The 115,343-nt window shown below is 46.8% G+C and carries 106 protein-coding genes and 1 riboswitch (2 of these 107 cut by a window edge); of the genes, 50 read left to right on the top strand and 56 right to left on the bottom strand.

What is annotated here, in order from left to right; all coding sequences use genetic code 11:
- From Q1A08_RS09450 to Q1A08_RS09440, 3 genes are all read right to left on the bottom strand, one after another.
- Positions 1–57, bottom strand: partial view of a DUF4177 domain-containing protein gene (locus tag Q1A08_RS09450; protein ID WP_299772196.1) — the start only. The gene continues 144 nt to the left of window position 1, outside the view; only the first 57 of its 201 coding nucleotides appear in the window; it begins with the start codon at positions 55–57; the stop codon falls past the left edge of the window.
- A 161-nt stretch (positions 58–218) separates the two neighbouring features.
- Positions 219–575 carry a YibL family ribosome-associated protein gene (locus tag Q1A08_RS09445; protein WP_299772194.1) on the bottom strand — a complete coding sequence of 119 codons (357 nt, stop codon included), beginning with the start codon at positions 573–575 and terminating at the stop codon, positions 219–221.
- Between the two features lie 75 nt (positions 576–650).
- The gene (locus Q1A08_RS09440) at positions 651–2,252 is read right to left on the bottom strand and encodes an ABC-F family ATPase (protein WP_299772192.1); all 1,602 of its coding nucleotides are present in this window, start codon (positions 2,250–2,252) and stop codon (positions 651–653) included.
- A gap of 325 nt (positions 2,253–2,577) precedes the next feature.
- Between Q1A08_RS09440 and Q1A08_RS09435 the strand changes: the two genes are divergently transcribed.
- The gene (locus Q1A08_RS09435) at positions 2,578–2,823 is read left to right on the top strand and encodes a DUF5062 family protein (protein WP_299772190.1); all 246 of its coding nucleotides are present in this window, start codon (positions 2,578–2,580) and stop codon (positions 2,821–2,823) included.
- Between the two features lie 43 nt (positions 2,824–2,866).
- On the top strand, positions 2,867–3,088 hold the full coding sequence (locus Q1A08_RS09430; RefSeq protein WP_299772188.1) for a DUF3565 domain-containing protein: 222 nt from the start codon (positions 2,867–2,869) through the stop codon (positions 3,086–3,088).
- A gap of 17 nt (positions 3,089–3,105) precedes the next feature.
- On the opposite strand, the gene Q1A08_RS09425 is transcribed toward Q1A08_RS09430, so the two are convergent.
- From Q1A08_RS09425 to Q1A08_RS09390, 8 genes are all read right to left on the bottom strand, one after another.
- Positions 3,106–3,489, bottom strand: coding sequence for a hypothetical protein (locus tag Q1A08_RS09425; protein ID WP_299772186.1), 384 nt, complete (start codon positions 3,487–3,489; stop codon positions 3,106–3,108).
- Positions 3,490–3,717: 228 nt separating this feature from the next.
- Positions 3,718–5,487, bottom strand: a complete 1,770-nt coding sequence (locus Q1A08_RS09420) for an FAD-dependent oxidoreductase (protein WP_299772184.1) — start codon at positions 5,485–5,487, stop codon at positions 3,718–3,720.
- Positions 5,488–5,673: 186 nt separating this feature from the next.
- Positions 5,674–6,165, bottom strand: coding sequence for an aromatic-ring-hydroxylating dioxygenase subunit beta (locus tag Q1A08_RS09415; RefSeq protein WP_299772182.1), 492 nt, complete (start codon positions 6,163–6,165; stop codon positions 5,674–5,676).
- 11 nt (positions 6,166–6,176) lie between these two features.
- On the bottom strand, positions 6,177–7,502 hold the full coding sequence (locus Q1A08_RS09410; RefSeq protein ID WP_299772180.1) for an aromatic ring-hydroxylating dioxygenase subunit alpha: 1,326 nt from the start codon (positions 7,500–7,502) through the stop codon (positions 6,177–6,179).
- 95 nt (positions 7,503–7,597) lie between these two features.
- Positions 7,598–8,341: an SDR family NAD(P)-dependent oxidoreductase gene (locus tag Q1A08_RS09405; RefSeq protein ID WP_299772178.1), complete on the bottom strand. Its 744-nt coding sequence runs from the start codon at positions 8,339–8,341 to the stop codon at positions 7,598–7,600.
- Positions 8,342–8,366: 25 nt separating this feature from the next.
- On the bottom strand, positions 8,367–8,822 hold the full coding sequence (locus tag Q1A08_RS09400; protein WP_299772176.1) for a zinc ribbon domain-containing protein: 456 nt from the start codon (positions 8,820–8,822) through the stop codon (positions 8,367–8,369).
- Positions 8,823–8,824: 2 nt separating this feature from the next.
- Positions 8,825–10,081 (bottom strand): thiolase family protein, encoded by a 1,257-nt coding sequence (locus tag Q1A08_RS09395; RefSeq protein WP_299772174.1) that lies wholly within the window; start codon positions 10,079–10,081, stop codon positions 8,825–8,827.
- Positions 10,078–11,694 carry an AMP-binding protein gene (locus Q1A08_RS09390; RefSeq protein ID WP_299772172.1) on the bottom strand — a complete coding sequence of 539 codons (1,617 nt, stop codon included), beginning with the start codon at positions 11,692–11,694 and terminating at the stop codon, positions 10,078–10,080. Before Q1A08_RS09390 ends, Q1A08_RS09395 begins: the two co-directional genes overlap by 4 nt.
- A 496-nt stretch (positions 11,695–12,190) precedes the next feature.
- Between Q1A08_RS09390 and Q1A08_RS09385 the strand changes: the two genes are divergently transcribed.
- The 7 genes from Q1A08_RS09385 (at position 12,191) to Q1A08_RS09355 (ending at position 17,741) form a co-directional block, all read left to right on the top strand.
- Entirely contained in the window at positions 12,191–12,772 is a 582-nt protein-coding gene (locus Q1A08_RS09385; RefSeq protein ID WP_299772170.1) for a hypothetical protein, read from the top strand.
- Positions 12,773–12,779: 7 nt separating this feature from the next.
- Positions 12,780–13,460: a response regulator transcription factor gene (locus tag Q1A08_RS09380; protein WP_299772168.1), complete on the top strand. Its 681-nt coding sequence runs from the start codon at positions 12,780–12,782 to the stop codon at positions 13,458–13,460.
- 1 nt (position 13,461) lies between these two features.
- The gene (locus Q1A08_RS09375; protein ID WP_299772166.1) at positions 13,462–14,823 is read left to right on the top strand and encodes an ATP-binding protein; all 1,362 of its coding nucleotides are present in this window, start codon (positions 13,462–13,464) and stop codon (positions 14,821–14,823) included.
- 14 nt (positions 14,824–14,837) lie between these two features.
- Positions 14,838–15,152 carry a Bor family protein gene (locus Q1A08_RS09370; RefSeq protein WP_299772164.1) on the top strand — a complete coding sequence of 105 codons (315 nt, stop codon included), beginning with the start codon at positions 14,838–14,840 and terminating at the stop codon, positions 15,150–15,152.
- Positions 15,139–15,501: a hypothetical protein gene (locus tag Q1A08_RS09365; protein ID WP_299772162.1), complete on the top strand. Its 363-nt coding sequence runs from the start codon at positions 15,139–15,141 to the stop codon at positions 15,499–15,501. The genes Q1A08_RS09370 and Q1A08_RS09365 overlap by 14 nt, the downstream gene beginning before the upstream one ends.
- A 349-nt stretch (positions 15,502–15,850) precedes the next feature.
- Positions 15,851–16,627 carry a MipA/OmpV family protein gene (locus Q1A08_RS09360; protein ID WP_299772160.1) on the top strand — a complete coding sequence of 259 codons (777 nt, stop codon included), beginning with the start codon at positions 15,851–15,853 and terminating at the stop codon, positions 16,625–16,627.
- Positions 16,628–16,736: 109 nt separating this feature from the next.
- Positions 16,737–17,741: a kelch repeat-containing protein gene (locus tag Q1A08_RS09355; RefSeq protein WP_299772158.1), complete on the top strand. Its 1,005-nt coding sequence runs from the start codon at positions 16,737–16,739 to the stop codon at positions 17,739–17,741.
- Here the strand turns inward: Q1A08_RS09355 and Q1A08_RS09350 are convergent.
- Together Q1A08_RS09350 and Q1A08_RS09345 are read right to left on the bottom strand one after the other, a co-directional pair.
- Entirely contained in the window at positions 17,736–18,257 is a 522-nt protein-coding gene (locus tag Q1A08_RS09350; RefSeq protein ID WP_299772156.1) for a MarR family winged helix-turn-helix transcriptional regulator, read from the bottom strand. The genes Q1A08_RS09355 and Q1A08_RS09350 overlap by 6 nt on opposite strands.
- A 159-nt stretch (positions 18,258–18,416) precedes the next feature.
- Entirely contained in the window at positions 18,417–19,007 is a 591-nt protein-coding gene (locus Q1A08_RS09345) for a carboxymuconolactone decarboxylase family protein (protein WP_299772155.1), read from the bottom strand.
- 188 nt (positions 19,008–19,195) lie between these two features.
- On the opposite strand from Q1A08_RS09345, the gene Q1A08_RS09340 reads away from it, so the two are divergent.
- The 4 genes from Q1A08_RS09340 (at position 19,196) to Q1A08_RS09325 (ending at position 22,468) form a co-directional block, all read left to right on the top strand.
- Positions 19,196–19,576, top strand: a complete 381-nt coding sequence (locus tag Q1A08_RS09340) for a GFA family protein (RefSeq protein WP_299772153.1) — start codon at positions 19,196–19,198, stop codon at positions 19,574–19,576.
- 295 nt (positions 19,577–19,871) lie between these two features.
- A complete protein-coding gene (locus Q1A08_RS09335; RefSeq protein WP_299772151.1) occupies positions 19,872–20,966 on the top strand; it encodes a site-2 protease family protein in 1,095 nt (364 codons plus the stop codon).
- Between the two features lie 46 nt (positions 20,967–21,012).
- Positions 21,013–21,414 (top strand): hypothetical protein, encoded by a 402-nt coding sequence (locus tag Q1A08_RS09330; protein ID WP_299772149.1) that lies wholly within the window; start codon positions 21,013–21,015, stop codon positions 21,412–21,414.
- A gap of 217 nt (positions 21,415–21,631) precedes the next feature.
- Positions 21,632–22,468 carry a leucine-rich repeat domain-containing protein gene (locus Q1A08_RS09325; RefSeq protein WP_299772147.1) on the top strand — a complete coding sequence of 279 codons (837 nt, stop codon included), beginning with the start codon at positions 21,632–21,634 and terminating at the stop codon, positions 22,466–22,468.
- Between the two features lie 70 nt (positions 22,469–22,538).
- Here Q1A08_RS09325 and thrC read toward each other — a convergent pair whose 3' ends face one another.
- From thrC to xerD, 4 genes are all read right to left on the bottom strand, one after another.
- Positions 22,539–23,933 carry a threonine synthase gene (gene thrC, locus Q1A08_RS09320; protein ID WP_299772145.1) on the bottom strand — a complete coding sequence of 465 codons (1,395 nt, stop codon included), beginning with the start codon at positions 23,931–23,933 and terminating at the stop codon, positions 22,539–22,541.
- A 180-nt stretch (positions 23,934–24,113) separates the two neighbouring features.
- A complete protein-coding gene (locus tag Q1A08_RS09315) occupies positions 24,114–25,418 on the bottom strand; it encodes a homoserine dehydrogenase (protein WP_299772143.1) in 1,305 nt (434 codons plus the stop codon).
- A gap of 245 nt (positions 25,419–25,663) precedes the next feature.
- On the bottom strand, positions 25,664–26,482 hold the full coding sequence (locus Q1A08_RS09310) for a DsbC family protein (RefSeq protein WP_299772142.1): 819 nt from the start codon (positions 26,480–26,482) through the stop codon (positions 25,664–25,666).
- A gap of 232 nt (positions 26,483–26,714) precedes the next feature.
- Positions 26,715–27,680 carry a site-specific tyrosine recombinase XerD gene (gene xerD, locus Q1A08_RS09305; protein WP_299772140.1) on the bottom strand — a complete coding sequence of 322 codons (966 nt, stop codon included), beginning with the start codon at positions 27,678–27,680 and terminating at the stop codon, positions 26,715–26,717.
- 457 nt (positions 27,681–28,137) lie between these two features.
- Between xerD and Q1A08_RS09300 the strand changes: the two genes are divergently transcribed.
- The 6 genes from Q1A08_RS09300 (at position 28,138) to Q1A08_RS09275 (ending at position 32,518) form a co-directional block, all read left to right on the top strand.
- The gene (locus Q1A08_RS09300; protein WP_299772138.1) at positions 28,138–28,902 is read left to right on the top strand and encodes a pyridoxine 5'-phosphate synthase; all 765 of its coding nucleotides are present in this window, start codon (positions 28,138–28,140) and stop codon (positions 28,900–28,902) included.
- Positions 28,903–29,028: 126 nt separating this feature from the next.
- Positions 29,029–29,433, top strand: a complete 405-nt coding sequence (locus Q1A08_RS09295) for a CBS domain-containing protein (RefSeq protein WP_299772137.1) — start codon at positions 29,029–29,031, stop codon at positions 29,431–29,433.
- Positions 29,434–29,532: 99 nt separating this feature from the next.
- Positions 29,533–30,408: a Rossmann-like and DUF2520 domain-containing protein gene (locus tag Q1A08_RS09290; RefSeq protein WP_299772135.1), complete on the top strand. Its 876-nt coding sequence runs from the start codon at positions 29,533–29,535 to the stop codon at positions 30,406–30,408.
- Between the two features lie 50 nt (positions 30,409–30,458).
- Entirely contained in the window at positions 30,459–31,100 is a 642-nt protein-coding gene (locus Q1A08_RS09285) for a trimeric intracellular cation channel family protein (RefSeq protein ID WP_299772133.1), read from the top strand.
- Positions 31,097–31,576: a YiiD C-terminal domain-containing protein gene (locus tag Q1A08_RS09280; protein ID WP_299772131.1), complete on the top strand. Its 480-nt coding sequence runs from the start codon at positions 31,097–31,099 to the stop codon at positions 31,574–31,576. Before Q1A08_RS09285 ends, Q1A08_RS09280 begins: the two co-directional genes overlap by 4 nt.
- A gap of 156 nt (positions 31,577–31,732) precedes the next feature.
- A complete protein-coding gene (locus tag Q1A08_RS09275) occupies positions 31,733–32,518 on the top strand; it encodes a hypothetical protein (protein ID WP_299772129.1) in 786 nt (261 codons plus the stop codon).
- Positions 32,519–33,046: 528 nt separating this feature from the next.
- Here the strand turns inward: Q1A08_RS09275 and Q1A08_RS09270 are convergent.
- From Q1A08_RS09270 to Q1A08_RS09260, 3 genes are all read right to left on the bottom strand, one after another.
- Positions 33,047–33,619 (bottom strand): hypothetical protein, encoded by a 573-nt coding sequence (locus Q1A08_RS09270; RefSeq protein ID WP_299772127.1) that lies wholly within the window; start codon positions 33,617–33,619, stop codon positions 33,047–33,049.
- Positions 33,620–33,807: 188 nt separating this feature from the next.
- On the bottom strand, positions 33,808–34,722 hold the full coding sequence (locus Q1A08_RS09265) for an SDR family NAD(P)-dependent oxidoreductase (RefSeq protein ID WP_299772126.1): 915 nt from the start codon (positions 34,720–34,722) through the stop codon (positions 33,808–33,810).
- Between the two features lie 50 nt (positions 34,723–34,772).
- Positions 34,773–35,231: a MaoC family dehydratase gene (locus tag Q1A08_RS09260; RefSeq protein ID WP_299772124.1), complete on the bottom strand. Its 459-nt coding sequence runs from the start codon at positions 35,229–35,231 to the stop codon at positions 34,773–34,775.
- Positions 35,232–35,437: 206 nt separating this feature from the next.
- On the opposite strand from Q1A08_RS09260, the gene Q1A08_RS09255 reads away from it, so the two are divergent.
- Both Q1A08_RS09255 and Q1A08_RS09250 read left to right on the top strand, forming a co-directional pair.
- Positions 35,438–36,223, top strand: coding sequence for an RNA methyltransferase (locus Q1A08_RS09255; protein WP_299772122.1), 786 nt, complete (start codon positions 35,438–35,440; stop codon positions 36,221–36,223).
- 54 nt (positions 36,224–36,277) lie between these two features.
- The gene (locus tag Q1A08_RS09250; RefSeq protein WP_299772120.1) at positions 36,278–37,423 is read left to right on the top strand and encodes a hypothetical protein; all 1,146 of its coding nucleotides are present in this window, start codon (positions 36,278–36,280) and stop codon (positions 37,421–37,423) included.
- Here the strand turns inward: Q1A08_RS09250 and Q1A08_RS09245 are convergent.
- Together Q1A08_RS09245 and Q1A08_RS09240 are read right to left on the bottom strand one after the other, a co-directional pair.
- Entirely contained in the window at positions 37,420–38,598 is a 1,179-nt protein-coding gene (locus Q1A08_RS09245) for an MFS transporter (protein ID WP_299772118.1), read from the bottom strand. The genes Q1A08_RS09250 and Q1A08_RS09245 overlap by 4 nt on opposite strands.
- A gap of 36 nt (positions 38,599–38,634) precedes the next feature.
- Entirely contained in the window at positions 38,635–38,970 is a 336-nt protein-coding gene (locus Q1A08_RS09240; RefSeq protein ID WP_299772116.1) for a hypothetical protein, read from the bottom strand.
- 189 nt (positions 38,971–39,159) lie between these two features.
- Positions 39,160–39,314, bottom strand: a riboswitch (SAM-I-IV-variant riboswitch).
- 138 nt (positions 39,315–39,452) lie between these two features.
- Between Q1A08_RS09240 and Q1A08_RS09235 the strand changes: the two genes are divergently transcribed.
- Positions 39,453–40,904 (top strand): aspartate aminotransferase family protein, encoded by a 1,452-nt coding sequence (locus Q1A08_RS09235; protein WP_299772115.1) that lies wholly within the window; start codon positions 39,453–39,455, stop codon positions 40,902–40,904.
- Between the two features lie 122 nt (positions 40,905–41,026).
- Positions 41,027–42,310, top strand: coding sequence for an MFS transporter (locus Q1A08_RS09230; protein WP_299772113.1), 1,284 nt, complete (start codon positions 41,027–41,029; stop codon positions 42,308–42,310).
- A gap of 225 nt (positions 42,311–42,535) precedes the next feature.
- Here Q1A08_RS09230 and Q1A08_RS09225 read toward each other — a convergent pair whose 3' ends face one another.
- Together Q1A08_RS09225 and Q1A08_RS09220 are read right to left on the bottom strand one after the other, a co-directional pair.
- On the bottom strand, positions 42,536–42,724 hold the full coding sequence (locus tag Q1A08_RS09225) for a hypothetical protein (protein WP_299772111.1): 189 nt from the start codon (positions 42,722–42,724) through the stop codon (positions 42,536–42,538).
- 28 nt (positions 42,725–42,752) lie between these two features.
- On the bottom strand, positions 42,753–42,905 hold the full coding sequence (locus Q1A08_RS09220) for a hypothetical protein (protein WP_299772109.1): 153 nt from the start codon (positions 42,903–42,905) through the stop codon (positions 42,753–42,755).
- Positions 42,906–43,192: 287 nt separating this feature from the next.
- On the opposite strand from Q1A08_RS09220, the gene Q1A08_RS09215 reads away from it, so the two are divergent.
- Complete coding sequence (locus Q1A08_RS09215; RefSeq protein ID WP_299772107.1) at positions 43,193–43,408, top strand: NF038104 family lipoprotein; 216 nt, start codon at positions 43,193–43,195, stop codon at positions 43,406–43,408.
- A gap of 80 nt (positions 43,409–43,488) precedes the next feature.
- Here the strand turns inward: Q1A08_RS09215 and hutG are convergent, their stop codons facing one another.
- Positions 43,489–44,481 carry a formimidoylglutamase gene (hutG, locus tag Q1A08_RS09210; protein ID WP_299772105.1) on the bottom strand — a complete coding sequence of 331 codons (993 nt, stop codon included), beginning with the start codon at positions 44,479–44,481 and terminating at the stop codon, positions 43,489–43,491.
- A 114-nt stretch (positions 44,482–44,595) separates the two neighbouring features.
- A complete protein-coding gene (gene hutI, locus Q1A08_RS09205) occupies positions 44,596–45,798 on the bottom strand; it encodes an imidazolonepropionase (RefSeq protein WP_299772103.1) in 1,203 nt (400 codons plus the stop codon).
- Between the two features lie 175 nt (positions 45,799–45,973).
- Here hutI and hutC point away from each other — a divergent pair, with 175 nt between their 5' ends.
- The 6 genes from hutC (at position 45,974) to Q1A08_RS09175 (ending at position 55,131) form a co-directional block, all read left to right on the top strand.
- Positions 45,974–46,675: a histidine utilization repressor gene (hutC, locus tag Q1A08_RS09200; protein ID WP_299772101.1), complete on the top strand. Its 702-nt coding sequence runs from the start codon at positions 45,974–45,976 to the stop codon at positions 46,673–46,675.
- An 81-nt stretch (positions 46,676–46,756) separates the two neighbouring features.
- Positions 46,757–48,433, top strand: a complete 1,677-nt coding sequence (gene hutU / locus Q1A08_RS09195) for a urocanate hydratase (RefSeq protein WP_299772099.1) — start codon at positions 46,757–46,759, stop codon at positions 48,431–48,433.
- A gap of 11 nt (positions 48,434–48,444) precedes the next feature.
- Positions 48,445–49,974, top strand: coding sequence for a histidine ammonia-lyase (gene hutH, locus Q1A08_RS09190; RefSeq protein ID WP_299772098.1), 1,530 nt, complete (start codon positions 48,445–48,447; stop codon positions 49,972–49,974).
- 205 nt (positions 49,975–50,179) lie between these two features.
- Positions 50,180–51,223: a TonB family protein gene (locus Q1A08_RS09185; RefSeq protein ID WP_299772096.1), complete on the top strand. Its 1,044-nt coding sequence runs from the start codon at positions 50,180–50,182 to the stop codon at positions 51,221–51,223.
- 256 nt (positions 51,224–51,479) lie between these two features.
- Positions 51,480–53,885 carry a helix-turn-helix domain-containing protein gene (locus tag Q1A08_RS09180; protein WP_299772094.1) on the top strand — a complete coding sequence of 802 codons (2,406 nt, stop codon included), beginning with the start codon at positions 51,480–51,482 and terminating at the stop codon, positions 53,883–53,885.
- A 142-nt stretch (positions 53,886–54,027) separates the two neighbouring features.
- Positions 54,028–55,131: a glutathione S-transferase gene (locus Q1A08_RS09175; protein WP_299772092.1), complete on the top strand. Its 1,104-nt coding sequence runs from the start codon at positions 54,028–54,030 to the stop codon at positions 55,129–55,131.
- 180 nt (positions 55,132–55,311) lie between these two features.
- Here Q1A08_RS09175 and arfB read toward each other — a convergent pair whose 3' ends face one another.
- From arfB to apbC, 6 genes are all read right to left on the bottom strand, one after another.
- Positions 55,312–55,725 carry an alternative ribosome rescue aminoacyl-tRNA hydrolase ArfB gene (gene arfB, locus Q1A08_RS09170; RefSeq protein WP_299772090.1) on the bottom strand — a complete coding sequence of 138 codons (414 nt, stop codon included), beginning with the start codon at positions 55,723–55,725 and terminating at the stop codon, positions 55,312–55,314.
- A gap of 43 nt (positions 55,726–55,768) precedes the next feature.
- Positions 55,769–57,223 (bottom strand): pyruvate kinase, encoded by a 1,455-nt coding sequence (pyk, locus tag Q1A08_RS09165; RefSeq protein WP_299772087.1) that lies wholly within the window; start codon positions 57,221–57,223, stop codon positions 55,769–55,771.
- Positions 57,224–57,375: 152 nt separating this feature from the next.
- Positions 57,376–57,561: a hypothetical protein gene (locus Q1A08_RS09160; protein WP_299772085.1), complete on the bottom strand. Its 186-nt coding sequence runs from the start codon at positions 57,559–57,561 to the stop codon at positions 57,376–57,378.
- An 8-nt stretch (positions 57,562–57,569) separates the two neighbouring features.
- Positions 57,570–58,760, bottom strand: a complete 1,191-nt coding sequence (locus Q1A08_RS09155) for a M15 family metallopeptidase (protein WP_299772083.1) — start codon at positions 58,758–58,760, stop codon at positions 57,570–57,572.
- Positions 58,761–59,272: 512 nt separating this feature from the next.
- Entirely contained in the window at positions 59,273–59,842 is a 570-nt protein-coding gene (dcd, locus tag Q1A08_RS09150) for a dCTP deaminase (protein ID WP_299772082.1), read from the bottom strand.
- A gap of 162 nt (positions 59,843–60,004) precedes the next feature.
- On the bottom strand, positions 60,005–61,108 hold the full coding sequence (gene apbC / locus Q1A08_RS09145; protein ID WP_299772080.1) for an iron-sulfur cluster carrier protein ApbC: 1,104 nt from the start codon (positions 61,106–61,108) through the stop codon (positions 60,005–60,007).
- A 424-nt stretch (positions 61,109–61,532) separates the two neighbouring features.
- Between apbC and metG the strand changes: the two genes are divergently transcribed.
- From metG to Q1A08_RS09100, 9 genes are all read left to right on the top strand, one after another.
- Positions 61,533–63,560 (top strand): methionine--tRNA ligase, encoded by a 2,028-nt coding sequence (gene metG / locus Q1A08_RS09140; RefSeq protein ID WP_299772078.1) that lies wholly within the window; start codon positions 61,533–61,535, stop codon positions 63,558–63,560.
- A gap of 113 nt (positions 63,561–63,673) precedes the next feature.
- Positions 63,674–64,249 carry an electron transport complex subunit RsxA gene (gene rsxA, locus Q1A08_RS09135; RefSeq protein WP_299772076.1) on the top strand — a complete coding sequence of 192 codons (576 nt, stop codon included), beginning with the start codon at positions 63,674–63,676 and terminating at the stop codon, positions 64,247–64,249.
- 9 nt (positions 64,250–64,258) lie between these two features.
- Complete coding sequence (rsxB, locus tag Q1A08_RS09130) at positions 64,259–64,897, top strand: electron transport complex subunit RsxB (RefSeq protein WP_299772604.1); 639 nt, start codon at positions 64,259–64,261, stop codon at positions 64,895–64,897.
- Positions 64,894–67,515, top strand: coding sequence for an electron transport complex subunit RsxC (rsxC, locus tag Q1A08_RS09125; protein WP_299772074.1), 2,622 nt, complete (start codon positions 64,894–64,896; stop codon positions 67,513–67,515). Before rsxB ends, rsxC begins: the two co-directional genes overlap by 4 nt.
- Positions 67,515–68,567: an electron transport complex subunit RsxD gene (rsxD, locus tag Q1A08_RS09120; protein WP_299772072.1), complete on the top strand. Its 1,053-nt coding sequence runs from the start codon at positions 67,515–67,517 to the stop codon at positions 68,565–68,567. The genes rsxC and rsxD overlap by 1 nt, the downstream gene beginning before the upstream one ends.
- Positions 68,564–69,220: an electron transport complex subunit RsxG gene (rsxG, locus tag Q1A08_RS09115; RefSeq protein WP_299772071.1), complete on the top strand. Its 657-nt coding sequence runs from the start codon at positions 68,564–68,566 to the stop codon at positions 69,218–69,220. The genes rsxD and rsxG overlap by 4 nt, the downstream gene beginning before the upstream one ends.
- Positions 69,213–69,935: an electron transport complex subunit E gene (locus Q1A08_RS09110; RefSeq protein WP_299772069.1), complete on the top strand. Its 723-nt coding sequence runs from the start codon at positions 69,213–69,215 to the stop codon at positions 69,933–69,935. Before rsxG ends, Q1A08_RS09110 begins: the two co-directional genes overlap by 8 nt.
- Positions 69,936–69,991: 56 nt before the next feature.
- On the top strand, positions 69,992–70,678 hold the full coding sequence (locus Q1A08_RS09105; RefSeq protein WP_299772067.1) for a TetR family transcriptional regulator: 687 nt from the start codon (positions 69,992–69,994) through the stop codon (positions 70,676–70,678).
- 240 nt (positions 70,679–70,918) lie between these two features.
- Complete coding sequence (locus Q1A08_RS09100; protein WP_299772065.1) at positions 70,919–71,491, top strand: DUF4124 domain-containing protein; 573 nt, start codon at positions 70,919–70,921, stop codon at positions 71,489–71,491.
- Positions 71,492–71,600: 109 nt separating this feature from the next.
- On the opposite strand, the gene Q1A08_RS09095 is transcribed toward Q1A08_RS09100, so the two are convergent.
- From Q1A08_RS09095 to Q1A08_RS09085, 3 genes are all read right to left on the bottom strand, one after another.
- A complete protein-coding gene (locus Q1A08_RS09095) occupies positions 71,601–73,169 on the bottom strand; it encodes a SulP family inorganic anion transporter (RefSeq protein ID WP_299772063.1) in 1,569 nt (522 codons plus the stop codon).
- A 293-nt stretch (positions 73,170–73,462) separates the two neighbouring features.
- Entirely contained in the window at positions 73,463–73,855 is a 393-nt protein-coding gene (gene gloA, locus Q1A08_RS09090) for a lactoylglutathione lyase (protein WP_363323522.1), read from the bottom strand.
- A gap of 209 nt (positions 73,856–74,064) precedes the next feature.
- On the bottom strand, positions 74,065–74,583 hold the full coding sequence (locus Q1A08_RS09085; protein ID WP_299772060.1) for a hypothetical protein: 519 nt from the start codon (positions 74,581–74,583) through the stop codon (positions 74,065–74,067).
- Positions 74,584–74,706: 123 nt separating this feature from the next.
- Between Q1A08_RS09085 and Q1A08_RS09080 the strand changes: the two genes are divergently transcribed.
- The 3 genes from Q1A08_RS09080 to Q1A08_RS09070 all read left to right on the top strand — a co-directional run bounded on the left by Q1A08_RS09080 (position 74,707) and on the right by Q1A08_RS09070 (position 76,223).
- Positions 74,707–75,093 (top strand): VOC family protein, encoded by a 387-nt coding sequence (locus Q1A08_RS09080; RefSeq protein WP_299772058.1) that lies wholly within the window; start codon positions 74,707–74,709, stop codon positions 75,091–75,093.
- A gap of 78 nt (positions 75,094–75,171) precedes the next feature.
- Positions 75,172–75,720, top strand: coding sequence for a GNAT family N-acetyltransferase (locus Q1A08_RS09075; RefSeq protein ID WP_299772056.1), 549 nt, complete (start codon positions 75,172–75,174; stop codon positions 75,718–75,720).
- An 11-nt stretch (positions 75,721–75,731) separates the two neighbouring features.
- Positions 75,732–76,223: a GNAT family N-acetyltransferase gene (locus Q1A08_RS09070; protein ID WP_299772054.1), complete on the top strand. Its 492-nt coding sequence runs from the start codon at positions 75,732–75,734 to the stop codon at positions 76,221–76,223.
- 8 nt (positions 76,224–76,231) lie between these two features.
- Here the strand turns inward: Q1A08_RS09070 and Q1A08_RS09065 are convergent, their stop codons facing one another.
- The 11 genes from Q1A08_RS09065 to Q1A08_RS09015 all read right to left on the bottom strand — a co-directional run bounded on the left by Q1A08_RS09065 (position 76,232) and on the right by Q1A08_RS09015 (position 89,680).
- Positions 76,232–76,789 (bottom strand): c-type cytochrome, encoded by a 558-nt coding sequence (locus Q1A08_RS09065; RefSeq protein ID WP_299772052.1) that lies wholly within the window; start codon positions 76,787–76,789, stop codon positions 76,232–76,234.
- Between the two features lie 39 nt (positions 76,790–76,828).
- Positions 76,829–77,317: a cytochrome c, class I gene (locus tag Q1A08_RS09060; RefSeq protein ID WP_299772050.1), complete on the bottom strand. Its 489-nt coding sequence runs from the start codon at positions 77,315–77,317 to the stop codon at positions 76,829–76,831.
- 17 nt (positions 77,318–77,334) lie between these two features.
- Complete coding sequence (locus tag Q1A08_RS09055) at positions 77,335–77,874, bottom strand: methylamine dehydrogenase light chain (RefSeq protein WP_299772048.1); 540 nt, start codon at positions 77,872–77,874, stop codon at positions 77,335–77,337.
- Between the two features lie 64 nt (positions 77,875–77,938).
- Positions 77,939–78,508 carry a redoxin domain-containing protein gene (locus tag Q1A08_RS09050; protein ID WP_299772046.1) on the bottom strand — a complete coding sequence of 190 codons (570 nt, stop codon included), beginning with the start codon at positions 78,506–78,508 and terminating at the stop codon, positions 77,939–77,941.
- 14 nt (positions 78,509–78,522) lie between these two features.
- Positions 78,523–79,059: a MauE/DoxX family redox-associated membrane protein gene (locus Q1A08_RS09045; RefSeq protein WP_299772044.1), complete on the bottom strand. Its 537-nt coding sequence runs from the start codon at positions 79,057–79,059 to the stop codon at positions 78,523–78,525.
- Positions 79,059–80,282 (bottom strand): amine dehydrogenase large subunit, encoded by a 1,224-nt coding sequence (locus Q1A08_RS09040; RefSeq protein WP_299772042.1) that lies wholly within the window; start codon positions 80,280–80,282, stop codon positions 79,059–79,061. Before Q1A08_RS09040 ends, Q1A08_RS09045 begins: the two co-directional genes overlap by 1 nt.
- 333 nt (positions 80,283–80,615) lie before the next feature.
- Positions 80,616–82,040 carry an aldehyde dehydrogenase family protein gene (locus Q1A08_RS09035; protein ID WP_299772040.1) on the bottom strand — a complete coding sequence of 475 codons (1,425 nt, stop codon included), beginning with the start codon at positions 82,038–82,040 and terminating at the stop codon, positions 80,616–80,618.
- Positions 82,041–82,126: 86 nt separating this feature from the next.
- A complete protein-coding gene (locus tag Q1A08_RS09030; RefSeq protein WP_299772038.1) occupies positions 82,127–83,842 on the bottom strand; it encodes an arylsulfatase in 1,716 nt (571 codons plus the stop codon).
- 48 nt (positions 83,843–83,890) lie between these two features.
- The gene (locus Q1A08_RS09025; RefSeq protein ID WP_299772036.1) at positions 83,891–86,164 is read right to left on the bottom strand and encodes a TonB-dependent receptor; all 2,274 of its coding nucleotides are present in this window, start codon (positions 86,162–86,164) and stop codon (positions 83,891–83,893) included.
- Between the two features lie 486 nt (positions 86,165–86,650).
- Entirely contained in the window at positions 86,651–88,192 is a 1,542-nt protein-coding gene (locus Q1A08_RS09020; RefSeq protein ID WP_299772034.1) for a peptidoglycan-binding domain-containing protein, read from the bottom strand.
- A gap of 525 nt (positions 88,193–88,717) precedes the next feature.
- Positions 88,718–89,680, bottom strand: a complete 963-nt coding sequence (locus Q1A08_RS09015) for an MBL fold metallo-hydrolase (RefSeq protein WP_299772032.1) — start codon at positions 89,678–89,680, stop codon at positions 88,718–88,720.
- A gap of 343 nt (positions 89,681–90,023) precedes the next feature.
- On the opposite strand from Q1A08_RS09015, the gene Q1A08_RS09010 reads away from it, so the two are divergent.
- From Q1A08_RS09010 to maiA, 5 genes are all read left to right on the top strand, one after another.
- Complete coding sequence (locus tag Q1A08_RS09010; RefSeq protein WP_299772030.1) at positions 90,024–91,670, top strand: FAD-dependent oxidoreductase; 1,647 nt, start codon at positions 90,024–90,026, stop codon at positions 91,668–91,670.
- A 35-nt stretch (positions 91,671–91,705) separates the two neighbouring features.
- A complete protein-coding gene (locus Q1A08_RS09005; protein ID WP_299772028.1) occupies positions 91,706–91,903 on the top strand; it encodes a DUF2783 domain-containing protein in 198 nt (65 codons plus the stop codon).
- A gap of 20 nt (positions 91,904–91,923) precedes the next feature.
- The gene (gene hmgA, locus Q1A08_RS09000; RefSeq protein ID WP_299772026.1) at positions 91,924–93,276 is read left to right on the top strand and encodes a homogentisate 1,2-dioxygenase; all 1,353 of its coding nucleotides are present in this window, start codon (positions 91,924–91,926) and stop codon (positions 93,274–93,276) included.
- 112 nt (positions 93,277–93,388) lie between these two features.
- Positions 93,389–94,705, top strand: coding sequence for a fumarylacetoacetase (fahA, locus tag Q1A08_RS08995; protein ID WP_299772024.1), 1,317 nt, complete (start codon positions 93,389–93,391; stop codon positions 94,703–94,705).
- An 89-nt stretch (positions 94,706–94,794) separates the two neighbouring features.
- Positions 94,795–95,424: a maleylacetoacetate isomerase gene (maiA, locus tag Q1A08_RS08990; protein WP_299772022.1), complete on the top strand. Its 630-nt coding sequence runs from the start codon at positions 94,795–94,797 to the stop codon at positions 95,422–95,424.
- A gap of 32 nt (positions 95,425–95,456) precedes the next feature.
- Here the strand turns inward: maiA and Q1A08_RS08985 are convergent, their stop codons facing one another.
- Both Q1A08_RS08985 and Q1A08_RS08980 read right to left on the bottom strand, forming a co-directional pair.
- Positions 95,457–96,749: a tetratricopeptide repeat protein gene (locus Q1A08_RS08985; RefSeq protein ID WP_299772020.1), complete on the bottom strand. Its 1,293-nt coding sequence runs from the start codon at positions 96,747–96,749 to the stop codon at positions 95,457–95,459.
- Positions 96,750–96,783: 34 nt separating this feature from the next.
- Positions 96,784–98,211, bottom strand: a complete 1,428-nt coding sequence (locus tag Q1A08_RS08980) for a DUF4331 family protein (protein ID WP_299772019.1) — start codon at positions 98,209–98,211, stop codon at positions 96,784–96,786.
- A gap of 449 nt (positions 98,212–98,660) precedes the next feature.
- On the opposite strand from Q1A08_RS08980, the gene Q1A08_RS08975 reads away from it, so the two are divergent.
- On the top strand, positions 98,661–100,361 hold the full coding sequence (locus Q1A08_RS08975) for a carboxylesterase family protein (RefSeq protein ID WP_299772017.1): 1,701 nt from the start codon (positions 98,661–98,663) through the stop codon (positions 100,359–100,361).
- Between the two features lie 4 nt (positions 100,362–100,365).
- Here the strand turns inward: Q1A08_RS08975 and Q1A08_RS08970 are convergent, their stop codons facing one another.
- From Q1A08_RS08970 to cueR, 4 genes are all read right to left on the bottom strand, one after another.
- Positions 100,366–104,565, bottom strand: a complete 4,200-nt coding sequence (locus Q1A08_RS08970; protein ID WP_299772015.1) for an EAL domain-containing protein — start codon at positions 104,563–104,565, stop codon at positions 100,366–100,368.
- 190 nt (positions 104,566–104,755) lie between these two features.
- Entirely contained in the window at positions 104,756–105,814 is a 1,059-nt protein-coding gene (locus tag Q1A08_RS08965) for a 2-dehydropantoate 2-reductase (RefSeq protein WP_299772013.1), read from the bottom strand.
- A 165-nt stretch (positions 105,815–105,979) separates the two neighbouring features.
- A complete protein-coding gene (locus Q1A08_RS08960; RefSeq protein ID WP_299772011.1) occupies positions 105,980–107,185 on the bottom strand; it encodes a permease in 1,206 nt (401 codons plus the stop codon).
- Complete coding sequence (gene cueR, locus Q1A08_RS08955) at positions 107,182–107,604, bottom strand: Cu(I)-responsive transcriptional regulator (RefSeq protein WP_299772009.1); 423 nt, start codon at positions 107,602–107,604, stop codon at positions 107,182–107,184. The genes Q1A08_RS08960 and cueR overlap by 4 nt, the downstream gene beginning before the upstream one ends.
- Positions 107,605–107,930: 326 nt before the next feature.
- Between cueR and Q1A08_RS08950 the strand changes: the two genes are divergently transcribed.
- Positions 107,931–108,236 (top strand): hypothetical protein, encoded by a 306-nt coding sequence (locus Q1A08_RS08950; protein WP_299772007.1) that lies wholly within the window; start codon positions 107,931–107,933, stop codon positions 108,234–108,236.
- Positions 108,237–108,296: 60 nt separating this feature from the next.
- On the opposite strand, the gene Q1A08_RS08945 is transcribed toward Q1A08_RS08950, so the two are convergent.
- From Q1A08_RS08945 to Q1A08_RS08930, 4 genes are all read right to left on the bottom strand, one after another.
- Entirely contained in the window at positions 108,297–111,419 is a 3,123-nt protein-coding gene (locus Q1A08_RS08945; protein ID WP_299772005.1) for a CusA/CzcA family heavy metal efflux RND transporter, read from the bottom strand.
- Positions 111,420–111,431: 12 nt separating this feature from the next.
- The gene (locus Q1A08_RS08940) at positions 111,432–112,676 is read right to left on the bottom strand and encodes an efflux RND transporter periplasmic adaptor subunit (RefSeq protein WP_299772003.1); all 1,245 of its coding nucleotides are present in this window, start codon (positions 112,674–112,676) and stop codon (positions 111,432–111,434) included.
- 15 nt (positions 112,677–112,691) lie between these two features.
- The gene (locus Q1A08_RS08935) at positions 112,692–114,044 is read right to left on the bottom strand and encodes a TolC family protein (RefSeq protein WP_299772001.1); all 1,353 of its coding nucleotides are present in this window, start codon (positions 114,042–114,044) and stop codon (positions 112,692–112,694) included.
- Positions 114,045–114,124: 80 nt separating this feature from the next.
- A complete protein-coding gene (locus Q1A08_RS08930) occupies positions 114,125–114,553 on the bottom strand; it encodes a hypothetical protein (RefSeq protein ID WP_299771999.1) in 429 nt (142 codons plus the stop codon).
- Between the two features lie 304 nt (positions 114,554–114,857).
- On the opposite strand from Q1A08_RS08930, the gene Q1A08_RS08925 reads away from it, so the two are divergent.
- On the top strand, positions 114,858–115,343 hold the 5' portion of the coding sequence (locus Q1A08_RS08925) for an OmpA family protein (RefSeq protein ID WP_299771997.1). 195 nt of this gene lie beyond the right edge of the window; the window shows 486 of its 681 coding nt (coding positions 1–486); its start codon is at positions 114,858–114,860; its stop codon lies off the right edge, out of view.

Raw genomic sequence — 115,343 nt, 5'->3', positions numbered from 1 at the left:
ACTCAAAAATCCGCCTTTTTCAGCCTTATTTGAATCGATAATCTTGTATTCCCACATGGCACCCTCCAGATTCGTTTGTTTTCCATTTACTTCAAGTAGCTACTTAAAACAGAGCTACCAACAGATATAAGGCAGATTCTATTAGCCATCAGGGGAATAGGCTACTCAATATCAACTACTCTTTTAAAGTTTAAACTTAAATATTAAGAGTGTAGGGCTTAGAACTTTTTGGGGGCAAAACCCGTAACTTCACTCAGCTTCATTTCCTTACCTAGGGCGGTCATCGGGTGAACCACGACTAAACCCCGTACAGTTTTTTTCAACTTCCCCATATCAGCCTGCTCCGCCTTACTAAGCACTCGATTAAAAGCCATCGCTTTGATTTTTTCAGCCTTCGAGGAGTTGTGACGAGCCTGCTGGCCGCTTATTTCGGCCTTTTGCTTCGTTAACTGATCGAGCTCCCACTTAATGTTCACCATTACCGCTTGATTATGCTCAAGCTTAGCTTTCTCTAATCGACGGCGTAATTTATCCAATTTGTTGTTAATGGTTTGTAATTCTTGCTTTCTATTCAATGATCACTGCCTCAATAATGTAGCTTGCAAAATCCACTTTAGATTCCAAAATCTCTAGCCGTAAAAGCTGATGTTTTACTTGCTCTCTAGGCGCTCTTTCTCCGCCAAGAACTCATCGTAAGTACCTTGAAAATCTTCCAGCTTATTATTCTTTATCTCCACGATACGATTCGCCAAGGAAGAAACAAACTCTCTATCGTGACTAACGAAGATCAAGGTGCCGGCATAATGCTCTAAAGCCAGGTTGAGCGCCTCAATCGATTCCATATCAAGGTGGTTGGTAGGCTCATCCATTAACAAAACATTCGCATCCGTCATCATCAGCTTACCAAAGAGCAAGCGATTTTTCTCTCCGCCTGAACATACCTTTACTTTCTTTTTAAAATCATCCGCTGAAAACAGCATTCGCCCCAGTGTAGCACGTACTATTTGATCACCATGACTCGGCTTGCGCCACTGACTCATCCAATCAAAAAGATTGAGTTCACTGTCGAACTCAGCACTCGCATCCTGGGGACAGTAACCTAAACTGGCATTTTCGGCCCACTGAACTTTTCCTTCACTAGCTTCTAGTTCATTCATTAAACATCGCAAGAAGCTTGTTTTGCCGGCGCCGTTTTCACCAATTACTGCAAGGCGCGTTCCGGCTTCTAAAATCATATTTCCGCCACTGTATAGCATCTCACCGTCAAAGCCATGACCAAATCCCTCTAAGGTTAATGCCTGACGGTGGAGCTTTTTCTCCTGCTGAAAGCGAATGTAAGGACTAACTCGGCTCGATGGCTTGATATCTTCCAGCTTGATTTTATCGATTTGCTTGGCACGAGAGGTGGCCTGTTTAGCCTTTGATGCATTCGCTGAAAAGCGGCTGACAAATTGTTGCAGCTCTGCAATTTGCGCCGATTTCTTAGCATTTTCAGACTGCAGCCGTTCCTGCACGGCTATTGAAGCTGTCATAAAATCATCGTAATTACCGGGATACACACGCAGTTCACCATAGTCAATATCAGCCATATGCGTGCAAACAGCATTAAGAAAGTGCCGATCGTGGGAAATAATAATCATGGTACTTTTGCGTTCATTGAGCACGGTTTCAAGCCAACGGATGGTATCCATATCCAAGTTGTTGGTCGGCTCATCCAGCAATAAAATATCCGGATCGGAAAACAAGGCCTGCGCCAGCAACACACGGAGTTTCCAGCCAGGGGCTACCTCACTCATTGGGCCATAATGCAGATCTTGGCTAATACCCGCACCAACCAAAATTTCTTCGGCACGACTTTCAGCACTATAGCCATCCATTTCAGCAAACTGAGTCTCTAGATCGGCAACCTTCATGCCCTCTTCTTCAGACATTTCCGCTAGGCCGTAGATTCTGTCACGCTCTTGCTTGATAGCCCAAAGCTCAGCATGCCCCATTATCACCGTATCCACCACACTGTATTCTTCAAAGGCAAATTGGTCTTGACTAAGCTTACCTACCCGCTCATTTGGGGTAATGCTCACAGTGCCTGAGCTCGGCGCTAGGCTGCCGTCGAGGATCTTCATGAAAGTCGACTTTCCGCAGCCATTAGCGCCGATTAGGCCATAGCGATTGCCATTGCCAAACTTAACGGAGATATTTTCAAATAAGGGCTTAGCGCCAAACTGCATGGTGATATTTGCGGTGGAGATCAAGGGGGTATTCCTAAACAATAATGAACAAAGCGCAGCTTAAGTCGTAAATTGTACTAATAGTCGACAACTAAGGAGTGACAACTAACGGTCAAAAAAAGTACCTACGATCCAATTCAGCCCATGCTGCAAAGGTTATCAAGGGGCCAATCTGGGGCGCGACCATAGCAGAATGAACGCCAGGATACGATGTTTTTTTGAACAGCCTTACCCTTGAGACCTCACGGCAAGACAGGCCGAAGGACAAACTCGCTATTTTGTAAGCTAAGTCTGTTAAGCTATACCCAGCGAACGGCATCCGTACCATCACTGCATTGGCGAGAATTCGATGAAAAAGCTGAAAGACGAAAAGGAACTCATTAGAAAAGCCTTAGAGATAGGCCAAGCCTATGTCGAGAAACGCGGTGCCGCCAAATTTGAACCCGGTGACTCCGTCAACGACCGTCTGTTATATATTTATCGTTTATTGGTGCATGACCGTTTGTTACAGCCTTTGCCTGAAGAGCAGGTTTCTCAAAAGTCCATCCGCCATCGTTTAGCGATCTGGGCATCGAAACAACAGACAAGCTCTTAAATCAAAAGAGAAAACCTAAGCCTACTCAGGGGATAGAACACTAATGAAACACCCCATTGTGGGCTATCACCTGGATGAAGAGAATCACTGGGTCGCGCGATTGGCTTGCGGGCACTTTCAACATGTCCGCCATGATCCGCCGTGGACAAATCGCCCCTGGGTGACAAGTCCTGATGGCCGCCAGGCTAAGTTAGGATTAATGCTGGATTGCAAAAAATGCGATCGCTCTGAGGCTCTCGATTTCGAAGTCAGAGCTGAAACTTAAAAAGGCTGTTTAATCGATTAAGTTGTCTGCATCACCGGTAAGGATATAGCAACAAAACATGTTATCCAGATAATTGCTGCCAGGACGAAGTTAAAAATCGAATAGTTAAACATTTTGCCCCCCAAAGCGTTGGGGACAAACCAAGCAGCAATAAAAAGCAGCGAGAAGATGGCTAAGCCCAATAAAACTGGCCCAAGTTCAATGACGATCAGGGTTAAACTAGGGAGATCTGAGCCAAAGTACTCAAACGTTTCTTTAAAGTTAGGTAGGGCGATGTATTGACTGATGTATATGGCAAAAGCCAATACGGAAAATAGTGTCGTCGCTAGCAGTCTAATATAGAGCTTTTTAGGCTCAGATTCCTGGGGTGAATTTAAGTCCTTTGCGCTGTTGGCTTCCATATTGCTTAAGCACCTTATACCTTGCAGATCGATAGAGAATCACTTCGGTCTTTTCTTAAGAATCATCTAAACGAACGATCAAAAAAGACCAAAGCGACAAGCTATCAGCATTATGCTTCTCGAAAATGACTCGAGCAAGTCACAGCAAGGAATCTAAACTATTGGCTTAATCTTGTGCTTAGCCCCCATACGTAGAAAGCCAAGCACTTAACGCCAATACAGCAACGCTTAGCTCATCATTGCGGGCATTTTTGCGCTTAGTTGCGACTTTAACTCCACCGCAGCCCCCGTTAGAGCAAAGCCACGCAGAGCTCCGCTGTCATCCACAAATTCTGCTTTGATATTGATACCTTCACCCATTATCTTCCACTGCCCAGCGAGGTCACGAGGCGGAGGACATACCACGGTTGGGCAAGCTGGCGTTTTAATGGTCACCGGCATCACGCCATAACTAACTGACTGCTCAGGCTCACCGGCTAAATTATTGGCCAGCACCTTGGCACATTGATTGAGTGGTTCAATATAGTAAAGCAGATGGCCATCAACTTGAGCACAATCACCCAAGGCATAAACATCGGGCGCCGACGTTTGTAGTTGGCGACCCACCAAAATTCCACGCTCGGTTGCCAAAGCAGCTTGCTCGGCCAACTGCACATTGGCTCGCACGCCTATTGCAGAAAGTACAATATCGCAGTGAACTTGAGTTCCATTGCTCAGTGTTGCCGTTAAACCTTCGCTATTGCGATCGATTTTCTCCACCACCGTATTGAAGTGGTGTGTCACGCCAAGTTTCGCTAAACCTTGCTGTACCGCATAAGAAGCCTCAATGGGCAGTAACGTGCCCAATACCCTATCCATCGCCTCCACCGCTTCGATATGGTAGCCGCTTGCGGCTAGATCATTGGCGTATTCAGAACCAATGAGTCCACCACCAATAATCAATACCCTCGCCTGTTGGCCAAGCCCTGCTAAAGCGGTTCTAAAACGCTGGTAGTCTAATAAGTCGTTTACCTGATACACCCTATCGAGCGCATTGCCCTGCAAAGGCGCCTGTATGCATTGAGCACCCAAGGCAAGTATCAACTTACCGTAAGGGAGCTTCAGACCACTCAAGGATAATGTTTTTGACTGAGTATCAATGGCTTCAACATGACTGAAAATACGAATATCAGCACAAAGTTCCGCGGCCATTTGTTCGGCCGTTTTACTTTGTAGATCTTGTGCTGTTTTAGCTTTGCTAAAGCCTGTCGACAACAAGGGCTTGGAATAATAAGCACCGTCATCACGACTGATCATGATCAAAGGTGTACGTTGATCTTTTTGGCGCCATTCACGCACCAACTGATAGGCCGCCAAACCCGTACCAATTACAACTAATGGCTCGCGGCTGTAATCGATCTCGTAATCGCTGGGTACAGCTATGGCCGATACTTCTTGCTGAGCGGCAGCCGATACCAGCTGCATTTCGAAATCATCTTTACCGACACCACACTCAGGGCAAACCCAATCATCTGGAATATCTTCCCAGCGAGTTCCTGGAGCAATACCATCTTGGGGCCAACCTTTCGCCTCGTCGTAAACCCAACCACAGACAATACATTCCCAAATACGGAAGCCATCGGATGATTTTGAGCTACTTTCATTGGAGTCGCTTTCATCAGAGCCAACATCAGTATTGCCTGAGCTTTTATTTGAACTGCCTGCCTCAACCAATGCCCCAAAGGCTGCACCTTGAATCACGCTCACCGAGCCTGCAGCACTGATATTTGCAGAAACCGTTTGATGCGGATCACTCATTCCAGCAAATTGATTGTGGGCCTGTCCTAAAGAGTCGCTGTCGGTAGGATAAAAGCCACTCTTCGGCGCGCCACAATCTGGGCAAGCCCAAGCCTCCGCTAGATCCTCAAAAATCGTGCCCGCGGCGATACCATCAGCCAAGCAACCTTGTGCTGCAAGGTACACCCATCCACATTCATAACATTGATGACAATCACTCATGCCATACCTCTTTCTTTCGAATGGTCATCCAATCAGCAACTCTTCAGAGATTGGATTAACGCCAAGTAAAATCAGCGACACCCCAAATGTTTACTTTTCTCAGCTACAGGCAGTTATTGCCGCCTAGTAGTATCTCCACATACTGCGATGATTTCAGCAACAACAGTCGCTGAGATCGCCGGATACTTAAACGTAGGTTTGGATTGAGCCATGGGGTGCATCACAATTAATCAGATCAACACGTTTGCGCTGTATATGGTAACGACCATCAATTAAGCGCAGATGATACTGGCAGGTTCCAGCGTACAATTGCTGCTGATCGCGATAGTACATGACACACTGAAAATTACAGCTTACTTGGCAATCGCCATTCGTCTCGTCGAAGCTGGCAATCTGTACATTACCCAAAACATGAGAGCTTCGAATAGTAAAATCTTTTGAATGCGAGCGAGGATTATCGTGATGACGTAAACGAATTTCCATCAAATCGCGATCATCATAAAAAATAGAAATATGATTGATCGGATCTTCTTGATCAGGGGTAACGGGCATCCAATAGTCACCGGTATCGGTAAACAGATCAATCCACTGACGAATCTCCATTCGATCTAACAGACCTGTTTCGTGATACAAAAACTCTTCGATCTTTTTTAGCCCAGGGCGTTGATATTGACTCATTGTTATTCCCCTTAAGCTTTAATTTTCACGGCTTCAGTATTGGTCATTAACTGCAACCAGTACTTATATTGATTACGGAACGGTAGCTCGCTGGAACCGGTCGCTTCGATTGAACCATCTTCTTGGGGTTGATCATGATCTTTTTGACGCTCCATGCTTACCCAGTCATGCCCATGGCTGTGCAAGCCAGCTTGTACACGCTCATAAACCTCAAGATCGTCAGCACCAACAATGGAAGAAGGAGAATTTATCAAGCGTGAATACAATAATGTACGCTGCAACATTTCATCAGGAGCACCCTTAAGGCGGAAAGTATAGGTCTCGATATCCGTACAATTTACAGAAATTGGACGCACCACGCGAATAGCCTGAATCGCACCTTTAATGGTAAGCGAGGGGTAATACACCGTGTTATGGCGGGCACAAGAAAATATTTCTTTGGTTTTTTCTTTACCATAAGCTGTTTCCATCGCATCTACATAGTCAGGCACAGGCGGGTAGGCACTGTGAATACTTACCTTATTTCCGGAGTAGCTATGACCATTCTTGAAGACAACATGAGACATATCTTCAAAAAAGTCATAGGAGCTACCAAATGGGCCAAGAATATGAACCGTCTCAGGAACTTCACTCCCCTCAGGCAAATCTTGGGCATAGCCCTGACAGGCTTCGATCGCCGATTGGTGAGTGGCCATTGGATGCATATTGTCGTTGAGATTTTCGACAAAGCTCTTCCAGTTGCAATCATGACGATAGCGCAATACGCCGCCGGCTATTTCCAATTCACCCTCAGGTGAGCGCTCCACCATATTGTCGATTGAGGTCAGAGAATCACCAAAGTACTCGTGTAAGCCTTCGGCATTGGCATCGAGGTTTACAAACACAAAGCCATGATAAATATTAACCTGGGCCGCAGGGCGTAGATTATATTCCGGATCGTCCGGAGCGAAGCCACTGGTTTCTAGTGTCTTGGTCGGCGGAGTAGCTAATAACTTGCCTTCGGTATCAAAAGTCCAGGCATGGTAAGGGCAGCGAAATGCTTTCGCGCAGCCTTTTCCATCACCGACTAATTTAGCGCCTTTATGTGTACAGCGATTGTAAAATACCGAAATATTGTCGTTCTTGCGATTTCGCACCATTAACATGGACTGGGAGCCAATATTAAAGGTTTTATAATCGCCACCATTAGGAACCTCACTGGCATGGCCGGCAAAGATCCAAGTACGGCCCCAGACTCGCTCCATTTCTAGGTCAAAGATTTCCTCGTCGGTGTACACCTTGCGATGCACTCTAGCTGGCTCTACTAATTTTTCAATATCTTCTACGGAATAGCTCATGGGGCAACTCCCTATCTCGCTTCACATTAATTTCATTATTTTTTTGGTTTGCTAAGTACAGTTATAAGCAAAGTGCAGTTATAAGCAAAGTGCTTTTACAGACTAAGCGAACCCAAACTTGAACCGCCACAAACAAAGAGAGTTTGTCCGGTGACAAAGCTGTTCTTTTCATCGGCAAAAAAGCTCACTGCTCTAGAAACATCACCAGGTAAACCTGTTCTTTGTACCGGAATACTGGCCGCTAGCTTTTGCATTTTTTCGCTGTTCTCTGGAATCACTTCATGGAACATTTCAGTAGCCGCAATAGGACCCGGTGCCACAGTATTTACCGTAATGCCGTACTGACCCAGCTCCAGAGCCCAGGTACGCGCCATTCCCATCATTCCTGATTTCGTCGCAGAATAGACACTGCGCGTTTGCAGACCTAGCGCCGCACGAGAGGTAATTAAAATGATGCGACCAAAGCTCGCTTCTTTCATAGCCGGAAGCACAGCCTGGGTGAGGATAATGGTGGCTGCTAGATGTATATTGCTAACGTAATCGAGTTCATCAAGGGCGACATCTTCAATAAGATTGGCTTTGATAACACCAGCATTGTGAACGAAACGTGTGACATTAAACTTTTCCGCCACTTGCTCTGCTACCGCTTTGGTGGCTTCCCTGTCGGTTAGGTCTACAGCAATATTATGTAGTCGCTCTTGCCAAGCTGGGTTCTCAAGCTCAAGTGGGCGGCGAGCCAAATTGATGACCTGCATACCCTGCTCTAAAAAATCAACGCAGATGCTGGCACCAATGCCAGTGCTGCCACCGGTTACCAAAACACATTCTGTTTTACTCATAAATCACCACGGATGTATTCTTTTTTCATTTTAAAGGCTGCGCAACAAATACTGGTGCCTCAGCCTCATCCAATTGCAAACTCAGTGTTACCCTATCGCCGCTATTCGCTTTACTTTCTATTTCCAAAGCTTCTACTTCCAAACCGCTATCTTCCAAACCCGCATGTGAAGAGCTATGGGCATAAACGACGGGGCCCGCATCTAATTTAACGGATAATAAAACCCAAGGTAGTTGTTCCGCGTAAAAAGGCTCGAAGCTGTTATGTAGATCCACACGGGCAAGCACCTGGCCTTCAGCCGGACAGGCTTCCCAGCTAAGCTCGCCACTCAAGCAATGGCCACAAACTTCTCTAGGCGGATATACAAACTGTTGGCAACTTAAGCACTGCTGCAAACGCAGTTCGCCTTGCTCGGCGAAGGGTTTCAACTGGGCTCCCAAGTTGGTTCGTTTTGCAGGCGGCATTTGCTTAGAATCAGCCATGATCATTGACCTCCCACTGTATCAGATGTTGTAGACGCTAAAATGGCTGCTGAAGAACAAAGGCCTCGATCATAATTAATCATGCCATAGCCGCTGACCATGGCATGACGAGCATCTTGTACCTGATTCTTTTCGGCCTGCCCTAACAATTGGCGAATACTCTCTACCAATCCTAAGAAGCCTGCAGCCGAGCCCGCCTGTCCAACGGACAGCTGACCACCTGAGGTATTGTGGGGCAAACAATTGTTGCCAGAGCTATAACCAAGATTATGACCGTCAAAAGTTAAGGCTGTCTCTCTCACAAAATGTTTAGCTTCACCTTTGGCGCAAAAACCAAGATCTTCCATTTGCATCATGGAAATCACCGGGTAGTCATCATAGGTTTGCAACATATCGATATCGTTGGGGCCGATGTTCGTCTGTTGGTAAAGCTCATTTGCATAGAGCGTCCAGCCCGCGCGATATTGAATCGGGTCATCTCGGTGAGCATGGTGCAATTCGTCTGCAGCAAGAATGGTGACATAGGGCAAGCCCAAAAACTTGGCTCGCTCAACACTCATCATCAAGAAGCCCTCACCCCCAGCACAAGGCATAACACAATCAAACATATGCACAGGGCCGGCAATTGGGCGAGCATTCAGATAGTCATCCATGCTCAAAGTTTTGTGCCCTAGTAAGGCCGTTGGGTAATGATTGGCGTTATAACGCTGCGCGATCGCAATACGACCGAAGTCTTCTCGAGTCGCTCCATATTGTTCCATATAGTGCTGAGTAATGAGCGCGAAAGCTGCATTAGGGCCGCCAGCACCATAAGGGTAGGAAGCATCGCGGGTAAAGGTAGAAAAGTCGGCGATTAAATCGGCGAAACTTCCCGCCTGATTGGTATCACCCCCGATACAGGCCACAATATCAGCGTCGCCCATCTGCACCGCTCGAGCAGCACGACGCATTGCAATAACGCCCGATGCGCCACCAAAAGGTAACTGTTCTAAATAGCGGGGACTGATATCGAAATGTTGGCACAAGCTAATAACCGAATCGGGCCCAAGCGAAAAACTGGAAATAGCCAAGCCATCGACATCGTCTTTATGAATGCCTGCCTGTTGAATCATTTCGCCTAGGCTTCGGCCAATAAAATAAGCCGCACCCTTTTCACTTTGTTTGGCGTAGCCCACACTCACCGGGCAAACCAAAGCTATGCCTTGATAACTGCTGGGCTGACTTTTAGCTTGCTGAAAATTCTGAAAGGTACTGCTCATCGCTTGCTACCTTTTTTCAGGTGACAAAGATCGAAGCAACTTTTTTCTTGCAAAATCTTAGCACCCAGCTTTTTAATTTCACCGCGCTGAGGCTTGTTAGAGGCTGTCGTAGGAAGTTCAGCAACAAAGCTGATGTAGCCTGGAAGTTTGTAATACACCAATCGTTCACGAGCTCGCTCAACAATCTGCTCGGCAAGATCCTGATTCGCTTGCTCACCGGATTCGAGAATGATCAAAGCCATCACCTCATCACCACGAATTTCATCAGGTACGGCACATACGGCTAATTGATCAATTGCAGGGTCTTGGCTTAAAGCCGCTTCGACCTCAAGCGCTGAAATATTTTCACCACTGCGACGGATGACATTTTTGCGACGATCAACAAAGTGAAAGCTGCCGTCTTCACCTTGGCGCACTACATCACCAGTATGCAGATAGCCGCCCTCCCAAGCCTCAGCGGTCGCTTCAGGATTCTTGTAATAGCCAGAAAAGAAGCCCTTGCGTGGGTTCTCGCCTTTAGCCCTTACCAACAATTCGCCTGGTTCACCATAGGCCACCTCTTGGCCTTGCTCATCAATCAGCTTAACTTCAATATCGTCTGGTAGCTTTCCAAAGCAACAAGTACCTACATGACGAGGCTCAGCGGCAGCAGTAATGCAGCCCCCCGACCCCGATTCACTCATCGCCCAGCTTTCAATCAGTGGGAAACCAAAACGATCTTCAAAAGTTTTATGGTGAGCAGGGTTTACACCAGCGCCAAAACCAAATTTCACCTTAATCTTAGATTCCCATTCAGCTTCATCAATATTGAGAAGAATAGCGGGCAGAACTCCCAAGTAATGCACAATACTCGCGCGGCTTTCGGCCACCGATTGCCACCAACTACGAGGGTGAAAGCGATCCAATTGAATCAAGCAGCCACCGCTCATCACCATTCCCATGGTCGAAACCGCCATGGCGTTCATATGTACGAGGGGCAAAGGAGTTAATAGGCGTTCTTTGCCAGGCTCTAGCTGAATGTAACCGCCCACTGTTTGGTACCAGAGGCCAAACTCTACAAAGTACTCATTACTTAAGATACAGCCCTTAGGCTTACCGGTACTACCCGAGGTATAGAGCAGAGCACATTCACTTTGGGCATCGCCCTGCTGCTGTCTCGCGCTACTTTTAGCTGGGATTAAACTGGCGATATCGTGGGCACTGCAAACTGCCAACTGCCCACTATTTAAAGTGGCCGCACCTTGAATCTGTTCGATGCGCTCTGGAACCGCAATGGCCAAGCAAGATTCACTATTTTCTAATAGGTAAGCAATTTCTTCATCTTGCATATCACCGTTGATCGGAACAACGGATACCCCAAGAGCGTTAAGCGCAAACCAATGAATAAAGAAATCTGGGCGATTCTCTAATAGCAGTGCCACCCGGTGACCCACACCATAACCCGCTTCAGCATAAGCCTCACGCCATGGGTTAATTTGGGCGTCCATCTCCCCATAGCTAAGGGTAATCTCATTATCACTGTAGCTTTTGGCGGCACTAGCCGGGATATGCAAAAACTCGCAGTCTGCATACTTCGCCACACTGGCTTGCCACTGCTGGTATACGCTTGTCATGTGCATTCCTGTTTATTCTTATCAGGTTCTTAATTGGGTACAGTCTTCTTAGTACTTGCCACTAAATAACGGCATTCGCTATGGCACGCGGCATCGAACAGCCCGCCATCATCGATATTATTCAACAGTACTTCTTAAAGCCGGACTTTGCTAATCAGCGCGCTTTTAGCAAACGCTCTACTAATTTGTATTGTTCTCATCACCCACTTACAGAGGGGCTTTTTGATAGCAAATACACCTTAACTCAACTAAATATGAAATGGAATATATTTATATGTAAATATTTATTATAAAAGCAATGCCGTTTATTCCGCTAAAGCGTAAATTGACCGCTAAAGAGAAGCCCTCCCCAAGTTATCGTTAATTCACTAAAACGTAACAGTCCCTCAAAAACAGTTAATGTTTCATTAAGCTATCGCTTTTATAGTCATCCTATCTTAAAGTCAGTCACTGATTAGCCTTTAACCCGATGATTTCACGGCATTAAACGATCGATATGCTTAGTCGCATTACTTCTCAATACTATATTGTGCCCGCTCTTGGTAGCCTCCTGTGGATAGCCCTAACCGTTGCCCCAGCGATGAGCCATGCCTATACCGAAAGCCAGCACTCAAACGAAAAGCCGCAGAATACCGAAGCTGAAAATACAAAAAAGGAAGCAGCAAAACAAAACGATGGGAATAAGAATCCAGCCCCAGAAACCGGTAAAACCATCTGGCTAGAGGAAAAGCTCAACCCCAGCACCCAATGGCTGGAAAAAGCCGTCAAACCTCTGACTCGCTGGATAGAAGGTCAAGTGCAATTAGACCCCAAAGGCTCTCAGCAGCAAAACACTCCTCGCCCTCACGGGCAAAGAAAGCCGCAGCCACAGACAAAAAACACACTCGCCCCTCAAAGCAACGGCTCACAGTTAAGTAAAGATCAAATACGAAAGCTGGTTAAGCAAAGATACGCAGGCGATGTATTGCACATCAAAGCCCTCTCGAATGCCCGCTATAGGGTCAAGCTAATTAGCCAACAAGGGGTCATACAAATTCTTTATCTCAGTGCCATTGATGGCCAAGAGCTTACACCTTAGGACTAATATGCAAATTTTAATTGTTGAAGATGATCAAGAGTTACAAGCTCAGCTATCAAGGCAGTTAACGAATAACGGCTTTCAGGTTCAGCTGGCCAATGACGGCGCCCAAGGCTTGTATTTCGCCACGGAATTTCCCATTGATCTGGCTATTATCGACCTAGGGCTTCCACGCATTGATGGTATGAGCTTAATTGAACGCCTACGCGAAGAAGAGTTGAGTTTCCCTATACTTATTCTCACGGCTCGCTCAAATTGGAAAACCAAAGTTCAAGGTTTAGATGCCGGCGCTGACGATTATTTAACCAAGCCATTTGAGCCCGAAGAGCTCACTGCACGCGTTAACGCACTACTGCGCCGCTCCACCGGTGTTAACCGCAAACGCTTAAGCAATGGCCCCTATCAACTCGATATCACTGGAAATGCTTTTTTCCTGGAAGAAGAAGAGCTAGAGCTGACTAGCTTCGAGTACCGACTCATGGAACACTTTATGCTCAACCCTGGTAAAGTCGCTAGTAAACCGCTGTTACTAGAACGCCTTTATGATGATCCGGTCGATGAAAACAATAGCAATGTACTAGAAGTCATCATCGCTCGCTTGCGTAAGAAGCTAGACCCAGACGGCAGCATTAAGCCTATCGAAACCTTACGTGGGCGGGGCTACCGCTTTAAGCAGCTGGCTGATTAGTATGTCAATTGCTGGGCGCTTATTCATCATTAGCTTCCTTATACTAGGCTTTATCGCCCTAGCGGTTGCCATTGGCTTAAGCAAAGCCCACAGTCTTAGCGTTGAAACACTGATTCGCGAACGCCTTAAACTCATCAATTACAGTCTGTTGAGCGAAGCCGATAATTACAATGGTGAAATCTACCTACCCGCCGAAGTCAATGATGAGCGCTTTAATGAGCAGGATTCTTTTTTGCTGGCACAGGTCTATGACGAGCAAGGCAATTTAGCATGGCGCAGCATTTCCACAGCGAACCACACTATTGAATTACCTCAACCAGAAGCCGGTCAATGGCTCTTCGGGCTGGCGGTGGATGAACAAGGGCAAAACTATTACAGCTTGAGTTACGGCACTAGCTGGCCAGATGAATTTGGCCACCACAGTCCCTTCGTTTTTAGTGTGCTTGAAAAAGCGGATGAGTATCAAAGCCGACAGCGCAATGTCTATTGGATCATTACCATTAGTACCGCCCTAGTTTTACTTACTCTACTCGCTTTGCAATGGCTCATTGTAAAACTAAGTCTGAAGCCGTTAGCCAAGTTAAGCGGCGATATTCAAGCTTTAAACAGCGGTAATAAAGACAAGCTGGAAAAGAATTACTCCAGGGACCTTAACCCAATGGCCCTAGATCTTAATTTGATGATTGATAATGAACGTCGGCAACGCCAGCGTTATCACGACCGTATGGCCGATCTATCCCATAGCTTAAAAACACCGCTATCCGTTTTACGGGGCTTAAGCCATGAGGCGGAAGAAGACCTGATTGAGAACAAACAACTCAGCCTGAGTATGAACAAGCAGCTTAGGCGTATGCGCGACATTGTCGACTATCAGCTGCAACGAGCGGTTACTGGTGACCAGCAAGCGAGTTTTGTGGCTGTACCTATAGAGCAGGAAGTGAACGCCGTACTTAAAGCGCTGCACAAGGTCTATTTTGATAAAGGAATAGAGAGCGCGTTAAAAGTAGAAGAAGGCTTATCGGTGTATGCCGACGAACAGGATATGGCCGAGGTATTTGGTAACCTTTGTGACAATGCCTTTAAATACGGCCACAGCAAAGTCGAGGTCAGTGCCTGGCAAGATAAGGGGGCTTGGTATTTTTCGGTAAGCGATGATGGACCAGGTATTCCCCCAACCGAGCAAGACAGTATTTTTGAGCGCGGCGTACGCTTAGATAGCCAAGCCGAAGGGCAAGGCTTTGGTTTAGCTTTGGTAAGGGAAATCTTGGCTTCTTATAAAGCTGTATTAACCATTGAGCATAACCAATGGGGGGGAGCAAAAATGCTATTAAAATTTCCTCGCAACATTCAATCTAGCGAGTAATTGGAGGGTTTCAAGTGGATAGAAGAGTTTGGCAAAGGATTATCAGTTTAGCCTGCCTTATCAGTATTAGCGCATGCACCAGTGTAACTATCCGCCCAAATGGCGGCGAAAAGTTACATACCGAGCCTAGTTATGTCGATAGCAAACCCTTTTACTTATTTGGTCTAATCGGTGAGCACACTGTAGATGTCAATGAAGTTTGCGATGGCGCTGAAATCGAACAGATGCAAACCGTGATCTCCAGCAATGATTACTTGCTCAATATTATTACTCTATTTATTTACTCACCAAGAACAGCGAAAGTATGGTGTCGTTATGAAGAAGCTTAAATCGATAGCGCTGCTGCTAACGGCAAGCACTTTAGTAAGCGCCTGTAGCCGCATTAACTTTGTGCAATATGAACAAGAAGGCAATACCCAGGAAGAAAGCCGCTGGCATCACACCACCATTAATGGATTGATCGAACTCAGCCCGCCATTGAATCTTTCTGAGGTGTGTCGGGGTAAAGCCTGGAATTATGTAAGCACAGAAACCAGCTTTAGTAACTGGGCGGTGAGTTTACTAAATCCGACTGTTCCTTATGTGGTCCTCTATTCGCCTAGAACAAACCGCGTGCAATGCTACCAAGTACCGTTGACGAGCTCCGATAATAAAGAAAATAGCCAAAGTACATCTTAAGCTACTGATAGATATCATTACAGAATATCTGAGCTAAAAAATTTAGGGCGCCTAGAGTGGGCGTCCATTTTTCCGCCATCTACCGCACTTCTAACCTTTCTCCATTTAGCGCTCTCATTCGCCTTATCTTCACTCTCTGCCCTCAAATAAAAACCTGATTAACAATGAGCACACCGCCTTCAACAAAACCAGCTATTTTCCACACCTAAAACTCGACGCAAGTTAGAAATTACCAGATCACTTTTTTGCTCGTTAATGTTTCATTCAGAAAAAATTAACTTTGGGTTTAGTTAAGTCACTTAAAGTACCCACATAAACAAACACATGACATTCAACCAGTGAGGACTGTATGAAAAACTTAGCTAAATTTGGAACCCTAGCCGCTTGTATATTGTTGGCCAGTAATCTAGAAGCAAAAGATGCTGTAGATCCGGGTCAGGCGGATAATACTTGGGTAGTGGGTCTTGGCGCTGGCGCTATTAACAACCCCTATGCCGGCGAAGATAACGAAGGCATTGTAATTCCACGCATTCGTTACAACGGTGAGCGCTTCTTCTTTAACGAGAAAGGCTTGGGCTTAAATCTATTTACCCGTAGCGAGTGGAGCGGCGGATTGATTGTGCGCGGTGACGGTTCGTTTTTGCATGATGCCAAGGAGTTTCGTGCAAACCCTAAACTAGCCGGATTGCGCGAACGAGACACTGCTGTTGAGGCTGGAATTTACATCAACCACACTACCGATATGGGACGCCTACGTTTTACGGCGTTAAATGATGTCAGCAACACTCACAAAGGGCAAACCGCAGAAATTGAGTACATATTTGATATGGAATACGGCGACTGGCATATCAACCCTTATGCAGGCATTAGTTGGATCAGCGATGATAAGGCCGACCATCACTTTGGCGTACGTGCTAATGAAGTAACAGCCAGTCGTGCACTCTACAAAGCCGATAGCAGCTTGAGTTTTAACACCGGAGTTAGTGGCCGCTATAGCTTTAATAAAAACTGGGATTTCACCTTTAATACCGGTTATAGTCGTCTCGGTAGCGGCATTACGGATAGCCCAATTATTGAAGATAAAAACATTTACTATGGAACTGTAGGTGTAAACTACAACTTCTAAGTCGTCATTTCGACAGCTATCGGTAAAGGGGCAATTTATATTGCCCCTTTGTTTATTTTTCCGCTTCATAGATAATCATCGGCCATAATAAATAAAAGTGGCCAACACTATGAACCGTCGCAATTTCATACTCAGCTCCACGACAGGTATTCTGAGCTTTCACCCTCTCCTTCATGGCGCTCAAGCCACATCTTTGGGTCAATGGTTAAGTCCAGCAGCGGCATTGCCGGTCAATATCCAAGAGATCTATCCAACCGTTCATAATGGTCGCTTTTATGTCGCTGGCGGCATCGCAACCAAGCTTGGCGTGCCCTATTTCAGTAAAGCTTGCTACAGCTTTAACCCCACATCGAATCAATGGCGAGAAGAAGCAGAACTGCCCCAGGCCATGCACCACGCCACCTTAGTGAGTAACGGAGAAAGATTGTTTCTCTTTGGGGGCTTCCATGGAGGCTACACCCATATTTGGCGCATGCAAGATAAAGTCTACGAACTAATTAAGGAAAAATGGATTGAAATTGACACCCTGCCAACACCACTCGCTGAGGGTGTTTTAACACATGCACCCGATGGAGCAATTCATTGGGTAACAGGCCAAACGCTTAGAGCCAAAGCCAATAATAAGCGCAGCGATCACCATGAAATTCACCAGCATTATCGCTGGTCACCCGAAGATATGCAGTGGCAGGAGCTAGCTCCAATTCCTACCGCTCGAAACAGTGCGACCGGAGCTTGGGTGGGTGAACAATTAATCGTCACCGGGGGCCGAACCGCCAAGGGAAATTTAGCCAATACTGAGATATTTGATCTAGCCAGCGGCAAATGGCGCGATGCTATGCCGCTACCCTTGCCTCAGGCGGGCAGCGCCTGCGTAGCTGTCGATGACGGCATTATTGTTTTTGGTGGTGAGATTTTTATTCCGCAAGCGAAGGTTTTTAAAGAAGTTTGGCGTTATTCATTAAGTCAAGATAGCTGGACCGCCCTTCCTGATATGCCGACGCCAAGGCATGGGCTTGGCGCTGGACGATTTGAAAACGATATTTATGTTATTGGTGGTGCTATTGGTCCAAGTGGAGACGGAACCAGCAATCTCAATGAAGTATTTCGCTTATGAGTCTGACTTTTTATCGACCATATTTTCCAGTCGACGATCAAGCTTTTCTAACACTCTGAATAGATCTCGATATTCAGAAACGTCTAAAGCCTGAAGCAGCTCTGCCTCCCAATCCAGCGCCGTCGGCACAATAGAGTGGTAGAGCTGCTGCCCCTCTTCAGTTAAAGAAAGGTAGTAAACGCGATTATCTTGCTGATCCTTATTTTTTGCCAGCAAGCCCTTATCTTCTAGCTGTTTAACACCGCGAGAAACCTTAGATTTATCCATTAAGGTGATTTCGCCAATGAGTTTTGAGCTAAGGCCTGGCTGCTCCCCCAAACGCGCCAGAATCCGCCACTCAGGAATACTTAGGCCGAACTCTCGGTTGTACACCCAGGAGTAGGTATCACTCACTCGCTTAGCGATGTTCACCAGACGAAAAGGCAAAAACTGATTAAGAATCAAGCTTGGCTCTTTTTCTAACTGCGCTTCTTGCAACATGGCTTCTGGTAGCTTGTCTTTTTCCGACGAACTCATTTAACGGCCTTACCTCTATTGGTATTTGTACACGGTGTTTCCAACGACCTGGTACTTGTACGATGATCTAATTTTGCGATATCTATTCAAATTAAAGATTAGCAAGCATCCAGCTAACGACGCCAACAGCCAATTGGCATCGCTCCACCTTTGGCCATTCTATTGATGCTTGCCAACATCCCAATCAGTTTCTTGCAGGGCTCGTTCAGCCACCTGCTTTGGAAGAGTCTCTAATTCTGTCGACATAGTATCATTCCAACGATTCAAAAACCCGAACAAAGCAACCGAGGCCACAATTTCAACCACCTGCCCTTCGTCAAAATACTTGGCTAACTCAGCGAAATCTTCATCACTGGCCTCATTGGGTAATAGCGATGCTTTGTAAGCTAAACGCAAAGCAGCGCGTTCAGCGTCGCTGAAAAGCTCACTGCTTTCGAACTCCCAAACCGCTGCAATCTTTTTGTCCGATGCTTTATAAATGGAAGATAGGTTGGCCATATGGCTTTGGCAGTAGCGGCAGCCAGAAGCCTGGCTAGAAATCAACGAGACGAGCATCTTCAATTCTTCGCTTACCGTACCTTCGTACAGAACCGCCTGATTTAAAGCCCCGAAACGCTTAGCGATATTAGGGCGGCGAGCCATAGTTCTTATGCTATTTGGCATAAAGCCACGGGTGTTCTCATAATGTTGATAAAGAGCTTGCAGCTCATCATCCATTTCTTCTCGATCTAGAGGGCGCAAATGGGCCATAATTTATCTCCTAGAGGCGCTATCGCCTTAAAAGCACCAGCCAATGAATTTAGTGAAATCGGCTTGGCTTAAGTGATAGCGGAACTGTCGTTATTCTTAGATTAATCTCAAGTAAGAGTATATTTAGACTAACATCAATATTCCCTCTATCCAAGTAAGAATAAAAACCTTAAGAAAAGCCCAACTAAATGACTGAAATTAAAGAATTAAATACCTATTCCGGATCCTGTCACTGTGGTGCTGTAAAGTTCGAAGTCGATAGTACAGATGCTCCAGAAGTTGAAGATTGCAACTGTTCCATCTGCCACAAGAGCGGATTTTTACACCTTATAGTGCCAAAGCAGCGCTTTCGTTTGATCAGCGGGGAAGATCAGCTGAGTTGCTACACCTTTAACACAGCAGTCGCTAAGCACTATTTCTGCAAGCGCTGCGGCATAAAACCTTTTTACATTCCTAGGTCCAATCCGGACGGTGTGGATGTTAATATTCGCTGCCTAGGGCCTGTTAACACTAATTCGGCCATCACTGTTAGAGCTAAAATCGCCTTAGTCACGGCGCGAGGCGCGTAGTTTGGTCTTTCCAAATAAGCAACGAGCAACACTGAGTAAGGCGATTTTAGCCTAACCCTTCGGGCCGACTTATTTCATCGCTCGGCTGTGTTAGTGCTCGCTATAGTGGAATGACCACAATACGCTCACCCTGCCTTGCCGAATCGACGAAATAAGTTCGGCAGTGACGGCCAAATTAGTGTTAACAGGCCCTAGAATCGCCTCCTAGCAAAATGAAGATTGTGGCCTTTGATGGTCAAAACTGGGAAGCCAATGCCGCTAGCCTGAAACATAAAAGCCAAATTGAAGAAAGTTAATGAACGAAACAGAGAAGCCTACTCACAGCTTAATTTTTGAGCTAAGCCATGAAGATTTAAATTTTAAGCTATTGCGTTCCAACGATGGCCTGGAAACGCTACTCGTCAATGGCGAAGCCCTGCAAAGTGAACGCCGCCTGCAAAGCTATGGTGAATACCAGCTGGGCCACCCGGAGCTCGGCAAGCTCGTCGTGCGCTACCAGATTTTCTCAGATCAGAATATATGCCGTTTTATGCTACTGCATGAAGATGAGCTGTTGAACCAAGGCCAAGTGGATATTGAGGAAAGCTTGGTCGACGAAATTAATGGCCACGCTCCCCAAGAACGTCCAAGCGGCAACAGTAAAATTGGTTTAATCGGGCTGGCTTTTAAATTATTTAAAAGCGCCAAAACCATCAAAGTCGTTTTAGCGGGCACCGCTTTGGCTGGCTACAGCATTATTTTTAGCTGGCAATTCGCCCTGGCATTGATTCTAGTGCTGTGTTTTCATGAATATGGCCATGTCTGGGCCATGAAACGCAGCGGCTTAAAAACCAAAGGCTTCTACCTGATTCCATTTGTTGGCGGCATGGCCGTTGGCGATAGAGCCAGCAGTCATTGGCAACATGTTTTTATCTCCATGATGGGGCCCTGCTTTGGCCTACTAATGAGCGCAGCCAGCTACGTGGCCTATCTAGTCACCGGTAATCATTTTATTGGTTTATTGGCCTCTATCAGCGCCCTACTCAATATGTTTAATCTTTTACCTGTGTTGCCCTTAGATGGCGGGCAAGTTGTAAAATCGATGGTGTTTTCTGGCCGTTCATACTGGCCTTACTTGGGTTTAATGATTATCTCGGCCGCTCTATTTGCCTTGAGCCTGCAGCTAGGCCTGGCATTGCTTAGCTTTTTTATTGTAATTGGTGCCTTGGATTTGCTGTTCAGCTGGCGAGAGTTTAAACATCAAACGGTAGCTGCAATGGACCGCTATGGCATTCTATTTTCACTGGCTTGGTACCTACTTACCTTAGCGGCTTTTGTATTTATTATTTTGAGCATCGCCAGCGATGGTTTACCGGGTTCTGAAATTGCTACTGCCGTTTTAAACTCCTAAGTTTTTGCAAGCTCAGTGATAGCCCAGGTTTTAAAGGAAATTTAAGATGTTACATCGTGCATTAGCAGCCTATTTCGCCATATGCACATTGATCGCATCCTATACACTACTGCCCTTTATACTGCAGAACGGCGCTAGCTCATTAAGCTTTATACAAATAGCCTTGTACGCTGATATCCATATTTTTTGCGCCGCTGTTGCAGCTATCTTGATATGGAAAAATAAAAGCTGGGGCTTTGTTTTTGCACTTATTCCCCCAATATCACAAGTCTTTCGCCCAATCGGCGACTGGGCTTGGCTGGCGCTTCCACCACCGATTTCATTGGCTTGGCCGTTCGGTGATTTTTCGACTGGCCGAGGCTTTTTGATAGATTTCTTGGCCATAACCGTATTTCTTTTATGTCTTTATGGAGTTTTTACTAAGCGCAGCAAGACAAATATCGAATAGACCTAGCATTGTTTCTGATCTGGAATAGCGGCAGGAATCCTATAGATACTTACATCCGTAGAAGGCTATTGCTTTGAGTAAGAGTCTATAAACGTATTTCATTGCTATCAACCCACACTCCTCAATACCCCCTCACCTGCGGGATACCCCTCAACTGCAGCCACTGCTAGTCTGCGACCTCAAAAATTAAATCCTTTGTTCTCATAGGTCGTAAGAGATGATGATCAAAAGCTGGCTATTCGCTACCGTCCGTAAATTTAATCCCCTTATTATCAAAGTTCCATTTATCAAAGTTCCGTTTATCAAAGTTCCGTTTATCACAGTTTTACTACTGATCGCGCAATTCAGTAGTGCTGCTGCTCCTATTGATCCAGTATCAGGGTTTTCGTACAGTGATCAAGGAACTCATATCGAAATACTAGGCTGCCCGGTAGGGGTATGCCCAAGCAACGATGTGGTGATCCCTGCGCAAATCATCGGGAAGCCCGTAACTCATATTGGCGGCTTTGCAAACCAGGGCATTACCAGTGTTAGCATCCCGAACTCAGTGACCTATATTGGCTTCGACACCTTTAGAGGCAACCTACTCACTTCAGTCGTTATACCTGATAGCGTGATTTTTATCGAAAACTACGCCTTCCAAAACAATCAAATATCCAGTCTTACGCTCGGTAGCAACGTTCAATATATCCGAAATTACACTTTTGCCAACAACCAACTTACTCAAGTTAAGCTCCCAGCTAGCTTATTGATTCTGGATAATTACGCCTTTGAAAGTAATCTACTGCAAAGGGTTAATTTCCTTGGTGATCGCCCTTCAATTAACCAGCTCCCCTTCAACCTAAACCCTAGCTTGAGCGAGGTTACATACCCTGCAGGCAAAGCCAGCTGGGCTTCGAATGCCAGCATACCAGGCTTGAGTTTTAGCGCTTCAGCGCTTGCCGCCGGCCCAGCTGTTCAAGTTCCGACATTACCTTGGTACGCCTATGTGTTAACGCTAGCAGCACTTGCTGTAACTGGACGACAATACTTAGGCAATAAAAAGATCCGTTAAAAAAAGGTCACAAATAAAAAAGGCTCCTTGTAAGGAGCCTTCTAAAACACGCAATGTGTTGCGCTAAAATTTAACGGCTATGCTTAGTGACAAAGCTCTGCACCTTGGCAATATCATTATCCAATACATCGTAACGCTCTTCGCGCTCAAATAAATCGACCATATGATGTGGTAAAGCTGGGTGCATGCCAGCGATGGCTTTTTCAACCGCCTCCGGGAATTTAGCAGGGTGAGCGGTAGCCAAACACACCATAGGGATATCTTGTCTGCGACGCTCATTGCGAGCTGCAGCCAAGCCAATAGCGGTATGAGGATCAAGTAGATATTCGGTGCTATCGTAAACCTTCGCAATGGTTTCGATCATCCCCTCGTCATCAAGACGATAGCTGCTGAACAACTCAGCGGCTTTCGAAATAGCCACATCACTTAAGGTCATTGAACCAGACTTAAAGTTATCCATTAGTTGCTGGATAGCGGCACCATCGCGATCATACAAATCAAATAACAAGCGCTCAAAGTTACTGGAAACCATAATATCCATGCTTGGAGACAAGGTATGCTGTAGTTCTTTTTTACTGTGATCATTATTGGCCAAGCAGCGATGTAAAATATCGTTGCTATTGGTCGCTACAATAAGTTGATCCACTGGCAAGCCCATTTTACTGGCTAAGTAGCCGGCAAAAATATCACCAAAGTTTCCGGTTGGCACCGAGAAAGCGACTTCTTTGTTTGGCGCACCTAGAGCAAGACCGGCATAGAAATAGTAAACAATCTGCGCCATGATGCGGGCCCAGTTAATACTATTTACGGCAACAAGTTGACGCCCTTCGGGCAAGAAACTCTGATCCGCAAAGCTCGCCTTCACCATATTTTGGCAATCATCGAAATTGCCATGGAGGGCGACATTGTGAACGTTCCCTGACAACACGGTGGTCATCTGGCGACGCTGAACTTCGGATACGCGCTGATGCGGGTGCAAAATAAAGATATCAATATGCTCGCAACGACGGCAACCTTCGATAGCCGCCGAGCCGGTATCACCCGAGGTAGCCCCCATAACAACCACTTTTTGCTGGCGCTTATTCAGCACGTAATCCAGCAACTGCCCCAAAAACTGCAAGGCAAAATCTTTAAAGGCCAGTGTCGGGCCCTGGAATAACTCCAAAACCCATTCGTTATGGGCGGTTTGCACCATTGGTGCGATAGCTTCATGACGGAAGCTACTGTAGGCACGATTAATAATGCCCTTTAGATCTTCAGAGGGAATATCCCCAGCTACGAAAGGCTCAATGATTTTAAAGGCAAGCTCTTGATAACTAAGCCCCGCCCAACTGGCGATCTCTTCTTTACTAAACTGCGGTAGGGTTTCGGGGACATACAAACCACCATCACTGGCCAAGCCAGTCAAGATAGCCTCTTCGAAGCTGAGCGCAGGCGCTTGCCCACGCGTACTGATGTATTTCACGGGATAGTTCCTATCGTGAGGGTAAGCGCCTGGGCCTTACCCCTATTGCTATTGTTAGCCCTAAATTGAGCTATGGAGTGTAATAATAATTATGGGGGCTAGTTTAGCGGATTTCCTTAGCCTAACAAAGCTAGGCTAAGGTAGTGAAGGCTCTCGCCCAGAGCCCCCTTAATCAAAGGCTTAGCCTAAGCTTTCCATACGGATTCGGCTTACTTCACCAGAAATACTATCCAACGCCTCAATCTCAGCGATGGCGGTCTTCATATCGGCTTCCAAAACACTATTGGTCAGTAATGCAACGTCGACATAATCTTGCGCAGAGGATTGACGCTCTTTTTGCACCAAGGCTTCAATACTGGCGCCAGCATTACTCAGTATTTGAGTGATTTGATTCATCACACCTGGCTGATCTAGGGCCGACATGCGTAGATAGTAGGCTGTTTCAACGGCATCAATCGGCAAAATGGTTTGATCTTGCAGGTATTCCGCGGTGAAACCCAGCGCAGCCACTGAGCTTGCGTCGCTGGCAACAGCTCGGGCCACATCAACCAGATCCGCAATTACCGCAGACGCGGTTGGCTCATCACCTGCGCCAGCACCATAGTAAAGAGTCGGGCCTACCGCATCACCCTGCACTAAAACAGAGTTCATCACACCATCAACATTGGCGATTAAGCGCTTATGAGGGATTAAGGTTGGATGTACTCGCAACTCGATACCGGTATCACGGCGACGCGCAATGCCCAAGTGCTTAATGCGATAACCTAGCTCTTCAGCGTATTTCACATCAATAGGCTGGATATTGCTGATACCTTCGCAAAATACTTTGTCGTACTGTAAAGGCATGGCGAAAGCTAGGGAGGCCAGTATTACCAATTTGTGGGCCGCATCGATACCTTCTACATCGAAAGTCGGGTCTGCTTCGGCATAGCCCAATTCTTGGGCTTCTTTTAGTACATCGGCGAAATCACGACCTTTGTCGCGCATCTCAGTAAGAATAAAGTTACCAGTACCATTAATAATGCCAGCCAACCACTCAATTCGATTTGCAGCTAGGCCTTCACGCATCGCTTTAATGATGGGTATACCGCCCGCTACGGCCGCTTCATAGGCGATACAAACACCTTGAGCTTGGGCCTTGGCAAATAGCTCATTACCAAACTCGGCAATTAAGGCCTTATTCGCCGTAACTACATGCTTGTTATTGGCAATGGCTTTTTCCACCAGCTCTTTGGCTACCGTGGTGCCGCCAATTAATTCAACAACAACTTGTACTTCGGGATCTTCAACCACAGCGAAGATGTCACGACTTACTTTAAAGCCTGTCGTATCACAAGCAGGATTATCACGGCGAGCGCCAATGTGGGTTAATTCAATCGCTGTGCCAGCTCGGGCACTAATCTCTTGCAGATTACGCTGTAATACATTGAAGGTACCACTGCCAACAGTACCCAGACCACATAATCCTACTTTTACCGGTTTCAAAACTGTTTCCTCGCTGATTGCTTAGGTTTTGCCCATTTGGACTGATTGCCATCGCTCTTATTGGCGCTTAAGGCAAAGGATGAGAACAATACTGCTAGGGCTTAGGGCTGTCAAACGCCACTGGAGCTTTGCGAGAGAATTTACAGGGCCAGAAATAGAGGCCAAGAATTACGGGGTGAGAAATAGAAGGTAGGCACCTTTCAGATACTTTCATACGAATATATGAAAGGCACCTTGCAAAACGATTAGATTTTCAAACGACGGGCCAATTCTTCAGCCGGTACATAACCCGCGATTTTGGTGCCATCGGCCAAGAAAATACCTGGCGTGCCGGACAAACCGAAAGCACGAACCAGCTTCAGGTGCTCCTGAATTGGGTGCTCTGCACACACTTCACGATCTAAGCCACCGCCATTCTTCAGCTCAGTAAGGGCTTCGCCACGATCTTTAGCACAGAAGGCTCTGGCTAATTTATCAGCAGATGCGCCAACAGGGCCGGAACGAGGAAAGGCTAGATATTTAACCTCAATGCCCATCTCATTCATCTTAGGCACTTCTAAATGCAGCTTGCGACAGTAGCCACAATCCACATCGGTAAATACATAGACCTGGCCTTTCTTTTCGCCTTTGGCTGGGTAAACAATCAACTCATCGTCTGGAATCTTATTAAGCGTGGTTTCTGCCATACGCTTAATTTCTTCTTCTACACGACGCTGCACAGGGTCCATCCAAGCGACAAAAGTACCATCTTCAGGAACAATGGCTTGGCCCTGTTCATTAATAATGAAGGTGCCATCAGCATTAACAAAAACTTTAGGTCCCTGCTCGACTTGCACACTATATAGGCCTTCAGCGGGCGTGCGGCTAATATACTGGATAGCAAAACCCGGCACAGATTTGCTCATATTCTCTGTAATCTTGGCCTTTACTTTTTCATCCACTGCCATTATTTCAGTAGATTGAGCTTGGGCTGCCATATTCATGCCGATGCTCATAGATGCCAGCAAGGCTAATTTGCCGGCCATTTTGATTGAAGATGTCATCAAACTCACAGGGATACTCACTTTTACTGGTTAATCCATTACCTTATCCAGGCGCTTTCATAGGCTAAATAGGCTACTCAAGCTTCCCGCCATGGATAAGTCTCAATTTTACATTGACGGGGATTATACCCCCGCTAATCTCACAAATCTTTCACGTAAGGGGAAAGTTTAGCTGTCCTTTAAGCTTCTTAAGGACTATTAACACTGTAAACGCCCGAAGGCTCCCTTTGATTGCTTTTAAGGATGGTTCTTTTTAAGCGCGAGGGTGGTGCTTCTCATGCAGTGTTTTCATACGCTCTTTGGCAATATGCGTATAGATCTGAGTTGTCGATAGATCGCTATGCCCTAGCAATAGCTGCACGACCCTTAAGTCGGCACCATTATTTAATAGGTGGGTGGCAAATGCGTGTCGTACAGTATGAGGCGATAAAGGCTTTTCAATACCTGCTACCTTGGCCCAGTGCTTAATCCTATGCCAAAAGGTTTGGCGGGTCATTTGCTGGCCGCGGTTACTGGGAAACATAACATCGCTAGGGCCTTTCAAAAGTGCTCCGCGTCCTTTCGACAAATACTGCTGCAGCCAATGTATAGCCGCATCACCCATAGGGACTAGCCGCTCTTTGCTGCCTTTACCGAAAACACGAATCACACCCTGACGCAGATTAACTTGGGATTCACTCAAGCCAACCAACTCACTGACCCTCAAGCCACAGGCATATAGAAGCTCCAGCATCGCTCTATCACGAAGCCCTACCGCATCCTCTACATCTGGCGCAGCCAATAGATGATCGACGTCTTCTTCGCTTAGTGATTTTGGTAAGCCCTTAGGTAATTTGGGGTTTTCGATTAAAGCAACAGGGTTTTCACTGAGACGATTCTCTCGCTGCTGAAGATTATAAAAACCTCGCAAACAGGACATAAATCGAGCGGTAGAGCGAGCACTAAGTCCTTGTTCAAGGCGCCAGGCCAAATGCCCTTGAATCCACTCAGAGCTCACAAGTAATAGATCATCAACGCCTTTGCTTTGATCCAACCAATAGCAAAAACTGAATAAATCACGGCGATAAGAGCTTAAGCTGTTTTCGCTGAGCCCCTTTTCCATCCAGGTAGTATCAAGATAAGACTCAACCTGCTGCTGCAGCTTGCTGGGCAAAAGGCTCACATCAATCCTGCTGTTCTTAGTATTACCCGGAACTTTGTTGGGGGTTGCTGTTGGCATAGATACCTTTTTATACACAATTTGTTTTGTGCATACTCGTATTCAAAGAGGTAACACTACCCCTGATTAAATAGAATATTAGTCCATTAGATCCTTTAATGGCCATCGGGCTTTTGCTTTTCACCCTCAGCCTATTCTAAAACTCGCCCACATGCCTTCTTGATCAGCAAAATCAATGAACGATGAAAGGTAATTGTACGCAGCAATTCCCAACCTTGGCTTAACAGACACAAAAAATCGACAATCTATATTCAATAACTGTAAATCCAAAGAGGCTGGCTGAAAGAGCTAGGCTTGCGAGAGCTGATTTAGAAGCGCATAATTTTCTTTTTCTAAACCCTATAGCCAAGCTGCTTATACTGAACGATTTAAACTCAGTGGCTTACCGCAAGTGACTTTAAACAACAAGTAGTATGACATGCAGCCCAGCTAGCCGTAGCGATCGAGACTCACCCATATGGCCGTAGCACTAAGTGTAAACCTAAATAAAATTGCCTTGTTAAGAAACTCTAGAGAGGGTAATTATCCAGATCCCGTTGAATTTGGAAAAATCTGCCTGGCTAATGGCGCCGATGGCCTTACTGTTCACCCAAGACCCGATCAACGCCATATTCGCCCAGACGACGTGAAACGCCTAGGTGAGCTAGTCCGGGATATCGATGATATTGAATTTAATATCGAAGGCAATCCCTTTGCCGAAGATCTCGGGGATTATCCAGGCTTTATCAGCTTGGTTGAGCAGCAACAGCCTGATCAATGCACGCTAGTACCCGACAGCAACGATCAATTAACCTCAGATCATGGCTTCGACTTGCGCCAGAGTGGTGACAAACTCGCGCCTATTATTGCGAAGTTAAAAAGCTCAGGCATTCGGGTAAGCCTCTTTATGGACCCTGACATTGAGCAGATCAAACTGGCAAAACAAGTTGGGGCTGATCGTATCGAGCTTTATACCGGTCCTTACGCTTGGGCGTTTAAAGAGCAAAGCGATGAGCTAGAAGATATTTTCCAAGCACATTGCCAGGCCGCAATTACTGCGCAAGAAGTTGGGCTGGGAATCAACGCTGGCCATGATCTGAATTTACAAAACCTCGCAAAATACTGCACGGTTCCAGGCCTACAAGAAGTTTCTATCGGCCACGGTTTAACCGTAGAGTCACTGACCATGGGCATGAGCCATGTGGTTTCACGATATCGTGATATTTGCCAGGGTGAATCTTAGACCTTTGACATACATCAGCAAATACTAATATTTACTTGTAGAAGCGTGTAGCCAGGGCTAATATGAACTTAGCCCTAGGCCATTAACCATGGTTTGGGCACTACCATTCCGCACAAGGAGCTGATTATGGAACTGGCCGTTAAAAGCTTAACCATTGGCGATTTTATGGATCATGATCCACATGCGATTCCTCACACCGCCAATATTCGAGAAGCTGTCGATAGCTTACTAAGCGCTGGTGTTTTAGGGGCACCGGTTGTAGATGAGCAACAAAATGTTGTCGGCTTTGTGTCCGAGCACGATTGTATGAAGGACATGCTTAACGGGTCTTTTTATCACGAAGCCCCAGATAAAGTGACCAGTGTAATGTTCAATGATCCAGTCACGGTAGATCCCCACACCAGTATTATCGAACTTGCCGAAGTAATGATGAGCAATAAGCCCAAAAACTACCCAGTGGTACGCAATGGAAAACTAGTCGGCTTAATTAGCCGCAAACATGTGTTAAAAGCACTTTTAGAAAACGATTAAATCTCATCATATCTAATTCAGCCCAAAAGCTAGCGGCTGACGATCCGAACTGGGAGCCTTATAATGGCATTTTAACGCCAAGCTATGAGACTCCCAGCTATGCCCTCTTCCCTATCTGTTTTCGGTGCCGGCCGCCTAGGGCAAACATTAAGCAAGTTATGGCATGACAATCTGGTTTTTGAAATAAACCAGATATACTCTCGACAGCCTCACTCGAGGCAAGAAGCAAAAGAATTTATTGATCTGGAAGAAGAGCAATCTCCTGCATCACTAAGCAAACTGAAACCTTCTAAACTCTGGCTAATTGCCACCCCCGATAGCGCTTTTGAGCAAGCCTGCCAACAATTGCTGCCCCTTATCCAGGCAGGTGATATTGTTTTTCATTGCAGCGGCGCGCTCGACAGCAGCACATTGCAAAGTTTAAAAAAAGCAGGAGCTTACACCGCTAGCATTCATCCGCTGCATAGCTTTGCCAAACCCAGTCAATCCGTATTGGAGTTTGCCGGTAGCTACTGTGCCTATGAGGGTGACGAAGAGGCACTAAAAGTACTTATTCCTGCTTTTGAAAAAATTGGCGCAAACTGCTTCGCCATCACCGGCAATAAATGGCTTTATCATTCAGCTTCGGTCATCGCTTGCAATTATTTGGCGCCATTAATAGATGCTAGCTACCAAGCCTTCTCGGCCGCCGGCATCGACAGTAAGCTTGCCGCTAATTTGCTTAAACCGCTGCTCGAAGGCAGCTTGTCTAATATCCGGGAACAAGGGCCGGCCAATGCCTTAACCGGGCCAATTGCACGGGGTGATGCCGATTTTGTTATTGCACAACTGCAAGCCTTGCAAAATAATAACGACGATCTGGCGGAGCTTTACCAAGACATGGCAAAGCACACTGCCCGTTTAGCTTTAAGGCGAGAAAACACTAACGAGATACAAGCAAAATTGCTCGAACTTCAAGATTTATTAAAATCTTAAGAGAGATCAGAACGAAAGTAGATATTGGAATTGAAAGAGATGCAAAATAAATGACCAACCAACTGTGGTTTGCCATCTTTGATTTTTTAGGCATTGCGGTGTTTGCAGCCTCCGGCACCTTATTGGCCCACCGCAAGCAACTCGACGGTTTTGGAGTCCTAGTCTTAGCCTCGCTAACCGCTATTGGCGGCGGTACTATCAGAGATATATTACTGGATGTACCCGTGTTTTGGATTCAAGACAACAGTGTGTTCTACACCATAGCCGCAGCAGCGGCGATTACTGTCATAGTATTACGAGTCTATGGTGATCTACCCAAGAAAGTCTTGCTAACAGCAGATGCTTTAGGCTTGGCCTTTTTTGTAATTGTTGGCACTCAAAAAGCGCTTGATGTAGGAGTCAGCTACTTAATCGCCATTATCATGGGAACCGCCACAGGTGTAGCCGGCGGAATGCTGCGCGATGTTTTGGTACAAAACACCCCGATGATTCTTAAACAGGAGCTCTATGCCACAGTCTGTATCATGGGCAGTGCAAGCTACATTGCCATGCAAGTATTAGGGTTAGGACACGTACTGGCGATGGCCATCTCAATGAGCATCATCTTTTTCCTACGCATGGCTGCCATTTATTGGCACTGGGGCTTACCGGTATTTGGCGATCGTGACCCTTATAGGCTCAAAAAGAAATGATAAATTTAGAAGAATTTACCAGTGAGATTCATCGCGATATTCCTTTGAGCCAACACATGGGGTTTCGCTTTTGTAAATTTAACTGCGCTATTGAATCGGGCGCTGACCTCTATACCGAATTACCCCTAGCACCCAACCTTAACGATAAGAACACAGCCTTTGGTGGCAGCATTGCTACCTTGGCTACCCTTTCTGGCTGGAGCCTAGTGACCTTAATTAGCCGCCAGCTAGATTTATCCTCTGAGGTTGTCGTCTATCACAGCGAGCAAAGCTTTGATGCCCCCATTACGGCGGATCTTCATAGTATTGCCAAAGTGCCCACGGAAGATTTAGAGAGCTTCGCCGATAAACTCGAAAAAGAGGGCCGCGCCAAGTTAACAGTGGATGTCGAGATATTTGGCCAGGCCAACTCATCTCAACAGCCAGCAAGTGCCAGCGCGCGCTATACCGGCAAGTACTTGGCGACTGTGCGCTAAAAGCACGATCACCAATCACATCTAGGCTAAAGACAGCCACTTAAGGGCCTCCCGATAAGATTGTTAAGCCCATGTATAGCCAGCTTGGCATAGTATATCTACAATAAGCTGCACCTATAATCACGACTATAAAAGTTAAAACATCAGGATGTTTTCATGGAACTCTTAAGCGTCGAAAATTTCGCCAATTTGGCGGTACTCATCTTTTTGCAAGCCGTATTAGGCTTTGACAACCTGCTCTATATTTCCATCGAATCACAGCGGGCCCCAGCTGCCCAACAAGCTGCTGTGCGTCGCTGGGGGATTATCATCGCCGTCGCATTACGGGTTATATTGCTATTTGTGATGATCAAACTGATCTCTTCACTGACCGAACCCTTCTTTGATATCAACTGGACAGGGGTAATTGAGGGCTCATTTAACTTTGCCACCATCGTCTTTTTATTTGGCGGTGTTTTTATTATGTACACTGCGGTGAAAGAGATCTTTCATTTATTGTCGATTGACGATTTAGCTACCGAACATAGTGATCGCGGTGCGAGCTCAGCCATGAAAGTCACGGCCATGATAGTTTTTATGAATCTGATTTTCAGCTTTGACTCTATTCTTTCTGCCCTAGCCATCACCGATGTTTTTGCAGTATTGGCCGTAGCGATTTTAGCGTCTGGCGCCGCCATGTATTTGCTGGCCGATCGAGTCACGGAATTTATTCAGAAAAACCGTAAATATGAAGTCTTGGGCTTGTTTATTTTACTAATTGTTGGCGTGGTTTTGCTGGGTGAAGGTGGCCATCAAGCCCACCTTAAACTCTTTGGTCATGCTGTAGAGCCGATGTCTAAAGCGACTTTCTACTTCTCGGTTGCCGTGCTGGTTATTGTCGATATTATTCAATCTAAATATCGTAAGAAGTTAGAAGCGCAAAAACAGGGTGTGCATTCTTGATCATTGGAGATTAAGACAAAGCGTCAGATACAAATCCCCGTTGATAAGCCCCGGTAGTTAGACCGGGGTTTATCATTCTAGGAGCTGCCATAAGCCTCCCTACCAGATCAAACAAACTCAACATCACCTAGAATATTCGGTCGATGTTTAAGCTTGGCGCGTATTCAAAACCACTATAGCAAGAATCTAGCTTGGGGGAGTGCTTTGGAGCGACTAGGCTCCTGACAAAACCTCCTGGAGAGGTTTTGGGCTTGGCCGAAGGCTGAGCGCATGGAAGCGCGAACCCATGGAACGGGTGGCTGCATGACTATTCTGCTTGGAGCAGAATTGGACTTGCCCGTAGGGTGAGTAACTGGATGTTACAAATCCATGCAGCGTTGGAGCGGAAAAGCACTGCCCCAAGCTAGAGTCTGGTCAGTAGACAAAAACTCAAAATCTGACTCTACTCTCTATATTAACTGTGGGGCTTGTCAGCCATCTAATAGCCTTAATCTAGACTCGAGCATTTGGATGACCTACAGACTTGTACTAACGCCCAAATAAACTCATTAAGCGACGACGATAATCAAGCAAAGACTGAATCTCCGCATTGACCGCCAGGCTGATACGGCTGATCGTTTGGGTACTGCGCTCGCCCAACTGATTCAGCTGCACCAGTGACAGACTGAAAGCCTGCTGCCATTCACCTTGGCGGGCTGCATCTTTAATTTGCACCAACTCATCCCAATAGCCCGGAGCCGGCCATTGAATCAAGCGGCGATCTTCACAGCGCTTAGGGGCAATATCCTTCACAATGCTGATTGCACTGCTAGAAAACGCAAAGCTATAGCTGGATACACTCGACATGATCGCTAAGGATTGGGGCTTTTCGCTGTAGGCCTGGCCAACTGAGCCCAAGCCATTCTGCCAATACTGGGGGCCGACAGCTTGTTGTAGCTCTATACGACTAGAGATATCACTGAGTGGCGTGTAGGGAACACCATTGTTAGCGCCGGCGTTGGCAAGCGCCATTGACGTCGCTACACAGGCTGTCATCACAGCCTTTACGACCACCTTTGAATGCCGATCTTTGGATACGGCCGAGCTTCCTATTCTTTGCATACTGCCCCCACAATACGTTTTCTTAGAAGAAGAACCATAACACGGCTAAATAAACCCTGCGGCGATATGGTCACTATCTACGATTAGACGAGAAAATGTTGCGGTGGGTTACATGCGAATTTACTGATGTGAAAATAAGCCCCCAAACTCACCCAAGAATAGGGCGATTTAGGGGCCTGGATGTGTGATTAAGCGCCTTGTAAAGCTTGCATAGCCTTAGTTAAGAACTTCTCACTTTGCTTCGCGCCGCTTTCTAGCTCGCGCTCACCTTCTGAAGCCACTACAGCATCCCATTGGGCCAATACCGCCTCAGGGCTCTGCTCGGATTCAGGTAGAAAGATTCCGTCTGTCTCAACGATTTTAGAAGCCGCATATCCACCGGCACCAGCGCACAAAATAAACTTATTCGGTGCATCATCAGTAACGAGGGTCATTGCACCAGCTGTTACAGACTCAGGCTTCAACATAGCCAAAATTTCTTCAGGCATCAGATCTTCCGTCATACGAGTACCCGCCGTTGGCGCTAGAGCATTCACGCGGATATCGTATTTCTGGCCCTCTAAAACTAAGGTGTTCATCAGACCGATCACAGCCATCTTTGCAGCACCATAATTAGTCTGACCAAAGTTGCCATAGAGGCCGCTGGAAGAAGTGGTCATTACAATACGTCCGTATTGCTGCTCTTTCATGATTTCCCAAACGGCCTTAGTGCAGTTCACAGTACCCATAACGTGAACATCCATCACCAACTGAAAGTCAGCCAGCTCCATTTTACTGAAAGATTTATCACGCAAAATGCCGGCATTATTGATTAAAATATCAACTCGGCCCCAGCGTTCCATGGTTTGTTTAACCATGTCTTCCACTTCATCAAACTTCGCGACATTGGCGCCATGAGCAAAGGCTTCACCACCAGCATCAGTGATCAGCTTAACCACTTCATCAGCTGCCGCGCTGGATGCACCGGTACCATCGCGCGCACCACCGAGATCATTTACCACAACCTTGGCACCACGCTTGGCCAGTTCTAAAGCATGGCTACGACCTAAACCGTTACCAGCACCCGTTACAATGGCCACGCGGCCGCTAAAATCAACACTCATTGCTCTTCCTCTTGCCAGCAATATTAATCAATAAACTTTACAAACTGCCCTTAGGCAACAAACAACATTCCGATCCACTCGGCGATTAAGGCAGGCTTTTCTTCGCCTTCAATCTCAACGGTAAATTCAGATTTCACCATAAATTGGCCTGGGTGCTTCTCCTCAATAGACATCAACTTAGCCACACCACGAATTCGGCTATTCACCTTAACTGGCGCCAAAAAGCGTACCTTATCACAGCCGTAGTTTACGCCCATCTGAGTGCCTTCGATCATAAAGCCGGCGGTTTCAGAAAAGTGAGACAGCATAGATAGGCTCAAAAAGCCGTGGGCAATAGTGGTGCCAAACGGTGATTGCTTCGCCTTTTCAGGATCAACATGGATAAACTGATGATCCAAAGTACAATCGGCAAAAGCGTTAATTTGCTCCTGGGTTACTGTATGCCATGCGCTTGGCTCAGCCACTTTACCCACGGCCGATGCAATATCTTCCCGCTTGATAATGTTCATGTTAAATAGCACCTTATAAATATTATGAATAGTGATAATGGTAAACAATAACTTATGTGAAGAGTAAACATACCGATTTTTTCACGCCTCTGCACCCTGTTAAGCGCTAAAAATTAAAAATCATCTTAGGGGGCCAAGAAACTGTCAGTTTTAACCGCAATGTCGGTATACTGCGCCCTCTGTTTTCCTTAATGTAGTTTCAACCTATGAACCCAAATGACAGCCAAGAGTACCTAGAGCGCAAACGCTTTTTTGATAGCCTGCTAACGATTTTTGGCCGCAAACCCGTACTTGAAGCGCTGCAGGACGACAGTGTAAAAATTCACCGCCTACACCTTGCAAGCAGTAATCGTAGCGACGGCATCATCACGGAAATTAGCCAACTGGCCAAAGCCAAAGGCGCTGAAATTTTGTACCACGATCGCCAAGAGCTTTCACGCATCTCCAAGAACGCCAAGCAAGATCAAGGGGTCGCCGCCGATTTAATCTGCAGCGCTTATGGCAGTTACCAAGACTTTTTAAATGAACCAAGTCGAAAAAATTATCAGCTGCTGGCGGTGGATAGCATTACCAACCCACAAAACCTTGGAATGATTATTCGCTCGGTCTGCGCGGGTTTTGTCGATGGTTTAATCCTACCCGAGAAAGGCTGCGCCAAGTTGGATGCTCTAGTAATTAAGGCCAGTACCGGCACCCTCTTTCGAACCCGTATTTTGCGTTGTAAACAGCTGCATAAATGCCTGGATGATTTTCGCCAACACGAAGATAACCCGGCCGAGGTTTATGGCTTAAGCTCCCATGCGAAAAATCAACTCAAAGATGTACCCAGTGATCTCGCCAATATATTTGTGCTCGGCAATGAAACCCATGGCGTAAGCGAACATGTTGCCGAACGCTGCAACAAAATGTTGGCCATTCCAATGAATAACGATGTTGAGTCTTTAAATGTAGCTGTAACAGCCAGCTTGATTGCTTTTAGGGGGCAGATTTAGGCTATACCCAAGACTAGCCCCTAAAATTCACTATCTATCGACAAGGAACGTCCGATGCTGATAAAACGCTTCACCGAATCTATAAAATTGCTATTGAGCTTGTCTTTTATCTGTCTAAGCAGCGCCAATGATAGCTACGGAGCAAAGGCATCTACCTGCTCCGCCAGCGAGAGTAAATCTTCGAAAAAATACAGCGTCTATTTTGCCAACCAGTCGGATAAGCCAATCGAACTACAATGGCTTGACGGTAAAGGAGCTGCTCACCCATTCAAACAACTTGCCGTACAACAGAGCTTCTATTTCAGTTCTAAAGAAGGCCATCGTTTTAGTCTCGGCAAAAATGACGAGCCCAAGCCTTGTTTTGTAATTGGTAATACGAGTGTACAAGCTATCGTTTATGGGCAATCAAAAAAGCTGCACTTCAATAACGGCCAATTTTACAAAACCGACTTCAAGGCGCCTTTTCAGAGTACGGGCTACCTAGTAAAACTGTCAGGCTCTAGTTCATTTAGCAAAGCTCGCAATATTCTGTCGATCAATTCCAAAGGAATTAAGCCCCTGTCTCTGCGCACCCTCAAAAATAACAATAAAGAAGATTTATCCGCAGAGGTCTTTGAAGTGAAGCTTGGCCCTTCTAACACGCAAGCTGCAACACCGCACACTAAGCCATGGCAAATTTTAAGGCTTGTAATTATGGACAGCATCACCGAAGAAAGGCGGCAAAAATTGGCAAAGGAGCTCGCCGCTATAGCTGCGCGCATCCCGTACTATCTAGCCAAACACAGCAAGCAAATAGAGCTGCATTCAGGGGAAGGCTGGCCAAGTGCCAATATCTCAAAGCACAGCTTTACCATGGGGGTTGAAACACTGCATAAATTAAAGCAATACGGCGTCATCGACGGTACATTCTTTCATGAGATGACTCATATCGCGCTAGACCCCAAGTTCAGGAATGACCACAGATGGTGGCTAGCACAAAGTCAGGATCAAACTGTCATTTCTGATTACGCCATGAAAAGTGCTTACACTGAAGACCTAGCCGAATCTTACTTACCCTATTATCTGCTCCACTGTTTACCCGAAACCCTGAGCCAAGACCAACAAGAAATTATCCAAGCGACAATCAAATATCGCATGGCCTTTTTCACTCAACATGCCCCGGCAATATGCGGCGGACAAAACAACTCAAGGAGTCATTAGTTTTCTCTAGATGACTCAGCTCGCCAAAGGCTTTTGAAAAAACAGGCCGATATAAACAATAAAATACTAGCGACTGCTGAGAGCTGCAACACCATTGCTAAACCAAAGTACTCTGCACCGTAGCCAGCTGCAATCGCCCCCAAAGGCGCTGAACCAAACAATGCCAGCTGATAAATTGATAACAATCGCCCGCGTAAAGACTGCGGCGCTTGGCTTTGCATTAAACTACGCCCCAAACTGGCTGAAACCCCGGTTAACAATCCCCAACAAAACACTAGGATAAACAAGCCATTGAGCAATGGCCCCGCACTTATGGCGAGCATAGTAAGCGCTGCATAGAGCACACATAGAAACAAAGCCCTTCCTGGCCGTTTGACCTCAGCTCTGCGCAGTAAGCCCATAGTGGCTATGATTGTTCCCAACACAAAGGTCAGCTGCAACCAGGCATAGAAATCGGCGCTGCGTTGATACACATCACGCACTAACAGTGGTAGCACCACCACAAAGGCACCGATATGCAAAAAGCCATTAAAAGCGACCAAAACGGTTAGACTGCGAGTAATTTTATTGCGCCAGCAATACCCCAAGCCATATGACCAGGCGGCAAGCTCAAAACGCTTCGTTTGAACTTCCCCCAAACTAAGACACAAAGTTGCGGCCAACAGTAAAGCCAAGACCTGTAAAGCTAACACCCAGCCTATGCCCACTTGATCTAATTGCCCTGCTAACAATACGCCACTGGCCTGTAAACTGTACTGAAAAAAGCTGGCCCAGCTAACAGAACGCTGCACAGAGCTGTTCGAGACATTAGCTAGCAGGCGCTCGCGCAAGGGTTGAATAAAGGCATTGATGGCACCGATTGCCATACCGTAGACAATCAAAGCGGGTAACTCTAAATTATCCGCGTGTAGCAAACCCAGTAATGAAAAATGAGCCAGCGCTAATAAGGCATATAGAGCTGCTAAATATTTCACGCTGGGGTAGCGATCAGCTAAGACCCCACCAGCGAGCATTAGCAATAAGCTCGGCAATAAGACGCTAGCTTGCACCCAGCCCAGCTCTTGTGCTGATGAGTTTAAACTCAGCAGCGCCAACCAAGGTAACAACACTACTTGAATACCATTGGCAAAAGAGGCGCTGCCCACCACCCCTAGGTAACGCTGCATCTTATTCATAGGCCACCTTATGGCAGCTAAAACAAAAACAGTGAATTAAGCCGCGTTGTTCTCGGATGCACTTTGCTGACAAGGTGTTGGCAAAGCCAATGCGGAAACTTGCAGCTGACATTGCTCTATAGCCGTATCCAGACATGTATAGTTCTTTTGCCAAAGGGTAGTTTTACTCAAAGGATTATACGCGATCAACGCAAAAATTGAGCCCCGCTTACCGGGAACTTTGCCTTCCGCTAAATACAAATACAAAGAATCGCTCAACAAAACGCCAGCCTTAAAACAGTTCTGACGATTTATTTCACTGACGCAGCGATTGCGGTTCAAACCTAAAAAGGGGCTGTTACTTCTTATCCAAAAATCAATGGCCCGTGACATGATGTTCTCCAAAATTATTACAGTACAAAGGTGATAGCTAAGGGGTTAGCTTCACATTCGCTCTGGCAATAAATCGGATTTACCACAGTACATTTTGAACAGCATGTTCAAATAGACAGCCACAAAAAAGCCCTCAAAGGTTTAGTGTTTAAAAACACATCCAGTGAGGGCTCGATATTCGATATGCCTGTAGCCTTGCTTTGTTGCCAGCGATTCAAGAGCTCTGTCTTGTAAATCGGCTAGCCTCATCGCTGGGAACGATCTTATGCCGTCCCTTCTCAGCAACCACCTTGCCCAAGTTGGCAGGTTGGCGATGGCGAAATGCCACCCTCTGGATGAAAGTGCGAGCATACTAACGGCAGCGATCAAGCTGGTCAAGGGATAATCAATACAACAATGCCTCTTGTATCATTAATAAGCTTATTGGTACCATAGTACCAATAAGGATTTAAACCATAGAAATCGATATCGAGTAGAAAACCATGAGCCAAGAAAACGCCGTATTTCCAATGCAAGGACGTGATAGTGAGGAGCTATTAAAGGAACTGAAAGACCGCCAAAAGCAGGATCTCAATTGGCGTGAGGGCCGGGTTTTCTCCTACGTTTACGATGCCGGTCCCGAGGCTATGTCGCTGTTGAAAGAAGCCTTCAATATGTACCTAACCGAGAATGGCTTGGATCCAACCACCTTCCCCTCGGCGATGGAACTGGAAAAAGATGTGCTACGCATGGCTCTAGACCTTATGAATGGTGGGCCTGAAGCCGAGGGAAGCTTTACCAGCGGCGGCACCGAAAGCTTGCTCCTATCGGTAAAAACCGCAAGGGACTTTGCTCGGGAGAATAGGCCAGAAATTAGCGAGCCTGAGTTGCTACTACCTGAAACAGCACACGCTTCTTTCTTTAAGGCCTGCCACTACTTTGATGTCAAACCCGTTGTGGTGCCGGTAGACCCGATTCGCTTTACTGCCGACCCTGCCGCCATGGCCGAGGCAATCACTCCCAGTACCATTATGATGGTAGCCTCAGCACCCTCTTATGCTCACGGAGTTATTGACCCAGTGCGTGAACTCGGTGAAATTGCTTTAGAAAAAGACATCTTACTGCATGTCGACTGTTGCGTCGGAGGAATGTACCTGCCGTTTGCGAAAGAGCTCGGTTTTGATACTGGCGAATTCGACCTCTCCGTACCGGGCGTTACCCAAATATCCATGGACTTCCACAAATTGGGCTACGCCGCTAAAGGCGCCTCCGCTATTTTGTATAAGCATGGCCACTTAATGCGCCGTCACCAATATTTTGCATGGTCTGGCTGGACTGGCTACTCGGTCATTAACCCTACGGTGATGTCTACTAAGAGTGCCGGCCCTGTTGCTGCCTGCTGGGCGATAATGAATAAGCTGGGCAAACAAGGCTATTTGGAATTGGTTGAAAAAACCCAGGCCGCTGCCGACGAAATCCGTGGCGCTATCGCCGATATCCCGCAGCTCGATCTATTGGGCGATGCCAAAATGAACCTATTGGCTTTCAGTTCAGATAAGATTGATGTCTTTAAACTGGCTGAGCAAATGAAAAAGCGCAACTGGTATATTCAACCACAATTTGCCTTCGGCGCTTCACCGGCCAATATTCACCTCACCATCAGCCATGGAAACTTACATGGTTTTAGAGAGTTTTTAGTCGATCTAAAAGAATGTGTGCAAGAACTGGACAATAATGAAGCCAAAGCTGCCATGGTTGAGTTGCCAGAAGAAATTGCCGTTCTATTCGAAAACCCGAGCCCACAATTATTTAGTGATTTGGCAGCCATGTTTGGCGGCGATGGCAGCGAGCCGCCTGAAAATATGGATGAAATTAACAATTTGTTAAACGCCATGCCGCACAATATTCGTGACCAACTTATCACTGAATTTGTAAATCGCATGTTTAGCACTTAACTTTTAGAACAATACCCGCTAAATTGCACAGTTGAATTTGGGGCTTCGCTCGTCTTAAGCTTGGATTAAGGTGAGCAGGTTCATAACAACAAATAATAGAACGCTGAGCGAGTAGTCGCCCTATGTCAGCCCCGCAATCAACTGCTACGGAAAATGCCGATCTAAAAATACCGGCTGGAAATATCACCCCAGCCATTCAGCACTCAGGCCGCTGGAAAATTCCCCTGGTTTTGATGGTAACCATGTATATTGGTTATCTCGACCGCATGAATATCAGCTTAGCTCTGCCACTGATCGCAGAAGAAATGCAGTGGAGCCTCAGCGATAAACAGTATTATGGCGGCTTATTGATGAGCTGCTTTTATATGGCTTATGGCCTGGCCAATTTATTTTTAACGCCATTTGCAGCGCGGCTAGGGCCAAGAAAAAGCCTTCTTATTATCATTGTACTTTGGTCTGTTTTTACTTCCCTTGGCGCTGTTTTCAGTCATTTATTATTGGTTTTTATTGCCAGCCGAATCTTGCTGGGTATCTCCGAAGGTACACACGTTCCGATGATGAACCAGCTCACCAAAAACTGGTTTACTGACAACGAGCGCAGTCGCGCTACCGGTATTTGGATGGCAGGCTTATTTATGGCTATCTTAACTGGGCCATTATTATTGGTGCCGGTGATGCATCATTTTGGCTGGCGCAGTGGCTTTCATTTATTGGCCATCGCTGGCTTACTGTTGAGCCTTCCTTTGGTATATCTCTTTGTTAAAGACCATCCGCCAAAACAAGATGATCACAGCGATTTTGATAACAGCAGCCAACCGCAACGCTATGCCTTATGGCAAGTGATTCGCAGCCCAGCATATATTGCCGCTCAGTGCATGGGAATATTTAATAATATGCTAGCGGTAGGTATCAGCAACTGGATGCCCAGTTATTTATCCAGCCGAGACGACGTAGAATACTCTGACCTTGCCTATCTCAATGCCGTGCCCTACGCCTTTTCTCTTTTGGCCTTGTTTGCTTTCACTTGGATCGGCGATAAGACCAGTCGCCGGGCTTTAAACGCAGCCATCTGCTTTTTCTTGGGTGGTTTAACTTTATTTCTATCCTTTAACCAAGAATCACTCATGGTCACCATGCTGGGATTCACCCTAGGTGTATGCTGCATTACGGCCTTTACGGCCTGTGAACACCCAGTCGTTCAACGCCTATTCCCCCAACACTTGGTCGCTCAGGGCTCCGGTGTTTTTAACGGCACTGCGATGATCTTAGGTGGCGGCTTGGGTACCTTTTTAGTAGGGCAAATCATGGCTGACAGTAACTTCCAGGTGAATATTTGGCCTTTGTTTTTCTTATGTGTTGCCGCCAGTATTAGCGGTGTGTTTCTTCATAAAATCATTCGCTTTTAACTAAGGTAAAAATGAGGGGCAAATTCGCCCCTCTATCGGCTAAAAGAGCACCACTGTTGAGCACTATGAATGCCCTTCATGCCAAGGACAAAAGCCTAAATCATGGATGATCCCCCCTAGATCTTCCAGCGCGGGCACCCATACTGAAGAAGTAGCAAGCAAAAAAACAATCACAATAAATGTTTGAATGTTTTTCTTGCTAACCATTCTTTTAATAGTAGACACTTAATGGCCTTCACCCCAGGGACAAAGCCCCCAGTCATGAAAAGCAGCACCAATTGCTTCCAGCCCTCCAACTACTGAGTCGATAAACCCACCAGCTATCGTTTCTTCGGTTTCATCAGAGATTGATGCACCTCCTTTAGAGCCACCTTGAACTAAGCTAAGTTGATTGAAATTCTGTATTTCTTTCATTCTCTTGTACCTATTGTAATGTTATATTTTAACCTTCTAGATTCTTGGCTTTATCTACCTTAGCGTCAGCATTGTGCTCATCCTTGCAACCTTTGACCATGACTAGAATAGCCGCACCTATAAGCAACGGGAGTACACCACCTGACGGCTCAGACAACTCAAATTTTTCTAATTTTCGCATTTTCAACACCTATTCATTTAGAAATTTACTGCTAAATAAGAACATTTATGTTCTTACATTCACGCCAGTAGAGAATTACTACTGACTGCGCTTAGTATTAACCATACTGTTTATCTTTAAAGCAGCCAAAAGTTCTGATCTAATGTTCAATTCACACCGCAGACTGATAGTCATGCACTTTAAGTAAGGCATGAGAGCGCATTGAGTTATAATCAGCACCTGCCAATAGTTTTTAATTCTTGTACTGCTTAACTATACCTAGAGGATCAACTATTAAGGTCAACTCTATGAAAACACTTCTCTTAGCACTCTCTATTTTTGTTCTTTTAAATTTGCAAGGCTGTACCGTCGTCGCCATTGCCGATGCGGCCGCATCTACGGTCATCGGCGTTGGCAAAGTTGCTGTAAAAGGAACCGTCGCCGTTGTCGATGCTGCGATTCCAGACGGTGATGACGATGACGAAGACCAGGACGACGATGAGCCTGATAATGATGAAGAGTGATGGGGGCGGAATTAAGAGATAACTTTAAAAGGTACCATTAGAGGGGCTTTCGCCCCACCAAGTTTAGCTTGCGCTAGCCTCTATTCTACACAAGCCTGAATAAGACGTGCCGCCAGCTTTGCGGTACGGCCATCAATATCATATTTAGGGTTCATCTCAGCGACATCGACCAGCAGCAAAGGCACATTTAGTTCATCGCAAATTTGGCGCAGCTGGTGAATTAAACGAAGCACGACATTTGGTGATAGGCCCAGGGCCGATGGCGCACTAACACCCGGGGCGAAAGGCGCTGAAATTGCATCCAAACAAATGGTCAAGTAAAGGCCGGATTTATCGGAAAGAAAATCACGCAGTGCCAAATCCATCGCAGGAAGATCTAACTCTGTACAATCAACATCGGCGCGCCAATAAACCTCTTTATCAGCGGCGAAATCAAATAAAGCACGCGTATTTGCACTAGGATTAACACCAAAACATGCATAGTGAAAAGGCCAATCATGCTGCTCACGATGCTCAGCAATCTGTCGAAAAGGCGTTCCGGAAGAACCATGCTCAGCAGGCTTTCTGAGATCCAAATGCGCATCGATATTGAGCACCGCCAATTGCGCTACATCTTTTTCTTGCTGACGTAACGCAGCTTCTAAACCGCTATAACTCGCCCAGGCAATTTCATGACCACCACCCAAGCCAATCGCTAAACCATCCGATTGAATAATCTTCGCGACTTTATGGGCATACTCAAGTTGAGCCGCTTCCATATCTGGGCCAACACAGGTCACAGTACCGGCATCAAATAAGCTTTCTTTCAGCTCTGCACCTAAGTAAGTTATCGGCTGCCAGCTTAAACCGGCCAAAGCTTGGCGCAAGGCCGCTGGGCCTTCTGCAGCACCATCACGTCCCTTATTGCGGCGCACCCCTTCGTCACAGGCAAAGCCCAGCAAAACCGGAGCTTGCTCCAAATTACCGGCAGCCTGATCAAAATCCTTAACAATTTGGTGCCAACGTGGCGCAGGGCGATCTTCCTCGTCATCCACCCGGCCCTGCCATAATTTCGCATCAAATGGGCTGTACATCAGCATACCTCAGTTATTATTTATCAGTATTTTAAGAGCTTAAGGCTGCAAGAGCCATTAGCTAAAAGGCTAGCGTTTAAAAGCCATTAGCTAAAAGCCTAATGCCAAAAATGCTTACAACCAATTACCTTCACGAATAATGGCCGCAGGTTTAACTAAATTAAAACCATAACTCAGCTCACTGGGATGCCCTATATTCCACATAAGTAGATCGGCATCGAGTCCCACTTTTAGCATTCCCTTTTGAGACGACAAGCCCAAAGCTTGGGCGGCATGCTGGGTGACGCCACGCAGGCTCTCTTCCGGCGTCAAGCCAAATAACACACAGGCTTGATTCATCGCTAGGCGCAGCGAGGCCAAAGGAGAAGTACCCGGGTTTAAATCTGTCGCAACCGCCATAGCCACATTGGCTTCGCGTATGGCGGCAATAGGTGGTAGCTGCGTTTCTTTTAAAGAATAGAAAGCACCCGGCAGCAATACGGCCACCGTATCTGATTCTTTTAAGTGCGCGACATCGCCCGCTTGCAAATACTCAATATGATCCACTGACCAGCCGTCAAATTCAGCCACCAACTTAGCTCCGCCAAGATCACTTAATTGCTCTACATGGCCTTTGATCGCCAAACTATGGGCCTTGGCGGCTTCAAAAACTCGACGACATTGATCAGGAGTAAAGCCAACACCCTCGCAAAACACATCGACAGCATCCGCGAGCTTCTCGACTGCGGCTGCCGGAATAATCTCGCGGCAAACAAGATCTATATAAGCATCGGCATTGTCTTTAAATTCCGGCGGCAGAGCATGGGCTGCTAATAAGGTCGTGCTGATATGAACAGAAAACTCGGTCGATAGCTGCTTGGCAATGCGCAACATTCGCAGCTCTTGCTCTAAACTTAGCCCGTATCCCGATTTAACCTCGACCGTTGTGACACCTTCGTCCAGCAAAGCCTGCAAACGCTGCGCTGCGCCTTGGTAGAGCTCTTCATCCGTTGCCGCTCGCGTTGCGGCTACAGTACTGGCAATACCTCCGCCCGCTTTAGCTATCTCCTGGTAACTGCGCCCTTGTAGGCGCCATTCAAATTCCTGTGCCCTATTGCCACCCCAGATAAGATGATTATGGCAGTCAATCAATGCTGGGCTAATAAACTGTCCTTGCCCATCAACCGTTAGTTCGGCCTCTGGCGCAGCACCCTGCCCCAGGCTATGGATTTTGCCCTGATCAATGGCCAACCAGGCGTTTTCCAGCAAGCCATAAGCAGCTGGCTGCTCTGGGTCCAAAGTTATGAGATGAACGTTTTCTATCAGCTGATCCAGCATTTTCAGGCCTTTTGTGCTTATTGGCCGTTTGGGCCACTGCTTTTATCGACATTATCGCTTGCCAAGATTGACAAGTTAATGGCATTCTAGTTGTATATACAACCATAGACAACCTTAATTGTTCCTAGCCGGCAGGGAAAACCCTAAGCAATGGAACAAACCAGGCAGGGAATAAATGGCGACACCACGCTTCGAAACCATAAAGGCACATATTGAAAGCCAAATTAACCAAGGCGACTTGCGCCCTGGCGATCGGGTGCCCTCTGAAAATCAATTATGTGAGCAATTTGATGTTAGCCGCATGACTGCTCGCCGCGCCCTGCAAGCCTTAACAGACGATGGTCTGCTCATTAGAACACCTGGCCTAGGGAGCTTTGTTGCGGAACAACGGCCAGTCGCATCGATGATGGAAGTGCGCAATATCGCCGACGAAGTCCAGCAGCGTGGCCACCGCTACCGTGCCGAAATTTTACACATGGAAAGCTGCCCTGCCGATGAGCAGCAGGCTTGGCTATTAAATATCAAGCCAGGAACCGAGCTCTTCCATAGTTTGATCGTGCATTATGAAGATGACCTTCCACTGCAATGGGAGGATCGTTTGGTTAACCCTGCTATGGCACCAGAATACTTGCAGCAAGACTTTAGCCAGAGCACGCCCAATGCGTACCTAAGCCAAGTGGCCCCGTTAACTGAAGCCAGCCACAAGATTGAGGCTGTACTGGTAGAAGAAAAAATTGCCAGTGCTTTAGACATCGATCGTATGTCCCCTTGCCTACAGATTAGTCGTCGTACCTGGTCGGCTAAAGGCGTGGTGAGCTTGGCAACTTTAATACACCCTGGTGACCGCTACTGTTTAGGCGGCCACGTAAAGCAATAATTTTTCTCTTGTTTGTTTGACACACAACGCATAAAAAACACAGTAACGCGGGCCACAAGCCCAGTGATAAATAGGTGACTTATGACGACTGATACTCGCCACGATCCGAAGCGACTGATCAAAGCCGCGACCGGAACAGAAAAAACCGCCAAAAGCTGGTTAACTGAAGCTGCACTGCGCATGCTGATGAACAATCTTGACCCTGAGGTTGCTGAGCACCCGGCCAACTTAGTGGTCTACGGCGGAATCGGCCGCGCTGCTCGTGACTGGGCCTGCTATGACAAGATTGTGGAAGTACTGACCAATCTTGAAGACGATGAGTCTCTGCTGGTTCAAAGTGGTAAGCCTGTTGGTGTATTCAAAACTCACGCCGATGCGCCACGTGTTTTGATCGCCAACTCAAACCTAGTACCACATTGGGGCAACTGGGAACACTTTAACGAGCTCGATAAAAAAGGTCTGATGATGTACGGCCAAATGACCGCCGGCTCTTGGATCTACATTGGCTCCCAAGGCATTGTTCAAGGTACTTATGAAACCTTCGGCGCAGTGGCCCGTCAACATTTCGATGGCGATGCCAGCGGCAAATGGGTATTAACCGGTGGCCTTGGTGGCATGGGTGGCGCTCAGCCATTGGCGGCAACCATGGCAGGCTTTTCAATGGTCGCGGTTGAATGCGATGAAAGCCGCATTGATTTTCGTTTATCTAATCGCTACTTGGATAAAAAGGCACAAAACCTAGATGAAGCCTTGGCGATGATTGAAGAAGCCAAACAAGAAGGCAAAGCCATCTCTATCGGTTTACTGGGTAATGCCGCCGATATCTTCCCCGAATTGGTTGAGCGCAATATCATCCCAGATGTGGTAACTGATCAAACCAGTGCCCACGATCCACTTAACGGTTATTTGCCGCAAAACTGGAGCATGGAAAAAGCCGCCGAAATGCGTTTAAAAGATGAAGCGGCTGTTGTACAAGCGGCGAAAGAATCTATGGCGGTTCAGGTGCAAGCCATGCTGGCATTGCAAGAGCGAGGCGCAGCCACTTTGGATTACGGTAATAATATCCGTCAAATGGCCAAGGAAGTGGGTGTTGAAAATGCCTTTGATTTCCCAGGCTTTGTTCCAGCGTACATCCGCCCACTTTTCTGTGAAGGTATTGGACCTTTCCGCTGGGCCGCCTTAAGTGGTGACCCAGAAGATATCTATAAAACCGACGCCAAAGTAAAAGAGCTCATTCCAGATGATACCCATCTTCACAACTGGTTAGATATGGCCCGTGAGCGAATTGAGTTTCAAGGATTACCCGCCCGTATCTGCTGGGTTGGCTTAAAAGATCGCGCCCGCTTGGCCAAAGCTTTTAACGAAATGGTTAAAAGTGGTGAGCTTAAAGCACCTGTCGTTATTGGTCGCGACCATTTGGATTCAGGCTCTGTAGCTTCACCTAACCGTGAAACCGAAAGTATGAAAGATGGCTCTGACGCCGTTTCCGATTGGCCTTTGTTGAACGCTTTACTAAGTACCGCCGGTGGCGCTACTTGGGTGAGCTTACATCATGGCGGTGGTGTTGGCATGGGCTTTAGTCAGCATGCAGGCGTGGTAATTGTTGCGGACGGAACAGACGCTGCCGAGCAACGCTTAGGGCGAGTATTGTGGAATGACCCAGCTACCGGCGTTATGCGTCATGCCGATGCGGGATACGATATCGCGATTAACTGCGCCAAAGAAAATGGCCTGAATCTTCCAATGCTGGATCAATAAGGAACATAGCCATGCAAGTATTAAACATTGTTCCGGGTCAGTTGAACTTGACTCAATTAAAACAACTGGATCTGGCCCCTCATAAAATTGAGTTGGATCCTAGCTGCTTTGAAGCTATTCATAAATCCGCTGCGACTGTTGCCAAGGTGATCGAAGAAGATCGCGTCGTGTACGGTATTAATACCGGCTTTGGTTTGTTAGCCAACACTCGCATCGATGCCTCTGAGCTGGAAGTTCTGCAAAAGAGTATTGTACTTTCCCATGCCGCTGGTATTGGCAAGTTTATGAGTGAAGCGACAGTACGCTTGTTAATGGTATTAAAAATTAATTCCCTAGCACGCGGCTTTTCTGGTATTCGTTTAGAAGTGATTCAAGCGCTGGCGACCTTGCTCAATAAAGAAATTTACCCATGTATCCCAGTAAAAGGCTCAGTGGGCGCCAGCGGCGACCTAGCGCCACTTGCCCATATGAGCTGTGTATTACTTGGTGAGGGTGAAGCTCTCTATCAAGGCCAAGTTATCTCTTCCAAGGTCGCACTTGAGCTTGCCGGTTTGGAGCCTTTAACCCTAGCCCCCAAAGAAGGCTTAGCCTTGCTTAATGGCACCCAGGCCTCAACAGCATTAGCACTTCAAGGTTTGTTCGCCGCTGAAAATATGTTGGCTGCCGGTACCGTTATCGGTGCACTTTGTGTTGATGCCGCTCAGGGCTCTCGCTCTCCATTCGACCACCGCATCCACGAAGTGCGCGGCCATCAAACGCAAATTGATATGGCTCAAGCTTATCGTACCTTGCTAGATCACTCTGAGATTGAAGAGAGCCACGAGAATTGCGAAAAGGTACAGGATCCATACTCGCTGCGCTGCCAACCTCAAGTGATGGGGGCCTGCTTACAACAGATTCGTAACTCGGCCGATATTATTCTGACCGAATGTAATGCAGTTTCCGACAACCCATTAGTATTCCAAGCGGAAGATGACATTATTTCCGGCGGTAACTTCCATGCTGAACCCATCGCTATGGCAGCCGACAACTTGGCCATTGCTATTGCTGAAATCGGGGCTTTATCTGAGCGTCGCATGGCCCTATTGATTGATTCAAAACTTAGCGGCTTGCCACCATTCTTGGTAAATAATGGCGGTGTTAACTCCGGCTTTATGATCGCCCAGGTAACCTCAGCAGCATTGGCTAGTGAAAACAAAACCCTGGCTCACCCGGCTTCTGTAGACAGCTTACCGACCTCGGCAAACCAAGAAGACCATGTATCCATGGCCACCTTTGCCGCAAGACGCTTGCAAGATATGTCTGAAAACTGCTGCGGTATTCTAGCGGTAGAATTTTTGGCAGCTTGCCAGGGCTTGGATTTCCGTACACCACTGAAAAGTTCTAAGACTTTAGAGCAAGCCAAAACCGAATTGCGCGCCCTAGTGCCCTTCTACGACAAAGACCGTTACTTCGCCCCTGATATTGAGCAAGCCGCCGAGCTGATCAATTCGGGCAAGCTAATGAATTTTGTCGATACTAATATTCGTATTAGCCACTGATTTTGCGCTTTAGCGCAGCCCTGCCGAGAACCAGGCCCTTTGGGTCTGGTTTTTTTATAGCTCCATTTAGCTTTAACAGTCATTCGTGTAGCTTTAACAGTCATTCGTGTGAAATTGCTTCAGCTTTAGTTACAGGAGATACCCAGCCCTCCATAGTTATGCTTTAATTTGCACTTTACTCCCTAGTCATCACAAGGAATGTTCAATGCGCTATTTGCTCTTAGCTTTGCTTTCACTCACATTTTCGATACAAGATTCTTGGGCCGAAACCAATCCAAATACTCTACAAGACCAAGGATTTAAAGCGGCTAAACGAATCAGCGATTCAAAACCAATGTATCCGAAACAAGACCTCTATGCTGGCTATGAAGGCTGGGTGGTTCTAAGTATCATCGTAGATAAACAAGGCAATGTAAAAGAACCTCTAGTTCTCGGCTCCTCTGGGCGTAAAAACTTCGAGGATAATGCCAAACTTGCTGCGATGAAGTTTAAATATGAACCAGCAACACTAAATGGAGAGCCCATTGAAAGTGCAATCAACAAGGTAATGATCAGCTTTTCAATCGTAAAAGATAAGGTCGGTGCCAACTCACTCTTCATTAAGCACTACCAGAGATTTGAGAAAAGTATAGCCCGTGAAAAGCTGACTAGAATGGACACTAAAATAGAGAAATTAGAGAGAGCTTACACCCGAAATCGCTATGAGCAAGCATGGATCAATATCCTAAAGGCCAGTTACTACAACAAGACAAAAGATCGCAAAGCTTATTTACAAGCTCTTACCAAGGCTGCGGGTTTTAGTAGAAACACCCTGCCTAGCGATGTACATGCAAATAATCTAATCAATCTATATAACGCTCAGATTAAGGCTGGAAAGATTAAAGGCGCCCTTAGGACTGTAGAGAGAGCCGAGAAAATAAAGAGCGAGCAAACACGCTTGAAAAAGATCATCGATCACAAAAGCAAAATGCTAGCGCAAGTGTCCACTATTCCAACCTTAAAGGCCTATGGCGGTATCACAGCCCCGGACAAACCGTGGACGCATCAGCTGTTGAGAAATACCGTGGATATCAAAGTCAACAACGGGCAAGTAGATCAAATAGAGCTTCGCTGCCGTAATGGACTACAAAAGTTTGACGCGATCGAGGCCTCTAAGCATATTGATATTCCAAAGGATTGGAAAGATTGCATCGTTTTTATAAGTAGCAAAAAAGAAAGCGAGTTTGCAATCGCAGAATCTCTTCAATAAACAGATATTATGTACGCTACCTTCTTCATGGAATGCTTTTTCAGAAGGTAGCTTTATTGCCGCGGCGATCAATATGCAGACGGGCAGAAACTATCAAATGAGCAGCATCTGAACATTCTTAGAAAAGAGCTGCCCGTCGCCAGAAGCACCGCCCAAAAAACAAACAAAACCTCTTTCACATGCAATATTCAACATCCCAAGGTATGATTAGCTATTACTAACTTATCCCTTATTCTCAGCACAGAAAGGATTGCTTGTGAAGGATATTTCTGGAACTGAACACGCTCACATTAGCTGTCGGAATTCACGTGGGAAAATCGCCTATGTGCGAGATATTCTAGGTGAAGACAAGCTCCCTGAACTCTTTGCAGATATACTAAGCCCAGATACCCTTATTTCAGATCAATACAGCTATATGGGTAAAGCTCTAGATGTAGAGTATTTTCTAGATGTTAACAACTGGTACAGCAATGAGATTAACTTAAAATTCTTCGCCAATCTGAGCGCAATGGGCGTTGATGCCTACCATACCGGGCGGTACACCATTAGCCATGCCAAGGAAACCTTCAATACCGCCATCCTTGCTTATATGCGCTTATTAAGCCCTAAGGGAATCATCCAAAAGGCAAATCAAGTCAATGGTATTTACAATAGAACCAAAACGGTGGTCGCCAACCATATTTCCGATGACAGTGCCAAATTAACACTGCGTTACCACCCTGGCTGCGAGCATAACGAGCAGGTTACCCGCCAGAATATTGGGGTTTATTCTGCAATCTTGGCACATTCTGGATTTCAGGTTGTTGATTATGGTACTCAAGAATTCGAATCCCCCGACCCTAGGACCGAGGTCTGGTTTAAGTGGGAAAAAGAGAGTCGCTGGAAACGATTATGGTGGCTAGTTGGAAAAGTCTGTACCCGCCCTTTTGCTCACTACATGCAATCCTCAGATGTCATCAAGAGCTATCATGGAGATCTAGCGAAAAGCTTTGAACAGGAAATTATCGAGAAAGAAAAGCAACGTCAGCTCAGTGAAGATTATTATCAGCAGCTGCTCGAAGAACAAGCCCAGCGCGAAGCCAAGTTAAATTTATTGGTAGAGCAGAAAACCAATGAGCTACAAAACCTATTACAGGAAAAACAACGTCTATTCGAAAACATTTCTCATGAGCTTAAGACCCCTCTTAGTTTGGTTCTGGGGCCATTAGAACTATTAAGCCGAGAAAACCTCAACGAGCAACAAACACAACTTTTAGCGCAAGCCCAAAGTAACTCTGAAAGATTGCAAGCTTTGGTAGAACAGGTTTTAAACCTTGCAGAGATCAAGCTCGTTAAAGCTCAAGAAGTTGTTATCGATTTACCACAGCAAGTGAATACCATTGCAGCGGGCTTTACCGCCCTATTGGATCAGAAACAAATTCAGTACAAGGTGCACAACAAAATTCAAGGCAGGGCGAAAATCAGGCTATTCGATCAAGCCCTGGAGACAATGTTCGGAAATCTCTTAAGCAATGCGATTAAATACAGCGCTCCAGAAAAAACAATATCTGTTTTCCTTGAAGAGTACGACGACTGCTATTCCATTAAAGTGGAAGATGAAAACACAGTCATATCCCCTGATCTCGAGTCTAAGCTGTTCGAGCGATTTACTCGCGGTGAAAGCCAGGAAGAAGGCCACGGCTTGGGGTTGGCTATTGTAAAAGAGTGCTGCGATGAGATTGGCGCTAAAATCTCACTGCAAACCAGTGAAAGAGGGAATTGTTTTACCCTAGAATTGCCTTTGATCGAAGCAAAACTAGATAACACTATAAAAGAAGATAAGCCAAAACTCACTTCTTCAGCTTCCTCCAGCACAGTCGGGAGCACTGAAAAAGCTCAGCTGTTGCTCGTAGAAGACAATACTGAATTAGCTGACTTTATAATGCAGGCGCTGGGAAAAGAATTTTCCATCAAGCACTGCCTGGATGGCAAAGCCGCGCTGGAGCTTCTTAACAATGATGATGACGGCAATATTGAGCTCATTGTATCGGATGTTATGATGCCCAATATTGATGGCCTTGAGCTATGCCAAACACTGAAAAATGACCTGCGCTTTGCTCACATCCCGTTGATCCTACTCAGTGCCAAGAGTGATAATCAGAGCCGCCGTCTAGGTATCCAAGCGCAGGCGGATGACTATATTGGCAAGCCATTCAGTGTCGAGTTATTGCTGCAAAAATTACGAAACTGGAAAAATACCCATCGCGCGGCACAGGAGCGATTCAAGGCATTCCTACTTCCTAGTTCACTGAAAAACAAAGAGAGCCGAACAGAGCACGAGTTTTTACAGCGCTTTCGTCAAACCCTCAGCGAGCTCTATACTGACAATGAAGTGCGCAGCCCACAATTGGCCAAACAAATGGGTGTTTCCGAACGCCAATTAAGCCGTAGACTCCAATCCCTAGCCGGAGCAGGCCCAGCCGAATTATTACGGAATTACCGTCTAGAAATCGCTCGACAATTGCTTAAGGCAGGTGCCAGCACCAAAACAGCTTGCTTTGAATGTGGCTTCAACTCGATGAGCCATTTTAGCCAACTCTTTAAAAGCCATTTCGGAATCCCCCCTTCCAAGGTCGAGAGGGAGCAGGACAGTGAGAAACTTACGGAAGCAGAAACGTGTTGAGCTCACAGTCTAAATTACCAGCTAGAGGCAGATTTGCCTCTCTTATTGTCATCTGGGCTTTTCTATAATACTTAGAAGCAATACCGGCTAGACAACAGCCCATAAACAAGCCCTAAACAACAATAAACAGTAGAGTGGCATTATGAGTCAGACTTATACTTTATATGGCGCACCAGCGTCTCTATACACTGGTAAAGTTCGAGCCTATTTGAACTACAAAAATATACCCTATCAAGAGCAAATCTCTTCCATGGGGGTATATAAAAAGATCATCCTGCCAAAAACTGGCGTGGCTATGATACCGGTCGTAAAAAGCCCCGAGGAAGAATATTGGCAGGACAGCAGTATTATATTAGATAAGCTAGAACAGCGATTCCCTAGCAAGCCCATATTGCCCGAAACCCCAAAGCAGAGAATGCTGGCTTTATTGTTCGAAATGTATGGTGATGAATGGTTGAGGCTCCCAGCCATGCATTATCGTTGGAACTTCCCCAAGCAGAATCTAGAGTTTATCAAATCAGAGTTTGGGGCCAGTGTGGCTCCAAGCATGCCTAAATTTATACAACGCTGGCTGGGCAAGAAAGTCGTCAATAAATTTTCGGGCTATGTCGAGCCCCTTGGCATCACCCAGGAAAATATCAGCGCCATTGAATCTTGGTATGAAGAATTCTTATCACAGCTGAACGACTTATTTAGCCAACAGGATTTCCTATTAGGCAGCGCCCCATCGATTGGCGACTTTGGCTTAATGGGGCCGCTCTATGCGCATCTCTATAGAGACCCCTACCCCGGGCAACTAATGAAAGAAAAAGCCCCCAATGTTGCCAAATGGGTTGAGCGCATGAATAAATCTAAGGATGTTAACGGTGGATTTTTACCCAATGATGAAATTCCCGAGGCGTTAGAGCCGATATTGAAGCGATTGTTTTCAGAGTTTTGGCCTGCGCTTCTCAATAGCTGCAAGAACATTGAAGTATGGGCAAAAGATCAGGCTCCTGGCAGCCGCCTGCCACGCATGCTAGGTATGCAAGAGTTTCGTATCGGCAATGCCACGGCGCAGCAGATGAGCCTAAGCTATGGCCAATGGATGCTTCAGCGGGTGCTAGGCCATTATCACGATTTAGATGAAACCGATAAATCTGCAGCCTGCCAATACTTCAGTTCTTTTAACAATGACCAAGACCCATTTGATATCACTTTGCAAGCTAAGGTGAAATTTGAGCGTAATCGCCTTGTTTTAGCTTGATGGCTGAGATTGAAAAGGTTTAAGGCTGAAATAATAAAGCCAAGATATTCTAAATTGCTAGAATAATGCCTGAGAGCTTAGGCCCATTGGGCTGCTCACGGATGAGCGGCTCTCACTTTCTCTGCACCTTGGTCTCGACAGGATTCACTTACTTCTTCCCTTCTCATTCCTGATTCAGTTTCAGAATTTTGGTTTCGCTCTACCCGCCTTAATTTGGCCGCGCTTATTTTTGCTGTCCATTCGGCGCGCCTTAGCCGCTCGGCTCGGTTTAGTGGCGATACGCTTTTTCTGCGTATATGCAACAGATTGTATCAGCTCACGCAGTCTATCCAGGGCAGCCTCGCGATTTTTATCTTGGGTACGAAACTGCTGAGCCTTAATAACCACTACACCGTCTTTACTGATACGCTGATCTTTAAGTGCGAGCAGACGATCACGGTAGAACTCCGGCAAGCTGGAACGATGAATGTCGAACCTCAGGTGAATAGCCGTGGAAACCTTATTAACGTTTTGACCGCCACTACCTTGGCTGCGAATGGCCTTGAGCTCAACCTCATCATCGGCCAGCGCAACATTATTAGAAATTCTTAACATAAGGCCCTTTACTCAGAGCCTTACATTGAGTCGTGAAGAGCTTTTAAGCAATAGCATCACCAACACGAACTACCTTCATAGTATTAGTGCCGCCATGCACATTAATGTAATCACCTTTAGACAAAATAACCAGATCGCCAAGCTCTACTACACCGCGGCGCTGTAGCTCATTAATAACACTTTGATTCATTTCTTCAGGCGCTACGATCAATGTATTAAAGGTTACCGGCACAACCCCCCTAAACATCGCCATGCGATTCTCCGCATCTTGCTGCGCTGTAAAGGCAAAAATCGGCAAGCTGGAACTGATACGAGACATCCACAGCGGAGTTTTGCCCGTTTCCGTTAGGCTTATAATCGCTTTTACGCCTTCAAGGTGGTTCGCGGTATACATAACCGCCATGGCAATAGATTCATCAACCGCATCAAACTGCTGATGCAAACGGTGCTGAGATTGCTGAATTTCAGGGCTACGCTCAGCGCCAATAATAATACGAGCCATTGCCTCTACAGTTTCTACCGGAAACTGTCCTGCGGCCGTTTCACCAGAAAGCATAACGGCATCTGTGCCGTCCAATACCGCGTTGGCCACGTCGAAAACTTCTGCGCGAGTTGGCAATTGACTATCAATCATAGATTCCATCATCTGGGTGGCCGTAATCACCAAGCGATTGGCCTTGCGAGCGCGGCTAATCATGTCCTTTTGGACACCAATCAGCTCCGCATCGCCGATTTCTACCCCTAGATCTCCGCGGGCTACCATGACACATTCAGATGCTTCGATAATGCCATCCAAAACAGTTTTATCAGAAACCGCCTCGGCACGTTCAACTTTAGCCACTAAGCTAGACTCACCACCAGCCTCTTCCATTAGCGCTCTGGCTAAATTCATATCTTCAGCGCTGCGTACAAAAGAAACAGCCAAGTAGTCGGCTTTGATTTCGGCCGCCAGCTTAATATCGGCTCTATCTTTATCGGTCAGTGCCTCGGCTGATAAGCCACCACCCTCTCGGTTGATACCTTTGTTATTGGATAGCTTCCCAGCAACAACCGTTTTCGTCTCAATACGACTACCGTTAACTGCGGTAACTTCCAAAACTACGCGACCATCATCTAACAACAAACGATCACCTGCACTAACATCCTTTGGTAGCTCAGCGTAATCAATACCAACCTCTTGTTGATTTCCAGCTTCGCGCTCCAAGCTGGCATCCAAAGCGAAGCTATCACCAAGTGCTAATTCGATTGGACCATCGGTAAATCGAGCGATTCGAATCTTAGGGCCTTGCAAGTCACCTAAAATGGCCACGGTTCGGTGCAAACGGCGCGCAATTTTTCTGACTTGCTGAGCACGTTGACGGTGATCTTCATGGCTACCATGGGAGAAATTCATGCGCACCACATTGACGCCAGCCTTAATCACTTTCTCTAGTACACCAGGGGCGTCAGTAGATGGTCCTAAAGTGGCTACGATTTTGGTACGGCGAATGGTACTCACAAATAACTCCAATTAATTCGATGATTTCGGATTTAAAACAGACACTATACCAGCTTTAAATGACAGTGATATAAATGCGCTAGGAAGAAAGCGACGTTTTAGCCAAAGCAGTTAGGTATTGTAGTTAAGTACTTTGGCTAGCACTAAAGAAATTAATGAGCTTGAACCTTTTCAGCACCACAACGCTCACAGCGGTAGCGGGTAACCAGCTTGCCCTGTTTAACGTCAAATTGCTTTGCTGAGCAGATTTTCCATTTATGGAAGCCGCTGCGACACAAGCTTTTGCCCTTATGTTTTTCAGCAGCGGTTTTTCGTTTAAATGGCAGTACCTCGCCCATAAGAAGAATTAAACCACCTTGATATGCCAAGGCTCATAGCGAACCCCAAGGCGGTTATCCGTGGTATAGCGAATTTGCACATAGCCTAAATCTTCCATGGTTTTGAACTCACGGGTTTGTGCAAATTGATCAGTGAAGTTTTTAGCTCCCCAGCCAATACGGCCCACGTCAAAATCACCAATACCATGGAAAGAATGACCAGGAGGGGCAAGCGAACGGGAAGCCTTAGAAAGATTAAACTCTGATTCGACAGCTTTATTAAGGAACAACATCATCTGCTTAACGTTACTGCGAATACCAGAGGTTAGAATGATATTCTTACCAACATCTTTTTTAAGCTTGTTGTAATAATTTAGGGAGTCGCCTGCGAATAGGTAGTGCCCCGAATACGGCACCTTCACGATATCTTTTTTAGCAATACGGTCAGTCAAACTTCCCGAAACCTTTTCTCCGAAAAAGCCATACTCGCTAGCCTGGGTTTCGAAGATCATTTCCATAAAGGCCAGCTCTTCATCGGTGAAGCGGCCAATTTTGTTGTACTTACGCCCAAAGCGAATGGCTTCGTCAAAGCCCAGCACATTGAAATTACCGTGCCCTACGATTTTTTGGGTACGTCCCAATCGTAAGGCTACTGAAAGTAGAATACGGCGCTGATCTTTCGGTAAATAAACATCATCATGAAATTCATTTTCGAAGAATCTCACCTTATCAAGGTTTGCTTCGCCTTTTGCGTTAGGGTCTACAATGACGACCTGCTCGCGATCTTGAGAAACAATTTGCTGAGCTTGTTCAGGCTCCACTGCTTTGCTGACATCAGTGGCTGGCGCAGCGGGGAATTTTTCACGGATAACTGTGCCGCTAAGCGAATTACTATCAAACAGCTCGCCATTATCCACTGGACTTTGATGGTCTATTTGATGGTCTAACTGTATAGTCGGCTGCTTCGTTTTGGCACTTGCAACTGAAGCATCGGCTCCTGAGGCATCACGAGCGGCGTTAGGAATAGTATCTGCCGGATGCGGCATTACAAATTCCGCATCGCTGGGTGGATCTAGGGGGATAGGGTCAATATCACCTAGTTCGGCTTGCATTGGTGCATCATCTAAGGCCTCTTTAGCCAAAGATTGCAATAAATATGAGCCCGTCCCGGTAACACCTGCACCGGCGACAAAGCCCACTAATAAATCCCGTCGTTTCACTTTCTATTCCCCGAAAAACTGCTTGTTCCCAGTTTCAAACTGAGCTAAACCACAGCCCTAATTTCCTAGAGTGGGTTATTTATAACCCGCGACCTGCTTAACAGGCTCTTTATTTATTTGTCGGTCATTGTCTGGCTATTGTAGCCTGCCAAGCGACTGATTGTCAGCCAATGCCAAGCCTTTGCGCCTATATTACCGACACCTAATAACAATAATAGTAGAGCATTTGAAAAAACGTCCAGTTTTTGACTTGATGAACGCTAAAAAATAACAAAGCACCTCAACAATACTGGCTAACTATATGATGAGTAAGCACTTTTGTGTAGGACTGTATAGTTTTAAGGGATTGAAAAAGCTGATTTTTCTGGAATAAAAGCCCAGCAGATACCTTTTTGGCGCGCAATAATTCTTTTTCGGGATGAAGTAAAGTAGGAAAACAGGCTAAAAACTGTACGGCAATTCAAAAAGAATCGTGACGAGCCTGCCCAATGACAAGCCGCCACTTGAGAAAACTATGTTCTTGGTAAGGTTACACCGCGCTGGCCCTGATATTTGCCACCTCGGTCTTTATAAGAGGTTTCGCATATCTCATCAGATTCAAAGAACAGCATCTGAGCAACACCTTCATTGGCATAAATTTTTGCAGGTAAAGGCGTGGTATTGGAAAACTCCAAGGTCACATGGCCTTCCCACTCAGGCTCAAGCGGGGTTACGTTCACAATAATCCCACAACGAGCATAGGTGGATTTGCCCAAGCAAACAGTTAAGACATTGCGGGGAATACGGAAGTATTCGACAGTACGCGCCAATGCGAATGAGTTTGGCGGGATCACACAAACGTCGCTTTTGATATCCACAAAGCTGTTTTCATCAAAGTTCTTTGGATCCACAATGGTTGAGTGAACATTGGTGAAGATCTTGAACTCATCGGCACAGCGCACATCATAGCCATAGCTTGAGGTTCCATAGGAAACCAAACGCTGGCCCTGGCTGTCGTAGCGCACCTGCTCGTGCTCAAAAGGTTCAATCATGCCGTGCTCTTCGGCCATACGGCACATCCATTTGTCAGACTTAATGGACATAAACAGCCTCTATCCTATTTCTTGATTAACTCGTTAACTGATGTTTGCCCTGAAGCAGGACAGAAAGTGGGCCGAATCATATAGTGTTTTCAACGATGGGAAAAGCGCACCTTATAATCCCGAGCTCCCGCTAGGGAGTTTTAGATGCGCATGCCCCCAACACTAGTCGTTACTAAACACTAACTCGGGCCCAGCTTGGCCGGTCTCTGACTGCAAATATAACTGGGCTGCTAGTTTACTGGCCGCCTCCCCGTAAGCCGTCGACAAAGCTGAGCCAGGTGACTTCACTACCGTCGGCATGCCGCTATCTAAATCCTCGCGTAATTGCTTGTCGATGGGCAGTTGCGCCAAAACTTCAATACCGTATTGCTGGGCAATGCGCTCGCCGCCACCTTCACCAAAAATTGCTTCTTGGTGGCCACACTGGCTACAAATATGATGGCTCATATTCTCCAACACCCCCAAGATAGGCACATTGACTTTATTGAACATTTCAATGCCCTTCAAAGCGTCTATCAAGGCAATATCTTGGGGGGTGGTCACGATAAGAGCGCCACTGAGGGGCACCTTCTGAGATAGGGTGAGCTGGATATCGCCCGTGCCAGGGGGCATATCGATCAATAGATAATCCAGTTGCGGCCAGGCTGTTTGTAAAAGCAATTGCTGCAATGCTCCGGCCGCCATAGGGCCTCGCCAAACCATAGGCGTTTTATCGGTGACCAAGTTGGCCATCGATATCACCGCTAAACCATAGGCTTCTAGGGGGTACATCTGTTTCTCCCCCTTTACCCTTGGGCGCTGCCCATCTAAGCCCAACATATGACTTTGGCTAGGTCCGTAAATATCCGCATCCAAAATGCCTACCTTTGCGCCTGATGCTGCCAGCGCTAAAGCCAAGTTTACTGTGGTACTGGATTTGCCCACCCCTCCCTTACCAGAAGCTATCGCAATCACATTCGCTATATTTTCTAAGCCTGGGATGTCAGCCGGCATTCTACGAGGAGCTTTCCAGCTTATGTCGACCTCAAGGCTATTGAGCGGCCAGGATTGCTCTTGAGTTAATTGCATAAATGCCTGCTGTAATTGCTGCTCAACAGACCAACGATAAGTATCTATAGGGTATGGAAACTCAAGTTTAAGCTGCAAGGCCTCCCCTTCAACAACGGCCTGCTTTAGGCAATCTAAACGATTGAGCTCTCGATGCAGTAACGGGTCTAATACACGGCTTAATAGCTCGTCGCACAAAGGCTGAATGTCTTGGCTCATAGTCGCTCTCTTGAATACATTAACTGCCAATATAATGGGGACGCTTTATCCAAATGACAACGCCCTAAAGGCAATTTTTAGCTCTAAGCTCCGCTGCTACAACCATTTAAAAAGTGCACATTTCAATCAACACAAAGCCAGTAATGGCTTTCCAAGCTGCTCTAGACAACCCAAGCCAAAGACTAAGCTTATGCCTAAATAAAAGGGTTTTAAGAGTATTTAGCGATAGTTTTCAATGCTATAATCCGCGGGTTTTGCCGCCTGATGGCTAGCTAATTAAGACATATTGCATTTGATCCACTATTTCTGGACAGATGAGTGAAGCTTAGAACAAAGCAAATTGGGCACAGCATTTGGCACATGCCACCGAATTAATGAGATTGAACAGCCCCTCAGGGGCATTTTAGAGAGCGAGTTTCCATCAATGAGTCAGCGCCGAAAAATTTTGGTCACCAGCGCACTTCCCTACGCCAACGGCCCAATTCACCTTGGCCATTTAGTCGAATACATCCAAACCGACATCTGGGTGCGCTTCCAAAAGCTGCGTGGTCACGACTGCCACTATGTCTGTGCCGATGACGCCCACGGCACGGCCATCATGTTAAAAGCCGAGCAGTTAGGTATTACTGCCGAAGAGCAAATTGCTAACGTAAAGGCCGATCACGAAAAAGATTTTGCCGGTTTCCATATTGGTTTTGATAACTATGGCTCTACCCATAGTGAAGAAAACCGACAGTATTCAGAGATGATCTACCAGCGTTTGCAGGAAAATGGTCATATCGCCAGCCGTACTATTACCCAGGCTTACGATCCAGAAAAAGAATTGTTTTTGGCCGATCGCTACATCAAGGGCACTTGCCCTAAATGTAAAGCTGAAGATCAATACGGTGATAACTGTGAAGTATGCTCAGCGACTTACTCACCAACAGAGTTAATTAACCCTAAGTCAGCCATCTCTGGCGCAACACCGATTGCCAAAGATTCAGAGCATTTCTTTTTTAAGCTGCCTGAGTTTAGCGATTTTCTAAAAGAGTGGACCCGCAGTGGCACCTTGCAAAATGAAGTCGCCAACAAGCTTGCCGAGTGGCTAGATGCTGGATTACAAGAGTGGGATATTTCCCGCGATGCACCTTATTTTGGTTTCGAAATTCCTGGCCAAAAAGGTAAATATTTCTACGTTTGGCTGGATGCCCCGATTGGCTATATGGCCAGTTTTAAGACGCTTTGCGATCGCGAAGGCTTAGACTGGGATGAATACTGGAAGCCTGACAGCGAAACCGAGCTTTACCACTTTATCGGCAAGGACATCGTCAACTTCCACGCATTGTTTTGGCCATCGATGCTGCACTCTGCGGGTTTCCGTAAACCAAGCGGCGTTAATGTACACGGTTTTCTAACTGTTGATGGCAAGAAGATGTCTAAGTCGCGCGGCACTTTTATTAATGCTGCGGCATATTTGAATCACTTAGACCCTGAATACCTGCGCTATTATTTTGCCGCCAAACTAACCGCCAGTGTTGACGATCTAGATTTAAATCTAGAAGACTTTGTTCAGCGTGTGAATACTGACCTGGTTAACAAGGTTGTTAATATCGCTAGCCGCACAGCATCGTTTGTGAAAAAAGCCGGTGGAGAGATGTCGGCCAACATTGAAAATCCCGAGCTTTGGCAGCAGTTTTTAAACGCTGAAAATCTTATTACTGAGCTCTATGAGCAACGCGAATACAGTAAGGCCATGCGCGAGATTATGACCTTGGCGGATGCGGCCAATGAGTATATCCAAGCACAAGCGCCTTGGAGCCTGGCAAAACAAGAAGGTAACGAGCAAAAGGTTTTAGACATCTGCAGCCTAGGGGTAAATATGTTCCGCGCCCTGATGCGTTTCTTAAAGCCAGTGCTGCCAGCTACCGCTGAAAAAGCCGAGCTATTCTTGGAAGAAACCTTAAATTGGCAAGAGCCATTGGCCTACCGTGCTGGTGCCATCAATAAGTTTAAGCCACTGATGACTCGTATTGAATCCGATAAGGTTGCTGCCATGGTTGAAGACAGCAAACAAGCGGCCGCCGAAGCGATGCAGGCGGCAAAGCCAGCCGCCACTGGTCCACTTGCGGACGAACCGATTGCCGACGAAATTAATTTCGATGATTTCGCCAAGGTCGATTTGCGTGTAGCACTTATCAAACAAGCTGAGCATGTCGATGGCGCCAAGAAGCTATTAAAGCTGACTTTAGATCTAGGCGGCGAAACTCGACAAGTGTTCTCGGGTATTAAAAGTGCCTATGCACCTGAAGACCTGGAAGGGAAACTGACCGTTATGGTTGCTAACCTCGCACCGAGAAAGATGAAGTTTGGTCTTTCCGAAGGCATGGTTCTAGCGGCTGGCCCAGGCGATAAAGAAATTTATCTGCTCGAGCCACATAGCGGCGCCCAGCCTGGCCAAAGGGTTATGTAAGTAAAATCTGATATAACACAAGGCAAGCTATTAGCCTTAGAGCTAAGCTTGCCAATTTTTTATGGGCCCATGAGCCCGATTGATTTAAAGCCGACAATAGCAATGGAGCAACAATGGCCGATTTTGCCATTATCTTAATCAGCACCATTCTGGTGAATAACTTTGTGCTGGTGCAATTTCTTGGATTGTGCCCGTTTATGGGGGTTTCCAATAAACTGGAAACCGCCATTGGCATGGGCGGCGCAACCACCTTCGTGCTGACCTTAGCCAGTATTTGCAGTTACTTAGTCAATAGCTATCTGTTGCAACCCTTTGGCTTAGAATATTTACGTACCATTGCTTTTATTTTGGTGATCGCTGTTGTTGTTCAGTTCGCCAAAATGTTCATCGAAAAAACCAGTCCTCTGCTCTATCGAGTTTTAGGGATCTTCTTACCCCTTATCACCACCAACTGCGCCGTATTGGGTGTGGCACTGCAAAACACCAACAAAGCCCATAACTTTTTTGAGTCTACAGTTTATGGTTTTGGCGCAGCCTTAGGTTTCTCTTTGGTGCTGGTGCTGTTTGCCGCCATGCGTGAGCGCTTAGCGGTTGCCGATGTACCCTTAGCATTTCAAGGCCCTGCCATTGCAATGATAACCGCTGGCTTGATGTCACTTGCCTTTATGGGCTTTGGAGGCCTGGTGTAAACCGGGAGCATCATGGATATCTCTAGCTTACATCCGCTTGTACTCGCGCTTCTGGTTCTCGGTGGCCTAGCATTAGTGTTCGGCGCCATCCTTGGTTTTGCCGCTGTGCGCTATAAAATCGAAGGCAATCCGATCGTTGATCAAATCGATAATCTATTGCCACAAACGCAGTGCGGCCAGTGTGGCCACCCTGGCTGTCGCCCTTATGCCGAAGGCATTGCCAACGGCGAAGAAATTAATAAATGCCCGCCAGGTGGACAAGATACAATTAATTCAATCGCCGACCTATTGGGCGTCGATGCCCCTGAGCTCGATGCCGAGCATGGCACGGAATCAGAATTGTCAACAGTCGCCTACATTCGTGAAGACGAGTGTATTGGCTGTACTAAGTGTATTCAGGCCTGCCCAATGGATGCCATTTTGGGCGCCGCAAAACAAATGCATACCGTCATTGCCGATGAGTGCACTGGCTGTGATCTCTGTGTAGAACCCTGCCCCGTTGATTGTATTGAAATGCGTGAAGTTGAAGTAACCATGCAAAACTGGAAGTGGCAATTACCCTCACCGCTCGCCGCAGTAAACTCCGACATCATTGCCAGTGACCGCCAAACGCCTCAAGAAACCAAGCAAGAGGATACGGCCGCATGAGTCAGTTGATTTACCCTTTACGCGGCGGCGTTCACCCACCAGAAAATAAGCAACAATCACTGCAATCACCATTGCGGCGTTTAGCTATTCCTGGGGAGTTGGTTTTTCCTTTAGCGCAGCATATCGGCGCACCAGCCAAAGCCGTGGTGGAAATTGGCGATCGCGTTTTAGCGGGCCAAATGATCGCCGAGCCAAATGGCCCATTCAGTGCTGCCATCCATGCCAGCACCTCAGGTACTGTCAGCGCCATTGAAGCCAGACCTATCCCACACGCCTCGGGATTGTGGGGCGACTGCATTGTTGTGGCGGCTGATGGCAAAGATGAAAGCATCGATTTTGTAGGCTGTGAAAACCCTTTTAAGATTGATCACGAATCCTTGATTGAAAAGATTCGCCATGCGGGTATTGCTGGAATGGGGGGCGCTGGTTTTCCGAGCGCCGTTAAATTAAACCCACCACCCAATAACAATATCGATACCTTGATTATCAATGGTACAGAGTGTGAGCCCTATATCACGGCTGACGATGTACTGATGCAAGAGCGCAGCGAAGATATTATTCGTGGCTGTACCTTGTTGGCACATATTTTAAACGGCCCCGATAGAATTTTAATCGGTGTTGAAGACAATAAGCCAAAGGCCATTGCTGCACTCGAGCAATCACTACTCAAACTCGCGGCGGAAGATCTGCCCGGCATTGATCGCGTTCAAGTTGTCAGCTTCCCTACCAAGTACCCTTCTGGTGGTGAGAAGCAGCTAATTCAAATTTTAACTGGCAAAGAAGTCCCCAGTGGTGGCCTGCCCGCACATATCGGCATTGTGGTTCAGAATGTTGGTACCACCGTTGCCATTTGGGAGGCCATCAAGCACGGCAAGCCATTGATCGAGAGAATCACCACCGTGGTGGGTGAAAGCCTCAAAGAGCAAGGCAACGCGATTGTAAAACTAGGCAGCCCGAGCCAATTTGTACTGGAGCAATTTGGCTTCCAAGAAAAATCCTGTGCTCGCCTTATCGCTGGTGGCCCCATGATGGGCTTTAGCCTGCCCGATAGCCGCGCCCCCATAGTGAAAACCAGTAACTGTTTATTGGTGCCCAGCCATCAAGAGATGCCAGATCCAGCTCCGGCACAAGCCTGTATTCGCTGCGGCCATTGCGCGGAAGCATGTCCCGCGGGTTTGCTACCACAGCAACTCTATTGGTATGCCCAAGCTAAAGAACACGACCGCCTCCTGGCCCATAATTTAATGGACTGTATTGAATGCGGCGCCTGCTCTTTTGTTTGCCCTAGTAGCATTCCATTGGTGCAGTACTACCGCGCTTCAAAAGGTGAAATTCGACAGGCTGAAATCGAAAAAGAGAAATCTGATCGATCTCGTCAGCGCTTTGAGTTTCGCCAAAAACGCATTGAACGCGCCGAAGCTGAAAAAGAAGCCAAGCGCCTCGCTCGCAAAAAAGCCGCCGAAGCCGCTAAGGCTAAGGCCGCCGCTAATGCAGGTGCTGCCAAAACCGCCCCTGCTGCAGACCCAGTGGCAGCAGCCATGGCGAGAGTGCAAGCGCAGCAGTCTGACCCAGCCGAGCAGCTGGCTAAGTTAGAGCGCGCCGTTAACAATGCACGCAATCGATTAAACAGCGCCGAAGAAAAATGGCAGCAGGCTGAGGGAGATCAAAAAGCCAAGCTCGAGTCTCGCTTTAAACAGGCGCAACTAAGACTGCAAGACGCGGAAAGCAAGCTGCACGATTTCAAGCAGCAGTCTGCAGGCCAAAACCCGGCTCCCTCAAATCCAACTTCGGCAAGCCCAACTACACCACTCAATATTGATAGTGACGATCCAATCGAAAGAGCCAAGGCCAAAGCTCAACAGCGCCTCAGCATGTCGCCGTTGGAAAAAGCGGAAAACAATTTGAGCAGCCTAAATGACAGGCTGAAAAAAGCACAAGAGAAGGCTAGCGAGGCCGATGACGATAAACGCGCGGCTATGGAAGCTGCTGTCGAAAAGCTGAAGCAGAAAAAAACCTCGCTCGAAAAAGAGATAGATGAGTTAAAAGCTCAGGCTCCGCTTAAAGAAAACACGGCCACAGCTGAAACCCCAGTAGATCCAAACAGTATTGACGACCCTATTGAGCGGGCAAAAGCAAAAGCTATGCAGAGACTCAATATGTCTCCTGCTGAAAAACTGCAAAATAGCCTGCAAGCTTTGCAAACAAGATTAGCAAAGGCCGAAGAAAAAGCGGCCTCTGCCGACGAAGACAGGCGCCCAGCCATGCAGGCGGCGGTCGAAAAGCTGCAAGAAAAAATCAAAACTGTCGAGCAGGAAATTACTGAGTTTAAGGCCCAGGAAGAACCTGCAAAGCCGGCCGAAAGTGCAAACGAGAGCTCTGGCATACCCCTTGATGCGGCCAGCGCGGCTATTGAAAAAGCCAAAGCTAAGGCCGCTGCTCAAGCTCAAATGAGCGACAGTGAAAAACATGCAGCACAGGTCGAATCGCTGCAGCAGCGCATTCAAAAAGCACAGCAGCGCCTAGATAAGGCTACTGAAGAAGGCAACGACAATGTGGATGCCTTCCGCCTTGGGCTAGAAAAGCTACAAGCCAAGCTTAAAGAATTGGAGTCTGAATAATGTCTTTTTTGCGCGCCAGTTCGCCACATGCCCACGCGGCCAATAACACCACTAAAGTAATGCAAACCGTGTTGCTGGCCACCCTTCCTGGCTTACTGGCTTTAACGGTGTTTTTTGGTCCGGGTAGCATTATCAATATATTGCTTGCCTTAATTTTTTGCTTGGCAGGTGAAGCACTAGTCTTACGCTTACGCAAACGCCCGTTAGGGTTTTATTTGCGTGATTACAGCGCGGCCGTTACCGCTGTGCTTTTGGGTCTAGCGCTACCGCCGTATTGCCCTTGGTGGGTAGTGATGGTAGCCAGTGTTAGCGCCATCATTATCGCCAAACAACTCTATGGCGGAATGGGTTATAACCCCTTTAACCCTGCCATGGTTGGATATGTTGTTGTACTTATCTCATTCCCTTTGCAAATGAGCCAATGGCCAAGCCCTGCCTCGCTGCTTGAGTCCCTACCCTCTATCAGTGCTAGTATAAGCCAGGTATTTACTGGCCAGGGTCTAGACGCTTACACCTCTGCGACGGCATTAGATATCGTCAAACAAAACAATAGCCAACTCATTAGCCAAGTTTACGCTGACAGTGATTTGTTACGCAGTGGCTCACTGGCCGGCGCTGGCTGGGAATGGGTAAACCTGGGCTTTTTAATGGGCGGCTTGTATTTGCTCTATAAAAAAGTGTTCACCTGGCATGCACCTGTGGCCATGTTGGCAAGCTTAAGCCTGTTCGCCCTGCTGGGCTATGATTCAGGCAGCTCCCAGTCAGGTGGCTCCCTAAGCTTGCATCTGTTTAGCGGCGCTACCATGTTAGGTGCCTTTTTTATTATTACCGACCCAGTTAGCTCAGCGGTATCCAATAAAGGCCGGCTTATTTTTGGTGCGGCCGTAGGCGCCCTAGTCTACTTAATTCGAGTATTGGGTAACTACCCTGATGCGGTGGCCTTTGCGGTTCTACTAATGAACTTTGCAGCGCCTTTTATCGACTACTATACCGTGCCGCGCAGCTACGGCCACGCCAAGCCACGTAAGGCCACGGAGAAACAAGAGCCATGACACTAGGTGATTCAATCAGCAAAAATGCCATTTTGCTGGGTGCCTTTGCGTTGCTGACGGCAGCGGTTTTAGCGGGCACCCACTTAATGACCAAAGACCGGATTGCAGCCGCGGAACGCAAAGCCGCAGAGCAAGCGCTATTAGAAATTATCGCCAGCCTGCCAGAAAAACATGACAACGACCTGTTAGCCGACAGCTTAGATATTCCTGCAAGCCTGCAGAAAACACTGCACTGGCAAGGCGATGAAAAAGTTTATTTGGCCAAGCGTTCTGGAAAAGTGATCGCCTATTTAATTCCCGCCATTGCCCCCGAGGGTTACAGCGGCGATATAAAATTGTTGATCGGCATTACGCCATCAGGAATGCTCAGTGGAGTTAGGGTATTGGCCCACAAAGAAACCCCCGGCCTAGGCGATAAAGTTGAAACTAAAAAAAGCGATTGGATCTTGAGCTTTACCGGCCGATCGTTAACGGCTGAGAACAGTTCGGCATGGGCCGTTAAAAAAGACGGCGGCGATTTTGATCAGTTTACTGGTGCTACCATTACGCCAAGAGCCGTAGTCAAACAAGTTAAACAATCTGTAGAAGCCTTTAATAGCTGGCTGTTAAAAAAGCCAAGCCATTTAACGCAACAGGAGCCTGCCAATGACTGATAAAAGCATTGATTACGCCGACATCAGTAAAAAAGGTTTGTGGGAAAACAACCCTGCCTTGGTGCAATTGTTGGGGCTATGCCCATTACTGGCCGTTACCGGCTCAGTAGTTAATGCGCTGGGTTTAGGTCTTGCCACTATGTTGGTACTGCTAGGGTCCAACATTAGCGTTTCATTGATTCGCCACGCAGTTAGCGACGCGATCCGCCTACCCGCCTTTGTGATGATTATCGCCTCGTTTACCACCGCAACCGAACTGTTGATGCAGGCCTTCACTTATGAGCTGTATCAAATTCTCGGTATCTTTATCCCATTGATTGTTACCAACTGCACCATACTTGGGCGTGCCGATGCATTTGCCAGTAAAAATGGTGTACTGGCTTCAACCGTTGATGCTGTCATGATGGGCTTAGGCTTTTTATTGGTTTTACTGGCACTGGGCGGTATCAGAGAGCTTTTGGGTGCCGGCACGCTGTTTGCCGGTATGGATCTGCTCTTAGGCCCCATGGCGGCCAATTGGGAGTTACAGCTAATGGGCAAGGATTACCCCGGCTTATTAGTAGCGCTGCTGCCACCTGGAGCCTTTATCGTGACGGGCTTCTTAATCGCTGCAAAGAATGCCATAGACCATCACCAGCAAGAAAAAGCCAAGGCCAAGCAAGCACCAGTCGTCGCCGGAAGTCGCCGTGTTCGCACAACTGGCCACATTAGCTAAACTGTTAACAGCACCTTTCAGCCAACTCTAGGCCTAAACTGAGGTAGCAAATCATCATGGCTGATGTAGACAAGAACCAGGAAAGCAACTTTAAGGGGCGACAGCCCCTCAGAGCCAATAGCAGACACCGCCGCAATGAGATTTTGCAGGCCACCTTGCGTCTTATTGCGAACGACGGCATCAGGGCTGTGCGCCATAGAGCCATTGCCAAGGAGGCTGACGTCCCACTGTCTGCCACTACCTATTATTTTAAAGACATCAACGATCTCATTAATGATGCCTTCGCGTTGTTTGCAGAGCAAAGCCAAGCCCGCAATTCTTGGTTACAGGAACAAACCCTAGCGGCCTACCAAAGTAGCCAAAGGACATTAAGCAGCGATCCTAGCGGACAGCAGATGAGAGCCGAACTTGCCCGCTCAGTTCCTACGCTAGTATTGGAGCATGTTCGACGCCAAGTTGAAGATACCCAAGCTAGACGCCTCGAACATGCCTTTTTAAATGAAACTCTCCACAATAGTGGCTTAGAAGCGCGTTATGAAAACCTGCGTAACGATGTCATTGCCGCGATCGAGGCCTTTTTGCAGCTGATCGGCAATGATTCAGCCACAGCAGATGCACATGCCCTACACGGCATTATTCAGTGGCTCGAGTATTTACTCGTAGTGGAGAACTGCGAAAGCAATTGGCAGCTGGCCGAGCTGACTATCGAACGACAGATACAGAGACTTTTTAACAATATCTAGGCTCAACAGCATCAAAAGCCTACAACCTCTAAACTCAATAGCCTCCATTCCCAACAAATTCTAAACTAAAGTCCTGCAAGCTCCGTGAGCGGTCAATTCCATAGTTTGAACGGCAGTAGCAAGCCAATAAATTGCGGCAAAGTTAACAGGCTCATTTCCCCTAACAGTGCTAAGATGTTATTAAGCAGTCGGCGTGGTGTGTCCGGCTTTATACGCTAAACGCTAGACAGGTTTTCTCGGATGGCCCCAGCAACACATCAATCTAATGCCATAAACTTCTCTTTTCATCTTGCCCTCGTGGCAAGCGCCGCTTTTGTATTTGCCAGTACTGCTAGCCAAGCACAAATTTATCGCTGGCAGGATGAATCCGGTAAGTTTCAATACAGCGATAAACCGAGGCCAGGAGCCAAACTGATCAAAGAGGCTGATAAAAAGCCCAAAGCTGAAGGCCTAGTCTCTTCTGAAGATGTTTTGCTCGCACTGCCTAATGACGTTGAGCCTCAAAAACCCGTCGACAACAGCGAAACCGAGCAGCCAAAGCTTAAAGATGAAGAGACGGAAGCGCCCCGTGCCGCCACTATCCAACAAGCGAATACCGCCATTGAAAATGAACGGATGAGTGAAGACGATCAGGCTCGATTAAAGGAGTTAAGTCGAAAGCATCGACGCTGCGCTAGCAGTCGCACTCGAATGAGCAAACTCGAGGCACAGTATCAGCAGCGTAAGCTGGAAGGTGCACCAGAGCAAACCCTGGATTACTTACAGCGCTCTGTTGAACGACAGAAAAAACTGGTCAGCCGCGATTGCAGCTAAACCTTTCGAGTTTTATTCAAGCCAGCTACTAGCTGGCTTTTAAACTAACAGCGCTGGACACCTCTTGGCCCAACGCTCAAATGGCTAAGCACTTATTTTACTATACCGGTTAAGCCAAAATATCTGTGGCTACTCGATAATTTGGATCTTCCAATACATTCACCTCGCATAAATTACCGGCATTCTTCAGCAATTTACGGCACTCTGGGCTGAGGTGTCGCAGATGCAAGGTTTTACCTTCTTTCTGATAACGTATTGCCAGCGCATCAAGTGCTTCAATCCCTGAGTGATCGCTGACACGGGAGCGCTTGAATTCAATAACAACATGCTCCGGGTCATTCTTGGGGTCAAACAACTCACGGAAGTGGCTGACTGAACCAAAAAATATCGGGCCACGCAAATCATAGACCTTGTAGCCATTCTCATCGGTATAAGTATCTACCATGATGTGCTTGGCGTGTTTCCAGGCGAACACTAGAGCCGAAACAATCACCCCGATAACCACCGCAATTGCCAGGTCGTAAACCACGGTTACAGCAGATACCAAGATCAGAATAAAGGCATCAGACGGTGGGATCTTGCGCATAATGCGCAAAGAAGACCATTCGAAGGTGCCTAACACCACCATAAACATAATCCCCACCAAAGCGGCCAGCGGGATCATTTCAATGTACTTTGCACCAAACAAAATAAAGGCCAGCAGCACTAATGCAGCGGTTATACCTGATAATCGACCACGACCGCCATTATTAATATTGATCATACTTTGACCAATCATGGCGCAGCCGCCCATACCACCGAAAACACCATTTACACTGTTGGCGATGCCTTGCCCCACACATTCACGGTTACCCTGACCACGAGTTTCGGTAATCTCGTCAATCAAGCTAAGGGTCAATAGCGATTCAATCAGGCCAATAGCGGCGATAATGCCCGCGTACGGCAGAATAATCCAAAGGGTTTCAAGGGTCATTGGTACTGCTGGAATGGCAAAGCTCGGCAACTCTCCTTTAAGGGTTGCAGTTGCTGCCTCATCGGCTGGCAGACTATCACGTACAAAATCAATCACGGAGCGTGCTTCAAGGTCCAGGCCAATCACAATCAGTGTTACCGCGATAATAGCGACGAGACCGGCTGGTACTGCGGTGGTTAGTTTAGGCAAGAAGTGTACAATCGCCATGGTTAGTGCAATTAAGCCCACCATGATCATCAGGGCGTTACCCTGCATCCACTCAAGGCCGTCGGCGCCCTGCACTTTAAATTGGCCCAGTTGCGCCAAGAAGATCACAATCGCTAGGCCATTTACAAAGCCCAGCATCACCGGATGGGGCACCATGCGGATAAATTTACCGAGCTTAAACACACCCGCTAGTATCTGGATAATACCGGCCAACAGCACTGCGGCGAATAAGTATTGCACACCATGCTGAGCAACCAGAGAGACCATCACAACAGCCGTGGCCCCGGTGGCACCAGAAATCATGCCAGGGCGACCGCCAAATACTGCCGTTAGCAAACCCATCATAAAGGCTGCGTATAGACCTACCATCGGCTCTACGCCTGCCACAAAGGCGAAGGCAACCGCTTCTGGCACCAACGCCAGTGCTACAGTGGTGCCGGATAGAACATCGTTCTTAATATTGTATTGATTCGCCTTCTCGTGAATCAGATTAAACATGTGAGCCTCGAAATCTATGGGTGCAGGGCTTGGGTGTCCGAATATGAAGCAACTAGCAGCGATTCACATTAGAGGACAGCTAAATGACCAAGGAATGCCATACAGCATAGCTTAGGTTGAAAAAGGTGCAGGATTCTAACAGGTTTTGCGGGTGCAACCAATGCGCGAGGTAATACCGCATCGCGCCGTAACTCAATAAGTCGAGCGCAAACGGGGCCTATAAAAGGGAATAAGGTATTGCTTTGTGGCTTAACAAGGCCAACTTTATGATCAGGCCTCAATCAGCCATGCGACTACTGCAGCCCGCGTTTACCCAACAGCTGAATGGCATAGCCGTCTGGGTCTTGGCAAAAGGCCAGAATAGACGTGCCTGCGGTCATGGGACCGGCTTCTCGAGTGATATCACCACCCGCAGCGCGGATCTGCTCACAGGCATCGTAGACATCGTCCACCTCAATAGCGATATGACCATAGGCATTGCCATGATCGTAGTTGGCCTCGCTCCAGTTATAGGTGAGCTCTAAAACGGTGTTATCAGATTCGTCACCATAGCCGAGAAAAGCCAGGGTAAACTCCCCTTCAGGATACTCCTGCAGGCGCAGTAACTGCATATTCATGACTTTGGTATAGAATGCTATCGAGCGCTCAAGATTGGCAACTCGTAGCATAGTGTGCATCAAACGCATAGCCCGCTTCTCGTAACAGATCTTCTTTGTCATTTTATCGGCCCAGTTACTTTGCCAACTCTCTAACTGGGAGGCCGACTATGCGCCAGAGTTTTTGGCAGGTCAAGAGGCTTTCAATCAGAACTAGATTCTGATCAACAAAGCACTCTTGAGCCATAAACTCCAGTTAATTTGTCTGAAAAAACAATTAGTAAAATGAATAGAACTGATCAAAAACCCAGTACAACCTTAAACTTTGGCTTTTTGTGTTTGCCATAGTGCTTGGGGCGATAATAATGTGTCACGCTATGACTACCGTTGCCGTAACTTATATAAGCTGGTTGATGATTCCTGTAACTACCTTGGCGCTGCTGACAATAGCGATGATCAGACAAATGGTAATGTTGCCCCTCATGCCAATGACCTTGGTGATAGCCGCTGTAATGGCGATGATAACGCTTGTTCTTGTGATGCCTGTTTTTATTTCCATGGCGCTTATGCTGACTGAGCTTTATACCCGTATGCTTAATGGTAGGAGCCGCATAATATAGCTTTTTACTGCTGTGCTTGTTTTTGTGAGTCTTATTGTGACTGTATTTATGAGAGTCGCCGTGTGAGTGACTATGAGAGCGCTTATGTGAGTCGCTATGAGAATGACCATAAGAATTATAATCTTCATGAGCAAGGCCATGACTGCCATAACTCAATAACAATATAGCGCCAAACAGTGATGCGATTAGACGTTGCATAAAAGCCTCCTGAGACTAACGCTAAACGATACCACTTGAAAGCTACAGCACAAACATGAACTTGACCTTAAGCAATCGCTCATCGCAGACTAGGAAGTAAATAATGATGCCAGAGCTAGATATATGGTCTTACCGATTGATACGCCACGGCTGAGCGCCTACTTTTTTGTGGAAAACGCCAGTGACTTTATAGAATTTATGCACAGTGCGTTTGGTGCTGAAGAACTGGGCAGAGAGTGCAGCAATGGGCGCCTGTTAAATGCCCAGTTGCGTATTATCGACTGCACCTTTATGGTGAGCGAGGCTGCACAAATAGGCCCCTTGCAAAGCAGCCATTATTTATATGTAGATGATGTCGACCAAGCTCTCAAAAGCGCATGCCAGGCAGGCGCCGAATGTTTGTTTGAGGCCCAAGATATGCCCTATGGTGATAGGCAAGCTGGTGTAAAAGATCCATTTGGTAATTATTGGTGGATATCAAAACGGCTGAGCGATGAGCCTTACTACTAAGTAGCAAAATGAAAAACACTGGTGCTCTAAGCTTCAACACCAAAAGCCAGAAATACACCCACCATACAAAAGAGATTAATGAACATAATGATAGAGCTGCCTAATTTACCAATGGCAACCGAACGCTTAACAATACGTCAAGCAACTCTCGATGATGCCCGGTTTTTTTTAGAACTGATGACCTCTAAAGGCTGGCTTGAAAATATTGGCGATCGAGGAATCTACCAATTAAGTGATGCCCAAGCCCATATACAGAACAATGTGCATCAATCTTATCTTGAAAACGGTTTTGGCATGTATGTCGTATGTGATTGCAACAATAAAGCCATTGGCAGTGTCGGTTTTATTGACCGCCCTACTCTTGAGCATGTTGATATAGGCTATGCGTTTCTAGCCGATGCTGGAGGCAAAGGCTATGCTATTGAAGCCTGCCGCGCTATTTATCAATTTGGTGTAGAGCAGTTGAAGATCAAACCTATTGTTGCTATCACATCACCCCACAATGTTCGCTCTGGAAACATATTGCTTAAACTGGGATTTCAACGCAGCGATGATATTTGCCTTTCCGACAGCGGCGAAACCGTGCATTATTATATTGATCCGCAGCACCCTTTGTTTAAAAGATAAGTCAAAAGAATATGCCAAAGAATTTTAACCCTTCGCAATTGCCCCATGCTCATATGAGCGCCATCAACAATGTTGAAGTGCCCCATGTGAATCATCTTGAGCAAAACGAGTTCCAACAATTACTACAACAGGCGGATTATTGCGATTGTATCTTTGATGATGACGATGAAATCTTTGGCTTTCTGATTGGCTTTCACAAAGACAACACAAATTATCAAAGCTTTAACTTTCAGTGGTTACAACAACATTGCGATAATTTTCTCTATGTTGATCGCATTATTGTAGCACCTTGGGCCCGTAGCCAAGGGATAGGGAAACGCTTATACAACAATGCCGCGCAATGGTGTAAGCAGCAGGGAATTGATAATGTGGTGTGTGAAGTAAACCATTCTCCACCAAACCCTAACTCACACTTGTTTCATCAAGCCTTGGGGTTTTCTGCATTAGAGAATGTGAAACATCCAGAAGGGAAAACAGTGACCATGTACCAATGGTCACTGTAATTGCAAGATTACTGCAAAGAATAATACTCAGCAACTTGCTTGCTCTGTTCGTCGTTAAGCTCTCCAGCAATCACTTCCATAATTGGGTGTTTGCGTTGACCACTACGAAAATCGCGAAGCTGTTTCAATAAATAGCCAGCCTTTTGACCGGCAAGGTTAGGCCATAACTGATTAACAGTTATGCCTTGCATGCCATGACAGGACACACAGCGAGCTCGAACATGGGCACCTGGCAGCTCTTTTTTAGAGCCGATTGCTTTTGCGCGTTTTTTAGAAGCAAAGTGCTTTGCCACAGCGTCAATTTGCTCGTCGCTCAAAGCTTGTACAAAAGGCATCATCGTCGGCACGATTCGTTCACCATCACGAATCGCTCGTACTTTACTGGCGATATAGCCGGCCTTTTGACCCGCTAAATTTGGCCAAAGATCATTACTGGATCGACCATCAACACCATGACATGAGCTGCACTGCTGCACCTGCGCCGTAATATCCACCGCCGACACATTCACACTCAGAAACAAGGCAGCCAAAGAAAGTGCTGCACGCTTACACACGGAATAAATCATAATTATTTACTCTTTTCGCCGTTGCCGATAAACGACATCTTATTTTAATGGTTGCTCAGGCAGTTCTGTAATGATGCCTTTGGCTAGCATATCTTTCAGCAATTGCTTTCTAAACTCGAAGGCCTCGAACAAGGGTTCTTGTCGTAATTTCGCTACTTCAGCGACGGTATAAGGCTTAAAGTTTTTCGGCAATGTTTCGCCAGAGATATTCAAGACAATCCAATTCAAAACTTCAGTCAGCTGCTCATCATCCAAGGCGGCATTGGCCGAGCCTGGAACTTGCACTAGGTAATCGCGACCAGCTTGAAACTTTAGAAAGTTACCCACAAAATTGTTCATATGGGGAACCGCTTTGCGTCCCTCACCGGCAGGGCCATGACAGCCGCGGCAAAACATTTTGTAGTTAAACTCGGCGCGCTTTTCACGTTGCTCTGCACTTAGATCGGCAGCCGTCACCTGGCCAGCTCCTAAGAAACCGGCCACTAAGACTAGCGACAATGCAAAAGCAGTTGTTAGGCTATTGCTCATAGTCTTAACTCCAAGCCTTATTGCTCAAAGGCCAAGCCCACAACAATCGCCGTGGAGCAGTGATAGACCGAGCTATTTGCACCCAAGCACCAGTTCACATCGTTGGATTTATCGGCGCGATACAGCGGGCGATCGCCTTCATCACGTTGGCACAAACAACTGCCACATTGAGTAGTACCACAGCAATCGTTATAAGAGATAACGTAATTGCGACCATCGACAGGATTACGACAAGTACCAATCCAAGTGATCGGCGACATTTCAGTACCCGGTGGGCAAGTGTTATAGGTACCGCCACAACACTCACACAAGAAACCGTCTACCGCACAGTAACGCCAGTAATCACAGCTTGCTGGATCACCAGCTTCACTGTCCTGGGGCAGGCGATTATCCTGTGGAAGTTTTTGACCGCCATCAGCAGCACGTGCTACCGGCAAAAGTGGGATGCTGCCCGCACCTACCAATGCAGCACCTAAACCTCGAATAAAGCCGCGTCGAGAGCCCTTTTGAGCTGCACCGCGAGCTGTTTTTTCAAATAACTTATCGAACAGGGACATTGATCAGGCCTCTTCTTTGTTTTGTTCTTTGTACTTTTCTTTTGCTTTAGGTCTTACAGAGCGCTTAGCGCCCTGCCATATATTCTTGTATAGAAGCCACTTCACGTTCTTTGGCTTCAAACAAACTATCTAAATGCTCACGAGAATTCACAATCCCCATAGAGGCAACATTACCCTGCTCATCAATTAAGACCGCATAGGGAAGCTTTGCGACACCGTAGGTCTTACCCAAGAGCTCAGAAACGATATAGGGAAAACCGCCTAAATCCTGCGCCTTTGCAAAGGCTTGGTGATCGTGCTGCTTACCATCACTGGCCAACACCAAATCCAACCACTTAGACTCTGCCGACGCTGCAGAGCGCAAGGCAGGCAAAAGCGTTTTACAAATTGGGCAATCTGGAGAAACCCAGAAAATCAGCTGGGACTTATCACGCTGACCACCAATATTCACCATTTGATTGGCCAAGGCCTGCAAAGATAACTCTGGAGCCTTTTGCCCAACTTCGAGCTTCTGGTTCATTGCTAAGGCGCCTGCTGGAGCGACACGCTCATACAAAACACCGATTTGACGAATCAAGGCATAATTAATAATTGCCATTACGATCAGACCGATCCAAAGGGCAATATTTGACACGACGAGAAATTCCATTAACGAGACCTCATTGCTTCTATGCGCTGGAAATTGGCCAATAAACCTTCCCAGCAGCTGTAAGCCAAACTAAATACGATAGCCAGTGCCAGCGACAACCACAGCTCAGCACCTAATACATAGGGCTCGCTCGCAGCAAACAGTGCAAGCGTAGCCAATACCACATTACGCCATAACAAGGCCGGGCTGATTTTTAAACCAGCCGCAGGGCCGGCGCAGCCGCAATCCATGTCGCGCTTACCCTGAAACCACTGGGCGGCCAATAAAGCTCCATACGCCAGCATCAAGGCCGCACAAGCTACGGCCGCGATGCTTTTACTAACGGGCAACAATAAAGCCAGTGCGATTGCTATTTCGATACCGGCAATCAACCGTACCGCCGCAATCGATTGCAGAGCTTGCGGCACATAGGCGTAATCTTGCATCAGCGCTTGGTAGTAAAGCTGGTTATCGGGCATCAATTTATGTTTGGCGGCATGCAATAGCAGCCAAACAAAAAACAGCGCAACCGCTTGGGCAAGTAAACTAGTTAACATCAGTAAGCCTTATGAACCAACAGTGGCGTAACGTTACCAAAATCAGAAATGGTCTGAATTAGCTTGCCGTCTTTTGGATCAATAATGTCCAAGTTTAAGTCGCCATTGGTAACCACTAGTTTAGGTTCTTTGCCGCGAGTAACGGCAATAGAAATTCCCCAGCCAGGCAGGGCCAATTTTCGCAAACGCTTTTTATTTTTTACATCGATCACCCACACATGGCTACCGCCATGGGTCTGAGTACCATCGGCTCCATTTTCGTGGGCAATCATGTACATCAAGCCTTGCTCGTCCTTGTCGTTGAGCCCAAGGCCGCCTGGACGCCAATTAGTTTTGCGCTCTTCTGGGGTAATAAGATCCCAAGTTTCAACAAACTTGGCCACATCACCGCGCAGGTCAATGGTATGCATTTTTCCAGCAAAGCCAGGGAAATAGGCCATACCATCGATAATCGCTGGACGCTCAAAGATTGGGGTTTTATCTGTATCAAAGAAAGGCTTGATGCGATGCTGCGCCGACTTCTTACCGTTTTTATCTAAAACAGTGGTTAACAAGCCACCGTTGCTACATAAAGACGTCACACTGCGCTCACCAGTTGGATAAGTCAGCACACAGCCTGGTGTACCAATAACATCCACAACTTCGCGCTTATCTAAATCTACTACCGAGAAAGAGGCCGCTGGGCTGAAGTTGGCTACATAAAGAAAACGCTCGTCTTTAGACAGCCCCATTGAGTAACGCTCAGGCAAAGCCGTCAAACGAGTGGCATCTTTCCAAACAATTTCTTTTAGAATTTTGAAAGTCGTTTTGTCATAGATGGCCAAAACATCTTCACGGGGCCCACGGGAGCCGCGTGCATGGAATGACTCCATGATATAAAACTCATCGCGCTTTTGAGCGGCTTTAAAATTACCCAATAGATTTTTATCGGCAATTGCTTTGATGCGCTTGGCCGGGCGCTCTTCCATAACATCAAGAACGATAACCTTTCCGCCAAACATACTGAAGAATGCCGCCTCATCAACATACATCCAGCTTTCTGGCATGTTTTTGGGTAAGCTGCGAATGGCGCCAGTTTCTTCAATCGGCAATGGGGGTAAATCGGGACGCGTTGCGGCCTTTTGTTCTTGCTTAGCAGCCGCCAAGGCGAGAGAAGAAAGCAAAACAGAAGATGCCAAAACGCTGCAGGCGCCTAGGCGAAGCGCACTCCTTAGAGATTTCATAATCGTTTCCACGGCTTTTATCGTTTATTATTCGCTAATGATTCTCGCGATACCATCAGCATCATACCCCATAACATACCGTCATGGGATAACTTCATCTAGTCTGTAAGTGAAAGACAAACTTGTCTGACGGCGCAACTCGCTAAGAGCCGCAACCGGTCTGACTATTTTTAGTTTTGGCTCCCGTAAAAGCAAAAAAATGCGGGCCCATATCGGCGAAGATAGGGCCCGCCAAGTCACATTTGATAATGAGACACAACAAGCTCTGCACTGCTTCCCACAGCAGCACGGTTTACAGGATTCATTTCACTTAACAGTAAAACCATTTTTACATTAGGCCTTATTAATAATCACCGACTGGATACTGGTGTACTCTTCCAGACCGTAGGTAGAGAATTCAACACCAAAGCCAGACTGCTTTACGCCACCAAATGGCACATTCGGCTGAATCGCAGCATGATTGTTAATCCAAGCCGTTCCCGCTTCTAGCTCCATTGCCAAATCAGTAGCCTTGGCGATATCACTAGACCATACCGATCCACCAAGACCGTTTTCATTGTCATTGGCAAGTTTTAGAACGTCTTCGACACTACTGTATTTGATAATTGGTAAGATCGGGCCGAACGGCTCTTCGTCAACTAGGCGCATGCCGTCTTTAACGTCCGTTACGATGGTCAATGGGTAGAAGTAGCCTGCGCCCTCTTGCACATCACCACCTACCAAGAAATTTGCACCTTGCGCTTTGGCATCTTCAGCCAACTCTACAACTTTATTTAATTGGTCGCGGTTATTTACTGGGCCGTAATCCATTCCCTCTTCTAAGCCATTACCTACTTTTGCAGACTGAGCGATAGCGACAAGCTCCGCAGCCAGCTCATCATGAATACTTTCATGAACATATAAACGCTTTAATGCCGCACAGGTTTGACCGCTATTGGTGAAGGCAGAAGCAAAGATTCTTGGCGCCATAGCTTTTACATCAACGTCAGGCAAAATAATGCCCGCATCGTTACCGCCTAGCTCCAAGGTTAAGCGCTTAAGATTTACCGAAGCACCTTGCATAATTTTTCGACCGGTTGCCGATGAGCCGGTAAAAACAATTTTATTGATATCAGCATGAGTGCTCATGGCCGTGCCAACTTCACCTTCACCGGTTACCACATTCAGTACACCAGCTGGCAACACAGACTGCGCCAATTCAACAAACTTAATGGTCGAAAGCGGCGTGTATGAAGATGGCTTGATTACGACGGTATTACCCGCACGCAAAGCCGGAATCACATGCCAAATCGCAATCAATAATGGCCAGTTCCATGGGGTGATAGAGCCCACCACACCAAGTGGCTTGCGATGAACTTCTGCGCGAATTTCATCATCGTCTTGCAGCACTTCAACGGGCAATTCAAGCTCGGCATTGGAGCGGCACCATACCGCTGCACCACCAACTTCAAAGTAGGCACCTTGACCACCAAAAGCCTGTAGAGGGCGCCCCTGTTCTTGGGTAATCAACTGAGCCAAATCATCGATATTGGCTTCCAACAAATCTGCCAACTGCAAACAAGCTTGTTTACGAGTTTCATTGTCAGTAGCGGCCCAAGCCGGGAAAGCGGCTTTTGCTGCGGCTACAGCCTGATCTAGTTGTTCAACGGATGTATCGGGAGCTTTTGCCAACACCTCTTCGGTGGCCGGGTTAATAACATCGAAGCTTCCTGCTCCCGCTACTTTTTCACCATTTATAATTAAAGAATACTCTGACACGTTCTGTCTCCCGCTGCTGTCTTAATTAGCATTGTGTTTTCAATCATCGCTCTTACTTGGGTTACTGGTTCGCTGCTTAAGTAGCGTTAGTAACCTGAAACCCAGTTAGGCAATATCACCTTATTTTTTTGCGCATAGTCATCCCATAGCGCAATAAGTTCTTTCAATTTTTTGGGGTGCTGTTTCGCCAAATCATGGCGCTCTGCACGATCCTCGGTAACATTAAAAAGCTGCCATTGTTCACGCCCTATCGGCTTTGGCATATGCGTCGCTTTCCAATCTCCAAAGCGTACTACTCGCTTTGCAAATAGCTCGCTGATAAAACTAACCGGGGCCATTTTTTCACCCTGCAAGGCTGGTACAACTGAGCGCCCGGTAATGGGATGAAGTGCTTGTTCGTTATCAGCTTCAGCGCTTCGTTTTATACCTGCCAGCTGCAACAAGGTAGGCACCATATCCTTCACTCGCACTAATTGATCGACTTGCCCAGGCTTTATCTTGCCCGGAAAACTGATCAAAGCAGGCACATGAGAGCCGCCCTCGCTGGCATAACCCTTGTAGCCATGAAAGGCGGGGGCGCCGGCCCAGGCCCACTCCGGACCATAAAGTACGTAGCTGTCTACATCACCCATCGCTGTCATCGCAAAATCATGGTTCTGGCGAATCCAGCGATTCACTTTTGGGAACTGCTGAGGTGGCCAAGTCGCATCTAGGTCATGCCCTTCAGCGCCATTGTCAGACAAAAACAAGACAATGGTATTTTCTAGTTCTTTAGCCTGTTCCAGCGAGTTCAACATGCGCCCAAGATGTCGATCCATTTCGCTAACCATGGCGGCATAGATCTCCATGGATTTAGCGGAACGCCGTTTTTCTTTATCGCTAAGACAGTTCCACCTGCGACTATTCTTCGGCATTTTTGCGGCTTCGCCGTTGATCAAGCCGAGATCTTTTTGTTTTTTAAATCTCGCTTGATGCAGGACTTCGAAACCCTGCTCATAACGCCCTTGGTATTTTTCAATCGCTGATTTAGGGGCTTGTAAGGGCCAATGGGGCGCCGTAAACGCCAAGTAAGCAAAAAAAGGCTTTTCTGTATTATTTTGTTTTCCTTCAGCGATATACTCCATCAGCTGATCGACATAAAACTCTGAGGAATATTTAAAACTCTTAGGCAGTGCGCTTAGCAACTTGCCGTCTTCCCGATATAAAGCCTTTTGCCCTTTCTTGATCGCATAAGCTGGCTTCATATCACCATAGTGACTGGCTCCACCCGGCAAAAGCACAAACGATCGATCGAAGCCATGGCTTTCTGGCCCCTTCCCTTCGCCTTTACCTAAATGCCATTTGCCAGTCATATAGGTGTCGTAACCCGCATTCTTTAAAATACTGGCCACGCTTTCTACGCGTTGATTTAAATAACCTTCATAACCTGGCTGACCACGTTGATTGTCAGCCATTTCTTCTGCCATATTGCCCAAACCCGCTAAATGACTATCTACACCCGTTAACAACATGGCTCGGGTCGGAGAGCAGGTAAAGGCCGTATGAAAATCTTTAAACTGCGCACCTTGAGCGGCAAGGCGATCGATATTGGGCGTTTTAATTTCGCTGCCTAAATATCCCAGATCACCGTAGCCAAGGTCATCGGCTACCACCAATAAAATATTGGGTGGCTGCGAGCTAGCATTGGCATCAAGCAGCAATGCTAGCTGCAAGCATAAAAAAGCACTGCAATAAATTAGCCCCTGCAGCCATAAAGCCCGGCTGTTGTGCTGTTTATTTATGTCGGCTTTTTTATTATTCATCACTTTGGACTCTATCGGCCCCAGCAATGCTGGGGCCCTTTCAACGACTTAAAAGTTGTAGCTGAAAGTCGCACCAAACCAACGTGGCGGCGCATAGAATGAAGTCGCACCTAGAGCACCTAGGTCAAGGTTGTAGATACGATATTCTTCATCAGTGATATTTTTCGCCCATAGCGCTACTTTCCAACTTTCATCGCCTGAGGTGTATGAAACATTTGCGTTCCAAACAGAATAGGCATCTTCAAAAGAAACATCAGAGTTGGTCACTTCGAGGTACTGATCGCCATAAGAGGCGCCATCTAGCTGAATAGCCATATTGCCACCGGCAACATCCCAGTTATAACGACCAAGGAAGTTGGCGCTATAGCCTGGAGCATTTGGCATTTCATTACCTGAAATGGTGCCGCCATTGGCGTCAAAAACGGTATCCACTTCAGAGTCGTTTAAGGCTAGACCAAAGATGAAGTCCCAGTTTTCACCTGGAGTTAGGAACAGCTCAATCTCACCACCCTTAACGGTTGCATCAGAGTTATCTACCTGAGGCGTCAAACCGGTTAGTGCAAAGGCCTGGTAATCTTGATAGTCATAGTAGAACGCCGTGGCATTCAAGCGAGCAAAATCAGCAAACTCAGTTTTGATACCAATCTCGTAGGAGTGCAAGGTTTCTTCTTTGTGCTGGAAGTTAGTGGTGCTTGGTAATACGCCAGCATTCACCGACCAGTTACCACCTTTAATGCCACGGTTATAGCTGGCAAAAACTAAGGTCTCATCAGAGGCGCGCCAATCTAACTGAATACGTGCCGCATAATCGCCGTAATCGATGGTGTTTTGCGGTAAACCACGCACGGTTGAAATCACTTGGCTCGGAGTATTTACATCGCCGTAGCTGTTAACAAAATCGATATCTTTGTCGTCTTGTGACCAACGCAAGCCGGTAATTAAGGTTAGATCTTCACTGATATCAGTTTCTAACTGACCAAACACAGACCAGTTGCGAGAATCTAGATTCACACTGTAATCCGTAGCCGCACCTTCAGGTACAACGATGCTGTCGGGTGCACCCACGCCTGGTGGCGCCCAATCAGCACAACCAAGAACCGTTCCATCTGGCAATACTGGAGGCGCGATAGTGCCGGCAGCACAGCCGCCTACAGCGCCTGGAATACCAGCTGTAATGGCGCGGTTAAATTGCTCCATATCTAGGTAGTAAGCACCTACCTGCCAGCGCTGAGTCTCGCTTTCACCGGATAGACGAAATTCTTGTGAGAACTGCTCGTAGTCAGCAATCGTGGTGAAATTCACTGCGAGAATTGGGAAGCCGTCACCGTCTTCGGTGTAGAACTTTTCCATATCGGTGTAGTTGGTGATGGATACGAATTCCATATTGTCACCAACAGCTTTAGTGACCTTAGCGGTAAAGCTGGTAGCTTCACGATCAAAGTAACCTTCGTACTCTGAATCGTGCTCAAACGGGCGAACCACTGTGCCATCACGAACACCTAAACCCGTAGTTGGATCTACAGCTGGGCCACCTTGGGAATAAACGACATAGCCACCTGTTGGCACATCGTCATCTTTGCTGTATTTCAAGCTAAGATCTACGGTAGTGCCTTCATCAACATCGAATTGCAACTGACCGCGTAAGGCATAGCCATCACGACCGCCTAAGGCTCTAACGCCAGGGATAGTGGATTCAACATAACCATCGCCCTCTTCCCAACGTGCTGAGAAACGGCCGCGAACATTTTCGCTTAGGCTACCACCGACCGCACCTTCGAAAGAGCGGGTGCTGTATTCAGAAACAGATACATCAACATAGCCATTGGTTTCGTCGTCAGAGGCATCGCGGCTTACATAGTGAATTAAGCCACCGGTAGCATTACGGCCAAACAAAGTACCTTGCGGGCCACGCAATACTTCAACACGCTCTACATCGAAAAGCTGACCAGAAATAGCGTTCATAGATCCGATATATACATCATCAGAATAAACCGCTACCGGCGCTTCTAGGTTGTCAGTAAAGTTGTTTTGAGAAACACCACGCAAGTTAAAGGTGGTAATGGTAGGCGACCAAGTATTTACCTGAAGACCAGGAACCTGCTGAGTGATCTCAGTGGTATTGGTCACGCCTAGGGCTTTCATCTGATCGCCACTAAAGGCCGATACCGAAACGCCCACATCTTGCAAATTCTGCTCACGCTTTTGCGCGGTTACCGTAACTTCTTCTAAAACGGCGGCCGATGCATTACCGGCGGCAATGGCAAGCGTCAATAATGACAATGAAAACTGACGCCCTCTACTGGCGGTGCTTAATTTCAACATAGCTTCCTCACAAATCCCAAAGTGTTGTTATGATTTTTGCGAAATCCAGAGGGGACTCAGGCTACAGCTTGAAGACTGGACTCGGCTTTAAAAGACAAAGGCTCACCTATTGTTATCGTTGCTGAGCTCGGTTTGTCGCGGAAAACATCGGGGCTGGCTGTTATGGTTTATGCCCTTTTGCTTACCATGTACAGCAGTTTACGCTTTGACAAGAATCAATTTCTTGCACCAGAGGGAAAAGAAAAATGGAACCTAAGGGAAAAGTTAATTCACTTTTTAACAGAAAAAATTAAAACAACTGTTTTAAAATCAATTTAAGCCTATGATTTTTATAGATTTTCGAGATCAGCTTGAAGATTTGAGAATTGCACAGGCCTGCATTAGAGTCTGTTAATACTAATTCGACCCTAGTAAAAACAAATAAAGCCCTGGCCACGATAGACCAGGGCTTTGGCTCTATACACAGTGCAAGAGCCTATTGGGAGCTTACTTGGCAGACACACCCAATGCTTGCAGGGTTTCGATATTTAGATAACGATCAACCGGCAGATCTTTATCACGCTGGAACTTATTAACCGCTTCCATGGTTTCGCGACCGATCACACCATCAACCTTACCTGGATTGTAACCGCGCTCATCTAGAGCTACCTGAATTTGACGCAAGCGGTCAGTGGTCATATTGGTTTCACAAAGAATGCTTCGCCATTCCATTTGACCTTTTTTCAGCAACTCTTGACGAGAAACGGTTTTCTCAATCGCAGGGATTACATTACGAATTTCTTTGGCCGCTGATACCAGCTTGCGAACTTTCACATCTTTGTAAACAGCTGGAATGGTTTCAGTACGGAATCCAGCCGCTTTAGTTACCACCCGGCGCTTAACAGTTTTGTACTGTGGAGCCTCTTCTGTCAAACAAATTTGCTGACCGGTACGAGATTCCTTGCTCATGGTTTTATCATGAACTTCATGCCATACATAAGAACCATCTTTAGCCAAAACACGCTTTTTAACATCCTTATATTTTGCTGGAATGCTAATACGATTTTCCTGCGCTGCGCTTACCTGACGACGCACTTTTACTGTTTTGTATTCAGCTGGCACTTCAACAGTTTGAGTTGTAGCGGCCGTTTTTAGCACACGACGACTAACCGCTTTATAGGTTGCAGGAACCTCAACCAAACACATAATTTCGCCCGTTGCCGCATCAATGCGCTGAATTGGACCCGTACCTTTTTTCCAAACTGTGTGTGCAGGTTTGTCTAAAACCTGCTCGGATACAGTTTCATAAGTTGCTGGCACAGTAATCAACTTAGTAGTGGCCTCTTTAACCAACACGCGCTCTTCTACCGTTTCAAAAACCGGTTCACTCATCTCGATTTTTTCAGAGGCTTCGCTTACTAGTACTCGCTCTGTCTCGTAGGTGTATTCCGGCGCGATATAGTGCTCATGATAACAACTGTTTACTGGCGCAGTGTCTAGATTGATGCCACCGCGACGAGCGGCCTCTAGAGTGCTCTGATTGGCTTTTGGCGCTGAGCCAGCAAGCTTGGTACGCCACTGACGAACACCATCAGAAACTTTAATCGTTTGCTCTTCAAAACCATACTCAGCTGGAATGGCGATACGCTTTTCACTGGCTTCTTTAACCAATACGCTTTTCACATCCCAGTCGTAAACAGCTGGCTGAATGCTAACTTCTTCAGATGCTTCGCGTGCCACATAGCTTTCAGTAATTGTGCGGTACTGCGGCTCCACCCAAACTCGCGCATAGCACTCGCCTGATTTTGCATTAGGCGGCAATAATGAATCCGTCAAAGCTATTTGAGAATTTTGCGTACCACTGGTACGTGCAGCACTTAACTCAGCGTTAAGATCAGTAATACGCTGCTCACGCTGCTCTAGGCTAAACTGCTGCTCTTTTAAACGCTCTTTAAGCTCAGCGTTTTCCTGACTAAAATCTTGCTGCACTGAGGAGCAGGCCCCTAGCGAAAGCAAGGTAGCGGTTAATGCAAGTTTTTTTGTATACATTTTCTTATTCCCATATCGAATTTTCACCCTGAACACTCATATACCCTTGAGTGTCATTGCGTTCCGTGCAGACCCTTCAAAAACAAATGCTCATTTTCCGTATGAGTATTTTTAGTCCAGCACCAGCCGAGTTGGCGGGCGCAATTATAACGACCCTAAACCTTAATCTAAGCCAAATGGATTGGACCTGCTTAGCCGATCTTTCATCGCGTACAGCAACAAAGTTCAGCTTCGATTCAGTAAAAAAATATCGGGGAAAAACTTTTTAACAATAATTCAGATTTTTCGGAAATTATGTAAAAAAGTTATTTGGGGCATTCGAAATAAATATGGAAATTTATTTTTAAATTATTTTTTGCGAATTAATGGAATTTAACAATATCTTGGTTTCTACGCAGCCTGCATCAGGCACTTAGAGCTTTAACGAAGAGTAGTTTTAAGACAACAATAAGTTCACCATCAACGGCACCATAAAAAACCCGGCTATTTAGCCGGGTTTTGATGTTTTAGCGGATGGAGACCAGTTTAGTCTTGCAATTGATCCCAAACCTCTTGGTCACGCTCATCTGTCCAGATGCGTGGCCAATCAATACCATCAAATTCGTCCCACAAACGCTGAACATCGAAAGGCAAGCAGTGCTCAAAGATTGGCCACATGCCAAACTTAGGCTCTAAATGCTCATGAGTAGCCAAGAAGGCTTCTTTTAAAGTGCCGCCACGCTTATGAACTTCTCCGACTTTTTCGATCATACCATTTAGGAAACCGCGGGTTTGCTCAATTGCCGCATCGACCGCTTCGCGGCCATGAGCCACAGCACCACGACCACCGATCAGTACCTCGGCTTCATAGGCTTTAACTTTATCAAGAGTTTCATTCGCCCAATCAAAGTGGAAGGCATCACCGGTATATAAAGCCGCCGCGGCTTCTACCAAATCGCCGGCAAACAATACTTTTTGTTTTGGCAACCAAGCCACAATGTCGCCTGCGGTATGGCCACGACCACAATATTCCAAGATCAAGCTGCCGCGATCTCCCCCCAAAGGGATTTCCATACGATCGTTAAACACCAAATCAGGATGAGTTAAACCTGGAATATCGTCAGGTTCGCGGAACAATCGAGGCATGCGGCCGTATTCACTGGCCCAATCCTGCATACCACGCTCTTCGATCAAGAACTTGGTCTTTTCATGGGCGATGATAGATTCTGCACCGTAAGCACTTGCACCCAAAACACGTACAGCGTGATAGTGTGAAAGCACCAAGTACTTAACCGGCTTTTGAGTATGCTCGCGCAGTTGCTCCAGCCAATCGTTGGCAGCTTTAGGAGTCGCACGGGCTTCAAAGGCAATAATAAAATCTTCAGCTTCAAATGCGCCTACATTGGGATCCCCCTCAGCAGTCAGGGCATAGACGCCTTCAGCTAGTACTTCGAGGGTTTCTTGTTTGTCGCCTAGGTCGGCGGATGAGGCAAAGGGTTTTTTAGCCATGGCTGCACCTTACGATTGTCGTTTTATCTGTTATCACTGCTAGATTGTCCATGGCAAAAACCATAGACAAGAGATCTGATCAGGCCGTCAACTCAGCGCAACAGCCTTACTCAAGCCCTGCAAGATAACACAACTAGTTTCAATAACAACCAATAATTATCCATTAAGCCAGCTTTCAACCATCAAAGCCTTGATAACATCATCATTCAGAGATATATTCGTCTCAATTGAAACAATTGATGAAAATCAATCAATTCCCTGTAAATATCTTATAAAGAGACAGGGCTTGGTGGTATCTCCTTGCACAATAAGGGCAGATTGCCCGCAGACAGTGGCCGAGAAAATGCAGAAAACCTATAGCAATCCGATATATCCATACCGCAAAAGCGCAGATCAAGAGGCGCAGCAGCCAGTACACCACCCCGTCATCATTATTGGTGCAGGACCCTGCGGTATGGCCGCCGCTTTAGATTTGGCCAAGCAAGGCCAAGCATCCATCATCCTTGATGACAACAACACGGTAAGCGTGGGCTCTCGAGCCATATGCTTCTCAAAGCGAACACTGGAGATCATGGATCGCTATGGCTGCGCCCAGCCAATGGTTGAAAAAGGCGTCACTTGGCAGAAAGGCAAGGTGTTCTTTAAACAAGAGAAAGTTTATGAATTCGATTTACTGCCCGAGAGCGGCCATAAGCTGCCGGCCTTTATCAATCTGCAGCAGTATTACTTTGAAGAGTATATGGTTAATCAAATAGCCAAAGAGCCTTTGATTGATCTACGCTGGATGCACAAGCTGGTAGAACTGGATAGCAGCTCTGAAGACAATCAGCTCAAAGTAGAAACTGAAGAGGGAGTGTATGCATTAAGCTGTGACTATCTATTGGTCGCTGACGGCGCCAACTCAAAGATTCGCACTGAGCTTGGCCTAGAAAGCAAAGGCCAAGTGTTCCAGGATCGCTTTTTAATTGCTGATGTTGTCATGAAAGCCGACTTTCCCACCGAGCGTTGGTTTTGGTTCGACCCAGAGTTTCACCCCAACCAGTCTGTACTGTTACACAAACAAGCTGACGATGTGTGGCGTATTGATTTTCAGCTGGGCTGGGATGCCGACCCAGAAGAGGAAAAGCAGGAAGCCAAGATCCGCCCGCGCATCGAAGCCATGCTGGGTAAGGACGTGGAGTTCGAGCTCGAATGGGCCAGCGTGTATACCTTCCAATGCCGCAAAATGGACGATTTTATTCATAATCGCGTGATCTTTATGGGCGACGCTGCGCACCAGGTATCACCTTTTGGCGCCCGCGGCGCCAATGGCGGTGTCCAAAGTGTTGAAAACCTATCCTGGAAACTAGCTCGCGTACTCAAGGGGCAAGCGCCGGCCACTTTAATCGAAAGTTATAATGAAGAGCGTCAACATGGCGCCGCCGAGAACATCTTAAACTCGACCCGCGCTACCGACTTTATCACCCCCAAAAATGATATCTCGCGAGTCTTTCGAGATGAGACATTGCGCCTTGCGAAGCATTATCCCTTCGCACGCAGCTTAGTGAATAGCGGCCGCTTGTCCATGCCTTGCGACTATCAGCATTCCAGCTTGATCACTAAAAGCTCTGCTTTAAATACCGGCTTCGATGCGGGTATCGCTCCAGGCTTTGTTTGTCTTGACGCCCCAATTCGTATCAATGGCAAAGACAGCTGGCTGCTGGAGCAACTGGGTAATCGCTTTGTCTTGCTGTACAACGGCGAAGGGATCGATAACGATGAGCTTAAAGCCTTGGCAGCCATCAGCGATGATTTAGTATTGCTTGATAGCCGCGAGCTTGAAGATAAAGAGGGTATGCTTGCAGAACGCTATTGTATAAGTGGCGGACAAGGCTATCTTATTCGTCCTGATCAATATGTTGCTGCCAAGTTCAAGCAATTGAACCGCGAGCAAGTCAATAACGCCTTACAGCGCGCTTTAGGATATCAAAGCGCCCAAGAAAATCCTTAAAGGCTTAAGTGGAGAATTTAAGTGGAGAATACAGCATGAGTAAATTAATCACCGAAAACCACTTCAGCGATGCCGATGCATTTTATGCCGCGCTAACCGATGTTCACCGGGAATTAAGCACTGCAGACAGTGAACGGCTAAATGCCAGACTGATTTTGCTGTTAGCTAATCACATTGGCGATAAGCAGGTTTTACTGGAAGCTTTAGATATTGCCGCCCAGCTTGAACAATAATTTCAACCGGAACTGCCACAATGAGTCAGACTACCAGCCAAACACCAAGTAAGCTTGAAGATTTACAGTACCTCCATGGTTTCGGTAATGAACACGAAAGCGAAGCCCTTGCTGGCGCCCTCCCCCAAGGACAATTTAGCCCACAAAAGGTCGCCTATGGTTTATACGCCGAGCAATTTAGCAGCACGGCATTCACCGCGCCAAGAGCTCACAATCGTCGCACTTGGATGTATCGCATTCGACCATCTGTAGTCCAAGGTGAATATCAGGCCTTAGCTTGTAAAGCCCAAGATTGGGTGCGCACAGCCCCCATAGATGAGGTTGTTACACCACCGAGCATGATGCGCTGGGACGCACCAGCAATGCCCTCTGACGCTACCGATTTTATCGATAGCTGGGTGACCATGGCCGCCAACGGCAGCGCCGCTGGCCAAAGTGGCGTCGCTGTTCATACCTTTTGCGCTAACCAAGATATGGCTGGCCGCTTTTTTTGCAATGCCGATGGTGAACTGCTGATCGTGCCTCAACAAGGCTCTTTATTGCTGTTTACCGAATGCGGAAAACTCCATGTTCCCAGCGGCTATATCGCCGTTATCCCAAGAGGCATGAAGTTTAAAGTTGAGCTACCAGAGGGCCAAGCGCGCGGATACATCTGCGAAAACTATGGCTCGCTATTGGAGCTGCCAGAGCGTGGCCCAGTCGGCGCCAATGGCTATGCCAACGACCGCGACTTCCAATACCCCACTGCGGCCTTCGAAGATATTGAGGGTAATTTCGAGCTAGTGACCAAATACGGCGGCCACTATTACCGCTGTGATATATCTCACTCGCCACTTGATGTTGTCGCTTGGGTCGGAACAAGCGCCCCCTGTCGCTATGAGTTGGCCCGCTTTAATGTCATGAATACGGTCAGCTTCGATCACCCCGATCCGTCAATTTTCACAGTGCTGACTTCAGCATCAGGCGCGCCTGGCGTGGCAAACTTGGATTTTGTTATCTTCCCACCGCGCTGGATGGTGGCCGAAGATACCTTCCGCCCACCTTGGTATCACCGCAATGTAATGAGTGAGTTTATGGGCCTCATTGAAGGCGTCTACGATGCCAAAGAGGACGGTTTCACCCCAGGCGGCTGTAGCTTGCATAACAGTATGTCGCCCCATGGGCCAGAAGCGGCGGTATTTGAAAAGGCCAGTACAGCAGAGCTGGAACCGGTACGCTACAAAGACACCATGGCCTTTATGTTTGAATCTCGCTACGCCTTCAATGTCAGCAAGTTTGCCCTCGAAGGCCCGCTACGCCAACACAAATATCCAGACTGTTGGAAGAGCCTGAAAAAGTTTTACAATGGTGGCATCGACGCTGGTATCAAATAGACCAGCGCTACATTTTTTATTGCGCTAGAAGCCCTAGTTTTTAGAAATTCTAGTTTTAGCTACAAATAATCAACGGCCATCGCCAGATGGCCTAACTGCGGACACGATGACTATGTCTAATCTGAACGAAACCCATGACCCAAGCCTAAGCAGCTGGGTTATCAGCGCCAACAACGGCAAGAGCGACTTCCCAATCCAGAACTTACCTTTTGCGAGCTTTCGCCGTAAAAATAGCGATGAGAGCTTTCGTGGCGGTGTCGCCATTGGGGATCAAATTGTTGATCTAAAAGCCGCCGCCAAAAGCGGTATCTTTTCCAGCCAAGCACAAGCTGAGATTGAAGCGGCTGCAAAAGAAAAACTGAATGATTTTATGGCTATGGGCCAGGAATCTTGGAGCCGCTTGCGTGCCGCACTGTCGGCCGCATTACGCACTGGCTCAGCAATGGAAGCCACTCTGAAAAGTTGCCTAGTGGATCAGTCTGAAGCGGAATATGGTATGCCTTGTGTCGTAGGCGATTACACCGACTTCTACGCCTCTATTCATCACGCTACCAATATTGGTGCCCTATTCCGCCCAGACAACCCGCTACTGCCGAACTACAAGTGGATTCCAATTGGCTACCATGGACGCTCTTCATCTATCGATGTATCTGGTCAGAGCTTTCCACGCCCTGTTGGTCAAACCAAGGCGCCTGATGCGGCCGAGCCCAGCGTAGGGCCATGTAAGCGCATGGACTTTGAGTTGGAGATGGGTGTTTTTATTGGTAGCGCCAATGAATTAGGCGACCCGGTATCTATTGAAAACGCCGAAGATCATATTTTTGGTATGTGTCTGTTTAACGATTGGTCGGCCCGTGACATTCAAGCGTGGGAATACCAACCGCTAGGGCCGTTTCTAGCGAAAAACTTTGCCTCTACCATTTCTCCTTGGATTGTTACCACCGAAGCACTGGCACCATTCCGTGCCAGCTACAGTCACCCTGCAGAAGATCCACAACCACTTCCTTACCTAGAAAGCGATGCCAATAACAGCAGCGGTGGCGTTGATGTGGAACTGGACGTTTTAATTCAAACTGAAAAAATGCGCGCGGCCGGTGAAGAAGCCGTTAGCCTAGCCACCTCGAATTTTAAGTACAGCTACTGGACAATGGCGCAAATGGTTGCTCACCACACAGTGAATGGCTGTAATATGCAGCCTGGCGATCTATTAGGTACCGGCACTTTGTCTGGCCCGTCAGCTGAGCAGGCCTGTGCCATGATCGAGCTTACTACCGCCGGTAAAAACCCAGTTAGCTTACCGAATGGCGAGCAACGCGCCTTCTTAGAAGATGGTGACTGCATTGTAATTCGCGGCTTCTGTGCTCGTGATGGACATGTACGCATCGGTTTCGGCGAAGCGGCCGGTACGGTATTGCCTGCAAAGGTATAAACCGCTCATTGGCTGAGCTGCATTATGTTTAGCGTTCATCTTGCTAAGCTCGGCCATTTTCTTTCCTGTCTAAATACTTCAGGTCTAGCATGGAATTATTCAGTTATTTTCGCTCTTCGGCAGCTTATCGTTTACGTATCGCCTTTAATCTTAAAGGCATCGAACACAACATCAAGCCAGTTAATTTACTCAAAGCCGAACATAAATCCGAAGCTTACTTAGCCATTAATCCACAAGGCCTAGTGCCCGCATTAAAGCTTGCTGATGGTAGAGTATTAACTCAATCGACGGCCATACTGGAATACCTTGAAAGCACTCAAGCCAGCACCCCCTTGTTGCCCAGTGATCCCTTTGACGCTGCCATAGTGCGCAGTTGGGTGAATCAAATTGCTTGTGATATTCACCCAGTAAATAATCTTCGCATACTGAAATACTTAAGTGGCGAGCTCGGCGTTGAGGAAGAAAGCAAAAACAACTGGTACAAGCACTGGATTGAGCTTGGCTTTACCGCCCTTGAAAAACAAATCTCAGAAGGCCCCTTTTGCTTTGGAGATACCGTAAGCCTAGCCGATGTATACCTAGTCCCTCAGGTATACAACGCTAAGCGTTTTAATGTTGATATGTCTCAGTTTCCAAAGATAAGCGCCATTTATGATCACTGTAATAGCTTGGATGCATTTATTCAGGCCATGCCAGAAAATCAAATTGACGCACCTTAGAGCAATAATATCTGTCGGTTCAATTTGACGCACTAGGCTCGCTTAAGGCCAGTATTACAACTGGCCTTAATTTTATCCTTGAGATCAAGCCCACGCATTTGCAATTGATAGCTCTCTTGAAGACTTTTTAACTTTTTCCAGGCCTTACAGGCTTGCACCAGATCTCCGTTTATCTCGGCGCTTTCGCCCAACAAGAGCCAAGCATCCTTATCCTGCCGATTACGAATATTAATCTGTGCTATCTCGTAGGCCCGTTGCTGCATTCCTTGTTCAAGCAGATATTGGGCACCATGATCGGCAAAAGCTCCAAGATGATTTTCCAACATGCGATTAAAGCCCTGAAGCCCTAACTCTTTATTTAACTTCGCAGCTTTATGTTTTCCCAACTTCTGCTGCACCTCCGCCAACTGCGCAATAAACAAAGGGTGATCACTCACCTTGGTGACAGCCAGATAAAGACTTTCCGCCTCCGCTAGATTACCCAGCAGAAACTCGGTTTCCGCTAAATGTTCAGCCGCCAAGGTATAACTGGGAAAGCGTAAATAGGCGCGACGAAAAACTGTATTGGCACTAGGAATATCATCAGCCTCTAAAAAGGCAATGCCCACCTGTGTTTGCAGCCAAGATAAGACAAAGGGGTTTACATCTTGATAGCGATACTCAGCCAGCTGAAAGCACTCAATAGCTTCTTTAAAACGCCCAAGCATTAACAAACGCTCTGCAATATTACTTAACTCAAAACTGTCTTGCACATCGGCGCTCAAACAATTGGGTAAGGTTTTAAGGTCGCTATAATCCCCTTGCGCATGTGCAATCAGCAAAGATAGATCAAGGGGTAATGCCTCCTGCCCGAACAGAGCTTGCGCCTCAGTAAAACGGTGGTTCATTGAAGCCTGTTTGGCTAACAAATGTTTGAATTGAACTGAGGCCTGCTTCTTAGCCCCCAACATCTTTTTCATTCGCTTTGCGAGCCTATCACTGCTAAGCAAATCACGGCTATGCTGAAACAATTGATACCTTAGAAGATAGTTGGCCAATAAACGCTGGCCAAGCGCTAAACTAGGCTTGCTACGCCATAGGGCTTCATCGTTTGCAATGCTAATTTGCAAATGTGCGATATAGATATTGGAATCAGTACTGGCACGATGATCAATATCTTGCGGCCAAGTCTTGCCAATCCAGTTGGCCGCCGTAGATACCTGCTTCTCAAATGATGCCGAAAATGTTGGGCTCGCAATGAACCCAAGCGTTAACAACCCAAAACTCAGAATGAATCTACGACTAAAGCAATGAGTGGAAAAAAATGCCATGCTTCCAAATTGCATGAACACCTCCTTATAAAATTCTCAGATTTAGCAATTAATTTGGTTCAGCTAAGAAAGGAAAATCGTCAAGGAAGGTGCTGTCATTGGCCACACCATCACCAGCGCCCGGAGCAACCACCGCCGACAAGGTATCATCGATAACATCCCTTGCGAGAGTTCTACCACCACATTTACCGGCTACCGAAAGCTCAACCGCCAAGTACTCATCACAGGCGGGCTCACGGGTATCAATCAAAAGCACATCATCCGCCAAAACAGAGGCTAAGCTGGCCGCTGGTAATAATGCGTTAGTGGTACCATCGAGGCTATCAAGAAGCTCTAAGTGAGATCTAATTTCGGCTTCAAACTGCTCTGACCACTTGCTAGGATCTGCGGCCGCATTGTAAGCATCTTTGGTGCCCTGCGCGCCGGTAATATCGATCAAGGCTGTCGCAATTGCGGGTCGTCCTACACGATCCACCTGCCCTAAGCTCTTATGGCCGCAAGGCAATCCCTGCACTGAAGTTAAACGCTGTACCCCAAGAGAAGTTGAGGCAAGAAAGCTCGCATCTGCCGTTTCGAAGTCAACACTCGCGTTATTGCAATCACTGAAGGTAAACAGCAACTCACCAGCTGCAATTCGATTGACATCTTCGGTATTAAATTTTGGCGGAAAGCGTCCACCACTTAAACGCTGCACTGGAATTCTTGCTGTTAAGCCATCCACCGGCCCTTCGCCAGTCAACCAGATGGGATTGCCATCGTCATCAAAAACAAACCAATTGGCTGACACCTGTGTCTGATCATCGGCATTTTTCTGACTAATCACTTGAAACTGAAAGCCGTGGCCGGATTGATCGACATTATAAAAAGAGCCACTGGTACTGCCATTAAGTACAGCACCAGATTTTCGATTCGTTGATGCATAAACCCTTAAGACAGGCTCACTTCCCGCCTTGGTTAAATCTGAAGATCTTATTCCAATGACCAAGGCCAAAACATTTTGACCTGCAAAGGAATTTACACCTTCAGTTTTGAATTGCGGGCTTAAAGTTGCCACGGTTTCGGCAAAGGCTCCACCATCAAAATAGAAAGGGTCATCCCTCAAGCCAGCATAAACACGAAAAGAGCCGCCTTCGACGGTAGAATTCAGTGCCCCTGTTACTGGGCTATTATCGCCGAATGCACAGCTAAATTCGTCAGCCTCTTCGAAGCTACAACTGAGCACACTATAATCTCCCGGGTTATCTGTGGTGCTAATATGAAAGCGGTAATCAACCGCATCAGAAAACTGCGTACTGGCATTGGCATTAGGAGCAACGGTTGCCACCATAATAAGTTCATCAGCATTATTTGGGTTGATAAAGGCGTATAAATCATTTAAATCAGCCAAACTATCGACCCTAACTTGGGGGGCTTCTCCATGATCGGCTGCTCGGATATCGAATGCGAGTATAGCGAGTAAACATAGAAGGTATTTCATGGTAACTCCTGAATAGTTTCCCTGGAGTAATCGGGCTCTGAGCGCGCCCGGATAGCTACTGCATAGCGAACAAGTTATGGATTGTTATAGATATTGATGATGTGATTCGATTACCGTGGCTTACATCAAAGCCCAAGCGACGTAAACTGTTTCACAATATCTATAGTATTGTCGTTTCTATGCTCTTTCGCTTCTGCTAGCATTAAAAGTAAATACTAAGAATCTAGGCGACAATGAAAATACTCAGGAAAAAAATTGTAAAAAAGGCGTATCAGCGAGCGAAAAGAACAAATCGACAAAACTATAGTCATCTTTTTCAGGAGGCTCCGCCATCACCTAATCTGAGTAGTCAGTGGCGCCCATCTAAGCTTTCCGCTGCGTTCGCCTCACTAGTTTTAGCAGTTTCACTATTAGCGGCTTGTGGGCAAAAAATAGAAAAAACCGAAGCATTGACAGCATTGGAAATCTCCTCTGGTGAAATTATTGGTAACTACAATCTATTGGGGGGCCGGCAATGGCGTGGCATCCCCTACGCCGAACCACCCGTAGGAAATCTACGCTGGCGAGCTCCACAAAAAGTTAAATCCTGGGATGAGGCACGTATTACGCAACAACATGGCCCAGCCTGCACCCAGACAACAAGCGGAACGGTCAGCGCTAGCGCTGGCGCAAATGGTTTAATTGGTCAAGAAGACTGCCTTTACCTCAATGTTTATAGTCCGAAGGACGCCGAGAATTTAGCCGTTATGGTCTGGGTTCATGGTGGCAGCAATACCCATGGCTCGGCTGATATCTATGACGGCTCTCGCCTGGCGGTAGAGAATAACGTCATTGTTGTCACCCTTAATTATCGCTTAGGCGCTTTAGGGTGGATTAGGCACCCAGCGCTTACAAACGACGAGGAGCTACTCAGCGACAGCGGCAACTTCGGTACATTGGATATTTTGGCAAGCCTGCAGTGGGTTCAAGCTAATATTCAAGCTTTTGGAGGAGATCCAAATCGAGTTACTCTATTTGGTGAATCCGCAGGTGGTTTTAATACCTTGAGCCTCATGCTCTCGCCGCTCGCAAAGAATCTATTTCATCGTGCAATCGTACAAAGTGGTGGCTTGTGGTTTGATGACATTACTACGGCCACCGCTTACCCAGAGGATGGCGGCAGTGACTATAGTGCATTGGAAATTGAGCGCCAGTTACGTATGCTCAATGGCTGGAGCTTAGGCGCCAAAGCGACACGAAGTTTAATTGAGCAAGAAAAGAAAGCCGCTCGCGCGGAGTTTTTACGTGAGGTTCGCGTTGAAGATATTTTTACAGCCTACAATTATTTGAACGATAGCAAACCCGATGTCCCAAGGGTATTTAGAGATGGCACCGTAATTAGTAGCGCAGACCCCATAGCAGAACTTACTGATGCCAGTCGACATAATAATGTACCGCTCATCATCGGCAGCAATCGAGATGAGCTAAAGCTCTACTACTATCAAGACCCTAAATATGTCGACCTGTACTTTAATCGCTACGCCATCATCAAGAATCCCCCCTATTACAATGCTAGAGCTCAATATCACTCGGAACGCTGGAAATACCAAGGGGTTGACCGTATTGCCGAAGCGCTCAGCAAAGCCGACGGTAAAAAGGTTTGGGCCTATCGCTTCGACTGGGACGAACAAGCACGTCCTCTGGGCATGAAGCTTGATCAATTACTGGGAGCTTCCCACGGCATGGAGATTCCATTTGTTTTTGGTTTTACCGATAGCGGCGGTCTATTCGACCCAATGATCAATCGACAAAACGCAGCGGGACGCGAACAGCTTTCAAAAATGATGCGGGGCTACTGGGCGCACTTTGCAAAAACAGGAACGCCGAATCATCTACAGCAGAGCAAATGGCTTTCCTGGGCCGAACAAAAAGAGTTAAAGCAATACGCCCTATTTGATACCAACGATTTAGTGCACAGTTCGCAAACGGTTATCCCTGAGAGCTTCTATCAAAGAATCATTGAGGACTCTCGCTTCAACAGTGACCAACAGCGCTGCGAAGTATGGGCTTCGCTGATCAACGAAGCCCCCAAACTCTGGCCCAAGAGTGCTTACAATCAAACTGACCGACTGGATTGCAGTTCATATCCTTTCGAGAACTTCTACCCCTAAAGCTCTAAAGTAATCGCTGTCCCAAATGAAGGGGAATTTTAAGCTCCCCTTCTCTTAGGCACTCTAACAATAGAGGATCATCAGCCGCCATTGGCGGAGCATAAAAATAGCCCTGTCCTAAGCTACAACCCATATCTCGCAATGCAAAATGCACTTCCTTGGTCTCTATCCCCTCGGCCACAACGGTGAGCTGAAGATTGTTGGCAAGCTCGATAATGGTTTTCACGATACTGTGTTGTTCAGCGTCCTCAAACATGCCTGAGACGAAAGACTGATCAATCTTCAACACATCAATTGGTAGTTTTCTCAAATACGCTAAAGAGGAATAGCCAGTTCCAAAATCATCGATCGAGATTAAATGCCCCATGCTTTTAAGCTTGGCGAGCTGTTCAATGCAGACTTCCATGTTTTCCATCACCATATTTTCAGTGATCTCAAGCTCTACCATCTCACAAGCAATATGACTGGCACTCAGCAGGCGGTTAAGCTCTTCGGAAAAATTAGGTTGCAGCAATTGCTGGGGTGAGACATTAACCGCTATTGGTACCGCGTCATAGGCATCCAACTGCCAGGCTCGTAACTGCCTTGCTACCTCTCCTATCGCCCAAAGCCCTATTTTAATAATTAACCCAGTTTTCTCTGCAACCGGTATAAACACCCCCGGACTGACCAAGCCTCGTTGAGGGTGAACCCAACGCAACAGGGCCTCCAAACCCATCAAACGGCCTGTAGCCAAACAAATTTTTGGCTGGTAGTAGAGCCGAAATTCGCGTTGATCGATCGCCCTACGTAATTCAGACTCCAACTCAAGTTCAAGCCGTGATGTTTCGCTCATTCTTTGCGTATAAAAAGCATAATCATTACCGCCTTTGGCTTTAACACTGTACATAGCGGCATCGGCGTTCCTGAGTAGCTCATCGACACTTCTTCCGTCATCAGGACTTACAGCCAAGCCAAGGCTTAATGAAACATAGAGTTCCTTATCCTCAATCACGATCGCTTGATCAGCTTGCGCAAGAACTCGTTGAGCCAACTGTGTTACATCCCAGTTGCTTGCTGTTTGGCAAGAGACAATTACGAACTCATCACCACCAAGGCGGGCAAGGAACTCACCAGCGCGCAAGCACGATTTTAGTCGCTTTGCCAAAGCCACCAACAACATATCGCCATAATAGTGGCTAAGCGAATCATTGATATTTTTAAATCGATCAACATCCAGAAAAACAAGCGCCAAGCGCTTACTGTTTGATTTAACTTCTGAGTTGATTAACTTTTCTAAATGCAGGTTCAAATAATAGCGATTATGCAAGCCCGTCAAGGTGTCGCAGCTTGCTAAATCACGCAACTCATTTTCATGCTCGATACGTTCTGAAATATCCGAAAACAAAGCAATATAACGAGAGTTTTCAAGATCTAACTGATCAATGATCGAGATACTATATTCCACTGGCATTGCGCGTGTTGGGCTACGAAGGCGCAGACGTCCGCGAATGCTCCGCTGCTCTCGTATTTGCAACCAGCGCATTTCAAAATCATCTTCTGTGTTAAGTTTGTGTACAAACTCCCAAATAAAACGCTGCGACACATCGTTTTGAACAAAAGATTTAAAAGCCCGATTGGCAGAAACGATACGGCCATTAGATTCGATAACACAGACACCTTGATTTACACCATCAATGCCTTTGGCATACTCCAGAATTTTCTTATTGGCCAGATACTCAGATCGATACTTATCCCAGCGCAAGTAAGCCAATAACAACAATATTGATACCGCTGCCACCAGGTAAATCAATCTAGCTAACCAAGAATTCCACCAAGCCGCCTTAACAAGAATGGCAAGCTGATCGCTTACCTCGTCTGAAGCTGCTGGCTTAACCTGAAAAGTGTACTCACCCGGGCTTAATGCCGTGTACGTAGCCTGATTGTGGCTCGCACTTAACCATTGCTCGCTCAGCCCCAACAAACGGTACATAGGCTTTTCGTCACCATTCTTGTAAAACTGCCCGTCTCCGAAATTCAGGCGTATGGCACTGACATTATGGTCAAGTTCAACATTTTCTAAGGGCGACAGATGAGTTTCCAGGGGCTTATCTGAGGTATAGGTGTTTACGCTGTGTATTCTAGTCGGCGTCTCACTATTGGCATAAGGCAATGGAAACTGAACTTTGTAGATAACCCCATGAGAAGACAGCCACAACTCCTCAGCTTTATATTTAAGCGGGGTGACTCCACGCAAAAAAGGAAAACCTTGGGTATGATAGTAATCGAACCACTTTTCGCTATTAAACTCAAAAAATTCAAGGTTCGAATTTAAATCATTTCTAAGCCAGCAGCCTTCGGTACTGCAGTGAACACGCCGAAAAAATCGATCGTCTCGCAGTACTTTCGTTGCTGCTTGGGAATTATCCAACTCATCTAGGCTTAAGCGGTAGGCGCCATCAGAAAATAGGTAGAGCTCATTAGATCGGATGTAGAAGTCAGCTGGACTGTGAACTTTTAAGGGCTTTTCATGAAGCTTTTCGAAGCCATCACTCGCCTCGTTGTATCGATATAGAAAACCCTTTACGAAGAAATATAGCTGCCCATCCTCAGATACGGAAAAGTTGCTTTCAACAGTGGTAAAGTCTCCCTCAATTTTATAACTGTATCTGCCGCCTTTTTGATCGATACGCAGCACTTCATTAGTAGGCATCCGAACCCAAACTTGCTGCCTATGAAGAACATCAACATAAGCTGGGTAAATTTTATCTATCTGTTCCAGAGTTTGAGAAGGCAAATGAAACCGATAAACTCCACGGTAAGTGCTGATATATAAGCTATCACCCCGTTTAACCGCAGCTATCAACTGGCCTGGTATATTCTCTACTTGAGTTACCTTTCCGTGAGGGTCTAAGCGAATAAAGTAATCGGCATCACCAAATAGCCAAGTACTGTCATTATCTTCAATCGCGATAAATGCCCGAAAGTCTTTCAGGGTGTAGCCTTCTTTTTTCAGTCGGTAGGTTTTTACTCTGCCACCTATGGGGTTCCAAAACCTAGGCGGCGATTTTAAGTAGCTGATTGCGAGAGAACCATCGTTGTCAACAAACAAACTGTACGGATTACCAACACCCAGTTTATTTCTTGCGGCATTAAAACTGTGGTATAGAGTTTTGCGATCACTCGACCATTGGAATAAGCCGCCTCCCATAGGCACCACCCAAACACCACCATTTTCCCCAGCTGCAAGCCGCCTTATCTGCACGCTCTTTCCTGTGCTCAATGGCATATGCTCAGAACTATCAACTCCTTCTGGAAAGATCCCAGCTGAACGAATCAAATAACCTGTTCGATCAAACTCGAACAAACGATTATTCACCCCATAAACAAAGCGATCGACGCCCGTCTTAATAAGCTCACCGCCAGCTTTGCTTAAGTGAAGTTTGAAGCCTTCATCGCTTATCTGAAGAGGCGAATCAGTCGCAGCCTTAAATGAGCCAGAGCGAATATCAAATACCTGAACACCCTGGGCGAAGGACGAAATAAGAACCGTATCACGATCAAGCGCGACTAAGGTCTTGAAAGAGTATGTTGGAGAAGACGTTGCCGCAACACGCCTAGGCAAAAAGAATTGTTGGAAGCTGTCAGTTTTTGGGTCGTATAGATTTAAACCATCAATGGTCAACACCCAAAACCGTTGATACTGATCCTCGATCAAGCCCGTCACATAACCGTGACTGATGCCCTCTCCTTTAGGGTAGTGTTTAATCTGATGATTGCTCAAGTCGACTCTAAATAAACCCTGAGCGGCGGTCCCTGCCCAAATATAGCCATTATATTCCAGCAAGCGGATAACAACCGAGCCCGTGGCATCTCCGCGGGCATTGCTCATTACTCTTTGGGATTCATTACCATCATATCTGACCAAGCCCAGCCCCGTACCTAACCAATAGTAACCTAAACTATCACGAGTTATCGCTAAGCTTTGCTCATTAGCAAAAGGGATATCCCGTTGATATAAGTGCATGGCGAGTTTTTCTTGACGAACGCTTGATTGCGAATCCTTCACCCCAAGAGTCTTATTCGCTAGCTTTTTTGTCCCCGCAGCAGACACGGATGGCCCGCCCACCACACTGGAAGGTTCTTGGTGCAAAGCTATGCTCAATGCAGTATAGAAAGTAATTAAAAAGCCGATAACGCTGACCAGCAAGCGGCGACAAAGCATGACGTTCCCATCTGAAAATATGATCCTTCAGTGAGAAGTTTGCGGTATAGGGCGCCACGCAACAATCCGTTTTTAAAACTGTTTACGCGAACGGAATGCAAAACTAAAGAACTAGATTATCAGAGCTAGAATTAACGAAAGAATTAGGCCAACAGAAAGCAGTGTTTATTTCAAATGTAACAGTCGCTACTTAAGAAGAAAGGGAGCGTATATCTGCAACGGATAATGCGGGCGACCCAGTAGCTTGTAATTCGGCATCTTTTATCAGCTGGTAGATACGCTGATTTAAAGACGATGAACAACGGTGTTGCTTGGACAGCTCGATAATGACCCCCTGAAACTCATCAATTTCGGTCAGGCGTTTTTGCTCTAGATCTTCATACATAGACGCCCGGGCCTGAGGGTCCACCTTGAGCATAGAGTTGGCGATTCTGCTGAACATAAAAGTAGGCAATCGAAGAATCCAGCAGAAAACTCTCATATTAACCGGTGCCACCGATATGTGCTCAATACCCGCGGCGGAAAGTACCGCCAAGCTCTCACTGACCACATCGGCCATTAGGCAGCGCCATTGGCGATTCATTAATTGTTGTTTAAGTGGCAAACCACCCAGCGCATTGACGGCATTATTAATATTAAGCAGCAGCTTGCCCCAAGCAATTTCATTAAATTGCTCCAGCGGTTTAAAGTTGATGTACTCTCCACTCAAAAATTCAGCCAAAGCTGGCTGCCATTCCATCATTAACTCAGCAGTAAATGTTGCTCTATGAAATCGGTTACCTTCACTATGAACAACATTGAATGGGATCATGGTCGCAAGAACCGCTTGCTCAAGTTGCTCTCGTAAAATTGCAGGATTTCTAATTCCGTTTTGAAGACTTAAGACTACGGCTTGCTTAGGTGCATGCCGTGAAATGTCTTTTGCTATTTCTTCTGTTACCAAGCTCTTTGCAGCCAATAAAATAATATCGGCTTCGGCCAAGCAACTGGCATCCGTACTTAGCTCTAGCTGTTCTGCTGCAAGCTTAATATCCAGTCCATCACCATCGCTTAATTGCAAACCCTTTTCTTGAATGGCATCAATTATTCTTGCTCGCCCCCACAGACACACTTTATGCCCCTGGGCCGCCAAAAGCCCCCCAACAAAGCAGCCAATACTACCCGCCCCTGCCACAACAATTTTGCTGCCCTTAGGAAATTGAGTAGGAAACTGGCTAATAGATTGAACAGGATCTTGGGACTGACTCATGGTGTTTTTGGCCTTATTTCTTATTATCTTATTTTGTTAGTCATTTAAAGCCGGCTATAGCTTTCAAAGGGGCTCGAATGGCCCCATATTGGTTTGAAGCGACAGCAAATCACAGGGCGAAAGCTGACATTTACTCTGCTTCTAACTACCCCTATCCAGCTAGCTCTAACTGAATTGATTGAGTATTACAGCAACCACCACCACCTGAGGCACACAGAGGAGCGGTAAAAACAAAGCCGTTTTCCAGCTCTTCATAGTGTCTTTAATTACCATCACCTCGGTATAGTCCGTCGCAACACCCGTCATTAGAAACGCAAAGCTATTGCCAGGTGCATTCGCCCTTGTCATTAAATCAGCGGCTATTGGAGTGGAGCCTTCAGAGCAAACTTCAATAATAGTCGCTGCCAGTAAAGTAGCCCCCAAGCCGATTAGGCTTGGACCGAAATACTGCTGAAAGTCATCTAGGCTGACAAAGCCCCTGATCAAAGCGGCGAGCAGAACACCAAATAACAGCCAGCGCACAACCATCTTAGAACCAGCCAAGGCTTCTTCCCAAACACTTAGCCACCAAGCTTTATCAATACGCAGCTCGCTCCATTGACGCTTGGCCTCTGGCCAAAATTCAAAGCCCTCTTCTAACTCTGCCGAATAGGGGTTCTCAGGCAATGTCCCTCGGCGGCTTAGGAGGTCGAAAAGATATCCGGTAATAAACGCTAAGATCATCGATAAGCCGATAAACGCTAGGGTCCACTGCCAGCCGATTAAGGCGATTAGGATCAACGTCAATGAGAGTGAATTCCAAGGACTTGCCACCAAAAAGGCCATGACCTGCCCTAGGCTGGCGCCTTTTCGGTATAGCTGCATGGCCACCATTAAAATACCGTGACTGCATAAATCCATCAGCACACCCGCTACGGTAGCGCGGCCCAAGCCATTAATGCTGCCACCTTTACCCAATATCGCTAACACAAAGCTTTGGGGTATCTTTGCTAAAAAACCGACAAACAAAGCCGCCAATACAACACTGAACCACATCGTATTGATTAATTCATACACCGTATCGGCCATTATTCCCAGCGCGGGGGATAAGGACCATACAAAGCTTTCCTCAATACCTAAATCATAAACCCAGTCAGATAAATTTAAGCTGTAGAAGAACAGTACTAAAACCAGACATACGCGCAAAAACCAATCGGGCTGATCAGCTGATTGCTCGCAGCAACTACTCAGCGCTTCTTGCGGCTCACTGGGGCAGCAAGTACTGGGAGCTGCCGGTTTAGTCCCACAGCAACTGCTTTGGGCGCTTGTCTCTACAGCAGGGTTAGATTCCGCGGCGCCAGATTTATTTTTACTTGAACAACAGGAGCTCATTTGCCTTCCTCCAAGTTCGATTCTTCCCCGCTTACAGTAGATAGCTCATCAAGAATGGCGCAGTGCGGCCCTTCATCACCTGCACATCGGCTAGCAAGCGTATTTAGAGTGTTGCGCATAGCCTGCAACTCAGCGATTTGGCTCTCTACTTGCTCTACCTTTTCCAAAACCAAGGATTTCACATGGGATGAGTGGCGCTGCTCATTGTCGTATAGGCCTAGTAATTGCCGACACTCTTCAATTCCGAAGCCAGTTGCCCTAGCTCTTTGTAAGAAGCGCAAGGCTTCAACATCACTCTCGCTATAGTCGCGGTAGCCATTGTCTGAACGCTTAGCCACTTTTACCAGCCCAATACTCTCGTAGTAACGTATTGTCTTGCTGCTTAGCCCGCTGCGTTTAGCCGCTTCACTAATGTTCATTGATAGACTCCTATTCAGCCTGCCATCTGCTAAAACTGAAGTTTTAGCTCCAATGGCTAGGCATACTAAAGCTTCCAGCAACTATAAGGTCAAGCAGGACTGCTGACAAATCTAAAAATCCAAATAAGAACCTCAAGGTTAAAGTAGGCCCTTGATTTTATTAGATATTTTTCAACCCTCCTTGAAAATCAAGGTGCAAGGCCAAACAGTATTAAAAGAAGTGTGGGCATACTCAGCAAACACTGTGCATTTATCGAGCACTCATAAGCAACGCTCAGGTCTTCCAGGATGAAGATATAAAACCAGACAGGAATTGAAGCTCAGGTATGATTCAACAGCAACAGACAGCCTTATTCCTCGCCCTATTGATGTCGGTACTAGCTTTGCTCTCCGTTGCATTCGCATATCAATGGCAATGGCTTTGGGCGTATAAAGTTCTGGCATTTCCGGGGCATTTAGTTCTTGGGCTCTTTTCTGAAGAGATCGATTTCTGGCCTAAACTGGCACTACTAACGGTCTCTCAATTTGTTAGCGTTTATCTATCAGCGATGTGTTTATGGCCTCTAGGAAAAAAGCTATATACAAAGCTGCAAGCCATGAACAATGCGCTAACGGAAAAGCAAAGCAAATAAGCCAGAACTCGCAGAGCCAAATGCTTAGTAAATGGGCCAGTAACAACTGGCCCCTAACTTTTATGAAGAACTACGCTGATAAACCATTCGATAAAGTGCAGGCAGTAAAACCAGCGTTAACAAGGTTGAAGAAACAATACCCCCGATAACCACCGTTGCTAATGGCCTTTGCACTTCGGCGCCTGCTCCTGTGTTAAAAGCCATCGGGAGAAAACCTAGGCTAGCAACAAGCGCCGTCATCAGTACTGGGCGCAGACGCGCACTGGCTCCTTCCCTAATTGCCTCAAGCAAGTCCTTACCCTGATCACGCAAATCACGAATAAAGCTTAGCATAACTACACCGTTAAGTACGGCTACGCCTGAAAGCGCGATAAAGCCAATAACTGCTGAGATTGATAGTGGCATTCCTCTTAAACTCAATGCAACCACCCCACCTGTAAGTGCCAATGGCACACCGCTGAAAATAATCAGAGCGTCGCGTAGAGAATTAAAGGTGCTATACAAAATACCCAATATCAACAACAGGGTTAAAGGCACAACAATACTCAAGCGCTCGCTGGCCGACTGTAGTTGTTTAAAGGTACCGCCATAATCAATCCAATATCCCGCAGGTATATCCAACTGCTGATTCATAACAGCTTTGGTATCGGAGATAAAACTACCAAGGTCTCTACCCTCAACATTCGCCGTAACAACAACGTTGCGCTTACCGCTTTGGCGATTGATTTGGTTCGGCCCTTCGATTGATTTAATCGTTGCTATTTCACCAAGCGGCACATAGCGCAGCTCAGGGTTCGCATCGATAGGTAGAGCGATTGGCAAGCGAGCCAGGGCTTCGGTATTTTCCCTTAACTCATTGTCATATCGCACCAACAAACGAAAACGCTTATCCCCCTCATAGATTACTCCGGCATCGATACCCGCCACGGCGGCACGCAAGTTTTGCTGCACATCATCTACCGTTAAACCTAACAAGGCTAAGTGATCGCGCTCAGGCTCTACACTCAACATAGGCAAGCCGGTTAACTGCTGAAGTTGTACATCCTTTGCACCGTCTACCTTGGCTAGCAACTCTGAGACCTGTCGCCCCGCGGCCTCTAAGACTTCCATATCATCGCCATAAACACGAACAGCAACATCGGCACGCACGCCCGCAATTAGCTCGTTAAAGCGCATTTCGATGGGCTGAGTAAATTCGTATTTATTTCCCGGTACAGGTAATACGGCTGCCCTTAGCTCATCCAATAATTCTGCTTTAGATTTATCAGGATTAGGCCATTCCTGCTTAGGCTTAAGGATCACATAGGTATCAGCGACGCTAGGTGGCATTGGGTCTGTCGCCACCTCGGGTGTTCCAATTTTGGAAAATACATGGCTAACCTCGGGAAAGCCACTGACAACCTTTTCCAGCTGCAACTGCATTTGAATCGATTGTTGCAAGCCAGTACCAGGTATACGCAAAGCATGCATAGCGATATCGTGCTCATCAAGTTGCGGTAAAAACTCAGAGCCCAATCGACTAAGCTGCCAAGCGCTGCTGCCCACTAGCAAGGCAGCGCTAAGCAAAACCACCAATGGAGCGCGAAGCGAGAGCGCTAATAAAGGTTGATAAGCTTGGCGTGCTCTAGCCATTAAGAAGTTTTCTTTTTCACTAATTTTGCCGCCCATCAAAATCGCCACTGCAGCCGGCACAAAGGTGATCGAAAACAACATAGCACCTAACAGTGCTGCCACCACAGTAAACGCCATCGGGTGGAACATCTTTCCTTCAACACCGGACAAGGCAAATATGGGCAGGTATACCAGCATGATAATAAACATGCCGAAAACCGCCGGCTGGATCACCTCGCGTGTACCTGCCATCACTTCACGTAGACGCTCTTCAATGGTTAATACACGTCCAAGACGATGTTGAGCCAAACCCAATCGGCGCAGCGTGTTTTCAACAACAATCACTGCCCCATCGACAATTAGTCCAAAATCAATCGCGCCCAAGCTCATTAAATTGCCACTTACACGATTAGCGGCCATACCCGTGATAGCAAATAACATGCTAAGCGGTATCACCAATGCAGCAATAAATGCAGCGCGAATATTTCCGAGCAAGGTAAACAATACGACGATAACTAAGACCGCACCCTCGAAAAGGTTGGTGCGAACCGTAGCAATGGTTTTATCCACTAGGCTTGTACGACTATAGAGCGCAACAGCTTCCACACCACTAGGCAAACTGCTATTAACCAGTTTCAGCTTATCGGCGACCGCTGCCGAGACGGTGCGACTGTTTTCACCCAGTAGCATAAAAGCCGTGCCTAACACGACTTCGGCACCGTTCTGGGTTGCCGCGCCACTGCGCAACTGCTTGCCATAACGTACCTCAGCTACATCACGCACGCGCACCGGCGCGTCGTCACGTTTAGCAATCACTACAGCGCCAATATCCTGCAGATCATTGAGCTGTCCCGGTGAACGTATCAGCCATTGCTCGCCATTCTTTTCGATAAAACCTGCGCCACGGTTTTGATTGTTTCGCTGCAGAGCTTGCAACAAATCCTGCAAATCAACTTTGTAAGCGAGTAGCTTGCCGGGCTCCGGTACAACTTCGTATTCGCGCTCGTAGCCGCCAATACTGTTGATTTCGGTAATACCGGGAACGCGAATCAACTGAGGTCTTACAATCCAGTCTTGAATGGTACGCAGATCTTCTGGGGTATATGCTTGACCGTCTTCACGCAAAGCGCCCTCTTTAGCTCGAACTACATAGCTAAAGATTTCACCTAGACCACTGGAAATAGGACCAAGCGCTGGCTCGACACCTTCAGGCAACTCATTTCGAATAGCCTGTAAACGCTCCGCTACTTGCTGCCGAGCCCAATAGATATCGGTACCCTCATGGAAGATCACAGTAACCTGAGACAAGCCATAACGAGATAGCGAACGGGTGTAGTCCAAATCAGGAATGCCCGCCATGGCATTTTCAATAACATAGGTAACGCGCTGCTCAGCCTCTAAAGGGGAATAACCCTCAGCCTGGGCATTAATCATTACCTGCACATTGGTGATATCCGGCACCGCATCGACAGGTAATTGCTTGGCTTGATAAACGCCAAGCCCCGCCATTAACAGCGTAAATGCGAGAATTAACCAACGCCTCTGCACCGCAAAGGCAATTAAACTATTCATAGCTTTGCCTCCTTAGTGATCGTGCGCTGCGCCGTCTTTCAGCACATCCGCTTTAATAATAAAACTGTTCTTGGTGGCGTATTGGCTGCCTGGTTTTAAGCCGCCCAACACTTCCGTATAGCGACCATCACTTTCGCCAAGCTCTAACATACGCACTTCAAACTGCTCACCAAATCGCGCGAACACAACGGTAAAGTCCCTAAAGCTCTGCAAGGCTTCATTTCGAACGGCTAGCGCAACCGGCTTTTGAGCAGTGCGAATACCCGCCTTTACATGCATACCCGGGCGCCAATGGCCATCGCTGTTATCAATTAAGGCACGGGCGCGAGCAATATGCCCCCCTGTCATTTTTGGTGCGATATAAATAATTTCGCCCAAGGCTTTTTCATGCTGGTGCATATCAGCCACAGTTACTGGCTGACCTAGTGCCAACTGCTCGATATCTTCAGGGAAAGCAGACATCTCTACCCACACAGAAGACAGATCCACCACCTTAGCTATCGCCTCTTCATCGATACGTTGACCAAGGCTCGCCATCCAATCTGTCACTTCACCGGCGATTGGGGCTTTAATCGTGTATTGCTGCAGCGTTTTTATGTTGCGCAAAGTGGCAATTTTCTGCCCGACTTTTACCTTTTCGCCAATGCTGACGTGGATTTTCTCAAGCATACTGGGATAAGGCGCATAAACTCCCGCTTGACGATCAACAGGAGCTTCGATAACACCAAATAGTTGGCGTTTAATATCAAGGGTTTGCGCGGAAGCCGTTGCCAGCTCGATGCCCGAAGCCTTAAGCATTTCATCATTGATGGTACTGCGCCCTTCATGGCTCTCATAGGCCCAATGATGGGTCTTACCATTCAAATTCAGTTCTACTTTGACATCATAGGAATGAGGTTCAATAACTGTTTGCTGGCCACGCAGGTAATCCCCCTCCGGCAAAAAGCTCAGGCGATCTACCTGCCCATCAATACGATGCAATTCTATTTTTAACTGCGATTGACTCGCTGCGATTAGCTCACCCGAGCGGTAAACAAAAACACGCATTTCTGGCGGCACGCCCGTTTCAAAAACGGTAATCTCTGCAGAGATATCGCCATCCATTAATAACTTGCCACCACGCGGGCCTTTTTGTTCTTCCTCGGCTGCCTGACCACCATGATCATGATCACCAGCAGAAACACTGGCACTAAAAACTAGAGTGATTAGCAAAGGCAGCAACATTAAAAGCTGACTTAATTTCAGATTTGATTTCATATGACTAAATCCTGTTTAGTTGGCCGTACTACGACCAATAAGGCGTTCAAGCTCGATCCACTTGTTCCAGTAGTCGCCTTGTATTTCGATAAGTTGGCGCTTGATATCAGCAACCTCTACCTGCGCGTCTAACCATTGCAACAAAGTGTACTGTCCAGCCTCGTAGGCTAGCTTTGCGGCGCTTTGGTAATTTTGTGCTTCGGGTAATAGCTGCGTTTTGATACGAGACATTTGCGCCTGATCATTCAGCAGAGACTGCCGCAACAGCAACAAGCGTTGTTGCAATTGCCAACGCAATTGCGCCTGTTCGGCCTGCTTAATTTGCCAGTCGCTGTGGCTAAGTTTGATATCCGCTTTGGCGCGTTGGGCCTGCTGTAAGGGTATAGAAAACTCAAACAACAGAGCTTGATCGCGGCTAGATTGAAAACGCCGCAGGCCTACTCCCACGTTAAAATCCAGCTGCTGCAAGCTATTGCTTAGCTGCCAAGCCGATTGGGCCACCCGGCTCTTGGCACTTGCCACTAGATAATCAGGTGCGGAATCTAGGCCTGACAATATATCTGCTTTACTTGGCGCCTTAGGTAGCTCGGCTAGCAGCTCTACTCGCCACTGCCCGCCATCAGCAAGTTCAGTTTCCGACGTATCCACGCCACTCCATAAGCCTTGCAAACGCATGCTCTGAACAGACAATTCCGCCTGAATGTTTTTCTTTAAGCTCTGGCTCGCTTCAACTTGCAGGCGCATTTTATGTTTATCGGCCTGATTAATAGCCCCAGCTTTTGCCAAGCGTTGAACCGTTTTTAAAGCGGCAAGTTGTTGCTCTAAGTTGTCTTTCGCCCAAGCTTCAAGCAATTGTAGCTTCTGCAATTGAAAGTAGTTTCGGCGAGTATCAGCCAGAACCTCAAGCTTTAAGCTCTGGTACGATTGCTGCTCTAACTGCAACTCACTATCGACCAATTGTGTACGTTTCTCGGCTTTGTCCGCTGATTCAAATAAGCGCTGAACCATAACACTGATTTCGGCGCTATCGATGTCACTGAATTCACCAGATCCCAAAATATTTTCAGCCGCTACGCTCAGCTCCCAGGCCGGCTTTCGGCTGGCGATTAGCTTCTTAAGATCGTACTGACGTAAGTACATTGGGTATTGAGTCAAGCGCGGGTTTTGCTCCAAGGCTTTCGCTAATGCTTGGGTCAAGCCAATTTTTTGGATTATCAGCCCTTCAGCGAGAGCGGTTTTTGATTCTCCAATGCTCTGAATATCATCGGCGGTAGCAGCCGTCGACAAGTCGCTAAACGACAGAGTCAGAAGCAATAACCCACACAGGCTAAAACCAGCCTGTTGCTTCGTTTTCTTTCTAAAAATCATATATAACTCCACAAGGCAGCCGCCAGCAAGGGGCGCAGCCTAATTCGGTTTAAACCTAAATAAGGAAAATATCGAAGGAGTTAAACAGTCGGTGGAGGAACCGGTGGAGAGAAAGCCTGACTTAGGTAGGCTGGGATTCGATTATGAAGAATATCCGGCGCACTGCTGGTAATAACGTCTAAGGGCGCGGGCATGGACTCCAATTGTAAGTGGACATGATTACCATCATCATGTTCATCGCTTGCAAGATCCAGTGCTACAGGATTCAGAGTATCGCTGGGTAAATAATGGCTTTGACTTTCTGAATGGCCACCGCTCGCTTCAGCGTTACTAGCTAAATCACCAGACTGGGCAGTTAATGGTTCAAGGCCATCATCTAAATGGTGATCTTTCAATAAATCACTCAAACCCACAAACAGCTGCTCATCGGCATGCAAGTGAAAACCTTCACCTGCGTGATGATCCAGATCGGCCGCATAGTGAAAAGCCGCAATGCTATTAATTAGCATATGGCTGAGCACCATGAATGTGATAAGAAAGCGAAGAGCCACAATGAGCACCAGTAATTTGATGGCCGCAAGATTAACAAACTCCCCCTGCCAACACTAGCCCTAGAATTCACGGATTTACAGAGCTTTACTCATTTTCTGCATATTTACTGCACGATTACCGCGCAATATACATCCGACAAACAAACACTAATTACGTTTATCCGCTTCACCTGCCGTTAATCTTGATACCAGACAATGGCATGGAACTGAGTCGTAGATAGCTAATCAAACGGCCATATTTGAAGTAAATGAGGTTCTAATTATGTACTTTTCCAAATTCAGCAAAACCCTGCTACTGGGCTTCTCTAGCGTTGTATTGCTTAGTGCCTGTGCTGGAACAGGAAGTCAGCAAGATAGAAACAACACCGCGATTGGTGCCGCGGCGGGTGCGGTAATTGGAGCGCTGGCCGGTGGTCAAATGGATAATGACGGCAATCGTGATCGTGGTCGCATTGTTGGCGCTCTGGTCGGTGCCGCTGCTGGCGCGGGCGTTGGCAAGTATATGGATAATCAAGAGCAAGCCTTTCGAGATGAGCTTGCTACCGAGCAGCGTAATCGTGAGATTGAAGTTAAGCGAGTTAAAGAGGATACGATTCAATTAGTCCTCAATAACGAGGTGTCATTTGATTACGATTCCGCCAGCATAAAACCAGGCTTTCGTAATACGCTGAATAAAATGGCACAAGTATTAGATAACTACCCGAATACGACAATTACCATCGTCGGCCATACTGATTCTCAAGGCAGT

The sequence above is a fragment of the uncultured Pseudoteredinibacter sp. genome (assembly GCF_947500695.1).
Classification (GTDB): Bacteria; Pseudomonadota; Gammaproteobacteria; order Pseudomonadales; family Cellvibrionaceae; genus Pseudoteredinibacter.
Note: the sequence above shows the minus strand (reverse complement) of the source record. Positions and strands in the feature narration are given on the sequence as shown.

Bases quoted from the DNA above. Each gene is read 5' to 3' on its own strand.
- Q1A08_RS09340 (WP_299772153.1), top strand. From the start codon at position 19,196: ATGACTGAAATTAAAGAATTAAATACCTATTCCGGATCCTGTCACTGT.
- Q1A08_RS09020 (WP_299772034.1), bottom strand. From the start codon at position 88,192: ATGTATACAAAAAAACTTGCATTAACCGCTACCTTGCTTTCGCTAGGG.
- Q1A08_RS09410 (WP_299772180.1), bottom strand. From the start codon at position 7,502: ATGAGCTATTCCGTAGAAGATATTGAAAAATTAGTAGAGCCAGCTAGA.
- Q1A08_RS09235 (WP_299772115.1), top strand. From the start codon at position 39,453: ATGAGCCAAGAAAACGCCGTATTTCCAATGCAAGGACGTGATAGTGAG.
- Q1A08_RS08980 (WP_299772019.1), bottom strand. From the start codon at position 98,211: ATGAAATACCTTCTATGTTTACTCGCTATACTCGCATTCGATATCCGA.
- Q1A08_RS09355 (WP_299772158.1), top strand. From the start codon at position 16,737: ATGAACCGTCGCAATTTCATACTCAGCTCCACGACAGGTATTCTGAGC.
- Q1A08_RS09260 (WP_299772124.1), bottom strand. From the start codon at position 35,231: ATGAACATTATCAAGCGGGAAGATATTGCATCGGCCGTGGGTAAAGTG.
- Q1A08_RS09295 (WP_299772137.1), top strand. From the start codon at position 29,029: ATGGAACTGGCCGTTAAAAGCTTAACCATTGGCGATTTTATGGATCAT.
- Q1A08_RS09060 (WP_299772050.1), bottom strand. From the start codon at position 77,317: ATGAGCAATAGCCTAACAACTGCTTTTGCATTGTCGCTAGTCTTAGTG.
- arfB (WP_299772090.1), bottom strand. From the start codon at position 55,725: ATGTTAAGAATTTCTAATAATGTTGCGCTGGCCGATGATGAGGTTGAG.
- Q1A08_RS09380 (WP_299772168.1), top strand. From the start codon at position 12,780: ATGCAAATTTTAATTGTTGAAGATGATCAAGAGTTACAAGCTCAGCTA.
- maiA (WP_299772022.1), top strand. From the start codon at position 94,795: ATGGAATTATTCAGTTATTTTCGCTCTTCGGCAGCTTATCGTTTACGT.
- Q1A08_RS09325 (WP_299772147.1), top strand. From the start codon at position 21,632: ATGATGATCAAAAGCTGGCTATTCGCTACCGTCCGTAAATTTAATCCC.
- Q1A08_RS09385 (WP_299772170.1), top strand. From the start codon at position 12,191: ATGCTTAGTCGCATTACTTCTCAATACTATATTGTGCCCGCTCTTGGT.
- hutC (WP_299772101.1), top strand. From the start codon at position 45,974: ATGGCGACACCACGCTTCGAAACCATAAAGGCACATATTGAAAGCCAA.
- Q1A08_RS09245 (WP_299772118.1), bottom strand. From the start codon at position 38,598: ATGAATAAGATGCAGCGTTACCTAGGGGTGGTGGGCAGCGCCTCTTTT.
- Q1A08_RS09350 (WP_299772156.1), bottom strand. From the start codon at position 18,257: ATGAGTTCGTCGGAAAAAGACAAGCTACCAGAAGCCATGTTGCAAGAA.
- Q1A08_RS09275 (WP_299772129.1), top strand. From the start codon at position 31,733: ATGGAACTCTTAAGCGTCGAAAATTTCGCCAATTTGGCGGTACTCATC.
- Q1A08_RS09280 (WP_299772131.1), top strand. From the start codon at position 31,097: ATGATAAATTTAGAAGAATTTACCAGTGAGATTCATCGCGATATTCCT.
- Q1A08_RS08965 (WP_299772013.1), bottom strand. From the start codon at position 105,814: ATGAGTCAGTCCCAAGATCCTGTTCAATCTATTAGCCAGTTTCCTACT.
- hutH (WP_299772098.1), top strand. From the start codon at position 48,445: ATGCAAGTATTAAACATTGTTCCGGGTCAGTTGAACTTGACTCAATTA.
- apbC (WP_299772080.1), bottom strand. From the start codon at position 61,108: ATGAGCCAAGACATTCAGCCTTTGTGCGACGAGCTATTAAGCCGTGTA.
- Q1A08_RS09255 (WP_299772122.1), top strand. From the start codon at position 35,438: ATGAACCCAAATGACAGCCAAGAGTACCTAGAGCGCAAACGCTTTTTT.
- Q1A08_RS09365 (WP_299772162.1), top strand. From the start codon at position 15,139: ATGAAGAAGCTTAAATCGATAGCGCTGCTGCTAACGGCAAGCACTTTA.
- Q1A08_RS09400 (WP_299772176.1), bottom strand. From the start codon at position 8,822: ATGGCTGATTCTAAGCAAATGCCGCCTGCAAAACGAACCAACTTGGGA.
- Q1A08_RS09290 (WP_299772135.1), top strand. From the start codon at position 29,533: ATGCCCTCTTCCCTATCTGTTTTCGGTGCCGGCCGCCTAGGGCAAACA.
- Q1A08_RS09240 (WP_299772116.1), bottom strand. From the start codon at position 38,970: ATGTCACGGGCCATTGATTTTTGGATAAGAAGTAACAGCCCCTTTTTA.
- Q1A08_RS09415 (WP_299772182.1), bottom strand. From the start codon at position 6,165: ATGAGTCAATATCAACGCCCTGGGCTAAAAAAGATCGAAGAGTTTTTG.
- Q1A08_RS09390 (WP_299772172.1), bottom strand. From the start codon at position 11,694: ATGACAAGCGTATACCAGCAGTGGCAAGCCAGTGTGGCGAAGTATGCA.
- rsxD (WP_299772072.1), top strand. From the start codon at position 67,515: ATGTCTTTTTTGCGCGCCAGTTCGCCACATGCCCACGCGGCCAATAAC.
- metG (WP_299772078.1), top strand. From the start codon at position 61,533: ATGAGTCAGCGCCGAAAAATTTTGGTCACCAGCGCACTTCCCTACGCC.
- Q1A08_RS09030 (WP_299772038.1), bottom strand. From the start codon at position 83,842: ATGAATAATAAAAAAGCCGACATAAATAAACAGCACAACAGCCGGGCT.
- Q1A08_RS09070 (WP_299772054.1), top strand. From the start codon at position 75,732: ATGCCAAAGAATTTTAACCCTTCGCAATTGCCCCATGCTCATATGAGC.
- Q1A08_RS09185 (WP_299772096.1), top strand. From the start codon at position 50,180: ATGCGCTATTTGCTCTTAGCTTTGCTTTCACTCACATTTTCGATACAA.
- Q1A08_RS09395 (WP_299772174.1), bottom strand. From the start codon at position 10,081: ATGAGCAGTACCTTTCAGAATTTTCAGCAAGCTAAAAGTCAGCCCAGC.
- dcd (WP_299772082.1), bottom strand. From the start codon at position 59,842: ATGTCCATTAAGTCTGACAAATGGATGTGCCGTATGGCCGAAGAGCAC.
- Q1A08_RS08945 (WP_299772005.1), bottom strand. From the start codon at position 111,419: ATGAATAGTTTAATTGCCTTTGCGGTGCAGAGGCGTTGGTTAATTCTC.
- Q1A08_RS09420 (WP_299772184.1), bottom strand. From the start codon at position 5,487: ATGAGTGATTGTCATCAATGTTATGAATGTGGATGGGTGTACCTTGCA.
- Q1A08_RS09055 (WP_299772048.1), bottom strand. From the start codon at position 77,874: ATGTCCCTGTTCGATAAGTTATTTGAAAAAACAGCTCGCGGTGCAGCT.
- Q1A08_RS09160 (WP_299772085.1), bottom strand. From the start codon at position 57,561: ATGGGCGAGGTACTGCCATTTAAACGAAAAACCGCTGCTGAAAAACAT.
- Q1A08_RS08970 (WP_299772015.1), bottom strand. From the start codon at position 104,565: ATGCTTTGTCGCCGCTTGCTGGTCAGCGTTATCGGCTTTTTAATTACT.
- hutU (WP_299772099.1), top strand. From the start codon at position 46,757: ATGACGACTGATACTCGCCACGATCCGAAGCGACTGATCAAAGCCGCG.
- Q1A08_RS09085 (WP_299772060.1), bottom strand. From the start codon at position 74,583: ATGCAACGTCTAATCGCATCACTGTTTGGCGCTATATTGTTATTGAGT.
- Q1A08_RS09045 (WP_299772044.1), bottom strand. From the start codon at position 79,059: ATGTTAACTAGTTTACTTGCCCAAGCGGTTGCGCTGTTTTTTGTTTGG.
- xerD (WP_299772140.1), bottom strand. From the start codon at position 27,680: ATGCCAACAGCAACCCCCAACAAAGTTCCGGGTAATACTAAGAACAGC.
- Q1A08_RS09100 (WP_299772065.1), top strand. From the start codon at position 70,919: ATGGCCCCAGCAACACATCAATCTAATGCCATAAACTTCTCTTTTCAT.
- fahA (WP_299772024.1), top strand. From the start codon at position 93,389: ATGTCTAATCTGAACGAAACCCATGACCCAAGCCTAAGCAGCTGGGTT.
- Q1A08_RS09405 (WP_299772178.1), bottom strand. From the start codon at position 8,341: ATGAGTAAAACAGAATGTGTTTTGGTAACCGGTGGCAGCACTGGCATT.
- Q1A08_RS08930 (WP_299771999.1), bottom strand. From the start codon at position 114,553: ATGCTAATTAATAGCATTGCGGCTTTTCACTATGCGGCCGATCTGGAT.
- Q1A08_RS08935 (WP_299772001.1), bottom strand. From the start codon at position 114,044: ATGATTTTTAGAAAGAAAACGAAGCAACAGGCTGGTTTTAGCCTGTGT.
- Q1A08_RS09265 (WP_299772126.1), bottom strand. From the start codon at position 34,722: ATGAGTGTTGATTTTAGCGGCCGCGTGGCCATTGTAACGGGTGCTGGT.
- Q1A08_RS09225 (WP_299772111.1), bottom strand. From the start codon at position 42,724: ATGAAAGAAATACAGAATTTCAATCAACTTAGCTTAGTTCAAGGTGGC.
- Q1A08_RS08940 (WP_299772003.1), bottom strand. From the start codon at position 112,676: ATGAAATCAAATCTGAAATTAAGTCAGCTTTTAATGTTGCTGCCTTTG.
- Q1A08_RS09375 (WP_299772166.1), top strand. From the start codon at position 13,462: ATGTCAATTGCTGGGCGCTTATTCATCATTAGCTTCCTTATACTAGGC.
- Q1A08_RS08950 (WP_299772007.1), top strand. From the start codon at position 107,931: ATGATTCAACAGCAACAGACAGCCTTATTCCTCGCCCTATTGATGTCG.
- Q1A08_RS09425 (WP_299772186.1), bottom strand. From the start codon at position 3,489: ATGGAAGCCAACAGCGCAAAGGACTTAAATTCACCCCAGGAATCTGAG.
- Q1A08_RS09430 (WP_299772188.1), top strand. From the start codon at position 2,867: ATGAAACACCCCATTGTGGGCTATCACCTGGATGAAGAGAATCACTGG.
- Q1A08_RS09335 (WP_299772151.1), top strand. From the start codon at position 19,872: ATGAACGAAACAGAGAAGCCTACTCACAGCTTAATTTTTGAGCTAAGC.
- Q1A08_RS09330 (WP_299772149.1), top strand. From the start codon at position 21,013: ATGTTACATCGTGCATTAGCAGCCTATTTCGCCATATGCACATTGATC.
- Q1A08_RS09175 (WP_299772092.1), top strand. From the start codon at position 54,028: ATGAGTCAGACTTATACTTTATATGGCGCACCAGCGTCTCTATACACT.
- hmgA (WP_299772026.1), top strand. From the start codon at position 91,924: ATGAGTCAGACTACCAGCCAAACACCAAGTAAGCTTGAAGATTTACAG.
- Q1A08_RS09230 (WP_299772113.1), top strand. From the start codon at position 41,027: ATGTCAGCCCCGCAATCAACTGCTACGGAAAATGCCGATCTAAAAATA.
- Q1A08_RS09005 (WP_299772028.1), top strand. From the start codon at position 91,706: ATGAGTAAATTAATCACCGAAAACCACTTCAGCGATGCCGATGCATTT.
- hutG (WP_299772105.1), bottom strand. From the start codon at position 44,481: ATGTACAGCCCATTTGATGCGAAATTATGGCAGGGCCGGGTGGATGAC.
- rsxA (WP_299772076.1), top strand. From the start codon at position 63,674: ATGGCCGATTTTGCCATTATCTTAATCAGCACCATTCTGGTGAATAAC.
- Q1A08_RS09065 (WP_299772052.1), bottom strand. From the start codon at position 76,789: ATGATTTATTCCGTGTGTAAGCGTGCAGCACTTTCTTTGGCTGCCTTG.
- Q1A08_RS09075 (WP_299772056.1), top strand. From the start codon at position 75,172: ATGAACATAATGATAGAGCTGCCTAATTTACCAATGGCAACCGAACGC.
- Q1A08_RS09010 (WP_299772030.1), top strand. From the start codon at position 90,024: ATGCAGAAAACCTATAGCAATCCGATATATCCATACCGCAAAAGCGCA.
- Q1A08_RS09040 (WP_299772042.1), bottom strand. From the start codon at position 80,282: ATGAAATCTCTAAGGAGTGCGCTTCGCCTAGGCGCCTGCAGCGTTTTG.
- Q1A08_RS09095 (WP_299772063.1), bottom strand. From the start codon at position 73,169: ATGTTTAATCTGATTCACGAGAAGGCGAATCAATACAATATTAAGAAC.
- cueR (WP_299772009.1), bottom strand. From the start codon at position 107,604: ATGAACATTAGTGAAGCGGCTAAACGCAGCGGGCTAAGCAGCAAGACA.
- gloA (WP_363323522.1), bottom strand. From the start codon at position 73,855: ATGCGTTTGATGCACACTATGCTACGAGTTGCCAATCTTGAGCGCTCG.
- Q1A08_RS09345 (WP_299772155.1), bottom strand. From the start codon at position 19,007: ATGGCCCATTTGCGCCCTCTAGATCGAGAAGAAATGGATGATGAGCTG.
- rsxC (WP_299772074.1), top strand. From the start codon at position 64,894: ATGAGTCAGTTGATTTACCCTTTACGCGGCGGCGTTCACCCACCAGAA.
- Q1A08_RS09080 (WP_299772058.1), top strand. From the start codon at position 74,707: ATGGTCTTACCGATTGATACGCCACGGCTGAGCGCCTACTTTTTTGTG.
- Q1A08_RS09025 (WP_299772036.1), bottom strand. From the start codon at position 86,164: ATGTTGAAATTAAGCACCGCCAGTAGAGGGCGTCAGTTTTCATTGTCA.
- hutI (WP_299772103.1), bottom strand. From the start codon at position 45,798: ATGCTGGATCAGCTGATAGAAAACGTTCATCTCATAACTTTGGACCCA.
- rsxG (WP_299772071.1), top strand. From the start codon at position 68,564: ATGACACTAGGTGATTCAATCAGCAAAAATGCCATTTTGCTGGGTGCC.
- Q1A08_RS09015 (WP_299772032.1), bottom strand. From the start codon at position 89,680: ATGGCTAAAAAACCCTTTGCCTCATCCGCCGACCTAGGCGACAAACAA.
- Q1A08_RS09270 (WP_299772127.1), bottom strand. From the start codon at position 33,619: ATGCAAAGAATAGGAAGCTCGGCCGTATCCAAAGATCGGCATTCAAAG.
- Q1A08_RS09300 (WP_299772138.1), top strand. From the start codon at position 28,138: ATGGCCGTAGCACTAAGTGTAAACCTAAATAAAATTGCCTTGTTAAGA.
- Q1A08_RS09360 (WP_299772160.1), top strand. From the start codon at position 15,851: ATGAAAAACTTAGCTAAATTTGGAACCCTAGCCGCTTGTATATTGTTG.
- Q1A08_RS09285 (WP_299772133.1), top strand. From the start codon at position 30,459: ATGACCAACCAACTGTGGTTTGCCATCTTTGATTTTTTAGGCATTGCG.
- Q1A08_RS09110 (WP_299772069.1), top strand. From the start codon at position 69,213: ATGACTGATAAAAGCATTGATTACGCCGACATCAGTAAAAAAGGTTTG.
- Q1A08_RS09215 (WP_299772107.1), top strand. From the start codon at position 43,193: ATGAAAACACTTCTCTTAGCACTCTCTATTTTTGTTCTTTTAAATTTG.
- Q1A08_RS09250 (WP_299772120.1), top strand. From the start codon at position 36,278: ATGCTGATAAAACGCTTCACCGAATCTATAAAATTGCTATTGAGCTTG.
- Q1A08_RS09220 (WP_299772109.1), bottom strand. From the start codon at position 42,905: ATGCGAAAATTAGAAAAATTTGAGTTGTCTGAGCCGTCAGGTGGTGTA.
- Q1A08_RS08985 (WP_299772020.1), bottom strand. From the start codon at position 96,749: ATGCAATTTGGAAGCATGGCATTTTTTTCCACTCATTGCTTTAGTCGT.
- Q1A08_RS09435 (WP_299772190.1), top strand. From the start codon at position 2,578: ATGAAAAAGCTGAAAGACGAAAAGGAACTCATTAGAAAAGCCTTAGAG.
- Q1A08_RS08960 (WP_299772011.1), bottom strand. From the start codon at position 107,185: ATGAGCTCCTGTTGTTCAAGTAAAAATAAATCTGGCGCCGCGGAATCT.
- Q1A08_RS09105 (WP_299772067.1), top strand. From the start codon at position 69,992: ATGGCTGATGTAGACAAGAACCAGGAAAGCAACTTTAAGGGGCGACAG.